The 115,343-nt window shown below is 44.4% G+C and carries 102 protein-coding genes, 3 pseudogenes and 1 riboswitch (1 of these 106 running past the window's edge); of the genes and pseudogenes, 10 read left to right on the top strand and 95 right to left on the bottom strand.

Annotated features, from left to right (window positions below; translation table 11 throughout):
* Positions 1-159: 159 nt before the first annotated feature.
* From ETP43_RS01210 to ETP43_RS01100, 23 genes are all read right to left on the bottom strand, one after another.
* Complete coding sequence (locus tag ETP43_RS01210; RefSeq protein ID WP_129256852.1) at positions 160-2,043, bottom strand: glycoside hydrolase family 2 protein; 1,884 nt, start codon at positions 2,041-2,043, stop codon at positions 160-162.
* A gap of 37 nt (positions 2,044-2,080) precedes the next feature.
* Positions 2,081-2,908 (bottom strand): carbohydrate ABC transporter permease, encoded by an 828-nt coding sequence (locus ETP43_RS01205; protein WP_129256851.1) that lies wholly within the window; start codon positions 2,906-2,908, stop codon positions 2,081-2,083.
* Positions 2,905-3,813 (bottom strand): carbohydrate ABC transporter permease, encoded by a 909-nt coding sequence (locus ETP43_RS01200; protein ID WP_243114147.1) that lies wholly within the window; start codon positions 3,811-3,813, stop codon positions 2,905-2,907. Before ETP43_RS01200 ends, ETP43_RS01205 begins: the two co-directional genes overlap by 4 nt.
* A 75-nt stretch (positions 3,814-3,888) precedes the next feature.
* The gene (locus ETP43_RS01195) at positions 3,889-4,830 is read right to left on the bottom strand and encodes a type 2 periplasmic-binding domain-containing protein (protein WP_164979557.1); all 942 of its coding nucleotides are present in this window, start codon (positions 4,828-4,830) and stop codon (positions 3,889-3,891) included.
* Positions 4,823-5,248, bottom strand: a complete 426-nt coding sequence (locus ETP43_RS17870; protein ID WP_164979556.1) for a type 2 periplasmic-binding domain-containing protein — start codon at positions 5,246-5,248, stop codon at positions 4,823-4,825. The genes ETP43_RS01195 and ETP43_RS17870 overlap by 8 nt, the downstream gene beginning before the upstream one ends.
* Before the next feature lie 196 nt (positions 5,249-5,444).
* Positions 5,445-8,150, bottom strand: coding sequence for a glycoside hydrolase family 2 TIM barrel-domain containing protein (locus tag ETP43_RS01185; protein ID WP_129256848.1), 2,706 nt, complete (start codon positions 8,148-8,150; stop codon positions 5,445-5,447).
* A gap of 15 nt (positions 8,151-8,165) precedes the next feature.
* The gene (locus ETP43_RS01180; RefSeq protein WP_129256847.1) at positions 8,166-11,426 is read right to left on the bottom strand and encodes a DUF5107 domain-containing protein; all 3,261 of its coding nucleotides are present in this window, start codon (positions 11,424-11,426) and stop codon (positions 8,166-8,168) included.
* A gap of 248 nt (positions 11,427-11,674) precedes the next feature.
* Complete coding sequence (locus tag ETP43_RS01175; protein ID WP_243114146.1) at positions 11,675-12,580, bottom strand: AraC family transcriptional regulator; 906 nt, start codon at positions 12,578-12,580, stop codon at positions 11,675-11,677.
* Positions 12,581-12,645: 65 nt separating this feature from the next.
* Positions 12,646-13,230 (bottom strand): TetR family transcriptional regulator, encoded by a 585-nt coding sequence (locus ETP43_RS01170; protein WP_129256846.1) that lies wholly within the window; start codon positions 13,228-13,230, stop codon positions 12,646-12,648.
* Positions 13,231-13,299: 69 nt separating this feature from the next.
* Positions 13,300-14,697 carry a radical SAM protein gene (locus tag ETP43_RS01165; RefSeq protein WP_129256845.1) on the bottom strand — a complete coding sequence of 466 codons (1,398 nt, stop codon included), beginning with the start codon at positions 14,695-14,697 and terminating at the stop codon, positions 13,300-13,302.
* Positions 14,698-14,912: 215 nt separating this feature from the next.
* Complete coding sequence (locus ETP43_RS01160) at positions 14,913-15,236, bottom strand: hypothetical protein (RefSeq protein ID WP_022172902.1); 324 nt, start codon at positions 15,234-15,236, stop codon at positions 14,913-14,915.
* Between the two features lie 34 nt (positions 15,237-15,270).
* The gene (locus ETP43_RS01155; RefSeq protein WP_118576846.1) at positions 15,271-15,831 is read right to left on the bottom strand and encodes a Fe-S-containing hydro-lyase; all 561 of its coding nucleotides are present in this window, start codon (positions 15,829-15,831) and stop codon (positions 15,271-15,273) included.
* Between the two features lies 1 nt (position 15,832).
* Positions 15,833-16,675, bottom strand: coding sequence for a fumarate hydratase (locus tag ETP43_RS01150; protein ID WP_022172900.1), 843 nt, complete (start codon positions 16,673-16,675; stop codon positions 15,833-15,835).
* A gap of 105 nt (positions 16,676-16,780) precedes the next feature.
* Positions 16,781-18,391, bottom strand: a complete 1,611-nt coding sequence (locus tag ETP43_RS01145) for an FAD-dependent oxidoreductase (protein WP_129256844.1) — start codon at positions 18,389-18,391, stop codon at positions 16,781-16,783.
* 13 nt (positions 18,392-18,404) lie between these two features.
* Positions 18,405-19,079 (bottom strand): 2Fe-2S iron-sulfur cluster-binding protein, encoded by a 675-nt coding sequence (locus ETP43_RS01140; protein WP_022172898.1) that lies wholly within the window; start codon positions 19,077-19,079, stop codon positions 18,405-18,407.
* Positions 19,080-19,099: 20 nt separating this feature from the next.
* On the bottom strand, positions 19,100-19,954 hold the full coding sequence (locus tag ETP43_RS01135; RefSeq protein ID WP_129256843.1) for an FAD/NAD(P)-binding protein: 855 nt from the start codon (positions 19,952-19,954) through the stop codon (positions 19,100-19,102).
* Positions 19,954-20,994 carry a 4Fe-4S dicluster domain-containing protein gene (locus tag ETP43_RS01130; protein WP_129256842.1) on the bottom strand — a complete coding sequence of 347 codons (1,041 nt, stop codon included), beginning with the start codon at positions 20,992-20,994 and terminating at the stop codon, positions 19,954-19,956. Before ETP43_RS01130 ends, ETP43_RS01135 begins: the two co-directional genes overlap by 1 nt.
* 3 nt (positions 20,995-20,997) lie before the next feature.
* Complete coding sequence (locus tag ETP43_RS01125; protein WP_129256841.1) at positions 20,998-21,972, bottom strand: 4Fe-4S dicluster domain-containing protein; 975 nt, start codon at positions 21,970-21,972, stop codon at positions 20,998-21,000.
* Complete coding sequence (locus ETP43_RS01120; protein ID WP_022172894.1) at positions 21,960-22,403, bottom strand: hydrogenase iron-sulfur subunit; 444 nt, start codon at positions 22,401-22,403, stop codon at positions 21,960-21,962. Before ETP43_RS01120 ends, ETP43_RS01125 begins: the two co-directional genes overlap by 13 nt.
* Positions 22,394-24,382: a CoB--CoM heterodisulfide reductase iron-sulfur subunit A family protein gene (locus ETP43_RS01115; protein ID WP_129256840.1), complete on the bottom strand. Its 1,989-nt coding sequence runs from the start codon at positions 24,380-24,382 to the stop codon at positions 22,394-22,396. The genes ETP43_RS01120 and ETP43_RS01115 overlap by 10 nt, the downstream gene beginning before the upstream one ends.
* Before the next feature lie 5 nt (positions 24,383-24,387).
* The gene (locus tag ETP43_RS01110) at positions 24,388-24,777 is read right to left on the bottom strand and encodes a 4Fe-4S dicluster domain-containing protein (protein ID WP_129256839.1); all 390 of its coding nucleotides are present in this window, start codon (positions 24,775-24,777) and stop codon (positions 24,388-24,390) included.
* On the bottom strand, positions 24,774-25,601 hold the full coding sequence (locus ETP43_RS01105; protein WP_129256838.1) for a CoB--CoM heterodisulfide reductase iron-sulfur subunit B family protein: 828 nt from the start codon (positions 25,599-25,601) through the stop codon (positions 24,774-24,776). The genes ETP43_RS01110 and ETP43_RS01105 overlap by 4 nt, the downstream gene beginning before the upstream one ends.
* Positions 25,602-25,680: 79 nt before the next feature.
* Positions 25,681-26,631 carry an L-lactate dehydrogenase gene (locus ETP43_RS01100; protein WP_129256837.1) on the bottom strand — a complete coding sequence of 317 codons (951 nt, stop codon included), beginning with the start codon at positions 26,629-26,631 and terminating at the stop codon, positions 25,681-25,683.
* A 523-nt stretch (positions 26,632-27,154) separates the two neighbouring features.
* On the opposite strand from ETP43_RS01100, the gene ETP43_RS18740 reads away from it, so the two are divergent.
* Entirely contained in the window at positions 27,155-27,436 is a 282-nt protein-coding gene (locus tag ETP43_RS18740) for a DUF6783 domain-containing protein (RefSeq protein WP_408608698.1), read from the top strand.
* Here the strand turns inward: ETP43_RS18740 and ETP43_RS01095 are convergent.
* The 22 genes from ETP43_RS01095 to ETP43_RS00995 form a co-directional block, all read right to left on the bottom strand.
* Complete coding sequence (locus tag ETP43_RS01095; RefSeq protein ID WP_129256836.1) at positions 27,318-28,946, bottom strand: zinc-ribbon domain-containing protein; 1,629 nt, start codon at positions 28,944-28,946, stop codon at positions 27,318-27,320. The genes ETP43_RS18740 and ETP43_RS01095 overlap by 119 nt on opposite strands.
* Positions 28,947-28,963: 17 nt before the next feature.
* On the bottom strand, positions 28,964-29,584 hold the full coding sequence (locus ETP43_RS01090; protein WP_129256835.1) for a YARHG domain-containing protein: 621 nt from the start codon (positions 29,582-29,584) through the stop codon (positions 28,964-28,966).
* Positions 29,585-29,814: 230 nt separating this feature from the next.
* The gene (locus ETP43_RS01085) at positions 29,815-30,993 is read right to left on the bottom strand and encodes a hypothetical protein (protein ID WP_129256834.1); all 1,179 of its coding nucleotides are present in this window, start codon (positions 30,991-30,993) and stop codon (positions 29,815-29,817) included.
* A gap of 236 nt (positions 30,994-31,229) precedes the next feature.
* Positions 31,230-33,041 (bottom strand): glycoside hydrolase family 2 protein, encoded by a 1,812-nt coding sequence (locus ETP43_RS01080; RefSeq protein WP_129256833.1) that lies wholly within the window; start codon positions 33,039-33,041, stop codon positions 31,230-31,232.
* Positions 33,038-34,006 (bottom strand): hypothetical protein, encoded by a 969-nt coding sequence (locus ETP43_RS01075; protein ID WP_129256832.1) that lies wholly within the window; start codon positions 34,004-34,006, stop codon positions 33,038-33,040. The genes ETP43_RS01080 and ETP43_RS01075 overlap by 4 nt, the downstream gene beginning before the upstream one ends.
* A gap of 508 nt (positions 34,007-34,514) precedes the next feature.
* Complete coding sequence (locus tag ETP43_RS01070) at positions 34,515-35,435, bottom strand: ArsR/SmtB family transcription factor (RefSeq protein ID WP_129256831.1); 921 nt, start codon at positions 35,433-35,435, stop codon at positions 34,515-34,517.
* Between the two features lie 21 nt (positions 35,436-35,456).
* Entirely contained in the window at positions 35,457-36,332 is an 876-nt protein-coding gene (locus tag ETP43_RS01065) for a homocysteine S-methyltransferase family protein (RefSeq protein WP_129256830.1), read from the bottom strand.
* Positions 36,313-36,483 carry a hypothetical protein gene (locus ETP43_RS16985; RefSeq protein WP_164979554.1) on the bottom strand — a complete coding sequence of 57 codons (171 nt, stop codon included), beginning with the start codon at positions 36,481-36,483 and terminating at the stop codon, positions 36,313-36,315. The genes ETP43_RS01065 and ETP43_RS16985 overlap by 20 nt, the downstream gene beginning before the upstream one ends.
* 84 nt (positions 36,484-36,567) lie before the next feature.
* Positions 36,568-36,957, bottom strand: coding sequence for a VOC family protein (locus ETP43_RS01060; protein WP_129256829.1), 390 nt, complete (start codon positions 36,955-36,957; stop codon positions 36,568-36,570).
* Positions 36,958-36,990: 33 nt separating this feature from the next.
* Positions 36,991-38,187 (bottom strand): peptidyl-prolyl cis-trans isomerase, encoded by a 1,197-nt coding sequence (locus ETP43_RS01055; protein WP_164979552.1) that lies wholly within the window; start codon positions 38,185-38,187, stop codon positions 36,991-36,993.
* 204 nt (positions 38,188-38,391) lie between these two features.
* A complete protein-coding gene (gene mfd / locus ETP43_RS01050) occupies positions 38,392-41,907 on the bottom strand; it encodes a transcription-repair coupling factor (RefSeq protein WP_129256827.1) in 3,516 nt (1,171 codons plus the stop codon).
* Positions 41,908-41,919: 12 nt separating this feature from the next.
* Positions 41,920-42,480 (bottom strand): aminoacyl-tRNA hydrolase, encoded by a 561-nt coding sequence (gene pth / locus ETP43_RS01045; RefSeq protein WP_129256826.1) that lies wholly within the window; start codon positions 42,478-42,480, stop codon positions 41,920-41,922.
* A gap of 16 nt (positions 42,481-42,496) precedes the next feature.
* On the bottom strand, positions 42,497-43,447 hold the full coding sequence (locus ETP43_RS01040; protein WP_022400435.1) for a TIGR03943 family putative permease subunit: 951 nt from the start codon (positions 43,445-43,447) through the stop codon (positions 42,497-42,499).
* On the bottom strand, positions 43,447-44,616 hold the full coding sequence (locus ETP43_RS01035) for a GTP-binding protein (RefSeq protein WP_129256825.1): 1,170 nt from the start codon (positions 44,614-44,616) through the stop codon (positions 43,447-43,449). Before ETP43_RS01035 ends, ETP43_RS01040 begins: the two co-directional genes overlap by 1 nt.
* Positions 44,617-44,864: 248 nt before the next feature.
* The gene (locus ETP43_RS01030) at positions 44,865-46,142 is read right to left on the bottom strand and encodes an L-cysteine desulfidase family protein (protein ID WP_129256824.1); all 1,278 of its coding nucleotides are present in this window, start codon (positions 46,140-46,142) and stop codon (positions 44,865-44,867) included.
* 24 nt (positions 46,143-46,166) lie between these two features.
* A complete protein-coding gene (locus tag ETP43_RS01025; protein WP_129256823.1) occupies positions 46,167-47,144 on the bottom strand; it encodes an ABC transporter ATP-binding protein in 978 nt (325 codons plus the stop codon).
* A 1-nt stretch (position 47,145) separates the two neighbouring features.
* A complete protein-coding gene (locus tag ETP43_RS01020) occupies positions 47,146-48,156 on the bottom strand; it encodes an ABC transporter ATP-binding protein (RefSeq protein ID WP_129256822.1) in 1,011 nt (336 codons plus the stop codon).
* A gap of 11 nt (positions 48,157-48,167) precedes the next feature.
* Complete coding sequence (locus tag ETP43_RS01015) at positions 48,168-49,034, bottom strand: ABC transporter permease (protein ID WP_022400439.1); 867 nt, start codon at positions 49,032-49,034, stop codon at positions 48,168-48,170.
* A 4-nt stretch (positions 49,035-49,038) separates the two neighbouring features.
* Positions 49,039-49,989, bottom strand: a complete 951-nt coding sequence (locus ETP43_RS01010) for an ABC transporter permease (RefSeq protein WP_129256821.1) — start codon at positions 49,987-49,989, stop codon at positions 49,039-49,041.
* Between the two features lie 110 nt (positions 49,990-50,099).
* Positions 50,100-51,725 (bottom strand): ABC transporter substrate-binding protein, encoded by a 1,626-nt coding sequence (locus ETP43_RS01005; protein ID WP_129256820.1) that lies wholly within the window; start codon positions 51,723-51,725, stop codon positions 50,100-50,102.
* Positions 51,726-52,028: 303 nt separating this feature from the next.
* The gene (glgB, locus tag ETP43_RS01000) at positions 52,029-53,936 is read right to left on the bottom strand and encodes a 1,4-alpha-glucan branching protein GlgB (protein WP_129256819.1); all 1,908 of its coding nucleotides are present in this window, start codon (positions 53,934-53,936) and stop codon (positions 52,029-52,031) included.
* An 88-nt stretch (positions 53,937-54,024) separates the two neighbouring features.
* The gene (locus ETP43_RS00995) at positions 54,025-54,615 is read right to left on the bottom strand and encodes a TetR/AcrR family transcriptional regulator (RefSeq protein WP_129256818.1); all 591 of its coding nucleotides are present in this window, start codon (positions 54,613-54,615) and stop codon (positions 54,025-54,027) included.
* Between the two features lie 324 nt (positions 54,616-54,939).
* On the opposite strand from ETP43_RS00995, the gene ETP43_RS00990 reads away from it, so the two are divergent.
* Positions 54,940-55,827 (top strand): zinc ribbon domain-containing protein, encoded by an 888-nt coding sequence (locus tag ETP43_RS00990; RefSeq protein ID WP_129256817.1) that lies wholly within the window; start codon positions 54,940-54,942, stop codon positions 55,825-55,827.
* 128 nt (positions 55,828-55,955) lie between these two features.
* Here the strand turns inward: ETP43_RS00990 and ETP43_RS00985 are convergent, their stop codons facing one another.
* The 4 genes from ETP43_RS00985 to ETP43_RS00970 form a co-directional block, all read right to left on the bottom strand.
* Complete coding sequence (locus ETP43_RS00985; RefSeq protein ID WP_022400445.1) at positions 55,956-57,068, bottom strand: glycoside hydrolase family 172 protein; 1,113 nt, start codon at positions 57,066-57,068, stop codon at positions 55,956-55,958.
* Positions 57,069-57,348: 280 nt separating this feature from the next.
* Positions 57,349-58,386, bottom strand: coding sequence for an alpha/beta hydrolase-fold protein (locus ETP43_RS17420; protein WP_243114145.1), 1,038 nt, complete (start codon positions 58,384-58,386; stop codon positions 57,349-57,351).
* Between the two features lie 9 nt (positions 58,387-58,395).
* Positions 58,396-59,781 carry a glycosyl hydrolase family 28 protein gene (locus ETP43_RS00975; protein ID WP_129256816.1) on the bottom strand — a complete coding sequence of 462 codons (1,386 nt, stop codon included), beginning with the start codon at positions 59,779-59,781 and terminating at the stop codon, positions 58,396-58,398.
* A gap of 23 nt (positions 59,782-59,804) precedes the next feature.
* A complete protein-coding gene (locus ETP43_RS00970) occupies positions 59,805-61,958 on the bottom strand; it encodes a glycoside hydrolase family 3 N-terminal domain-containing protein (RefSeq protein ID WP_129256815.1) in 2,154 nt (717 codons plus the stop codon).
* 90 nt (positions 61,959-62,048) lie between these two features.
* Between ETP43_RS00970 and ETP43_RS18165 the strand changes: the two are divergent.
* Positions 62,049-62,237 (top strand): annotated as a pseudogene (locus ETP43_RS18165) (DUF6783 domain-containing protein); the annotation flags it as partial.
* Here ETP43_RS18165 and ETP43_RS18160 read toward each other — a convergent pair.
* From ETP43_RS18160 to ETP43_RS16980, 12 genes and pseudogenes are all read right to left on the bottom strand, one after another.
* Positions 62,214-62,273, bottom strand: a pseudogene (locus ETP43_RS18160) (DUF6783 domain-containing protein); the annotation flags it as partial. The pseudogenes ETP43_RS18165 and ETP43_RS18160 overlap by 24 nt on opposite strands.
* A 42-nt stretch (positions 62,274-62,315) precedes the next feature.
* Entirely contained in the window at positions 62,316-63,392 is a 1,077-nt protein-coding gene (locus ETP43_RS00965) for a Gfo/Idh/MocA family protein (RefSeq protein ID WP_106493485.1), read from the bottom strand.
* A 167-nt stretch (positions 63,393-63,559) separates the two neighbouring features.
* Entirely contained in the window at positions 63,560-64,480 is a 921-nt protein-coding gene (locus ETP43_RS00960; protein WP_129256814.1) for a sugar phosphate isomerase/epimerase family protein, read from the bottom strand.
* Positions 64,481-64,522: 42 nt separating this feature from the next.
* Positions 64,523-65,401 carry a sugar phosphate isomerase/epimerase family protein gene (locus tag ETP43_RS00955; protein ID WP_129256813.1) on the bottom strand — a complete coding sequence of 293 codons (879 nt, stop codon included), beginning with the start codon at positions 65,399-65,401 and terminating at the stop codon, positions 64,523-64,525.
* Between the two features lie 200 nt (positions 65,402-65,601).
* A complete protein-coding gene (locus ETP43_RS00950) occupies positions 65,602-66,666 on the bottom strand; it encodes a Gfo/Idh/MocA family protein (protein ID WP_129256812.1) in 1,065 nt (354 codons plus the stop codon).
* Positions 66,667-66,722: 56 nt separating this feature from the next.
* Positions 66,723-67,355, bottom strand: a complete 633-nt coding sequence (locus ETP43_RS00945) for a type 2 periplasmic-binding domain-containing protein (RefSeq protein ID WP_129256811.1) — start codon at positions 67,353-67,355, stop codon at positions 66,723-66,725.
* Positions 67,328-68,428 (bottom strand): extracellular solute-binding protein, encoded by a 1,101-nt coding sequence (locus ETP43_RS00940; protein ID WP_129256810.1) that lies wholly within the window; start codon positions 68,426-68,428, stop codon positions 67,328-67,330. Before ETP43_RS00940 ends, ETP43_RS00945 begins: the two co-directional genes overlap by 28 nt.
* A gap of 14 nt (positions 68,429-68,442) precedes the next feature.
* A complete protein-coding gene (locus ETP43_RS00935) occupies positions 68,443-69,327 on the bottom strand; it encodes a carbohydrate ABC transporter permease (protein WP_129256809.1) in 885 nt (294 codons plus the stop codon).
* A 12-nt stretch (positions 69,328-69,339) separates the two neighbouring features.
* A complete protein-coding gene (locus ETP43_RS00930) occupies positions 69,340-70,230 on the bottom strand; it encodes an ABC transporter permease (protein WP_117522993.1) in 891 nt (296 codons plus the stop codon).
* 111 nt (positions 70,231-70,341) lie between these two features.
* Positions 70,342-71,352, bottom strand: coding sequence for a response regulator transcription factor (locus tag ETP43_RS00925; RefSeq protein WP_129256808.1), 1,011 nt, complete (start codon positions 71,350-71,352; stop codon positions 70,342-70,344).
* Positions 71,349-73,142 carry a sensor histidine kinase gene (locus tag ETP43_RS00920; RefSeq protein WP_164979550.1) on the bottom strand — a complete coding sequence of 598 codons (1,794 nt, stop codon included), beginning with the start codon at positions 73,140-73,142 and terminating at the stop codon, positions 71,349-71,351. Before ETP43_RS00920 ends, ETP43_RS00925 begins: the two co-directional genes overlap by 4 nt.
* 500 nt (positions 73,143-73,642) lie before the next feature.
* Positions 73,643-73,948, bottom strand: coding sequence for a hypothetical protein (locus ETP43_RS16980; protein ID WP_164979549.1), 306 nt, complete (start codon positions 73,946-73,948; stop codon positions 73,643-73,645).
* Positions 73,949-74,231: 283 nt separating this feature from the next.
* Here ETP43_RS16980 and ETP43_RS00915 point away from each other — a divergent pair, with 283 nt between their 5' ends.
* The 3 genes and pseudogenes from ETP43_RS00915 to ETP43_RS00905 all read left to right on the top strand — a co-directional run.
* Positions 74,232-75,872, top strand: a complete 1,641-nt coding sequence (locus tag ETP43_RS00915) for a SulP family inorganic anion transporter (protein WP_129256806.1) — start codon at positions 74,232-74,234, stop codon at positions 75,870-75,872.
* A gap of 195 nt (positions 75,873-76,067) precedes the next feature.
* Positions 76,068-77,447, top strand: coding sequence for an MATE family efflux transporter (locus ETP43_RS00910; RefSeq protein ID WP_129256805.1), 1,380 nt, complete (start codon positions 76,068-76,070; stop codon positions 77,445-77,447).
* A pseudogene (locus tag ETP43_RS00905) lies at positions 77,443-77,685 on the top strand (DapH/DapD/GlmU-related protein); the annotation flags it as partial. The gene ETP43_RS00910 and the pseudogene ETP43_RS00905, both read left to right, overlap by 5 nt.
* A 111-nt stretch (positions 77,686-77,796) precedes the next feature.
* Here the strand turns inward: ETP43_RS00905 and ETP43_RS00900 are convergent.
* From ETP43_RS00900 to ETP43_RS00840, 14 genes are all read right to left on the bottom strand, one after another.
* Positions 77,797-78,021: a DUF3791 domain-containing protein gene (locus tag ETP43_RS00900; protein WP_118576149.1), complete on the bottom strand. Its 225-nt coding sequence runs from the start codon at positions 78,019-78,021 to the stop codon at positions 77,797-77,799.
* The gene (locus tag ETP43_RS16975) at positions 78,018-78,179 is read right to left on the bottom strand and encodes a hypothetical protein (protein ID WP_181951970.1); all 162 of its coding nucleotides are present in this window, start codon (positions 78,177-78,179) and stop codon (positions 78,018-78,020) included. The genes ETP43_RS00900 and ETP43_RS16975 overlap by 4 nt, the downstream gene beginning before the upstream one ends.
* Before the next feature lie 28 nt (positions 78,180-78,207).
* A complete protein-coding gene (thiH, locus tag ETP43_RS00895; RefSeq protein ID WP_117523021.1) occupies positions 78,208-79,422 on the bottom strand; it encodes a 2-iminoacetate synthase ThiH in 1,215 nt (404 codons plus the stop codon).
* Positions 79,423-79,425: 3 nt separating this feature from the next.
* Positions 79,426-80,199, bottom strand: a complete 774-nt coding sequence (locus tag ETP43_RS00890; protein ID WP_022172109.1) for a thiazole synthase — start codon at positions 80,197-80,199, stop codon at positions 79,426-79,428.
* Between the two features lie 119 nt (positions 80,200-80,318).
* Entirely contained in the window at positions 80,319-80,966 is a 648-nt protein-coding gene (gene thiF, locus ETP43_RS00885) for a sulfur carrier protein ThiS adenylyltransferase ThiF (RefSeq protein ID WP_129256804.1), read from the bottom strand.
* 2 nt (positions 80,967-80,968) lie between these two features.
* Entirely contained in the window at positions 80,969-81,172 is a 204-nt protein-coding gene (thiS, locus tag ETP43_RS00880) for a sulfur carrier protein ThiS (RefSeq protein ID WP_022172107.1), read from the bottom strand.
* A gap of 172 nt (positions 81,173-81,344) precedes the next feature.
* A riboswitch (TPP riboswitch) is annotated at positions 81,345-81,452 on the bottom strand.
* A gap of 83 nt (positions 81,453-81,535) precedes the next feature.
* The gene (locus ETP43_RS00875; protein WP_129256803.1) at positions 81,536-82,528 is read right to left on the bottom strand and encodes a LacI family DNA-binding transcriptional regulator; all 993 of its coding nucleotides are present in this window, start codon (positions 82,526-82,528) and stop codon (positions 81,536-81,538) included.
* Positions 82,529-82,639: 111 nt separating this feature from the next.
* Complete coding sequence (locus ETP43_RS00870; protein WP_129256802.1) at positions 82,640-83,500, bottom strand: DMT family transporter; 861 nt, start codon at positions 83,498-83,500, stop codon at positions 82,640-82,642.
* A gap of 8 nt (positions 83,501-83,508) precedes the next feature.
* Positions 83,509-83,916 (bottom strand): zinc-binding metallopeptidase family protein, encoded by a 408-nt coding sequence (locus ETP43_RS00865; protein WP_129256801.1) that lies wholly within the window; start codon positions 83,914-83,916, stop codon positions 83,509-83,511.
* A gap of 26 nt (positions 83,917-83,942) precedes the next feature.
* Positions 83,943-84,563, bottom strand: coding sequence for an MATE family efflux transporter (locus ETP43_RS00860; protein ID WP_129256800.1), 621 nt, complete (start codon positions 84,561-84,563; stop codon positions 83,943-83,945).
* A gap of 291 nt (positions 84,564-84,854) precedes the next feature.
* Positions 84,855-87,956, bottom strand: a complete 3,102-nt coding sequence (locus ETP43_RS00855) for a glycoside hydrolase family 2 TIM barrel-domain containing protein (protein ID WP_129256799.1) — start codon at positions 87,954-87,956, stop codon at positions 84,855-84,857.
* Between the two features lie 23 nt (positions 87,957-87,979).
* Positions 87,980-88,408 (bottom strand): LacI family DNA-binding transcriptional regulator, encoded by a 429-nt coding sequence (locus ETP43_RS17865; RefSeq protein ID WP_129256798.1) that lies wholly within the window; start codon positions 88,406-88,408, stop codon positions 87,980-87,982.
* A gap of 308 nt (positions 88,409-88,716) precedes the next feature.
* On the bottom strand, positions 88,717-89,016 hold the full coding sequence (locus tag ETP43_RS00845) for a hypothetical protein (RefSeq protein WP_181951925.1): 300 nt from the start codon (positions 89,014-89,016) through the stop codon (positions 88,717-88,719).
* Between the two features lie 199 nt (positions 89,017-89,215).
* The gene (locus ETP43_RS00840) at positions 89,216-90,421 is read right to left on the bottom strand and encodes an AI-2E family transporter (RefSeq protein WP_181951924.1); all 1,206 of its coding nucleotides are present in this window, start codon (positions 90,419-90,421) and stop codon (positions 89,216-89,218) included.
* Positions 90,422-90,821: 400 nt separating this feature from the next.
* Between ETP43_RS00840 and ETP43_RS00835 the strand changes: the two genes are divergently transcribed.
* Complete coding sequence (locus ETP43_RS00835) at positions 90,822-92,213, top strand: MATE family efflux transporter (protein WP_129256797.1); 1,392 nt, start codon at positions 90,822-90,824, stop codon at positions 92,211-92,213.
* A gap of 488 nt (positions 92,214-92,701) precedes the next feature.
* On the opposite strand, the gene ETP43_RS00830 is transcribed toward ETP43_RS00835, so the two are convergent.
* The 9 genes from ETP43_RS00830 to ETP43_RS00790 form a co-directional block, all read right to left on the bottom strand.
* Complete coding sequence (locus tag ETP43_RS00830) at positions 92,702-93,295, bottom strand: glycosyltransferase (RefSeq protein WP_164979546.1); 594 nt, start codon at positions 93,293-93,295, stop codon at positions 92,702-92,704.
* A 41-nt stretch (positions 93,296-93,336) separates the two neighbouring features.
* A protein-coding gene (locus ETP43_RS00825) for an IS3 family transposase (protein WP_408608685.1) occupies positions 93,337-94,913 on the bottom strand; the annotation gives its coding sequence in 2 pieces (ribosomal slippage) (positions 93,337-94,451 and positions 94,451-94,913; 1,578 coding nt in all).
* Between the two features lie 68 nt (positions 94,914-94,981).
* Positions 94,982-95,557, bottom strand: a complete 576-nt coding sequence (locus ETP43_RS00820) for a glycosyltransferase (protein WP_129256795.1) — start codon at positions 95,555-95,557, stop codon at positions 94,982-94,984.
* Between the two features lie 9 nt (positions 95,558-95,566).
* The gene (locus ETP43_RS00815; protein WP_118576189.1) at positions 95,567-96,370 is read right to left on the bottom strand and encodes an ABC transporter permease; all 804 of its coding nucleotides are present in this window, start codon (positions 96,368-96,370) and stop codon (positions 95,567-95,569) included.
* Between the two features lie 12 nt (positions 96,371-96,382).
* Positions 96,383-97,171, bottom strand: coding sequence for an ABC transporter permease (locus tag ETP43_RS00810; RefSeq protein WP_118576191.1), 789 nt, complete (start codon positions 97,169-97,171; stop codon positions 96,383-96,385).
* 2 nt (positions 97,172-97,173) lie between these two features.
* The gene (locus ETP43_RS00805) at positions 97,174-98,187 is read right to left on the bottom strand and encodes an ABC transporter ATP-binding protein (RefSeq protein ID WP_118576193.1); all 1,014 of its coding nucleotides are present in this window, start codon (positions 98,185-98,187) and stop codon (positions 97,174-97,176) included.
* Positions 98,188-98,231: 44 nt separating this feature from the next.
* Complete coding sequence (locus tag ETP43_RS00800; protein WP_129256794.1) at positions 98,232-99,410, bottom strand: glycosyltransferase family 4 protein; 1,179 nt, start codon at positions 99,408-99,410, stop codon at positions 98,232-98,234.
* Positions 99,411-100,158: 748 nt separating this feature from the next.
* Positions 100,159-100,740, bottom strand: a complete 582-nt coding sequence (locus tag ETP43_RS00795; protein WP_118576199.1) for an accessory gene regulator ArgB-like protein — start codon at positions 100,738-100,740, stop codon at positions 100,159-100,161.
* On the bottom strand, positions 100,740-100,889 hold the full coding sequence (locus tag ETP43_RS00790; RefSeq protein WP_118576201.1) for a cyclic lactone autoinducer peptide: 150 nt from the start codon (positions 100,887-100,889) through the stop codon (positions 100,740-100,742). Before ETP43_RS00790 ends, ETP43_RS00795 begins: the two co-directional genes overlap by 1 nt.
* Positions 100,890-101,197: 308 nt before the next feature.
* On the opposite strand from ETP43_RS00790, the gene ETP43_RS00785 reads away from it, so the two are divergent.
* The 3 genes from ETP43_RS00785 to ETP43_RS00775 all read left to right on the top strand — a co-directional run bounded on the left by ETP43_RS00785 (position 101,198) and on the right by ETP43_RS00775 (position 103,630).
* A complete protein-coding gene (locus ETP43_RS00785) occupies positions 101,198-101,524 on the top strand; it encodes a helix-turn-helix domain-containing protein (protein ID WP_129256793.1) in 327 nt (108 codons plus the stop codon).
* Positions 101,525-101,617: 93 nt separating this feature from the next.
* Positions 101,618-102,325, top strand: coding sequence for a LytR/AlgR family response regulator transcription factor (locus tag ETP43_RS00780; protein WP_129256792.1), 708 nt, complete (start codon positions 101,618-101,620; stop codon positions 102,323-102,325).
* A gap of 6 nt (positions 102,326-102,331) precedes the next feature.
* Complete coding sequence (locus ETP43_RS00775; RefSeq protein WP_118576207.1) at positions 102,332-103,630, top strand: ATP-binding protein; 1,299 nt, start codon at positions 102,332-102,334, stop codon at positions 103,628-103,630.
* 525 nt (positions 103,631-104,155) lie between these two features.
* Here ETP43_RS00775 and ETP43_RS00770 read toward each other — a convergent pair.
* From ETP43_RS00770 to ETP43_RS00720, 11 genes are all read right to left on the bottom strand, one after another.
* Complete coding sequence (locus tag ETP43_RS00770) at positions 104,156-104,428, bottom strand: hypothetical protein (RefSeq protein WP_164979544.1); 273 nt, start codon at positions 104,426-104,428, stop codon at positions 104,156-104,158.
* A gap of 2 nt (positions 104,429-104,430) precedes the next feature.
* The gene (locus ETP43_RS00765; protein WP_118576211.1) at positions 104,431-105,201 is read right to left on the bottom strand and encodes a TatD family hydrolase; all 771 of its coding nucleotides are present in this window, start codon (positions 105,199-105,201) and stop codon (positions 104,431-104,433) included.
* Between the two features lie 15 nt (positions 105,202-105,216).
* Positions 105,217-107,169 carry a methionine--tRNA ligase gene (gene metG, locus ETP43_RS00760; RefSeq protein ID WP_129256790.1) on the bottom strand — a complete coding sequence of 651 codons (1,953 nt, stop codon included), beginning with the start codon at positions 107,167-107,169 and terminating at the stop codon, positions 105,217-105,219.
* Positions 107,170-107,614: 445 nt separating this feature from the next.
* Entirely contained in the window at positions 107,615-108,331 is a 717-nt protein-coding gene (locus tag ETP43_RS00755; RefSeq protein WP_129256789.1) for a phosphatase, read from the bottom strand.
* Between the two features lie 224 nt (positions 108,332-108,555).
* Complete coding sequence (locus ETP43_RS00750) at positions 108,556-109,407, bottom strand: Rpn family recombination-promoting nuclease/putative transposase (RefSeq protein WP_129256788.1); 852 nt, start codon at positions 109,405-109,407, stop codon at positions 108,556-108,558.
* A gap of 414 nt (positions 109,408-109,821) precedes the next feature.
* Positions 109,822-110,568, bottom strand: coding sequence for a sugar phosphate isomerase/epimerase family protein (locus ETP43_RS00745; protein WP_129256787.1), 747 nt, complete (start codon positions 110,566-110,568; stop codon positions 109,822-109,824).
* A gap of 22 nt (positions 110,569-110,590) precedes the next feature.
* Entirely contained in the window at positions 110,591-111,301 is a 711-nt protein-coding gene (locus ETP43_RS00740; RefSeq protein WP_243114144.1) for an ECF transporter S component, read from the bottom strand.
* Positions 111,268-112,980 (bottom strand): ABC transporter ATP-binding protein, encoded by a 1,713-nt coding sequence (locus tag ETP43_RS00735; RefSeq protein ID WP_129256786.1) that lies wholly within the window; start codon positions 112,978-112,980, stop codon positions 111,268-111,270. Before ETP43_RS00735 ends, ETP43_RS00740 begins: the two co-directional genes overlap by 34 nt.
* Positions 112,953-113,834, bottom strand: coding sequence for an energy-coupling factor transporter transmembrane component T (locus tag ETP43_RS00730; protein ID WP_129256785.1), 882 nt, complete (start codon positions 113,832-113,834; stop codon positions 112,953-112,955). The genes ETP43_RS00735 and ETP43_RS00730 overlap by 28 nt, the downstream gene beginning before the upstream one ends.
* Positions 113,831-114,460, bottom strand: a complete 630-nt coding sequence (locus ETP43_RS00725; protein ID WP_129256784.1) for a DUF4430 domain-containing protein — start codon at positions 114,458-114,460, stop codon at positions 113,831-113,833. Before ETP43_RS00725 ends, ETP43_RS00730 begins: the two co-directional genes overlap by 4 nt.
* 15 nt (positions 114,461-114,475) lie before the next feature.
* Positions 114,476-115,343, bottom strand: partial view of a prenyltransferase/squalene oxidase repeat-containing protein gene (locus ETP43_RS00720; RefSeq protein ID WP_129256783.1) — the 3' portion only. 524 nt of this gene lie beyond the right edge of the window; only the last 868 of its 1,392 coding nucleotides appear in the window; its start codon lies off the right edge, out of view; it ends in the stop codon at positions 114,476-114,478.

The following is a 115,343-nucleotide window of genomic DNA, read 5'->3' as shown; positions in this document are numbered from 1 at the left end:
TACCTGTGTTCTATGATTGATTGTAATACGGAGATGAGGATTGTACAATGAGAAAATTTTTGTTTTTCTTCAAAAAGGGTACTACCGGTAAAGCTTCTGGTAGTACCCTTCTCTGATTTACTTGAACATCAAGTCAACGTTTGCACTTGAGTGAAATTTTTATTTTTGTGTGACAATTTCTCCATTTGCCCGTACGATCTGTACCGCTGTTTCTTCTGACACCTCTGTCGTCCAACTCATGCCCGGAAGTAATGTTGGAATGGAAATCTGCTCTCTTTTTTCTCCATTCACTGCAACCAGCTGATAACCCTTCACCGTGTAACACGGGAGATTATCCCGGCAGGTTACTTTTACCTTTGTTCCTTCCTTTTCCAGAATGACCGGTGCACACTCTCTTGCTACTGTATGGTACGATGGTTTCGGATTACCACACAAATCTGTAGATCCGTGAACCCTCTGCCGCAGTTTTCCCTCCCCTTCTTCACCCATCTGGGTTCTGTAATCATTCAGACAGAAATATATGGTTCCTGCTATATTGGGGTACTTCCTGTAACAGGTCATCTTTTCCAGAAAAATCTCATTTCGTCTGGTATCGCCTCCTGCGAATGCCGGTTCACACAGACCAAACTCAGAAGGAACCATCGGCTTGTCCGGATTCATCTTTACTACCTGATTCCACTCTTTATACTGATCAAGATCTCCATGCCATGTTCCGATATAGTCGTTGATCATCATAAAATCACCGTCTGTGGTTCCGTCTTTTGCCGGATTTTCATAAATGCGGTTCGTCACATAAGAAGCCTCCCGCTCCGAATCTATAATGTGCGCATAGGCAATTGCATCTTTGATATACTGAATCGTCTCGTCACACAGTCCGTCCAGCTCATTTCCCACGCCCCAGGCAATAATCGATGGATGATGTCTGTGATTTTCCACCATTTCTGCGATCTGCTGTTTAAAAATACGCAGCTGTTGTTCTCCAGCCTTTTCCGGTTCTTTTCCCCAGAAAGGAACTTCTTCCTGTACCAGCATTCCATGCCGGTCGCACCAGTCAAATACCCAGTCGTCCTGCTGCCAGTGGAACCGGGTAAACACACAGTTGGTTCCTTTCAGGCAGCGCAGCATCTTTTCCAACTGCTCCTTTGACTCAGCAGCTCCATACGTCGGGTCTGACCCCGGCATCCACTCTGTACCACAGACTCTTACCGGTTCACCGTTCAGGAAAAATCGTCTTCCCTGTATATGGAAATCACGAAATCCTACCACTTTTTCTTTCTGATCCAGAATTTCTCCCTGTTTTTTCAGCGTCACAGTAACGGTATACAAAACAGGCGCATCAAAATGCCAGTAATGAATGTTCTCCAGAATCATGTTTCCTGTCGTAATCCTGGTTGTTCCGTTCTCCATCCATCCTTCCCGTATCACTTTCTCCGTATCATCGCAGCCTTCTGCAATCTGCCACTCCAGCTGCAGATTCTCCATCTGTTCCGGCTGTCCGATCTCGGCCTCGATTCCAAAGATACCAAGACCTTCGTCTTGCCGCTCCTCCTTTGTCGTAATCACCGGCCGGGAAGTAACAGTCATTGTCTTAATATATGCTTTTCCGGTAACCCACAGTTCCACCGGTCGGATAATCCCTCCATCATTCGCCCAGTCAAAGCTTCGATTGACCGGCAGCATATCCGGGGAAAAGCGATTATCCGCTGAAACAGTAACTATATTGCTTCCGGCTTTCAGATACTTTGTAATGTCCACTGTAAATGGCGTATAGCCGGAATTTTTATGTTCTCCTGCTTTTTCTCCGTTCACGTACACAACTGCGTCATGATAGACGCTGTGAAAATACAACCGTACACATCCGGCAAGCCATGCTTCCGGAACTTCCAGTTCCTTCCGGTACCAGCCAATTCCCCAGTACTCTTCGGTTCCTTCTTCGATATTCCAGGTATGTGGAACCTGTACGGTATGTCCGTTTTCCAGACAATCCATGGTATCACCGACAGCAAACTGCCAGTCTGTAAGCATCTGTTTTTCTATTTTCATTTTCACAATTTCCTTTCTGATTCTTTCTCAAAAGAAGTCAGCCCTTCACAGCTCCTGCTGCGATTCCCTGAATAAACGTTCTGGAACACAGACTGAAGATCACGATCATCGGAAGTACCGACAGACCAAGGGCACACATGATCGCTCCGTAATCACTTCGGAACGCATTGGACAGGTTATTTACCATCAACGGAATGGTAAACAGTTCCTGCTTATTGATCAAAATCAATGGTAATACATAGTTGTTCCAGGACCACAGGAATACCAGCGTAGCCAGTGTTACAAAACCAGATTTGATACATGGGATAACAATCTTAAAGAAAATCCCGGGTTCTGAGCAGCCATCCAGTCTGGCGGACTCCAGTAATTCATCCGGAATACCGTCACTGATAAACTGCATCATCAGAAATGCTCCCAAAGGGTGTGCTGCCCAGGTGAAAATCAATGGCAGTAAGGTATTGATCAGGTTTAATTTTCTCATCTCCAGCATATAACCGATCATGGAGATCTGTCCCGGAATCATCATGATTGCCATAACAAAAGCGAAAATAAATTTTTTACCTTTGAAATTGTATTTTGCAAGTGCAAAACCGATCATGGTAGATACCAGTACACTCAGAATTACAGATACTACGGATACCGTAATGGAATTAAAATATGCACTGAAATATCCTTTGGAAATTACCAGTTTCAGGTTGGCAAGAAAATAATCGCTGGGTAATATAGGAAGGCCTTTGAAAATATCCTCGCTATAATACGTTCCCATAACAAATACGATATACAGTGGAAAGAACATGATCAGTGTCATCACGATCAAAATAATCTGCTTTATTACAGCAGCCGCTCTTTTTTTTGCTTTTTTCATGATTCTTTCTCTCCTCTCCCTGTAATCTTAAATCCAATAATAGAAAACAGCATAATAATCATAAATAACGAGTAGGCAATTGCAGATCCGTATCCAAGCTTGGAATCCAGATTGAATGCATCATTGTAGAATTTCCATACAACAGTCAGCGCTGTATTACCGGGACCTCCGGTCTGTGCGCCGCCAAGTGCTGCCCAGCCGCTGAATAACAGCTTCGGTTCTTCAAACATCTGCAGACCGCCGATCATGGAAGTGATAACCAGAAATACTGTGGTATGCCGCAGCATCGGAATCGTGATTCTTGTAAAGATTTTCAGATTGGAAGCGCCATCCACAGCCGCCGCCTCGTATACCTCCATCGGCATGGATGTCATCGCTGCAAGATAGATCGTCATATAATAACCAAGATAACGCCATACGATCATGATCACAATGATCACTTTGGAAGCAGTCTCGCTGTTCAGCCAGTAAAACGGCTCATCCAATATTCCGATGGATGTCAGCAGTTTATTCGCATATCCGGACTGCCAGTCAAACAGATAGGAAAAAATAAAACCGATTGCTACCGGAGTTGTGATATACGGGAAAAAGTTTACGGTCTGATACAGACGTTTTCCTCTGCTGATATCAAACAGTAGATAAGCCACTACCAGTCCCAGAAATACAGTGATCGGCGTAGAGAAAGCCATCAGGATCACTGTGTTTTTTAATGCTTTCCAGAAAAGCGGATCTTTTGTAAATAATGTGATATAGTTCTGTAAACCAACAAAAGTTTTCGTGCCGATTCCGTTCCAGTCAAAGAAGCTCAACTGCAGCGAATAAAGCATCGGATATAAACTGAACAATGCGTATGCTGCAATAAACGGAAGGCAAAACAAATACGGCCATTTATTTTTCTTACCCATAGTATGATCCTCCATGTTTTTAATAGTAAGACAGGCTGCCGGAACAACCGGCAGCCTGTATCCTTTTCAACTGTTCTATTTGATTTCTGCCTCAGGAATTAATGTCAGTACTTCAGTTTTTAAGATCTCCATCGCTTCATCTGTTGTCATAGACGGATTCGCTGCCATCTGAGATACGGTATTTCCAATAGCAGATTTTACATTTGCTTCGTTTTTGGTCTGTACCTGTCCTACGGTGTTGATCGCGATATCGTTGATAAAGTAATCTGCCAGTTTCTGTCCACCGAAGAACTCATCGTACTGTCCTTCTTCTGTGAAGAAATAAGAATTCTCATCCTCGTATGGCGCTGTGAATCCTGTCATAAAGCCAAACTGTTCATAAGCTTCTTTCACGCCGTCACCGGTGCAGTATACATCCTGAACATAATCCCATGCTGCATCTTTATGTTCGCTTCCGGAATAGATACTTACAGATGTTCCACCATAGGTAAATCCGTTTTCCGGTGCTTTTGTCAGCCCCCAGTTTCCTGTTCCATCCGGATCATTGGTTGCTTCTTCCCATTTTGCAGACCACGGTGCACATGGATAGAAGATAACTTCTCCTGCCGCGAAGCTGGAGTTGTATGCCGGTGTGTTTACTTCCTGTTTTCCAAGAACGCCTGCCTGGTTGAATTTTGTTGCGATATCCAGAGCTTTTGTATAACGATCTGTAAGGTCGATCTTATTTCCATCAATATAATCGCTTACGGTCTGTGTACACAGAATATTCTGGAATAATGCGCTGATACCCGGCAGAGCCGTTACCTTTCCGTCACTCTTTTCTTTTACCTGTGTTGCCACATCAAACATCTTATCCCAGTCAGAGATCATATCCGCGATCTCATCCGGATCATCGGTTCCCAGATATTCTTTTGCAAGATCACGACGATATGCAAAACCACTCGGGCAGATCTGCTGTTCTACACCGTACAGTTCTCCGTTTGGTCCGGAACCAAGGGAAGTAGCAAAATCAAACATATCTTCTTTCTTTACATTGTATGGATCCTTGGACAGATCTTCTGTGATACCGAGATCCCATACTTTTTCCGCGATAACTCATCTCACTGAGAATAATGTCCGGCACACCGCTTCCGCTTGCCAGTGCACTCTGCAGTTTCTGCATATAATCAGCCGTAGAAACTACCAGTGTATCAAAATTAATATTTGGATGCTTCTCATGATACCACTCTGTCATATGGGTCAGATGTGCTTCATCCCAATCCCAAATAGTCAGTGTGATCTCTTCACCATCTCCACTACTCTTTGTAGATGCACTCTCTTCTGTTTTGCTTCCTGTATCTGTTGATCCGCTTTCCGATGTACTGCCGCCACATCCACTGATGGATGGAACTACCATAATCGCTGCCAGTGCCAGTGCTAATACTTTTCTCTTCATACGCTTCTCCTTTTCTTTCCAACTCTCCGTACACACCTTTTTCTTGTGCATTTTCACCCTGTTTGTTCGGTCGACCATTTGTTTTTTGTAACTATAGTATAATATTTCTGCTATAAAAACAAAATGCTATATCTATTATTTTGATGGACTATTTTCCTCTCTTGCATGTTTTCGTGTATTTTTCTTTATCTGGTTTTTACTTTACAAGCTCCTGGATTTCTTTCACAGTAATCTCTTCTTCCGGACTGAATTCTTCCGTAGTCATGTACTGGTAAATAGCATCCAACAGTGCTCTGCCCTCCGGATATTCCTGCAGATTCTGCAGTCCCATAGATGATACGATCAACTTTCCACCACCGCACCGGAATTCTGCCAGCTGGGCCATCGGACGCATATAGGCATAGCTGTCCATCTCCGTCACGATCGCTTTTACCGGATGCGGGAATATGATCGCTCTCTGGGAAGCCATCGGCCACCACTGCCAGTTTGTGTGAAATTCCGTCGGAAAATTCTTAAAGATCGGATGACTGACATCGATCAGCTGTCCCATGCCACCTTCCTGTGCGGCAAATGTACCGACCGACCAGAAATCCGTAGTAAACTGTGTCTGGATCGACGATGGCAGATGTCCTTTGTCTGCATCCGGTGACAGGTACACCTTTCCACCTTCCTGCAGAACCTGAACTGCTTTCTCATCCAGTACTCCGGTCTCATATACTCCAGCCGGGCAGACCGGTCTGACCGCCGGATATACCCAGATCGGATACCGATTGCAGATACCGGCTTGTTCTACGGTAAGATCCAGTCGCACAGCCTGTGCTATCTGATCCAGAGCGATACGGATCTTTCCAGCTGCTGTGATTCCTCCTGCCGGACACGTAACTGCCGAAAGTTCTCCACACTGTTTCACATCCGCTCCTTCCAGACAATAAGTAACCGGTCCGGTCAGATCCTCTTTTCCATAATTCGCGATCCGTGCTTCTGCTTCCAGCGTTTCTCCCACTTCATATGTATATTTCGGAAGTGCCACAAGTGGAAGCTGTGCCCGGAAGAATGAAGCAAAATGCTCCGGTTTTGCGAAGTCAAATGGTTTCGATTCCATATGGGAATTGATCATACCTACCAGTGCGGTACCCTGTCCCGGAAAATCCTGCAGACCGAGAAGTGAGATTCCGGACATATCTTCTGTCCGCATCGCCGCTTCCACCTCTTCTCGGTATCCGATCCTTGAGATCTCTCCGGTAGCTTCCACATATCTTTTCCACTGTTTCATAAGTCCCAGTTTTTCTGCCTTTTCCTGAATCAGCCGCAGGTTGGCCGGGTCGGAGATTCCATGAAACTCTTCCAGCTCATCAAAGTCCGGCAGCACCTCAAACTGTCCCACTTCAAAACTGAAAACCGGTTTTGCATACGTTTCCCGCAGATGCTTCATGCTCTCATCATAGTTCACAGCTGCTGACGGATAGCGGTTATTAATATAGCCCTGGATTCTCTTATCTCCCGGCATAGCTGCAAAAGTTCCCCTCAGATCATCCGTAAAATATTTCTGTGATGTATAGAAATCACTTTTCGCATCACACCCGATCGTTCCGTAATATGCATTTGATCCATTGGCATACATACGGGTAAGATCCAGACTATGTGCCAGTTCTATCATGGCATCCATCCGCTGCCGTCCAAGATCTCCGGTCCACAATTCGTTGCCAAAGGTCATCATCACAAAAGATGGATGATTTGCCAGCCAGAGGATGGTCTGTTTCAGTTCCTTCTGGTAATAAGCATAGCTGTCCTCCGCCTCAAACGCATTCTTCGGATTCCAGTGAGAAAGTTCCGGCTGCATCAGCATTCCCATCTGGTCCGCTGCGATAAATGCTGCTTCCGGTGGAATGTGAGAATGAAAGCGCATACAGTTTACACCATAAGACTGATACAGATGCAGAATCTTATCCCATTCTTCGACCGTCATCGGCGGATGACCGGTCTCCGGGAACTCACAGCAGTTGGCCTCACTGCGAAGGAAGATTCTTTTGCCGTTCAGTGCCAGATGGCCTTTTCCGTCATCTCCGAAGTCACGGACACCGAATGTTACCGTTTTGCAGTCACCGTCCCGGAGCTCTGCGGTCAGTTCATACAGATTGCCTTCCCCTTCGTCCCATTTTTTCACATCTGCTTTCAGTTTCAGATCTCTCAGCCAGATCGTGTGTATTCCGGCAGGCACATTTACTTCCTGTTCCGCTGCTTTCTCCAGTGCCGCAGACTGGATTCTAAGAATACCTTTGACTGGAACACTTCCATCTATGATAACCTGGACATGAACTCTGTCTTTTTCCGGATAGACTCTTACTGCAGACAGGAACACTTCCCTTTCTGTTCTCAGCCGTACATACCCCAGCAATCCGTTCCAGTTAGTCTGCGTCTCATCGGTTGCCGCGGAAGAAAACACGATCGCGTCATGGGGCAGTCCTGGATAACTGTTATCGGAACGCAGTGTGATCCGGTGCTCCCCGTCCAACAGATCTGTCACCTCAAAAATATGCGGGGTACTGATAGATGGTTCCACATAATCCGGAACTTCTTTTCCATCAATCTCCAGTTTCAGGCATCTTGCTCTCTCCACTTCCAGAAATACCCTTTTTTCTTCTTCCGGAATATACGAGGCATTTCTGCTGATACCCGCTTCTCCCTCATAGGTATATTTTCTTGTATAACGGGTTGCAATCGGTGCATCCGGATCAAAGCCTTTCTCAGCATTTCCAAGATCTGCATCCGGATGCCACTGATTTGCTCCCAGATCTTTCCCCCCAATCTGGTTTTCGTCCAGTGTACCCGGTATCTGCATCGGATAAGTGCTTCCATCTTTTAGTTTTGCTTCCCATTTTCCAGCCAATGACAAATATTCCATAAGCCCTCTTCTCCTTTATCTTTTCTGTGCCAGTGCTCCCTGATAATCCCCCTGTTTTTCCAGAATCTGTGTCAGCAGTCCCTCTGCTTTTTCTTTCTCACCCAGTCCCAGATGACCAAGTGCCCGCAGATAATTGCAGTACTGTACATTGCGCAGTGTAAGATCTTCCTGGAAGACTTCGATCTCCGGAAGAGATACTGCAAAGTAATCGTACTCTACCAGATCAAACAGATGCTGTTCCCCAAACGTCTGTAACTGATGGAAAGATTTCTTCGCTGCGTGATCCATACCCAGTTCCTGGTTTGCCAGTCCCTGATAATAGATAAAATCCGATGGCTGATCGTTATAGTACAGCACGCTTCCCGGCTCCTGCGGACCGGATGCCGCCAGACGGAAATATTCTTCCGCTTTCTTTGTATCACCAAGCTGACGGTACGCAAGTCCCATATAATAATGAGCTTCATTATCCGGTACGTTCGGAAGCTTTCCTTCTCCCAGATTCTCCGGATAAGAAAGGGTTCCTTCCAGAAGTTCCAGTGCTTCCTGTGGTTCTTTCTCTTCCAGTTTTTCCATAGCCAGATGGATCAGTGCATATTTGTACTGGGTGCTTACTTTTCCTTCCCCGCCTTCCCACGGATGGAACTGACGGGAACGAAGACCATCCAGTGCTTCCTGGTAACGTCCCACATCGTTTAACAGCGTGAGATAACGCAGATACAGATCATCTCTTCCTGCCGTAACCGCCGGATGTGATTCCATCACTTCCAGACGTTTCATCACCGGAAGATTCATACGGGCTGCCAGCTGATCGTACTCCAGCCAGATTCGTGGATATTCCGTATCCAGCGTGCATGCCTTCTCCATGACATCCATCGCTTTCCCATGATCATTTTCTTTATTGTAATAGAAGATCGCCAGATTTCGATATGCCGGTGACAGGTCTTTCTTTTCTTCTGTTGCTTTCTCCCAGTGTCCTGCTGCCTGGGTATACTGCTTTTTATCATACAGCAGGTTGCCAAGATAGTAATGCGCCATAGGTGCCTGTGGTAAGCCGGCAATCACAGTTTCCAGAATCCGGATCTCTTCTACCCTGTTCGGGAAGCAGTAATCCGGGCAGGCTGTCTCTCCTTTTTCAAACGCTTCGGTAGCCTTTTTGTTTTCTTCCTTCTGTGTATAAATATATCCCAGTGTATACCAGCAGATCGGATCTTTCTTCGGGCAGGCTTCCAGAATGTGAATCGCGTCTTCGTACAGCCCTGCTTCGATATATTCCTGTGCCAGTTCTTTGAAATTATGACTTTCTGTCCGCATGGTTTTCAGCCACAGCTCTTCGGATCCTTCTGCCATCGCCTGTTCATACAGACATCCCTGAGATAACGGATCGATCGCCAGACATTCTGCCACGAATGCGGAAGCATCTGCACCCAGTTTTCGTAACAGTGCTGCCTTCAGCGTACGCCCATTCATATTGTGCCAGTTGCTGATCAATGATTTTTCTACATATTCCAGTGCTTCTTCGTAATCTCCTCTCCGGCAGGCCAGTCTTGCCAGCCAGAAGAAACCTGCACTCTGCGTTTCTGCGCTCCAGGTAGACTTATAAAATGCATCAAAGGCTTTCTCTTCCTGACCATCCGCTGCCAGTGCCAGTCCCAGGTTAAAATAGCATTCTCCCTGGTAAGGATTCGGATTCTTCCAGGTCTGTTTTTTCACTGCCTGCCGGAAGTACCGGATACTCTCTTTGATTCTTCCCCGTCGGTACAGCAACAGACCGTATCCGTTATTCAGACGGATATCCGTACCATCCAGCTCCAGGCCATGCAGATAATAGTCTGCCGGTTCTCTGGTTGCATGACGGTATTGTTCCAGATGGGTGGCTGCCAGATACAGCTCTTCTGTTGTCTTCAGTTTCTCCGGTGCCGGAATGGCATCCGCCGGTTTGGGAACCGGTTCCAGCTTTGATTTATATACTTTATAAGATACCAGGATCTGTGCACCCTGCATCACGGTTACAACACAATCTTCCAGATTCTCTCCGACAGCGAATTCTGCCCCGAAGCACTGCTCCGGTGACAGATCGGTACAGGTCTCATAGAGCATTACACCTTTACGTTTTACTGTAATCTTACTGTTTTCACGCACACCTGTCGTATATACTTTTAAGACTGCTTTTCCATCTTCCAGTGCAGTCAGGCTGACTGCCGCTTCTTTTGTGGCATTTCCCACTCTTCCCACACCTTTATACGGCATAAAGTACTGTACGAAAGTCTTTTCTTCCTGCGGTTTTAACCAGGTGAAATCCGGCTGGTTGTCGGTAAATACACCGGTCATCAGTTCAATATAAGGTCCATCTGTCTCTGTCAGGTTCCGATCCCAGCTGCGTCCGAAGTCACCGTTTCCCCAGGTCCACTGTTTCTTTCCCGGAGAGATATGATGGTCTGCCACATGAAGCAGTCCTGCTTCCACACCTTCGTCGTAGTTGCCGATAAAATTATAATCCGAATGGGCTGCCATATAAGAGGTCGGCACTTTTACGTTTTTATATCTGGAAATATCCACACCGGCGGAATAATCTGCCTTGTAGTATTCTCCCGTTGCGATCGGGAAGGTGGATACCGCACGTTTTCCGTGATCCATAACAGCGTTAACATCCGGCGGAAATACCGAATAGGTATGGTCATTCACCGGAACTGCCGGATTCGCCCACCACAGGAAAGTCTGTGGCAAATCTGTCGGATTATACAGCTGACCTTTGATCTCAATATAAGCCTTTCCCGGGTACAGAGAAATCGCCGCCATTCCTTTGGTTCCATACATTTTATCCGTTTCTCCCACATAGACCGTGCAGGAGCCATCCGGATTCTCAGACAGGCGGTAGTCTACCGGTGAATAAGTCGACGGGCGGTGATGCTGGGGCCAGTTAAACTCGATGCCTCCCGAGATCCACGGTCCGGTCAGTCCTACCAGTGCCGGTTTGATTACATGATTATAATACACAAAATCATAACCGTTAGTCTTGTCGTATGCTCTCTGAATCCTTCCACCGATTTCCGGCAGGATCATCACTTTCAGGTATTCATTTTCCAGGAAAACCGCTCTGTATGTCACATCTTCTTTTGTATCCGAGATCTTTTCTGTAACCGGCAAGGGATATACTTTACCCGTGCTTCCCTGATAGGCACGCTTTTCAATGAATAATGGATTTTTTTCAGGCGGGTACACTTTGTAGGTAGGGATCACATAGTCCTCTTCCCACATGCTTACTTTCATGATTTCCATAGGCTCCTCCTTATGTCCTCTATCTTTTTCCTCTGTGCAGAGGATTCTTTTTATTTTCTGAGAACATTGTATAATGCGGTATCTCAAATGGAAATGGCTTATCAAGGTAAATGATGGACTATCTTACTGTAAATATAAAATTCTTTTCTGAATATCTGCAGAACGAGAATCTTCATGTTATATACATAAAAACAGGATAAGAAAATCCTCTTTCTCCAGGGATTTTCTTATCCTGTCTCCTTTTTTCATTATTCCTTAAAATGAATCCAGTCGCTCTCTCTATATTCTTTCGGTGACATCCCCACCACTTTTTTGAATATTCTCGAAAAATAATACTGATCCGTATAGCCAAGTCTCTGTGCCACTTCATAGATATAGCAATCCGAAGCCCGCAGCAGCTGGCAGGCCCGTTTCATTTTTAGCGATATGAAAAAATCCATCGGCGCATGCTGGGTATATTTCTGAAAGATAGCATTCAGATAGCTCTTTGACAGCTCAAACTCCTCTACTACCTGCTCCAGCGTCAGATTTTCATGCAGATGCTTGTACATATATCGAATCACGTTGGTTACGTGTTTATTCTGTTCCTGGGTGGTGTTGTGTTTTTCTCTGTAATAAGTTTCCGACAGAATCATCTCCAGCACCTGGGAAATATAAATGAAATTACCCAGTGTATAGTTGCTCTCCAATACCCGGAACAAAAGTTCAAACAGAAACTGCATCCGGTTTGTCGCATTCTGTGAATTAAAATTAATCAGCCGGCATTCTTCCAGTGGGTAATATTCCGTATCTGTTCCCTTAAAGTGTACCCAGAGAATGCTCCACGGATCCTTTTCGCTGGCATAATACCGATGGCCGCGAAAACGTGGAATGCAAAAGGCCTGGTTTGCATGGAGCATATATTTTTCTCCATCCACCTCGATCGTTCCGCTCCCCTCCATACAGTACATATAAATATATTCTTCGATTCCGTCTTTTCGTTCTCTGAAATGATGTTCCGCACGGGGAAAGAGTCCCACGTCGGTCAGATACAGCCGTTTTACCAGTGGGTGCTCCACATAGTCCAGAAAGGATTCCGTAGGCAGCACGATCATTGTCTCCCCACGAAATCCGTCCCTTTTCAGATATTGTAATTCATCCATCTTTGTCACCATACTTTCCAGACATTTTCTCCGGACACCGGTTCTCCTTTGTCTGTCTTTGCGTCATCCCGATGTCGTTACTGCTCCGTATAATCTTCCACCTGTCCCACCACATCCAGGATCGGATGGGACATCAGAAAACGGTAAAACTCCAGTGCTTCATCTGCAGTCAGTTTCACTTCCCGGCTAGTCAGCCAGTACTTCAGGCCGGTCACCACCGTCAGGGTATGAAACTCTAGGAACATGTGAAGGTCTTTCAGTCCCTCCAATTTCTGAAGCTTGATCTCGTGATTCTTCAACATATCTTCAATCAGCTGCCGGATCTTGCCGGACAGGATCTCCTCGAATCCGTTTTGTCCGGTCACCTCGAATGCTTTCTGATAATACGGCTGGTCTTTCTCCATTCTGCGAAACAGCAGATAGATGGCTTCTCTTTCCATTCCATCTTCCAGCATCGCAAAGACCGGCTGAAAAACTTCTTCATCCAGAAGCCACTCCATCACTTCATATTTGTCCTGAAAATAGTTATAAAAAGTAGGCCGGATCACTCCCGCCTGCTCTGTTATCATCCGAATGGTAATTTTATCAAATGAGCCTTTCAACATCAGTTCTTTAAAGCTTTCCGCCAGCTGATGTTTCGTTGCTTCTCCTTTTCGTTCCATAGACGTCTCTCCCCGTGTTATCCTTTCGGCTTATTCTAACACAAAAAGAGCGTCTATGGAAATTTTTACTTATTTTTTCTTGTAATTGCTGTAGCCTTTGTGAACATACGGGTGCTCTTCCCACAGTTTATCTGCGGTTTCTTTCCACTGACAGGCGTAGTCCGCACACTTTCCGCAGAGATGTTCCACAGTCTCCGGGGACTGCAGATCGGTGGATTTTGCTCCGGTCTGTTCTACCATCTCCTGCAGGATCTCCGGATTCTCCAGCATCGGACATGGGCGTAGGTGATTGTTATTAAATGGCTGATGATCCCGGTACGCCATAAATAACGGCTGTTTCAGTGCCTCTAACAGAGATACTTCTTTAATGTTGGCAGAAGAATAGTGGATAAATACACACGGTTCCACATCACCATTCGCATTGATATGGCAGTAGTTTCTTCCTCCGGCGATGCAGCCGCCAACGAATTCTCCATCGTTCTGGAAATCCATCGCATAGATCGGTTTTCCACCGGTCGCACCACGGATCTCACGGACTCTGTGATACATATATTCTCTCTGTTCTTTGGTCGGAAGCAGATCCACAGCGGCTTCATTTCCAACCGGCATATAATGGAAATACCAGGTGAAGCGACATCCTTTTTCGATGATCATATCCAGGAATTCATCGGAGGTTACCGTCTCGATATTTTTACTTGTATAACAGATTGATGTTCCGAAGATCAGTCCGTGGCTCTTTAATTTGTCCATAGCTGCCATAACTTTATCGTAAACACCCACTCCTCTTCTGAGGTCGTTGACTTCCTCAAAACCTTCCAGGCTGATCGACAAAGACAGGTTTCCTACCCGCTGCATCTCCTCACAGAAGGCGTCATCTACCAGGGTACCGTTGGTAAATGCATGGAATTCACAGTCGTAATGTTTTTCACACAATTTAATGATATCCGCTTTCCGCACCAGAGGTTCGCCACCGGTATACATATAGAAATAAATACCCAGTTCTTTTCCCTGTGTGATAATCCGGTCCAGATCTTCGTAGGATAGGTTCAGTTTGTGACCGTACTCTGCTGCCCAACAGCCGGTACAATGCAGGTTACAGGCGCTGGTCGGATCCATCAGAATCAGCCACGGAATATTGCACTGATATGTCTCTCGCATCGCACGGATCGTTTTTGTTCCATGAAATGCCGCTTCAAAACCAAGATTCAATGCCGTCTGTTTGATCACGTTAGGATGGATCTCATCCAGTGCACGGTTCACATACTGCATCCACTTGGACTCCGGATCCCGAATCAGGTTTCTTGCTCCTTCATATGATTCTGATGGGAAATTATCTCCCATGAATTTTTCTGTCAGATCTACCAGCTGTAAAAGCCCTTTTTCTCTGTCTTTTTCCACGTGTTTTAAGGTCAGCTCAATCGCCTTCCCGAATGCGGCTCGTGTCGCTTTATGTGTTAATTCTCCCATACTTTTTCTCCTCCTTTGCGCTTTTGTGCGTTCCTGTTTTTCTATTATTTTATCTTTCTGCAACTAAAATAAAAATCTTCATTCCCATGAAACTGTTTTATTTTTAACGACATTTTCTGACTTTTGTCGCATTTTTTCGGATGGAGTCTGGAAGGGCGCAAAAAAACTGCCGCCGGAACACTTTGATACTGTGTTCCGACAGCAGTCTACATTGTTTATGCCTGTTTTGCGTCTCGTTCTTTATCTAATTTTACATTTCTAAAGTAAAGAAGTATGTCGATCGTAATTTCAGCTATATTTAGAAAATAGAAGAACCATGCAAGATAAAACAGCCAACTGGTCTCTACGCCCATGCCGAGTTGCATGAATTTGCGAGCGATACCGAATACATAACCGATCCAGATAAAGCACTCAAAGAAAAGGCTCTTTCCTTTCGCAGTTCTGGAAACCCATGATTTCCGGATGGAAATCGGCCAGGACAGTCCAAAGCAAAGAATCATCACGGCTTCCATCAGGTCAGTAATCATTTCCATATCCATCGTAGTATTTCTCCATTTCTTTTGCGTTATTTAATTAGTTCTTTTTTCCTTTCAGATATTCCGCTCTTCCCTCTTCGTACAGGTTGTTTCCTTCACTGTCGATGATAACAACCAGCGGCATATCTTCTACATACAGTTTACGCAGTGCTTCTGCTCCCAGATCTTCGTATGCGATCAGTTCTGCTTTTTTGATACATTTTGCCAGAAGAGCGCCTGCTCCTCCGATGGCACCAAAGTATACACCGCTGTATTTTTTCATTGCTTCCACAACTTCCGGAAGACGGGCACCCTTACCAATCATTCCACGGGCACCTACGGACATCATCGTCGGTGCATATGCATCCATACGACCGCTGGTAGTCGGTCCTGCAGATCCGATGACCTGACCTGGTTTTGCAGGGGTCGGTCCTACATAGTAAATGGTAGCATCGGTTGGATCAAACGGGATTTTTTCTCCTCTTGCCAGTGCTTCGCACATTCTTTTATGTCCTGCATCACGGGAGGTATAGATCGTACCGGTCAGCAGTACCTGATCTCCTGCGTGAAGTGTTTTTGCCAGTTCCTCTGTAAGAGGCAGTGTTATCTTCTTAGCCATATTAGATCACCTCCGTTTTGTGACGGGTTACATGACAGTTGATATTGATGGCACATGGCATACCTGCGATGTGGGTAGGCATGGTCTCGATATTCAGTCCGATTGCTGTTGTCTTTCCGCCAAATCCCTGTGGTCCGATACCCAGTTCGTTGATCTTTTCCAGCATCTCTTTTTCCAGATCCGCATAGAATGGATCCGGGTTGGAGGAATCCAGTGGTCTCATCAGAGCTTTCTTTGCCAGCAGAGCTGCTTTATCGAAGGTTCCGCCGATACCAACGCCGACTACCATCGGAGGGCACGGGTTGGGACCTGCTGTCTCTACGGTCTCGATAATGAAATCTTTGATTCCCTGCAGACCGTGAGAAGGTTTGAACATACGGATCGCACTCATGTTTTCGCTTCCGAATCCTTTCGGTCCTACGGTAATCTTGATATTTTCTCCCGGAACGATCTCTGTATAGATCATAGCCGGTGTATTGTCACCGGTGTTTCCACGGCGAACAGGATCTTTTACTACGGATTTTCTCAGATATCCTTTGTCATATCCGCGGCGAACTCCTTCATTGATAGCATCTGCCAGATCTCCGCCTACCATATGTACGTCCTGACCGATTTCCAGGAAAACGCAGGCCATACCGGTATCCTGACAGATCGGTACACATTCATTGTCTGCGATCTCAAAGTTCTCGATGATATTGTCCAGAACTCCTTTTGCAATCTCGCCGTCTTCACAGGCACGGCAGTTTTTGATCGCGCATTTTACATCTTCCGGAAGATGCTCATTTGCTTCGATACAAAGCTTTTCCACTACATCTGTGATCTGCTTTACGTCTATCTCTCGCATTCCACTCTACTCCTTTTTTCGTAAATTTTGGATTATCTGTAACCAGACGAGGAGTCCGCCTATGTTCCCCCTCGTCTGATGTACGTTCACTTACTTATTTACAGATTATCTTTCGTGTCTTGCATAATGTGGAAGCAGTAACGGGGAAACATGATCTGTTTCAACGCCTGCTGCTTTCAGCTCGTCATCGTATGCTTTTACGTGATCCAGGTTCATGGTGCCCAGTTCTACGTCTTTGCATTTTTCAGCTGCTTTCTTACCTGCGTTTCTACCGAATACGATAACATCCAGCAGAGAGTTACCCATCAGTCGGTTTCTTCCGTGGATTCCGCCGGCTGCTTCACCTGCGACTAACAGGTTCGGGATTTCTTTGGTAAATCCATCTCCGGTGATTTCCAGACCACCGTTCTGATAATGCAGTGTCGGGTAGATCAGGATCGGAACTTTTCTCATATCGATGCCATAGTTCATGTACATACGGAACATGGCAGGGATTCTCTTTTCGATGGTTCCTTCTCCACCAAGGATCTCGATCATCGGAGTATCCAGCCATACACCTTTTGCTCCGCCCGGAACATCTACGCCACGGCCTTCTCTGCACTCACGGATAACACCGGAAGCATTGACATCACGGGTTTCCAGCGGATGAATGTAAGCTTCACCATTTGCATTAACCAGCTGTGCACCTACGGAACGAACTTTTTCTGTTACCAGTGCACCAAGGATCTGTGCCGGGTAAATAGCTCCGGTCGGATGATACTGGATAGAATCCTGATATAACAGGGAAGCACCTGCACGGTATCCCAGTACCAGACCATCGGCAGTAGCACCGTAGTGGTTAGATGTCGGGAATCCCTGATAGTGCATTCTTCCTGCACCACCGGTTGCAATAACAACAGTTTTTGCTCTTGCAACAGAGTAATCACCGGTTTCCATATTCAGAAGAACCGCACCTGCAACCTGTCCTTTTTCATCTTTGATCAGTTCTACTGCGGAAGTAAATTCAACTACCGGGATCGCACGGTTGATGACTTCATCACGCAGGGTACGCATGATCTCTGCTCCGGAATAGTCCTTTGCAGCATGCATTCTCTTTCTGGAAGTTCCGCCACCGTGTGTGGTTACCATTCTTCCATCAGCGTCTTTATCAAATTCAACACCCAGTTCGTTCAGCCATTTGATCGCATCCGGTGCTTCCATTACCAGTCTCTTTACCAGTTCCGGTTTTGCTGCGAAATGTCCGCCGCCGAAGCAGTCCAGATAATGCTGTACCGGAGAGTCATTTTCTTTATCTGCTGCCTGGATTCCGCCTTCAGCCATCATGGTGTTGGCATCACCGATACGCAGTTTGGTAACGATCATAACATTTGCGCCTGCGTTATGTGCTTCGATGGCACAGGAAGAACCTGCTCCACCACCACCGATAACAAGTACATCTACATCGTAGTCTACTTTTGTAAGATCTACGCTGTCAGTCATCAGGCGGCTTGTGGAATGAAGCATATCAGCCAGCTCCAGAGGAGCTTTCTGACCTTTGTTCGGTCCAACTTTGATCTCAGCAAATGCGTCTGGGTTATAATCTGGATGGAATTTTTTCAAAAGAGCGTCTTTTTCGTCTGCTGTCAGACGTCTTGGCTCTGTTGCCATACGCTGTGCTCTTGTAGCCTCTACCTTTTTGATAGATTCCATCATATTTTCCGGATATGGTGCATACATATTTTACGCCCTCCTATTTCTCAATATCTCTGTTGTTGTAAAGTTCTTCCATTTCTGTGATCGGTTTCTGCATGATCTTCTCAATCAGGTCATCGTAAGCACCTTCGTGGATCTCTTCCACTCTCTTTGTCAGATGTTTTGCTTCCGGTGCGATATATTTTCCCGTGAGACGTCTTGCCAGAAGACCTACCATCGGATGAGAAATACCAGCCGGGCATCTTACGGAACAGCATCCGCAGCTTACACAGTCAAAGGATTCTTCTGCACATTTCTCCAGTTCACCTCTCTGTGCGTATGCGATATACTGCATAACGTTCAGATCCTGGGTACATGCTTTTGTACATGCGTTACATCCGATACAGCTGTAGATTTCCGGATACAGTTCCATCATGATCTGAGCGTTCGGTTTGATCTCTTCGATATCGTATGTTCTCTTATCGGTCGGGAAGAATGGGATACTTGCCACATACATACCTTCCTGAACCTGTGTCTGACAGGCCAGACAGGTTTTCAGCTCGTTGTCACCCTTGATTCTGTAGATTGTTGCACAGGCTCCGCAGAAACCGTGACGGCATCCACATCCTCTTTTCAGAGTGTAACCGGCATACTCCATAGCTGTCATAATTGTCAGTTCTGCAGGCACACTATATTTTTTACCGAAAAAATATACATTTACCATTTTTTCCATTTGTCGGTACCAGTCCTTTCTTAATACTCGTTAGGTAATTCGTCGATTTCATCAAAGCGGAATACCGGGCCGTCTTTACATACGTACTTGGATCCGATATTACAACGTCCGCATTTACCAACACCACATTTCATACGAAGCTCCAGAGTTGTGTACACCTGTTCTTTGGTGAATCCCATTTCCTGAAGACCAGCCAGAACGAATTTGATCATGATCGGCGGTCCGCAGACCAGAGCTACTTTGTCAGTGTCGAATCCGATTTCTTTCAGATAAGTCGGAACAAATCCCACATGACCGTCCCAGCCTTCCTGTTCCCGGTCGATGGTCAGATATACGTTTACGCCTTCTGCTTTCATCCACACTTCCTGGATTTCTTTTAACTGAACCAGATCGTCAGCAGAACGGGATCCGTAAAGAATGTCTACCGTTCCATAATTCTCACGATTATCCAGCACATAGTTGATTACAGAACGAAGTGGTGCCAGACCGATACCACCGGCAATAAACAGCAGGTTTTTACCTTTCAATTCGGTTTCTACCGGGAAATGATTACCGTACGGTCCACGAACTGTGATCTCATCACCTACCTGCAGGCTGTGCAGGTAATCGGTAAGGATACCACATTTTTTAATACTGAATTCCTGGTACTCTTTATTGGTCGGTGAAGAAGTAATGGAAAACATACCTTCACTTACACCCGGTGCACACACCATGGCACACTGACCCGGCATATGTTCAAATAATTTTCCTCCTTCCGGAGCGTTGACACGGAATGTTTTTACATCCGGTGTCTCCTGACGGATATCTGTAATGATACCAACCTGAGGGATCAGAGTATCCAGCGTGTAATTTTTATGACAGGTACATTCGCTCATTATTTGTCACCTCCCTGTTTTTCAAATGCTTTGATAACTTTTACAATGTTTAAGGATGCCGGACATTTTTCCACGCAACGGCCACATCCCACACAGGAGTACATGCCGTTGTTGTTTGCCGGGTAATATACCAGTTTGTGCATGAATCTCTGACGGAATCTCTGCAGCTGGCTGGTACGGTTATTTCCATGCGCCATCATGGTGAAATCGGAGTACATACAGGAATCCCAGCAGCGGTATCTCTTTACACCATGTCCGGTGTCATAATCTTTGATATCGTAACACTGGCAGGTCGGGCATACGAAAGTACAGGTACCACATGCCAGACACGGTTTGTACAATTCTTCCCATACCGGAGAATTGAACTTTTCTGTCAGTGCATCTCCGTTCCATCCTTCCAGGGACAGATCGGAATATGGCAGTTTTTCTACGATCGCACGAATAGCAGTTTTTTCTGTCTCCAGTTTTTCTGCATCTGTGCCGTCAGCTTCTGTCAGGAGGCTTTCTACTGCTTTGGTCAGTGCCTCACCTTTGTCAGTCAGGGCTTTCCAGTACAGTTCGCCGTCTACCATCCAGGTAGCCACATCTGCTGCAGGTTCTGCACAGTCGATGCCGAATACTTTACAGAAGCAGGATTCTTCCGGCTCATGACATGCCATGGCAACGATGGTTCCGTGTTCTCTTCTTGCAGCGTAGAAGCTGTCGATCGGATCACTTAAAAATACGTTATCCAGAACTTTCACGCCCTGAATATCACAGGCTTTCATACCGAATACTACAAAGTTCTGTTCTTTGAGTGCCTGCGGTTCGATGCTCAGTTTCTTTCCCTCTCTCTGTACGGTGTACAGGTTCTCGCTCTGAGGGAAGAAGGCATCTTTCGGAGATTTTACGGTTTTCAGTGTTTCCAGAGATACGTTTGCATCCTGGGTCCACGCTTTGAAGTTTACCTGACCGCTTACTTCAACAGGCAGATATAATTCCTGATTCTCGGCAATACTCTGGAATAATGCCGACAGATTTTCTTTTGCTATCTTATACATACATTATCCCCTTTCTGCTACGATGCTCGGTTCTGCATCGTCAAATGTGAAGTTTGTCAGCGGTCCTTTGGAATCGGTATCTTCTCCTGCCTGATACTCTCCGTACAGTTCATCGATATCTTTGATAAATTTGCGGTTGAACAGATGAAGCGGGATACCCTGCGGACATACTCTGCTGCACTCGCCACAGTCCGTACATCTTCCTGCCACATGGAATGCACGGATAATGTGGAACATCTTCTCTTCGAAAGAATCTACATTTGCTTTCTGGGAACTGTCGAACTTGTTACTGTCAAATACACATTTTCTGCAGCTGCATGCAGGACATACGTTTCTGCAGGCGTTGCAACGGATACATTTGCTCAGTTCACTCTGGAAGAATGCAAATCTCTCTTCCGGTTTCATAGCTTCGATTTTCTTTACCTGTTCAAAACGATCTGCATCTTTGGTGTCTTTGGACTCCCCGATGATCTCGTCATAAATCTGATGTTCTTTGCCTTTACATACATGACATCTCTCCAGCATACCGTCTTTGTAAGCACATGTTTTCTCGCCGTAGATGGTCTGGATGGTCAGTGTCTCGGCATCATCTGTGATCTCTGCTCCCTGGATGGACTCGATACCTTTGATTCCCTGTTTCCGGATCTTTTCGATATCCAGTTTTCCTTTACATCCCACACCGACGATGTAGGCTTTTTCTCTGTTGACTCTGTGTTCTTTGATCAGCTGGTTGAAGCTGTATGTATCACACGGTTTCAGACAGACCATGGTTTTTCCTTCCAGTTTGGAAGCTTCGATCATATATTTGCTTAAGTTTGCTCCGCAGAATCCGTTGTATACGAAATCTTTCAGAGATTCTTCTGTCTCAAAATACGCAGGTTCCGGATTGTAAGGCAGGTCTCCGGCTTTCCAGCCAAGAACCCGGGCTACTGTTCCGTCTGCCAGCAGTTCTTTCGCACGGTTGATTAATTCCTGCATCTTATATCCTCCAATCTAACGTTCTTACCAAGGGAATGGATCTTTTCCACGAACTCGTTCATGGTTGTGGAGAATTTTACACCCTCTGCTGCTGATACCCATTCTACACGGGTACGTCCGTTTTCCACACCGATATAGTCGAGCATGGAGAACAGCAGTGTCATACGTCTTCTTGCGTAATAGTTACCGGTGCTGTAATGGCAGTCTCCTGGATGACATCCACACATGATCACGCCGTCCGCACCTTTTTCGAAGGCACGAAGGATGAACATCGGGTTGACACGGCAGGAACATGGAACACGGATGATCTTTACATCTGCCGGGTAACCAAGACGGCTGCTTCCAGCCAGGTCGGCTCCTGCATAACTGCACCAGTTACAGCAGAACGCTACAATTTTCGGTCTGAATTCTTCTTTTGCTTCTATCGACATATTGCATCTACCTCCGCTATAATCTGTCTGTTAGAGAATCCCTGCAGATCCATCGCTCCGGATGGGCAGGCTACGGTACATGCACCACAACCCTGGCACAGTGCGCTGTTGACCTGAGCCACACGGCGGGTTTCACGGATACCGTGGTCATTAATTTCTTTCTCTTCGTATGTGATTGCTCCGTAAGGGCACACATTTGCACAGGTGGAACATCCGTTACACAGAAGTTCATCCGGTTTTGCGGTACATGGGTTGGTCATCAGTTTGTCTTTTGCCAGCAGTCCGATGGCTTTGACAGCTGCTGCACCTGCCTGTGCTACAGTTTCCGGGATATCTTTCGGTCCCTGGCATACACCGGACAGGAAGATACCTGCGGTCGGGGACTCTACCGGACGGAGTTTTGCATGTGCTTCTGTCAGGAAGTTGTTGGTATCGATACTTGCTGTCAGCATGGTTGCGATCTTACGAACACCCGGGTTCGGCTCGATGGCAGCTGCCAGAACAACCATATCTGCTTCTTTCAGGATCTGTTTGTTATCTAACAGATCGGATCCCTGTACCAGCAGTTTTCCGTTTGGCTGCGGAATCACTTTTCCTACCTGACCTTTGATATAATTTACTCCATACTGTTCTACGGCTCTGCGGTAGAACTCATCGAAGTTCTTACCAGGAGTACGCACATCAATATAGAAGACAGTTACATTGACATCCGGATATTTATCACGGATCAGCATCGCATGTTTTGCGGTGTACATACAACAGATCTTGGAGCAGTAGCTCTTTCCTCTGTCATCGGAACAACGGCTTCCCACACACTGGATAAATACCATTTCCTTCGGAGGTTTTCCGTCGGAGAGACGTTCCAGATGGCCGCTTGTCGGACCTGCTGCGTTCATGATACGTTCCAGTTCCAGAGAGGTGATGACATCTTTGCTCTGGCTGTATGCATACTCATCGTAGTTGTCCAGTTTGATGATATCAAATCCGGTTGCAACGACAATTGCGCCGTATTTTTCTGTTACAATCTCGTCTTTCTGATCGTAGTCGATCGCACCTGCCTGACATACTTTGGAACATACACCACATTTTCCGGTTTTGAACTTGATACAGTGTTCACGGTCGATCACCGGTACGTTCGGGATTGCCTGAGCAAATGGTGTGTAGATCGCGCTTCTGTTGTTCAGACCGCGGTTAAATTCGCTCGGTGCTTTCTTGGATGGACATTTTTCCTGACATACACCACATCCGGTACATTTGTCCATGTTGACGCTTCTTGCTTTTTTCCGGATATCTACGGTAAAGTCACCGACGAAACCGGATACTTTTTCTACTTCACTGTATGTATAGATATTGATCTTTTCGTGAGCTGCGGCTTCCACCATCTTCGGTGTCAGGATACATGCAGAACAGTCCAGAGTCGGGAAGGTTTTGTCCAGCTGGGACATTCTTCCACCGATACTCGGCTCTTTCTCAACAATATCTACTTCGTAACCTGCATCTGCGATGTCCAGGGCTGTCTGGATACCTGCAATACCACCACCGATGACCAGGGCACGTTTTGTTACACGGCTCTCGCCCGGCTGTAAAGGTGCGTTCAGGTTTACCTTTGCAACTGCCGCTCTCATCAGGATAACGGCTTTCTTTGTTGCCTCTTCCATATCTTTATGGATCCAGGAACAATGTTCACGGATGTTGGCGATTTCTACCATGTATGGGTTCAGTCCGGCTCTTTCCGCTGCTTTTCGGAAGGTAGCCTCATGCATACGTGGGGAACAGGAACAAACGACCATTCCTGTCAGCTGTTTTTCTTTGATTGCTTTTGCGATCAGTGCCTGTCCTGCTTCGGAACACATATACTGATAATCTTCTGCATGAACAACACCCGGCTCCATAAGAGCCATCTCTGCTACTTTTTTCACATCTACCGTTGCTGCGATATTACTTCCGCAATGACAGACAAATACTCCTATTCTCTGCACCAGGGTTACCTCCTATATCTTCTGAATGCACTGACTAACAACTGCTGCGGCAGTTCCGGATCCAGCAGTTCCGGAATCTCATCCGGTGTCAGATAGTTCTGACCTTTCTGGCGGACTACCAGCTGTCTTGCTGCGTCGATCAGTTTACCCGGTTTTACATCTCTCGGACAACGCTCTACACAGGCAAAGCAGGAGAGGCATTTCCACAGAGATTTGGAATTTACCAGTTCTTCGATGTTCTCGTTTGCCACATAGGATACAAACTGATGTGGTTTGATGTCCATCTCGTTGAAAGACGGGCAGGAAGCGGAACATTTACCACATTTCATACATTTGAGGGGATTGACACCGCTGATCTCTTTGATCAGTTCTGCCTGTTTCTTTTCATTTGTCATGCCTGTGCCACCTCCTTATCCGATGTCAGTGTCTGCAAAGCCTCTTCTTTTACGCCAAGAGCTTCTGCCAGAAGTTCTGTGAAATAATGAACCGGAAGTTTTCCGTTTCCACTCTTGTTCAGGTTATACAGACACAATGGACAGGCGGTGATCAGCATCTCAGCACCAAATCCTGCTGCGCTGTCCATGATATTGTTGCACATGTTTCTGGACATGTCTTTTTCTTTCAGAGAGATATATCCGCCGCAGCACTCATTCCGGTATGGATATACAACCGGTGTAGCACCGATGGCACGGATAAAGTCTTCGATGATGGTCGGATTCTCCGGATTATCAAACGCCATGATCTTGCCCGGGCGAAGAAGCAGGCAGCCATAGTAAGCACCGATCTTCTTTCCTTTTAACGGACTGACCACTTTTTTCTTTAATTCATCAAATCCTACGCGGTCACGGAGCACTTCCAGAAAATGGAGCACTTCTGTCTCGCCCGCATACGGTTCTTCCAGTTTCATGTAGTTGTTTGCTCTGGTACGAATGTCTTCTACGTTCTTCATATCATCGTTGACACGTTTGATCACATGATGACAGGCAGAACAGAGAGTTACCAGATCCTGACCTTTTTCTTTGGCCTGGTTCAGAGCACGGACGGAAGAAAGTTTGGTGGCAATTTCATCAGAGCCAAGTGGATAGACACCACCGCAGCACTGCCAGTTGTCTATTTCTTCCAGTTCAAATCCCAGTGCCCTTGCAGATACTCTGGCATATGCATCCAGATCTCTTGCTTTTGTTCTCAGGGTACAACCCGGAAAATAACTGTACTTCATAGTTCCTGTATCCTTTCTTTATGTAAATTTCCTGCCTGTCGGCTATTGTTGCAGCCGACCGACATTCGTTACTGGCTGTTTAGTCCAGATTGATCTGTGCGATAACCTCTTTCAGCGCATCGGCACTCTTATGTAACTGCTCGATCTCTTTTTTGTTCATACGCATCGGCACTTTACCCTGGATACCGTTCGGTCCGACCAGTGTCAGTGTGCTCAGGCATACATCATCGATTCCGTACTCGCCGTGCATCATGGAAGATACCGTTGTAATGGAATCAGAGGAAGATGTCAGGATAGAGCAGAGTTTGCATACGGAAGCAGATACTGCATAGAAAGTAGCACCTTTTCTCTTGATGATCTGTCCGCCGGATTTCTGTACGTATTCGAGCATCGCATCTTTGTCCACTTCTTTTACTTCTTTTCCCATGCTCTTTGCAATATCGTAATATTCATCCAGACTTACACCGGATACATATGCGCCGGTCCACGGGATGAAGGATGTGTCACCATGCTCACCAAATACATATGCATGAATGTTGTTCTGTGCTACATTAAGATGCTCGGAGAGTCCGCAGCGAAGACGGGCAGAATCCAGAATGGTTCCGGATCCGATGATCTGGTTTTCCGGCAGTCCGGAAATCTTGGTAAATACATAGGTCATGATATCTACCGGGTTACTTACGATGATATATAATGCATGCGGAGCTACTTTTACGATCTCCGGTGTGATAGATTTCAGAATGTTTACGTTGGTCTGTGTCAGTTCGATTCTTGTCTGACCTGGTTTACGGGCGATACCAGAGGTGATGATAACGATGTCGGAATCTTTTGCATCCTCGTATTCACCGGCAACGATGGAGATCGGGTCTCTGAAGCAGGTTCCCTGTGCGATATCCATGACTTCGCCTTCTACTTTTTCTTTGTTAATGTCGATCAGGACGATCTCTGATGCAACATTCTGATTAGATAAGGTATACGCAATTGTAGAACCAACACTTCCGGCTCCGATAACTGTAATTTTGCTGCTCATAGTGTCTCCTTCTTCCTTTCCATTTGTCTATTTTTTAACAATTGTGGCAAAAAAATATGAAATCTTCGCTTTCTATCAATTAGCTTTTTTGGATTTTCTCATAAAAATATAAGAGTTCACACTTCTCCCTCCGCTAAGATAAGTATCAGCTCGATTCCATTTGGGTATATTATAACGCATTGATAAGATTTTAACAAGTGTTTTTGCAAATTTTTATCAATTTTGTTTATGGGTTTTGAAAGGTGTTTCTATAGGAAGTGGGAAAAAGGTGAGAGGGTGGCTGGTATGGGGATGTAATACCATATGATTGGGGATGACTGGTATGGAGACGCAGGAGGAGGGAAGGCGGTCCGGGGGCGGGGGCGTGGACGTGGGCAGGGCAACTTTAAGCTAGCCGCTAACTTCGACTATATTTGCGAGGGTCAGCTGACCCTCGCGAAAGTCTGCGTAAGCGTCGGATCTTAAAGCTTGCCCCAACCGCCCACAAAGTGTCCACGCCTCCGGACCGCCTTCCCTCCTCCTACTGAGTTTCAATGTCAATCAGCAATATGTATTTATTCTTGCCAACCGAATGAATACAAAATGTGCCTCAAAATGGGATCTGCAGATTATTGGCACAAGTTTTCAAGCATTTTCCGGAACACTTTTCCTGTCTCTGATGATTTGTTCTTTCAAAACCTGCACATCTAGAACACATATTCATCTACCGGCAGGTTCATCAGTTTCCATTCGGCTCCTTCTTTACAGTAGCTTGCGACGAAATAGATTTCATTATCCTCTTCTTCTATTTCGTTCCAGTAGTTGATGTAGTTTTCTTTTCTCTGTGCTGTTCCTCGCAGGTCTATCTCGGTTCCTGTAGGGGATGAGTCCAGGGCTGTGTTGATGTTACTGATGGCTAGTCCTGTGATCTTGGCGGAGCCGTTGCCTTTTACCTTGTTAGTCAGGTTTTCATAGTAATTTTTAATGTAACCATCTTCCAGAGCACCGGAAGAAAATACGTCCTTTACTTCTTCGAATGATTTTCCCTGTAAGGCACTTTCTATAAGAAATTTGATGTCATTTCCCGCCTGTTCGCCTAATGCTTTCAAGGTTTCGTCTGTTGGAACCAGACCGATGTTTCCTTCTTCTGTTCCATACGGTGTTATACTTGTATTTTTGCAATAAGGTTTCATTCCATCTTCTGTTACCTGCAGCTGATAGTCACCGGTGAACAGGTAGGGGATCGTGATTATTTTCCAGCCGTCATCAATAACAGCTGCGCTGTCATCTATGGTTTCTCCATTTAGCTGCAGTGTAGCTCCTTCCGGTATGCTATATGTGACATTTCCTGCCCAGCTTTCTACATCTGCCACTTTCCACTCATCCCAGAACAGCCATTTTTTATTTTCTGTTTCTGTCAGTGTGATGTATTCTACCGATTTGCTGGCAGCACCTTTTTCTATATATTCCACACGATATACTTTCAGATCATCATCTTCTAATTCGTCTTCCAGATCATCCAGATAATCATCATAGTCGTCACCGTCTGCATCTAACATAGAAGCGAGATTTCCCAGCTGATTTACTGCCTCCGAAGTGAGCTGTCTGACATCTTTGATCGTTACCGACTGGTACTCCAGCGGCTCTGTCTGATCTGCTTTGGATTGTACATACATTTTCTTTGTCAGCAGATCACTGTTTGGGAAATTACAATAATCATATGCCTGAGACCAGTCATGATCTGCTTTGGCTTCCCAGTAATCCATCGCAACTTTTTCCGGTGAAAAGCGGTCTGATGTGATCTTATAGGCACCTGCAAATAATGCCACTGCTGCTATAGCTTCAATCGCCACAAAAATCGCAAGCTTCGAAACCGGTTTTTTCTGTTTGGGTGGCTGATGATGTCTCTGATCCGGTGTTCCCTGATAGCGACCTCCTCCCTGAGGTTGTGAACTGTTCGGAGCGCTGCCGGTAAAATACGGCTGCCCCCGACCGGCTAAGTTGACCGGATTGGCATTTCCATAGTTTTGACCGTAATCGTTTTGTCCTCCTGGATTTCCATTTCTGCGAATATCTGACGGATTTTCGTTTTGGTTTCCCATATTTTGATTCCTGGTATCCTGATTTTTGTTATTCGGATTTTCATTATTCTGACTTCCGCTTTGCCGATTTTTCGGAATATCGGCATCTGTCACAGTTCTTCCTTCCGGCTGCATCGGTATAGTTTCCTGATGCGGGAGCTGATTTAGGACGGTATCCTTTTTTAATTGAGTTCCACATTCCATACAAAACAGGGAATCATCCTCATTTTTTGTTCCACAGTTTGGACAATACATTTTTCACGCCTCCTTCCCTAATCCCAGTCTTTCGAATCTTCATATGCCTGAAGAGCTTCCACGTTCTTCTTTTCTACCGAAGAGAATTCAGATGCCACGATACTCATATCGGTTTCTTTCGGCATATTCCGGTACCAGTCATATTGATTGAAATAATCGGTATTTTCCTGTTTGGAGAACTGGTAGCCGTGACGCGCATAAATCTCATTAACCGCCCGCCGGCAAAGGCTTCTGGTCTTGAGTGTTGCTTTCATTTGCGTTTTCGTGATAATTGTCGTATCACTGTCCGGGAAGACGAAACCTGCATACGGATCGTCGCTTGTATCGATGGTATCGTCATCGTCCTCTGTCAAATCCTCTGTATCGGATGTGTCATTCGTATCCGGAGCATCTCCGATAATCGCTGTACCCCCGTAAGCTACCGTCGCGGTTGATGGATAATTCTCCGTCCTGTCCACGTCATAATATTCCTGATCGTTTTCCTGAAAGTCTGCGGAAAGTTCTGCTTTTACTGTTTCTCCTTTTGCCGGAGAGATCAAAACACCGGCCAGCAGCAATGCAAATGCCGCCACATCCACAACACCAAGAAGTACCGCTGCAACGATCAGACCTGTTGACTGTTTTTTCTTCTTTTTCATCCTATCTTTACTCCTATTGTATCATCGGCAGCGGATAACACACCTTTCGGGTGAATCCGCTGCCGATCAAGTTTCTGGCTGATTTTTCATATCTTATTCTTTTTCTGCAGAAGTCTGTTGTCATTGTACATGTAATTTTCAGAAATCTGTATCTTCTGGTTATCTCAAACTTCTAAAATCCTATCGTTAAAGATGAATTTTCAACATACTCCTGATTCATTCTACTACTTTTACAGCATATTAAAAATATCTCCCAGACTGTTGATCAGTCCACCGGCCATACTGTTCAATGTGCTTCTCACCAGCAGGTACACAACCAGTCCCGTAATGATTGTGAAACATAATTTCGCAATAAAGTATGCATACGGTTTTTTGTCTTCGTCAATATCTGCCACTGCACGATACTGTGCAAACTGAATATAGGTTACCAGAGGTGCCAGAATTCCGAAAAATACCAGCGCGATTTCCGGTGCGATTCCGATCAGAATTCCTTCTATAATGATAATAAATATAGCGAACATATCCGTAGCACCAACAACATCAATATATGCCTGAAAGCTTGCTTTTGCACCGAACAGAGCTGTAATTACTTTCAGAAGCAATGCATCGATCACATCAATACCGGCAGTTGCCAGAATCACACACAGAATACTCTTAAGATACGGGATTTTTATATCTATGTAAGAACTGTAACCTGATACGGCTCCTCTTATCTTCAACAATACAATTAATAAAAAGAGAAGGCATACCACCATTTTCGTTGCAATAAATTCAATGCCGACCGCCGGATTATTGCTGTCTGCAATTTCTTTTACTCTGGTTACCGGTGCTTTCAGAATTGGCAGAATCTCAGAAAACATGTTTTTTGTTCCCGCCACCAGCTGATCTTTCTTGTTGTACAGCCATTCTGCCTCTTTGGTTCTCTGCTGCTGATACTGTCCATTCCCCTGATAATACTGACCCTGGTTGTTGTATGGACCCTGCTGATTCTGATTGTAATACTGACCCTGCTGGCTCTGATTATAATACGGATTCTGCTGGTTGGGATCGTAATACTGGCCACCCTGCTGCCCCTGGTTATAGTACTGGTTTTGTTGATTGGGATCATAATACTGACCGCTCTGCTGCCCCTGGTTGTAATACTGGTTCTGCTGATTGGCATCATAATACTGGCCGCCCTGCTGGCTCTGATTGTAATACTGGTTCTGCTGATTTGGATTGTAATACTGGCCTTGCTGTCGGCTCTGATCCTGTCGCCGTCCTTCCGTCGATCCGGCCATTGATCCATACTCCTCCGTTTGTGGCGGCTGTGCATAAATCTGTTGCGGCGACTCCTGATTTGCCGATGTACAGGTACAAACTTCGCCTTCCTCTAATTTTCTTCCGCATTTAGTACAAAATTTCGCCATATACTTTCCCTCCCTGTTTCCTTTTTCACCAAATTCATCTTTCGCTTGCCTTGCGTTTATTAAATTTTTATAAATCGGTAATTTAATTTAAGTATAGGTACTGACCCATTTCCTGTCAATCAAATTTGCACCGTCAAAGGCAATTTTTATTGTACACAAACCCGGCCACAAGACACATTACAAAAAGTCACCTGCGCAGGCTGCTGCACAGATGACTCTTTTCATCTCTTATTATTTTACATAAATGATCTCCAGTATCCAATCTGGCGTTCGTTAATTTCTTTGATGATCTCCGGTTCAACTTTGAAGTTTCTTTCCATATCCATCAGCCCGTTGATCTCCTGCTGTACGTCGCTGACCTGGGTGTAGCAGAAACCACAGCAGTATGGAATTTTCTTTACCGCGGTTGTGATATCATCAAACCGTCTGATAAAGTCCTCTTTGGTATTCACTTTATTGCCATAGCCCCATCCGGAATCATCGTTGTCAAAGGCAATTCCACCGTATTCGCTGATGATGATCGGCTGTCCCTTATATTCGTAGCCGTTGGCAAATGCAGATTTTGCGCTGCTGTGGTATACCTCTGTCGTCAGGATTTGCTCCCGGTATTCTGTGTAACGTTTATACAGAGTTTCTCCCACTTCTTCATAATCGTGAAGTGTAATAATATCGGAGACTGTATGCTCCCATCCGTCATTGACAATAACCGGGCGCATGATGTCGAAGCTCTTGGTCAGGTAGTAGATTGCCTCTGTGAAGTGCTGTTCTACCTGTCTGGTCTCAATCTTGCTTACACCCCAGGACTCGTTGAATGGTGTCCAGGTAATGATACACGGGTGGTTGTAGTTCTGACGTACGATTTCCATCCATTCCTTTGTAAATTCTTCTACTGCATAATCGGTATACTGGTAAGCAGCTGCCATCTCACTCCATACCAGCATTCCTTTTACATCACACCAGTACAGGAATCTTTCATCTTCGATCTTCTGATGTTTGCGAAGTCCATTATAACCAAGCGCATGAATCTTATCGATATCTTCAATCAGCGCTTCCTCACTCGGCGGTGTCAGGTGAGAATCTTTCCAATAACCCTGATCCAGGATCAGTCTCTGGTACAGTGGGTGACCGTTTAACAAGATGTTCGGTCCGTCGATGCGAATCTCTCGCATCGCAAAGTAAGATCCGATCGTATCCTGTACTTCATTTTTATATGTAACCGTAAAATCAATATCATACAGATCCGGCTGTGAAGGTGCCCAGGTACGCACGCCCCATTCCAGGCCCCATCCCTGTCCTATACCGCCACAGTAAGCCACATTCATGGTTGTTTCTATATGTTTCTGGTTGGCCATTATTGACTGACTGGTAATCGGGATTCCCTGAAAGCTTATCGCAGCTGTAATAACCAGATCTTCATTCAGAACTTCCTGTGCAGCGTCTACTTCATATTCCAGTTTTAATGCTGCATTCTCCAGATCCGGTGTCATTTTCACAGATGCCAGACTGATGTTTGGCACATACTCGCTCCAGACCGTTTTCCAGATACCGGTAGTCTGTACATACCAGCATCCAAAGTTTTTCTCTACCCAACGCTGCTTTCCTCTTGGCTGCTGTGGATCGTAAGAATCTTCTACTTTTACTGTCAGTTGATTTTCCCCATCGCAAACCAGCTCTGTGATATCAAAAGAAATTCTTGCATATCCGCCCCTGTGGCTTCCCGCATATGCACCGTTTACCCATACCTTTGTGATAAAATCGCTTCCTTCAAAGTGCAGGATATAACGGTTCTTTTCCATTTTTGCACCATCTACCGTGATTGTTCTGTGATACCAGATAAAATCGTGACGGTTTTCATCCTCAATACCACTTAATTTCGTTTCATAAGTAAACGGAACCTGAATCTTCTTATCTCCTTTAAATTCCTGATACCATTTTTCTTTTTCACCCACATTTGCATCATCGAACCCGAAATCCCAGGTTCCGTTCAGATTTTCCCAGTTGTTTCTTACAAACTGTGGTCTTGGATAGTCCTTGATGTAACATTTCATTTTTGCTTTCCTCCATTTTTTGCATTATTTATATGATTGAGATACCACATGATCAACATAAGCATCCCAAAAAATGTATAGGCATACATTTCACTGCGGAAACTAAAGCTAGAGCTCGCAAGTGCAAATATTAAAAGATTACTCATAAGAAGATAATACAACGAAGTCTTCCCTATCTCTTCAAAATAATGAGCAATTTTTTCTATTATATAGAGATTCCTTTTCCGTTCCATCCCCACCGCTATCAGATAATATCCATATACCAGTACAAATCCCCCACAGATAAACCATACGGAAGGCGGAAAACGTTCCGGCAAAAAACCGGTTTTCAAAACAGTAATCAGGCATGGGATTCCTGCAATTATTGTCAGCAGCAGTATCCGGAGATTCCATCTGATCTCCTTTTTACAAACCAGAATTCCAGCCGCAAAAAACACACCATACTGTAGCACCGGGAAAGTAATATAATCTCTTGATCCGGTCAGCAATGCCAGCCAGGAGTTGTGTATCCTCTCATAAGGGATATAACACGCAATACAGCTTATACAAGCCACCCCCAAAAACATTATCGTGTTCATCCGTCTTATGATCGGATACAGAAAAATCCCCACCAGTAATACTGCTGCAAAAGAAACCAAAAATTCCGACCAGCCCGGATATTTTTTCAGCATTACCACTTCCGCTACAAATTTCCAACGAAATATCTTTCCCTCTACCAATGCTACATAGGCGATGCCCGAAATATAAAATGCAATCAACATGCGGCATACGTTTTTCAGCATCTTTCCAAAACTGTTTTTCCACTCTTTCTGGTAATAAGCTATCTGATTGGTGTACCCAAAACAGAACATAAATCCCGAAAATGTAGACAGATTGATAAGATTGACCAATATTTTTTGGAATCCATATTCCTCTTTCCCGAAAAACTGAATACAGTGATAGAGCATCATTGCTACAGTCAACATTCCTTACATCGTTCTCTATTTTATCCGGCCAGAATAATTTTAACAGTTTTACTGTTTGTTTATGTCTCGATATTTTGTTTTAGGTTTATTTGCAACAGTGTTTCTGTTTCTTTATCCATAATTATATGCTTTTTCATCGGTTTGTCAACTGTTTTTCGCTTCTTTTTATACATTTTTACTGTTATTTTCTTTTATTATAACAGTATTTCTGTTGTAATATTTTATTTTTCAACATAGATTTTATTATAATTGTGAGAAATTGTATTTTTGCACAATTTTTACATTCGATTTTTGGACATAAAAAAACAGTACCGGCTGTAGCCCGGTACTGTTTTTTCAAACACACTCTAGTACATCGTTTCGTAAATAACTGTATTATTCACGCAGGATACGGATTCGAGTGTGCAGTTCAAAAAACGCAGGCGTAGCGGGCTACGCTGAGGCTTTTTGAACTGTGCAATCGGATTTGTAGACAAGTGAATGATACAGTTATTTCGAAAACGATGTACTAGTATTCCATTGACAGAATAATATCCTGATCATAATCTCCAAAATGTTTTCCGAAGAGATTAAATCCTCCGACATATTTCGCATCTTTTTTATTTCCGATTCTGACTTTTATATACGGTTTTTCCATTACTTTCAACATGTCGATCGTAACATCACTGATACGTTCGCCATTCAGATAACTTCCGTCCTTTCGCACTTCCCACGTTTTCAGCACACCGTACTGTGTACTTCCTACCGGCCAGTCTGGCGGCATGAGTCTTCCACGTCTTGCCCCAAAATCTCCCGGACAGGTCCACGTTCCGCAATCCATTCCATTAATCCACACAGTAATATCCGATTTCCAGTCTTCCCGGTATCCCGGTGCTTCGGAACACAGTTCCATGGAAATCGACAATCGGTCCACATTGCATCCATCCGGAACAGCATTGGCAAATTTATATTCCACATATCCGGATGAAGTCCATAAGAGACCGGCTTTGATTCGTTCCGGTAAATAAAAGGAGTATTCCCTGTCATCATTTCCCACACTGCCATCCGGTCCATAAAGTCCACAGGTAGGACTCACTTCGCAACTGCTATATGAACCAATAGGCATCTCAGCACTAAATACTTCTTTTACATCCATATTACGTTTTGTTGTATCAATGGTCAAAATATCCAGTTTAGGAATGCAAAGTTTCGTACTCCCGCGTGTACCCGGCTGTTCTTCCATACGGATCAGCCCGGCCTGCTCCAGTATTTTCAGATGAAACGCGGTACTGGAAGCCGGAAGGTTTAATTTTTTTGCTATTTCTCCGATAATCATGCTGTCTCTGTACAAAAGCTGAAGTATCTCTAGACGTACCGGAGAAGATAAAGCTTTTCCAAGATTACACACTTCATCAACCTGATCAATGCGGTATTCCTTGACTTTCGCCATAACTTCCCCCACCTTTATTTTTTATCTTCCCAACGCCTTCGCCAGCTTCCGGATATACTCCGGTGTGGTGCCGCAGCAGCCGCCGACGATTCCGGCGCCTACCTCTACCAGGCGTTTGGTGTGTTTTGCAAAATCATCTGCATTCATGTCATAATGGGCTTCGCCCTTATCATCTACAAATGGCATTCCGGCATTCGGTTTTGCGATGACCGGCACGGTTGCCACTTCTTTCATGTTGGCCACAACAGATTCCAGCTGATCCGGGCCTACAGAACAGTTCAGGCCGACAGCTGCTGCTCCCATCTCCTGCAGAGTAAGAACAGCTTCCACGGCATTGCCTCCGTACATAGCGCTTCCGTCTGCTTCCAGAGACAGGGTGCAGATCATCGGGATATTGCTGACTGCCTGAAGCGCATCCAGTGCTACTACCGTCTCATCTACGCTCAGCATGGTCTCTGCAACAATCAGATCTACCCCAGCATCGATCAGTGCTTTCAGCTGTTCTTTATACGCTTCATACAGCTCCGTGTATGTCAGCACTCCTCTCGGCTCCATCAGCTGACCGGTAGTCGTCAGGTCACCGGCAACCAGCGCACGTCCTCCAATTCCGTCCTTACTGATCTTGACCAGTTTTGTATTCAGCTCCTGTACTTTATCCTGAAGATTAAAATTTCTGAGGCTGATCGTATTGGCTGCAAATGTGGGAGCGTATACGATCTGGCTTCCGGCATCCACATAAGCACGCTGTAATTCCTGCAAAACAGAAGGATTTTCGATCACCCACTGTTCGGAAGATACGCCTACCGGCATACCCGCTTTTCGTAGATTGGAACCGGTCGCTCCGTCCAGAATCACTACCCCTTTTGCTGTTAATTCGTCAAACTGTTGTCTTGTCATGTTTTTCTCCTTCCTCTGTATATCCATAGCTGTCTTCGATATCTCGTCTCATCACTTTGCATTTTTCTGCGGATCTGCAGAGGGATTCTTGTGTATTCGAACCGTATCTTGTGCTTCCATCCACAGTCAGTAATTTCGCAATTTCTGACATAGCTGTTCAAAACTGACCGTCAGTTTACCTCTCAGCAGTGGCAGCCACTGCCGTCAGGTTTACCTTCCATATGGTACAGCCGTTTTATTTCCGCTGACAGAACTCAATCCGTTCTTTATTCGGTCCTTCAATAATAAAGAAGGCAACTCCGTTCTCCCAGAACGGAAGTTCTTCGATTCCATCCGACAACACTTTATAGCCATACTCACAGATCCAGGTATAAGCAGCCTGAATGTCTGTGCAGTTTAAAGCGAAGTGATTGATGGCACCGTCCAGACCGTTGCCGCCCTCGGCATAAGTTTCGATCATCAGGTTCCCCAGCTGCAAGAATGCAACTTTGGCTTTGTTTGCCGGCACCTGGTTTGTGTGCATGGTCTGAAATCCCAGACCTTCGTAGAATCGGATCGTTGTTTCGATATCTGATGTGGGAATTCCGATATGCTGGATTCCTGTCGTCCACTGTACTACACTCATCCTCTCTATCCTCCGCTTTTTTACTTTGTAATATTATTCAGCACTGTCCTCTGCGGCTGAATCTGATGCACTGCTATCCTGTGCGGATGTATCTTCTGTGTCTTTTGTACTGTCTGCATCTGTCGCTGTAGAGTCTCCCTTACTGCTGTCTGTGCTCTTATACTCAAAAGACACACTGTCCGTAACTTTGATCTGATCCCAGACTTTATCATCAACCTTGATTTTTTCTTCTTTTACCCAGTCTTCCAGTGTGCTGTCATACAGATCAGATTTTCTTTCTGAAATAACCGTCTTCTCTTTGTTTTCTGTCGCATCTTCATCCAGCATCTTATCCAGACGTACCACATAGTAACCGTCATCACCTTCAATGACTTTGTCGGCAACCTCTCCGTCTTTTAATTCCAGAGCCGCATCCTGCACTGCTTCATCCAAGGTATCATCCGTATCTCCTGCCGTGGTAAATGCCGGTGCTGTCGCACTTAAACTGTCATCTACTTCTTTTGCCAGTGCATCCATATCTGCGTTTGCCACGTCATCGGATGCTTTTACTTTATCAAGCACCTGCTGTGCCAGGTCTTTTTTCTGTGCTTTTTCTTCATCTGTCAGATCAATGGTATTACCGTCATCATCTTTTTCTGTTCCTTCTGTAGAAACTTTTACGATAGTGACTCTTGTCTGATCTTTTTCATTGGCGCTGACCTCGGTATCTACATCTGCAGTCATCGGATCATGCATCTTGCTGCGGATCGTTACCAGTTCCAGATACGTAACGATATCGTCTTCAGATACTGCCAGTTTTTTCAGGATCTTTTCATCGTTGTCTTTGATAAATTCCGCTGCTGCTTCTTTGATCGCTTTTTCTTCATCATCCGTAATCGTAACGTCATAATCTGCCGCATGTGCTTTCAGTACATACAACTGATTAATTGTCTTCATGACGCCATCTTTGGAGCTTTCCCCGACAGTTTTCCCGTCGTCTCCTTTCTGATCCCACACATTAGATGCAGAGCCGCTGACACCATACTGTGACATCAGCATATTATAATAACTCATGGTCTGCGCCTGCTGATCTCTTGTCATATAGCTTGCCAGACCCAATGTTACTTTTTCATCTCCTACAGTTGCTACGGTTTTTGTTCCATCAATTGCTTTTGAGCATCCGGACAGTGTACCTGCTGCAAGAGCAGCTGCCAGAATCCCACATGCTGCGGTTTTATTTAACTTTCTCATGTTTTCCTCCGTTACCCTTTTATGTACTCCGGGAGTACATTTATTCACTAATAGCATTTATTATAGACTATTTCCGCCTATGGGGCAACTTTTTTCCTTTTATTTCAATCTTTTTTCACAAGCGCTCGTTACTGTTCACTACGTTCTCAGTAACACGCTTCGCGATGCACTGAATTTATGCTGACCACAAGAATTTGCCTGCACTTATACCAGACACTGCATGACCGTCAGTAATTCAGTCGCCTTCTCCTGCATCGGCACTGCTTCCTTTGCCTTTCGATTTCTCGGACGATACAGAAAATACGGATTTGTTTCGATTTTAAACTGCAGTTCTTCCGGATACTGATTCAGGATCTCCGGTATCTTCGCTGTGTCAATCTTCGCCCGCTCATACATGGTAAGTTTCAGGCTGTCGTCAAGCTGCTTAACTTCGGTCAGATAGATCCGGTGAGCCATGGCTTTCAGGCTTGCCACTGCGAGGAGGTTCTGCACCATCTTCGGCGGTTCTCCAAAACGGTCCAGCAGTTCTTCCATCATATCCTCATACTCTTCCCGGTTCTCGATCGCCGCGATCCGTTTGTAAATATCCAGCTTCTGGTATTCATTCGGAATATATTTTTCCGGAATGTACGCATTGATCTGCAGGTCGATCGTTGTCTCGAAGTCTTCCTGTACTTCGATTCCTTTTGCTTCCTGTACGGCTTCATTCAGCATCTTACAGTAGAGATCGTATCCTACCGCTTCCATGTGACCGTGCTGTTCCGCTCCCAGAAGATTGCCCGCACCACGCAGTTCCAGATCACGCATGGCAATCTTGATCCCGCTTCCCAGTTCAGTGAATTCGCGGATCGCATGGAGGCGTTTTTCTGCGATTTCTTTTAACATCTTATTTCTCCGGTACATCAGAAACGCGTATGCGGTCCGGTTGGAGCGTCCTACCCTTCCCCTCAGCTGATACAGCTGGGAAAGTCCCATCTGATCCGCATCATGGATGATCATGGTATTGGCATTCGAGATATCCAGCCCCGTCTCGATGATTGTTGTGGAGACCAGAACATCGATCTCTCCGTTGATAAACCCGTACATGATCTTTTCCAGTTCACGCTCGCTCATCTGTCCGTGGGCAAATGCCACATTCGCCTCCGGAACCAGTTTTCGGATCTGATTGGTGATCTCTTCAATGTTGTTTACACGATTGTATACATAATACACCTGACCACCGCGTGCCAGTTCCCGGCTGATCGCCTCCCGTACCATCTCATCGTTATATTCCATCACATAGGTCTGGATCGGTGTACGGTCCTGTGGTGCTTCTTCCAGAACACTCATATCCCGGATTCCGATCAGACTCATGTGAAGAGTTCGCGGAATCGGCGTCGCTGTCAGGGTCAGGACATCGATATTCTGTTTCATCTGCTTAATCTTTTCTTTGTGAGTAACACCAAAGCGCTGTTCCTCATCGATGATCAGCAGTCCCAGATCTTTAAACTGCACATCTTTGGACAACACCCGATGGGTGCCGATCAGAATATCCACCAGACCTTTTTTCAGATCCCCGATCGTCTTTTTCTGCTGGCTGGCGGTGCGGAACCGGCACAGAAGGTCCACGCGCACCGGAAAATCCTTCATCCGTTGTACAAATGTATTGTAATGCTGCTGTGCAAGGATCGTGGTCGGAACCAGATAAACCACCTGTTTTCCCTCCTGGATCGCCTTAAAGGCCACACGGATCGCAATCTCCGTCTTCCCGTAGCCCACATCTCCGCAGATCAGCCGATCCATGATCTTCGGGCTCTCCATATCCTGCTTTGCCGCCTCGATCGCCTGCAGCTGATCCTCCGTCTCTTCAAATGGAAACATCTCTTCAAATTCCCGCTGCCATACCGTATCCGGTCCATAGCGGAAACCGGCTTCCTGCTGTCTGGCTGCATACAGGGCCACCAGATCTTTCGCGATATTCTTTACAGCTCCGCGGACCTTCGTCTTGGTCTTCTTCCATTCCTGTCCGCCGAGTTTGTTTAACTTTGGTGTCTTTGCCGCATCAGAACCGGCATATTTTTGCAGGACATCCAGCTGGGTGGCGAGAATATACAGGTTACTTTTTCCTGCATACTCGATCTTGATATAGTCTTTCACCACACCATCCACTTCCATCTTCTCGATGCCGCGGTACACGCCCAGCCCGTGGTTTTCATGAACCACAAAGTCTCCTACGGAAAGCTCCGAAAAGCTCTGGATCTGCTTTCCGCTGTACTGGGATTTTTTCCGTTTTTTCTTCTTTTCTTTGCCGAAAATATCCGTCTCCGAGATCACCACGTATTTGACCATCGGATACTCGAAGCCACGGCTTACCCGTCCCCAGGTGACCTTGATCTGTCCCGGCTGGATCAGTTCTTCCGGATCCTCACTGTAAAAAGCTGACAGTTCCTGATCCTGCAGATCTTTTGCCAGTCTGGCCGCCCTTGTTCGCGAAGGAGAGAGCAGCAGCATCCGGTAACCGGATTTTTTCCAGCGCAACAGATCTTTTACCAGCATCTCAAAACTGTTGTTGTACGGGTTGACCGATTTTACAGTCAGCTGCATCTCCATCGTAAAATTCCATGCATTTCCCCGCGGCTCCATCGTGGACAGCGACAGCGTATGCATCTGGTGAAAACGGTGCACTACTTCCTGATGGTTCCGGATCACTTCCATCTGTCCGGGCAGAAGATACCCCTTTTCCAGACGGTGAATCATACTCTCCCGGAATTCTTCTTCCGTCGTCTTTGCGTGTTCCGTCAACCGGTTCGGCTCGTCGATCACAACCAGCGTGTTCTCCGGCAGATATTCCAATAACGATTCTGTTTTCTTATAAAAATACCGGACAAAACTTTCTGCTCCGGCAATGTGCTCCATCTCTTCTAACTGATCTTTTAATTCAGCGGCGATCTGGCGGACTCTCGCCCCTTCCTCTGTCTTCATCTCGTCCCGGAACTTCTTCTGACTCTTTTGCGCCTCTTTTTCAATGGCTTTGATGCCCTGTCGGATCGTCTCCTTATCCAGCACCACTTCCGTCGCCGGATAGATCGTAATCTCCTCCAGATTCTCGATCGAACGCTGGCTTTCCGCATCAAAACTGCGGATGGAATCCACCTCATCTCCCCACAGTTCGATACGCCACGGATTATCCTCGGTCAGAGAAAATACATCCATGATTCCACCACGGATAGAAAACTGTCCCGGAACCTCTACCTGCGCCGCCCATTCATACCCGAGTTCCACCAGATGTCTTTTCATCCGATCCAGGTCAATCTCGCTGTCATTGCGAATCTTTATTACTTTTTCCTTCCACACGGCAAGCGGCACCAGACAGTCCAGGCAGCTGTCGATCGAAGTAACGATCGTCACTTCTTCCCGCTCCAGCAGTGCGCGAAGCACCTGGATCCGTTGTCTGGTAAGAAGATTACCATGGATATCTGCCTGATAAAAGATCAGATCCCTCGCCGGATAATACAGTACTTCCGGGTCATACAGCCGAAAATCCTCATAAAATGCCTTGGCTTTCAGATCATTTTCCGCAACGATCAGTCGAAAAGGAAACTCCCGGAGAAGCCCATTGGTAAAATGAGCTTTCTGGGAGTCCAGGCATCCGGAAACCTGTACGATTCCCGGTTTCTTCAGTTGTCTTATGATCGCATCAAAATCGGCCAGTTCATATAATGGTTGTACGAATGCATCCATCGTTTTCCCTTTCTAGTTAAACTGATTCATCGCCTGATCCACTTCTCCCTGCACCATCAGTTCCACGGCGCCTGCCACGCGTTTCAGCGCGTCATCCACCAGTCCCCGGTCTTCTTTGGAAAAGTGTCCCAGCACATAATCTGCCAGATCCCAGCCCTTCGGCTTTTCTCCGACTCCAACTTTGATTCTCTGGAAGTTCTGGGTGCCCAGCTGTGCGATAATATTTTTGATGCCGTTATGGCCGCCCGCACTTCCTTTTTTCCGTATCCGGATCTTTCCCGGTTCCAGACTGATATCGTCATAGATCACGATCAGTTCTTCTTCCGGATCGATCTTATAATAGTCTACCAGGGCTCTCACTGATTCCCCGCTCAGGTTCATGTAGGTCAGCGGTTTCGCCAGGATCACTTTCTGACCCGCGATCACGCCCTTTCCGTACATTGCCTTATGTTGTTTTCCCGAAGAGGGTACGCGATACTCATCCACTAGAAGATCAACCGCGTCAAATCCCACGTTATGGCGGGTATTTTCATACTGTTTTCCCGGATTGCCCAGGCCTACGATCAGATACATAATGATAACTCCTTCATCAGCCGAAGTATACCAGCTCCTGCTCCGGTTTTTCTGCCGCTTCAATCTCTGTTGCGTACAATACCGGACCTCTGCCGTTGTATACTTCCATAAATTCGTCTTTAACTTTTGCAGTTACCGTTACCCAGCTGCCGATCCGCAGTCTCTTGGCTGCCGGATTCTTACAGATATAGCCGATAAACTGGGTATCGTCCGCACAGCAGGTCATCGCCATACGTCCGGGCACGAAAAATCCTGCGTTCAGCTCACGACTTTTCAACACCTGTCCTTTGAAACGGACGGTCTTATCCACATATTTGTCCAGGTTATCCATCATATCCACATACCAGATACCATAATCGATATCTTCGATATCAATGATATCCGCGTTCATATCATACGGCATCTCATCCTGGAAAATATCGTCGATCTCGCCCTCTTCATTTTCAAATACCACTTCCGCTCTGGAATTGACAACTTTGACGCTGCGGCGGAAGTTTGCCAGCGGATGTTCATCCTGACAGCGGTTGAAAATTACCAGGTCCGCGTTTCGGATCATCTCCATGAATAAAGATTTCATATTGTTCATATAAATCTGGAAGGTGCTGGCATCCACGGTTACGATATGCTGTGCCAGATCCCAGTAACGTGGCATATCGGTCTGATAGAACTTATCTACAGACCACAGCGGATTGTACTCTACCAGGACTCTGCCAGGCTGATGTTTTTTATTCAACATCTGCAGGGTATCCGCGTTAAAGTCTTCCGGATCTTCGATGATCTCGATCACCGTATTCATTTTTTTCAGGCTTTCCTCATCGTACTCTTCTTCTCCCTCTTCACAGAGAATCAGAAGCGTTTTGTCCGGAATCTGAAAATAACTCTGATGAATGGTAAAATCCAGAAACTGGGTTTTACCACTCTCTAAAAATCCTGTAATTAAATATACGGGAACATCTCTCTTCATCATTACTCATTCACTCCAAAAATTTCAGCAATTTTGTCTTCTGCCATCTTGGAACCGATCACACAGATCTTACCTGTGATCTGTGGAGTACCGGTGCGTACCTCATACTCTTCCGGAACCATATCAAAGTAGATCCACTGTCCGTCTTTTCCGTCCACCATACCTTTGGCACGAAGGATCACACCGAGATCTTCTGCTTCTGACAGTGTCTTTAATGCAGCTTCGATCTCTTCTTTTGTATACTTCTTAGCAGTCTCACGACCCCAGCTTGTAAATACTTCATCTGCATGATGATGGTGATGATCGTGACCGCATCCACACTCGCCATCATGGTGATGATGTTCGTGATCGTGGTCATGTCCGCATCCGCACTCATCGTCATGGTCGTGATGATGATGTTCATGGTCATGGTCACATCCGCACTCGCCATCATGATCATGGTGATGATGCTCATGTTCGTGGTCATGGTCACATCCGCACTCGTCGTCGTGGTCGTGATGATGATGCTCATGCTCGTGGTCATGATCGTGGTGTCCACCGCATACCGGGCAGAAATCTTCGTCTTCTTCTCTGCCCTGCTCCATCGCTTCCAGGATCTGTGCACCGTCCAGTTTTTCGATCGGAGTGGTAATGATCACTGCGTCTTTGTTCACTTCACGGATCAGAGCGACTGCTTTTGCTACTTTCTCCTCAGTAGCCTTCGGTGTATCGGTACGGCTCAGAATAATCGTTCTTGCATACTGTAACTGGTTCTCGAAGAATTCACCGAAGTTTCTCATATACATTTTGCATTTGTTTACATCCGCTACGGTTGTATAGCTGTTCAGGCTGATCTCGCAGTCCACATCCACACCTTTTACCGCTTTGATGACGTCAGAGAGTTTGCCTACACCTGACGGCTCGATGATGATACGATCCGGATGATAGGTTGTGATCACTTCTTTCAGAGAAGTTCCGAAATCACCTACCAGAGAACAGCAGATACATCCGGAGTTCATCTCACGGATCTCGATACCGGAGTCCTTTAAGAATCCTCCGTCGATACCGATCTCTCCAAATTCATTTTCAATCAGCACTACCTGCTCACCTTTTAAAGCTTCAGAGAGCAGTTTTTTAATCAGTGTTGTTTTTCCGGCTCCTAAAAATCCTGAAATAATGTCAATCTTTGTCATGTTTTTTACCTCCTGAAAAACGCCCAAAAAGGGCTGTTTTCTCTAAAACAGCCCTGAATTTTTGTCTGCATATCCTGTGAGTTCTTTCAACAGTTCCTGTCAAAAGAACTCACAGGATATTCTTACCGAATAGTTACTCCTCTATACTTTTATCACGTTTTGTCCAAAAAGTAAAGCCCCCTTTGCGTTTTGGTTTCATACAACTAACCGTTCTTTTCATGCAAAAGGAGCTTATTTTTCTGTATGTATTATCCGTGGATCATCAGATGAACGATTTCCCGGTCTGTCTCGAGCATACCCTCGGATGCCAGTTTACCTACACAGCGGATCGTATTTTCCACACCTTTTTTTACGATACCGTCACCGCCGATAAACTGCTGTCCGTTCTTATACATAAAGTACCCAAGGATTCCCGCGTCTACAGAAGACGCGATCTTTGCTGCGCAGGATGCTTTTGCTCCGTCGCAGATCATGCCTGATACAATAGCAAGACCGTTGACAATGGCATGTTCGCCCTCCTTCTTGCCGTCTCCGTACAGGTAGGCAATCCCGGCGCTACAGCCACATCCGGCTCCCACTGCACCGCAGTATGCGGAAAGTCTGCCGATTCCTTCTTTGATATGGATCGTTGCCAGATTCGAGATCACCAGTGCCCGGTACATCGTTTCTTCCGATACCTGCAGTTCTTTTGCGAAAACCACGATCGGGACAGAAGCTGTGATTCCCTGGTTGCCGCTTCCGGAATTGATCACCACCGGAAGCTCACAGCCGTTCATTCTTGCATCAGAACCGGCAGCTGCCATGGCTTTGGCGCGCACCTTGACATCCTGATCGCCGTAAGTGGCCAGCAGAACCTTTCCAATATTGGCTCCGTAATTACCGCAGAGCCCTTCCTCGGCGATCGCCATGTTGTAACGAACCTGACGTTCCAGTACTTCCCGGACATCTGCAAGGTCCACTTCCTTTGCAAATGCAAAGATTTTTTCTATGGTAAGCGTCGATTTGTCTGCCAGCGCGGACTCTTCTTTTCCGGTAATCTCTTTTGCCAGAAGGATCTCCCCGTTTCTGGACACATGCACCAGATTCGTGTGAAAATCGGTGATCCGTACACTCGCTCTATCTTCTCCGTGATATAAAGTAATCTGAATATCAAAGATCAGATCAGAGGATGCCTCACAGACACTGCACGGAACCTCCTTCAGGAAGGTTCCCATTGCTTCGATGTCTTCCTGTTCCACATGGGAGATGACCTCCAGTTCCTTCGCAGCATCTCCTGCCACGATTCCGGCAGCTGCGGCGGCTTCGATTCCACGTAAGCCACCGGTATGTGGAACAACCACGCTTTTTACATTTTTTATAATATTTCGGCTGACCGCAACCTCCACCCGCTCCGGCAGGACTCCCAGTGTCTTTCTGGCCACGGCTCCCGCGTAAGCGATGGCGATGGGCTCGGTACATCCCATCGCCGGCACCAGTTCATCTTTCAGGATCTGGACATAGGTTCGGTAAAGTTCTTTTGAAAGCATATTTTTATCTGTTCCTCACTCTTTTTATTTTTTCCAGCAGGCCACCATATGACCCGGTGTTCTCTCTTCCAGTTCCGGTTCCTGCTGTCTGCACTGCTCGGTCGCATAAGGACAGCGTGTATGGAAACGACAGCCGGACGGAACATGCAGCGGACTCGGAAGGTCTCCCTCGATGCCGCAATGTTCCAGGCTGAGTGCCCGCTTCGGATCTGCGATCGGAATGGAGGCCAGCAGTGCCCGGGTGTATGGGTGGCATGGATTGTCATACACTTCATCGCTGTCTCCGCTCTCCACGATCTTACCAAGGTACATCACACCGATCCTGTCGGAGATATGGCGCACCATGGACAGATCATGTGCCACAAACAGGTAAGTCAGTCCCAGTTCCTGCTGCAGATCTTCCAGCACGTTGACAACCTGTGCCTGGATCGATACGTCCAGTGCGGAGATCGGCTCATCGCAGAGCAGGAATTCCGGATTGACGGATAAGGCTCTTGCGATACCGATACGCTGACGCTGTCCGCCTGAAAATTCATAGGCATATTTTTCCATATCGTCTGCCTTCATACCTACTTTTTCAAGAAGACTTACGATCCGCTCATCCATCTCTTTTTCCGGAAGTTTTTCAAAGACGGAAATCGGTTCGGCCATGATTTCTCTTACATTCTGATGGGGATCCAGCGCAGAATAAGGATCCTGAAAAATAATCTGCATTCTTTTATGATATGCAAGGAGTTCTTTACCCTTTGTCTTTGTGATGTCGTGACCGTCGTAGGTTAAGATTCCATCGGTCGGCTCATACATACGGATCAGAGTACGGCCCAGTGTGGACTTTCCACAGCCGGACTCTCCCACCAGACCGAAGGTTTCTCCTTTTTTAATGGAAAGGTTCACACGGTCCACCGCCCGTACTTCCTGTACCAGTTTTCCGAAGAAATTTTTGACCGGGAAATACTTGGACAGATTCTTCGCTTCCAGAAGATATTGTTCTTTTGTTTCCATATTATTTCTCCTCTTCTTTCTTCTCTTTCTCGTCCAGTTCTTCTTTTGTGAAGATACATCTGGAGGACTGGGTATCGGAATATGCCCGCATGGACGGGATCCCTTTCTTACATTCCTCGCATGCAAACCGACAGCGGGTCACAAATGGACATCCTGCCGGCGGATTCGCCAGAGACGGTGCCATACCCGGGATCGGTTCGAGACGTTCCCGACATCCGCTCTCACATTTTGGAATCGCATGAAGCAGTGCTCTCGTGTACGGATGGGTTGGATGTTCGAAGATCTCTTCTGTGGTTCCCTCTTCCATGATCAGACCTCCGTACATCACTTCGATCCGTTTCGCCAGAGAAGCTACCACCCCGAGATCGTGGGTGATTAGAATAATATTCATCTGCTCATTTTCATTTAACTGTTTGAGAAGCTGCAGGATCTGCGCCTGGATCGTTACATCCAGTGCGGTTGTCGGTTCATCGGCGATCAGCAGCCGCGGCTGGCAGCACAGCGCCATTGCGATCATGACACGCTGTCTCATACCACCGGAAAATTCATGGGGATACTGATCCATCCGGCTTTCTGCCGACGGGATTCCTACCTTTCCCAGCATATCGATGGCTACTTTTCTTGCTTCTGCCTTGCTCAGGTTCCGGTGACGGCGGAGTACCTCGATCATATGATACCCGATCTTTTTCAGCGGATTCAAGGCAGTCATCGGATCCTGGAAGATCATTGCCATATCTTTTCCACGCATTTTCCGTTTTTCTTTTTCGGACATGGACAGCAGATCCTTCTGCAGCAGTTCCAGATGATCTGCCTGCACATCTGCATTTTCTCCAAGAAGTCCCATGACCGACTTCATGGTTACACTTTTCCCACTTCCGGACTCTCCTACAATAGCCAGAATATCTCCTTCATCCACATGGAGGGAGACACCGCGCACCGCCTGAATCTTCTGTTTGTGACTCTCAAACGTAGTGGTCAGATTGTCTATGGTTAATACTCTGTTTTCTTTCATCTCCACTCCTCCTATTTGCCTGCATCCATGACACGGGGATCTACATAGATTCGAAGCAGATTGCCCAGTTTGTTGAACGCAAAGATGGTCAGCATGATCAAAAGACCGGGGATGATCGCCATGTAAACGGCATTCTGCAGGTTACTCTGTGCACTCTGCAGTAATTTTCCCCAGGAAGACAGCGGTTCCTGAATACCGATCCCCAAAAAACTTAAGGAAGATTCTGTCATGATCGCATTGGAGATACTGGTGGTCGCTGCGATGATGATCGTCGGCAGTACCGAAGGAATCAGATGACGGAGTACCATTTTAAATAACGGCACGCCGGCAAAGTCCGCATAGAGGACGTATTCCCTCTCTTTGACGGACATAACCTCCGCACGCACCAGACGGGCGATTTCCATCCAGGAGAAGAATCCGATCACGATAATAATGGACACCAGTCCCTGTTTGAAGAAAATACTGATAACCGTAACCAGGATCAGCCACGGAATGGACTGCAGAATGTCAACGATCCGCATCAGGATACCATCTATGATACCGCCGAGGTAACCGGCAAGAATCCCAACAGTGACACCGATGGTCACACTCATCAGCATGGCAAGCACGCCGACCAGCAGGGACACACGGCCTCCGTAGATGACACGCGCCAGATAATCACGGCCCACTTCATCGGTTCCGAAAATATGGGCACTGCTTGGTGCCTCTAACATATGAGCGACATCGGTTTTATTCGGTTCCAGCGGGAGTACCGGAGCCAGTAAGGATAATATCAGGATCAGTGCAAGGAAGATAATAGAAAATATTGCGATTTTGTCGTGTTTTAATGCCTCCCAGACATTTTCCAGACGTTTTTTCTGTGAATGATTCATTGCCATACGATTACCCCATCTTTCTGATACGCGGATCTGTCACACAGTATAAAATATCGGACAGCAGATTTCCCAGGACTACCAGGGTGGAAGACAATATCAAAACGATCATAACAATCGGATAGTCCATACCCTGTACCGCCTTGATAAAATACGGTCCGATACCCGGCCAGCTGAATACGGTTTCCGTGATAACCGCACCTGTTACCAGCGTTGGCAATGCCATACCCAGTTTTGTGATAACCGGAAGCAGTACGTTCTTACAGACATGTTTGAACATGATCTCTGCTTTGGAAGCGCCAAATGCCTTCTGTACCATAACATAATCCTCGGAGTACTGTGTGATCGTGGAAGAACGCACATAACGCACATTGTCCGGGATAAATGCCAGTGTCAGCACCAGATACGGTGTAATAAAATGCAACAGGAAATCAGACAAAGTATTCACACCTACCGTATGCATGCCAAGGATCGGAAGGATCCGCAGTTTATAGCCGAACAGATAGATAAAGAGCATCGCTACCCAGAAAGTCGGCATCGCGATCCACAGGGAACAGATCCCGTCGATCAGTTTGTCCAGCCATTTGTTTTTGTGAGAACCGGCCACCAGACCCAGCACGATTGAGATCACATAGGCAGTCAGATAAGACGGCAGCACCAGCTTGATCGTGTTCGGGATTCTTGTCGCCAGCTCATCGAAAATATTCGTTTTTGTCACGATAGAATAGCCGAAGTTTCCATTCAGAATTCCTTCCAGCCAGCGGATATACTGCACGTAGACCGGCTGATCATAACCGTATTTTTCACGGATCATCTGTACCAACTCCGGAGACATCTTCGGAGTTGTCATGGCATCGATGGCATCATACGGTGCCAGATGAATCAGAGAAAAACACAGGATCGTGATCACGATGATCAGTGGGATCGCAGTAAGAATACGTTTGAAAATATACTTTGCCATACCTTTTTCTCCTTTTGTTTTTCATTCTTAAGCCCAAAAAGCGGAACTCTTCGCCTGTTTCAGAAGAATTCCGCCCTCATTATAAATAGTGTCTAATCTTTGATGATTACTTATTCAGCAATTTTCAGACTGGAAGTATCCTCGAAGGTATATACCGGAACAAGTCCTGCATCTTCCACACCCTGGATTCTGTTGTTTACAACCAGGATCTTGTTGTTGGAAATGATCGGATAGAAAGCACCTGTATCCTGGACAGCTGCCTGCAGTTTTGCATAGGTTTCCTTTCTTGCAGACTCATCCAATTCAGAACGACCTTCCTCAAACAGCTGATCGATGGTATCGTATCCACTGTAGTGCATGTAGTTGTAAGCACCATCATTTTCAAACAGGCTGGAGAAGGTATCCGGGTCAATACCCATGATATAACCGCCCAGATACATATCGTACTCGTTATCCGGATCCTTCATTGCGTTTGCAATGGCTGTTCCGTCTCCGCCGGCAAGTTCTACCGTCACACCAACTTCCTGCAGCTGTTCCTGAATCAGCAGTGCCTGTGCGGACTGTACGGCATCACTGGAGATGTAACCCAGTTTCAGTTTCAGACCACTCACACCGGCTTCCTCTAACATACTCTTTGCTTTGTCTACATCCTGCTCGTATTTTTCCACACCGTCTTCTGTGTAGAACTGGCTGTTGGTTGGCAGGAAGGTATACGGAATGCTGTAGTATTCGTCAGATTCGAAGGCTGCATCATCCATTGCTTTTCTGTCCATGGCAAACAGCAGGGCCTTACGAACGTTTTCGTCTGTTACACGGTTGCAGTTGATCTGCAGGTAACCGACACGACCCTCTGTGTAAGAATAAGCAGTCAGGTTGCTTGCATCCAGATCCAGTTTTTTCACCTGCTGTGGTGTCATCTGATAAGCATCCACTTCACCGTTCTGCAGAGCCAGGATCGCAGTATCTGCATTTTCGATGATCTGGAATACTACATTTTTAACAGACGGTTCGCCTTTGTAGTAGTTTTCGTTTGCTTCAAACTTCAGATATGAACCTGACTGATAATCTACCAGTTTGTAAGGACCGGTTCCTACGGAGTTCATATTGTAATCGTTATGCTCAAAATCTGTGACATCTTTGTAGATGTGCTCCGGCATAATGAAAATCTGACTTAACATCTCAATAGCCGTAGGTGTTACGAACGGGAATGTGAAAGATACGGTGTAATCATCCACTTTTTCCACTTTTACCGTTCCCTGCTCGTAAACCAGCTGAGAATACGCCCATCCAAGGTTATCCTCCTGTTCCATGGCTTCGTATGTAAATACAACATCATCTGCGGTAAACGGTTCACCGTCAGACCATTTTACATCATCTCTCAGTTTGAATGTATAGGTCAGATTATCATCGGATACGCTGTAATCTGTAGCCAGGAACCAGTTGATTCCATCGGCATTATTCATATACAGTGGGGAGTAGATCATCTTTACAGTAGATAATCCCCAACGGTCAGATGTTGTGATAACATTGACAGTCTCTGTAGGGTCTCCGGAGATGGCATAGGTAAATGTACTGTCACCAGAAGTCTCTGTGGTAGCTGTACTGCTGTCGGCAGTGGTTGTGCCTGCTGTGCTGTCATCTTCTGCAACCGGATCTTTTCCGCCACAAGCTGTCAGACTTGCTGCAAGCATCGCTGTCAGAGTAAGTACAGACACAAGTTTTTTGAATCTTTTCATTTTACTCTTTCTCCTCCTTATTTGGCCTGATTTTTTAACAATCATACTTCATTATGTTAGCAAAGTAAGGTGCATTTGTCAATTCATTTTCACCATAAACATAGTTTTTCGGTATGTTTCTGATCCGTTCACTGATCCTATCCTGCGAGGTGATTTTAGTGAGCAGAGATTACAGAAAACGTAGCCATACCAGTACAGCGTTTCGTGCATGCACGGATTTTGGCTCGTTGCTTGCAAAAAAATCTGTCGGCAGATTGTTCTGCCGACAGATTCCGTCGTTTTCTGTTATCTATATTTCTTTTCTTAATTAAATGCAAATATTGCAACTTCGTATGGAGCCAGCGGATATGCCACATGGTATGGCTGTCCGTCACATTCTCCCTTGACCGGTTTGAATACCGGATTGTCCACATGATGCTGTCCGCCGTAAGCCGGGTCTGCACTGCTCAGGATTAATTTACACTGTTTCTTCTGCGGTACACCTACCCAGTAGTCTTTCCGTTCTACCGGTGTAAAGTTGCAGACAAACAGCAGGTTGTTTCTTTTCGTCGGTGACCAGCGGATGAAGCTGTAGATGCTTCGGTCTGCATCATCGGCATTGATCCACTGAAAACCATCATAACCATTGGCATCCGCATACAGTGCCGGATATTTTTTATACATCATCTGCAAATCTCTTACATAATCCTGTAACTGCTGATGTCTTGCCTCACGGAGCAGATACCAGTCAAGCTCTCTCGCCTCACTCCACTCCTGAAACTGTCCGAACTCCTGTCCCATAAACAGCAGTTTCTTACCCGGGTGCCCCATCATGAAGGAATATCCGGCTTTCAGATTCTCAAATTTGTCATCGTACTCTCCGGGCATCTTGTTGATCATGGAGCATTTCAGATGGACAACTTCATCATGAGACAGTACCAGAATATACGCCTCGCTGAAAGCATACGTCATGGAGAAGGTCATCTTATTATGGTTGAATTTTCTGAAATACGGATCCAGTTTCATATACTCCAGGAAATCGTGCATCCATCCCATGTTCCACTTAAACGTGAATCCGAGACCGTTCTCTTTTTCCACATCTCCGGTTACTTTCGGCCATGCAGTAGACTCTTCAGCGATCATCATGGTTCCTTTGTTTCTTCCAAGAATCAGAGTATTCAGATGCTTGAAAAATTCAATAGCCTCCAGGTTCTCGTTACCGCCATATTTATTCGCGATCCACTGTCCGTCTTTCTTTCCATAATCCAGATACAGCATGGACGCCACTGCATCCACACGCAGACCGTCTACATGGAACTCTTCGATCCAGTACAGTGCGTTCGCGATCAGGAAATTCTTGACTTCGTTTTTCCCATAATTAAAGATCTTGGTACCCCAGTCCGGATGCTCTCCCTGACGTGGGTCGGAATGCTCGTAGATACAGGTTCCGTCAAACTCTGCCAGTCCGTGAGCATCTTTCGGGAAATGCGCCGGTACCCAGTCGAGGATGACACCGATCTTATTTTTATGTAAATAATTGACCAGATATTTGAATTCTTTCGGAGATCCGAAACGGGCGGTCGGTGCATAGTAACCGGTAACCTGATAACCCCAGGAACCGTCAAACGGATGCTCCGCGATGCCCATCAGTTCCACATGAGTATAACCCATACGTTTTACATAATCTGCCAGCTCATGTGCCAGTTCCCGATAGCTGTAGAAACCGTCCGGATCTGCCTCAGATGCCGGATGTTTTTTCCAGGACCCCGGATGTACTTCGTAGATTGAGAGAGCCGCTCTTCTCGGATCGGTCTCTTTTCTCTTCTTCATCCATGCGGCATCGCCCCATTTGAAACCTGTGATATCCGCGATACGAGATGCATTGCCCGGGCGCATCTCAGACCAGCTTGCATAAGGATCTGCTTTGTACAGCAGTCTTCCGTCCATGGCACGGATACAGAATTTATACAGATCTCCCACTTTGGCTCCTGCAACAAAAGTCTCCCAGACACCGATCGGTCCTGTCTTTTTCATCGGATGGCGCTCCGGATCCCAGTCATTAAACTCACCGACAACAGAAACATCCTCTGCGTTTGGTGCCCATACTGCAAAATACGTGCCGCTTTTTCCATTTTGTGTTACCGGATGCGCTCCCAGTTTCTTATAAATATCATAATGCGTTGCCTGACCAAACAAATATTGATCCAGTTCCCCAAACTCCATCTTTGCCATATCCCTGTCTCCTTCTTCTTTTATCTTAACTGTCTTTCCAGTTATTTTTCACACTCATACATGCTGCAACTGTTCCATACTTTCGCAGTTACGAATAAATACCGTACAGGAACTGCCGGACGATCTCATACGTTCTCTGATCCGTCATCACCAGTCCGTGTTCTTCATCCTGCTCTCTTCCCAGCATCATCATATGGGAATCCAGAATCCCCATGAAGCTGACCGCGAACTGCTCCTGACGGCCGCCCATATTTCCCAGACGATCTGCAGAATCTTCAAAGATCCGCACTACCAGCTGATAATATTTCTGGATCCGCGGATACACAGCCCGAAAACCTTCGGATTTTTTACCGGAATAAAACTGACTCAGCATGAACAGATAAAACTGCCAGTGGCTTCCCGCAAAATCAAAATACGCTCTCGCCACACGGTATAACACCTGCGGGACATCCCCCGGTTCTTCCACTGCTTTTTCCAGCATCTCTTCCAGAATACGACTGTTCTCCTCAAGGATCGTCTCCATCAATCCCTGCTTACTGCCAAAATAATAATACAGCGTTGGTTTTGTAATTCCGGACTGTTCTGCGATCTCCTGAACCCCCACTGCGTCATATCCACGAGCACAAAACAGTTCCAGCGCTTTTTCAATGATCAGCTGCCGATTATCCATCTGTTTCATCCCCTTTTCCTTATATTTATTAGCTGTTGATTCCTATTTTTCCGGGATTACTCCCTGTTTTCCTATATTATACCAATCGGTATAGATGGTGTCAACGCAATCTTCTCCTTCCGATTCTTGCTTTTTCACCAAAAAATGTAATTATTTTTCATTATTTTTTCACAAAATCTTCAGATATGTTTCCCTTGTTTCGTGATAAAATAAATCATGAGATTTTATCTCATCACATCAATACTTAACAGAGTCTGATAAGCAATCTCAGATACGGTTGTTTACTGACTGATTGTGACGGTAAATTTTTTTATGAAGGGGAGAATATATCATATGAAGTGTCCATCCTGTGGTGCTGAGGTCACCGGTCGTTTCTGCAGTTACTGTGGTGCGCCGCTTCCGGCTGCTTCCGATGCCAATCTTTCAGCCGCTAACAATACAGATGATGATCGTCTGGTGGACGATTGGAAATCTTTTGATGATTATGTAAACCGTAAATCGACTGCGCCGGCTGCTGCCGGAAACTCCGGTACCGGCAGACCTGCTTCCGGTACAACCAGGACTGCTGCAGGACGTCGGGAAGAAGACAGAAAGAAGCAAACCTCCGATTCCGGCAGATATAAAAATACTGCCACAAACCAGCATACTGTTCATAAAACCACTACACAAAAGACAAAAACCAAGCACAAAAAGAAGAAAAAGGGAGGTGGACTGCTGTCTGCGGCAGCTTCCCTGACCACCGGGAGCGTAAAACTGGGAGGCACCCTGTTTTATCTTGTGCTCCAGTGGATCTGCGTAGCCCTGATGGCTTTGTCCACCCTTCGTATGGCACAGAACTTCTGGGCCAACCGGGTGACCCTTGGCTCCATCGCCGGAGTAGTACAGGAAAAGAATTATGCCCAGGGAATCTATCTGATTGGGGCACTGATCTGTGTGGGCTTTGGTTGTATCCAGGCACTGTGGATCGCCAGCAGAAAACGGATGCCGGACCACGGCAAGATCCGCCAGGTTGACATGGGACGGGGACTGTTCGGTTTCGTTGTTCTGGTTCTTCTGGCCTTTGCATCCACCTATGCCTATCCAATCCTTCCTGCCAGCCCGGCTCCGTTGGAAGGTGCCAAATTGTTTTTCCACATCGTGGATGATCTGGGCAAATCCTTTTTGTTCATGAATGTGATCGGGGCAGTTTTGTGTGTGGTGCGTAAGATGGGGACACGGTAGTTGCCAGGGTCTCGTGCAGGCACGGACTTTAGCTCGTTACTCGCGCAACTAAAAAAGCAGAGAAAATCGTTCTTCATGAACGGATTTCCTCTGCTTTTTATTAATATATTCAGGCAAAACAATTCGTTTTATCTTGGCCAGCGATCTTCTTTACCAGGAAGTTCCGGGAAACTGTTATGTGGTTCTGCCTGATACCAGTATGCCACACTTGCCACATCATCCTGTCTCTCGAAGAATCCTCTGTAGCCTACACCGATCTGCTGGATCGTCACTTTCAGATCCTCATCAAAACAGATCGGATCCTGAATATGCCAGCGGTAAAAACCTCTCATCGGCATACAGTCATCATTGTGATAGAAATTGTGAATCAACTCATCGTGAGAAGAATAATACGGATATCCCAGATAAGGTGTGCAATAATTCTGTTCCACCGTCTTACCATCTACCTGTTTCGCAAAGCTCCAGGAACCACCGAAATAATCTTCTGTTCCCGTTCCGCAAATAGTTGGATATTCCTCATCTCCGTCAATATAGAATTTAACTTCGCCTTCACCCCACCAGTAACGTTCCAGTGTTGTCAGTGCCATATAAGTACCTACATAGTGACCCTTTCCTTTGACATTATCAAGGATTACATAATCTTTCTTCAGCTGGGTGATCTTTTCTCTTCTCCACTGTGCATGGAAGTAAGCGATATCCTCCGGCAGTCCTTCATCATACAGGCAGTAATCCACCTGATAGAAGAATGCAGGAATTGGATTGGCATGCTGATTTTCCAGAGTGATTCTTGCTTTTTTTCTGAAAGGCATCTGGAAATAACAATTCAATCCTCTGCTTGGCACTACCGCAATCGGCATAGAATTTACATTACATTCTCTACCAAAACCACAACAGAAAAAGTCTCCCAGCGGACTTTCTACAGACGGTTCCTCTTCATCATCCCAGTACATACGAAGAACCAGATCTCTCAATACAAAGCAATCTGCGTCTGTGGTTTTTGCATCCACGGTAATCCAGATATGGTTGATCGCACCAGGTCCTTCAATCTCTGCCAGTGTCACTGTCTGACCACTTGCGATATCTCTAAGACACGGGCTTCCTTTTCTGGAAGGTCCGAGATCACTGGCTGCCATACCGCCTTTTCCTTTTTCTCCTCTTGGATTTTCCGCATTGATCGCACGGCTTTTTCTGTGTTTCGCCAATGCAAGATTACTTAAAGTTCCACCAAATTCGTTATACATTCTCATGTCCTCCTTCTAGTCTCCGAATAGCATCAGGCTTTTATTCCTTTTGCCATTATATCATCCATAACCTCTTTTTTAAAGACTCTAAAAAACATATTTCTTTCTGATTCCTCTATCCACGGAAGATATTTGACCAGATAATAACCTGTGATCTATGTATATAGCAATCGCCAAGGTCTCATGCCGGCATGGACTTTGGCTCGTTGTTTTCGTAAATACAATAGCCGGGCAAAACTCACCCGGCCATGTTACTTTTATTCTGCTACTTTATACAGTTTTATCGAAAAATCATCTGCGCAAAGTCCGCAAAGCACGGTCTCCACACATTCCAGTCATGTTCGCCCGGATAGATCTTCCTGATTTCATGGACGCCTTTCTCCTGGATGATTGCATCCTCTTCCAGAAATCTGGAAAGGAAACAGTCATTATCTCCGATGCATCGGAAAAAGGTATGAAAATAGTTATTAAAGTCCGGATCGTCCATCGCCTTCAGATGGGTCTGCTCATAAGGTTTTCTTCCAACCGCATCCCGGTCCGGATTGCCTTCGATGTTTTCTCTTATAAAACCTGAGAAGATGCCGACTTCGCTGAACAGGTCAGGATGGTCGCATATCGTCCGGGTTGTCTGTACAGAACCCATGGACAAGCCTGCCATACCTCTCTTTTCCTTACAACCGCCAAACTGATATTTTTTCTCTGCCATCGGAATAATTTCCTCCACCAGCATCCGTTCCAGCAAAACATGGTTTAATCGTTCTTCTGAGCCGACCTTTTCCTGTACCATGCCGTCACTCATCACAAGTGCAAAAGGTTTTATTTTTCCCATCTCGATCAGGTTATCCAGTATGATATTGGCTTTTCCGGTTGTTGTCCAGGAAATCTCACTCTCACCGAATCCATGCTGCAGATACAGAACCGGAAGACCTGCGGATGGTACGCATGGTGGAAGGTAAACGATGAATCGTTCCCAGTTATTGGAAATCTCAGACTTATAGAATTCATGGGTCAGCGTTCCATGCGGGATGTCACGAATCTCAGCCAGCTTCTTTTCATCCGGCAGTTCAATATAATTGTATAAACGGCCATATCCATGTCCGATCGGCAGATCCGGATGCAGAACCTCCTGTCCGTCCACACAGATCTGCACATAATTCACAGCTGTGGAAAACGGAAGTTCCAGAACCCACTTTTCTCCGTCTTTTACAAATGAATAGGTCTTATCATCCCACTTTAAAGAAAGCTCTTTTGCATTTTCACAGTCCAGCTGCAAAAAATACTTTCCGTCTTTTTGAAAAAGTGTACTATTTTGTTCCATATTTCACCTCTAGAATTTCATCTGTTTGCATGTTCTGACGCCATTGACGTAGATATCGTTTGCCAGCTCTGTGACAAGCCGCATATCCTGCCAGGTTTCACACTTTTCTCCCATAAAGGTAATGTTATCAAAGTGAATATCATGGACACGCACTTCTTCTGTCGGTGTCTGGAATCCACGGATCGTGGAAACAGGGATATCTCCGTTTAATACCTGAATGTTGTCAAAATAGATATCATGGATCTCTCCTTTTTCCATCTGCTCTGTATATCTGCAAAGCAGAACCTTGATATCAAACAGTTTCTGTTCCGCCTGTTCTACTCTGATATTTTTATAGTGGATATCATGAACGTGACCTCCATCTGCCTGGTGGATAGAAAGTGCGGCACCACCCATATTTCCTTCGTACTGGCAGTGGATGATATCACAGTCTTCGAATACCAGATCATGAATCTCACTCTGGAGAGCATAACCAAGCTCTATGGCATTACCAGGTTCTGCATTCCAGATTACGTTATTGTGAACGCGCACTTTTGTCACATCCCTTACTGTTGAAGGATCCTTAAACAGCCCCTGGGATTTGATGCAGATACTGTCATCTGTGGAACGGACAAAGCAGTTTTTCACCTCCACATCCTGGCTGCTGGTGATATCAATTCCGTCTCCTGTTACGATTCTTGACATGATATTCATATCATCAATGACAACATGATCACAGGCTGCCGGAACCACATGCCAGGATGGTCCGTCTACTGCAGTAAATCCTTTTAATAGAACATTCTTACACCATTTGATATAAATAAAGAAACGATGTGCATTGCTATCCGGCAGATGCCAGCAGGCTCCGTTGACAATTCCGTTTCCCACGATGGAAATATTTTCACTATGTTCTGCATAGATACATCCGGAAACAACAGCACCTTCCTCGATATAGACCGTATCATTTGATTTCAGGGTAAGAACTCCTACATTGTATGCCTTACCTTTTTCAAAACAAATAGTGGTATTTTCCGGTTTTTCGATTCTGCGAGAACAGAATACAAACAGGGCGTCATGAAGACCACCATCTGTCTCTACTGTGAATTTTCTCGGTTCATCCAGATGAATATGAACGGTCTCTCCTTTTACGGAAGGTTCTATTCCGAAACTGGTGGGCCGGATGGCCAGTTCTTTAAACGGTGTATGGATGGAAATTTCCAGATCATATGCCTCATTGTCTACTACTACCACATAATCGAATGAATCTGTATGGTATACCACACGTTCTGTTCCGTTGCAGATCACACTGTATTTTTCTGATTTTTCCAGTTCGTCTACAGAATTCAGGGTAAATCTCGGTTCCTCAATGGGATCCGGATTGGGATAATAAATCAAATCCTTTTCAAAGTCTTTCATCGGTCTCTTCCTTCTCCTTATACTTAAATATCTATCTCACTGCTTCCCCATTCATGGTCGCTGCTGTTTCCTACACTGATTCGAAGCTTCATTCCGCAGCTGACGATTTTCATATTTTTATCATAATAAGAAAACTCTTTCGGGTCAATATAGAAATCCACATTCTTCTTTTCTCCCGGATCCAGAAAGACTTTCTGGAAACGGACAAGTTCTTTCTTCGGACGAACCACAGATGCATGCAATGTTTCGTAGTAGCACTGAACGACCTCTGCCCCCGCAACATTACCTGTGTTACTTACATTGCAATGCACATGAACTCTTTTGTCCTGTCCCATCCGAACTTCAACATCCGAAATATCAAACTCTGTATAGGATAATCCAAAACCAAATGGATATAATGGTGTATTGGGGATATCCATATATCTGCTGGTGAAACGGTTCTCCAGGTTATCCGCAGTAAGCACATGACCGGTTTTTATATCCCAGTAACTTATCGGCACCTGTCCCACACACCAGGGAATACTTACGGCCAGTTTTCCCGAAGGGTTGATTATACCATACACAAGATCTGTGATCGCTTCCGCTCCCATGGTTCCCGGTCTCCATGCCATAATAACGGCCTTGGACTTTTCTGAGATTCTCCGCAGATCCAACGGTCTTCCTGAGATGACCACTGTCACGATATTATCCGTGCGTTTTGCTATTTTTTCAAAAAGCATCTGCTGCTCTTCCGGTAAAGTCAGAAACGCTCTGCTGGCAGCCTCTCCGGACTGAGATTCATGTTCCCCAAGTACACATACAACGGTATCTTCCCGGGTTATCGTTTCCAGCCACTGCTCATCCATTTCTTCATCCGAATCATCCTGTTCCACCTGCCAGATCTTGCATTCTTCCTCAGAAAGCATTCTACAGCCCGGAATACATTCCGCATTCATCTTCTTATCTTGAAGAATAGCTTCGATCGTTTCAACAGGTTCATGCTCACCAAAGATTGCCCAGCGGCTCAGGAATTCCTTGGATGTCACATAAGGTCCTGCCCAGATGACTTTCTGTTTCTGAGACAAGGGCAGTATTTTTTCATTTTTCAAAAGGACGCAGCTTTCGCTGGCCATCTGATATGCTTTTGTCCGGTTATACAGGGTCAGTTTTCCGCTCTTTCCAAGACCTGCAAAGGGATTTTCAAAAAGTCCCAGCTGATTTTTCATCATCAGAACCCGGAATGCGCTTTCGTCGATAAAGGATTCCGGAATCTGTCCGTTCTTCACCAGTTCTTCCAGTCGGAACATATAAGCAGGACTCATCATATCTATATCCACTCCGGCTTCTATAGCCTGAACCGCCGCTTCATCCATATCGGCTGCCACACCCTGTTCTTCCAGCTGTCCGATGGAACCCCAATCTGAGATCACTGTACCATCAAATCCTTCTTTATCCCGCAGAAGTTCTCTGAGAAGTTCCTTATTCCCACTGATCGGTTTTCGGTCTATGGCATTAAAAGCGGTCATAACCATAGCTGGTTTTGCCTTCAACGCCATGCGGAAAGGTTTTACATACTGTTCCAGGAATGTCCGTTGGGATATTTCAACATCGTTATATTCCCGGCCTGCATTCACTGCTCCGTAACCTGCAAAATGTTTCAGACATGCTGCGATTCCTTCATCGCTTTTCTGCTGATAGCCATCTACCATGGCTTCTCCCATGACTCCGTTCACATATGGGTCTTCACCAAAAGACTCCAGCATCCTGCCCCACCGGGGATCCCTTGAAACATCGATCATCGGAGAAAAGGTTGCCTTAAGTCCTTCGGAAGATGCCTCAGAGGCAGCTATCGATGCTGCCTCTGACACCAGTTCCGGATGAAAGGAACATGCCTGCCCCAGTGGAATCGGGAAAATCGTCCGGCATCCATGGATCACATCTGCCATAAAGAGTAGAGGGATATGATGGGGATGCTGTTTCATATATTTGCTCTGAATATCACATATTTTTTCTTTACCGATCACTCCCAGCACGGAGCCTGCATACTGAATGACCCATTCCGGCGGTAATTGTTCGCCGACAACTCCGGTAAGCACTGCCTCTTTGTCAAAATATACACCGGTAAGCTGTACCATCTGTCCTATTTTTTCCTGCAAAGACATTTCTGACAGCAATTGCTGCAATTTATGTATTTCCATGATTACTCCTTATGTTTAATCTGTTGTAACTGTAAAGGTACTGAACAGTTACCATCTTTTTTTATTTCTTTCCACTACAGTGTTTCGTAAATAACTGTATTATTCACGCAGGATACGGATTCGAGTGCGCAGGTCCAAAATGTAGACGTAGCAGTCTACGCTAGAGCGTGTCTGAAAAAGGCTTTTCGTGAGCTGCGAGTCTCAGTTTGTGGGAGATTTTATCCGAATGAGGGCGGCGTAGCGGGCTACGGCAACCGAATGAGGGTAAAATATACCGCAAAGTGGGGCTTGCAGATTGCGGAAATGATTTTTCAGGCACGCTCTAAGGCTTTTAGACCTGCACGGTCAGATTACTTTTTAATCAAAATAAATTGTCTTACCGCTCTTTGCTGACTCATAGATTGCTTCCAGTACACGGGTGACAACTGCAGCCTGTGCAGGTTTTACTACCTGTTCAGCTCCGTCAGCAACGATGTGGTAGAACAGTTCCTGTTCATAATCCCCTGCCGGTTTTTCTTCTCCTGAGAAGAATGCTACTCCTTCACCGGATAATGCCGGTTTCTCTACTACCTGTTTATTGTGGTGGATGTAGTTGATCCGCAGGCCGTCTTTCATATCTGCTCCGGCTTTTGTTCCGCACAGACTTGTCTTGGCCTCATCAACTTCCAGTGTGTTCAGTGCCCAGGCTGCTTCCAGCTCAATCACTGCACCGTTTTTCATACGGATGAATCCGAAAGCGGAATCTTCTACACAGAATTCCTTCGGATCCCAGTCTCCAAAGGCATTTCCCTGATTGGTCTGGTCAGCCAGTTTGTGGAAGGTCTGTCCTGTTACAGATTCTACTTCATAGTTGTCCATCATCCATAAGGTCAGATCCAGTGCATGGGTTCCGATATCGATCAGCGGACCGCCGCCCTGTTCTTCTTCATTTAAGAATACACCCCAGGTAGGAACTGCTCTTCTTCTGAGTGCATGGGCTTTTGCAAAGTAGATCTCTCCCAGTTCGTCAGCCTTGCACATTTCTTTCAGATACAGGGAATCTGGACGGTAACGGTTCTGGTATCCGATGTTCAGGATTCTGCCTGTTTTCTCTGAAGTCTCCACCATCTTCTGTGCTTCTGCATAATTCTTTGCCATCGGTTTCTCACACATAACATCTTTTCCTGCTTCCATGGCTGCGATAGAGATCTCTGCATGGGAGCGGTTCGGTGTGGTTACATATACAACATCCAGGTCCTCTTTGATAAGCTCCTGATAGTCTTCAAATACTTTTGCATCTTCTGTGCCATATTCTTTTTTTGCTTTCTCTGCACGCTCTCTGATGATGTCACAGAAAGCTACGATCTCATAGAGACCACTTTTCTTCATAGCCGGAAGGTGTTTTCCGTTGGCGATTCCTCCGCATCCTACGATTCCTGCTTTTAATTTTCTCATGGTATTATCTCCTTTTTATTCCGTAGTAACTGTTCCGTATCTTCTGTCCCGCAAGGTATTTTATAACTTTATAGGTACGGAACAGTTACATACTGTAGTCAAGCGGATATTCACAATCCGCTTTGCTGCCTGCTTATAACCGGATAACTGCTTCGCAGTTTATTCGATCAAATCACGAACTGTTCCAGATATCTCTTGCTGAGGATCAAAGAATTCTCAACCTTTTCCTTGGAATCTTCAAAGGCCTTGTCCTCGACCTCGATACACGTATATCCGTCATATCCGATATCCGTAAGTGCTGATACATATTTTCCCCAGTCTACATCTCCGAGTCCCGGGAGCTTCGGTGACATGTATTCCAGCGGATATGCCATGATACCGCAGGATTCCAGCTTGTCTTTGTAGATCTTGATATCCTTATAGTGGACATGGAAGATTTTATCTTTGAACTCATAAAGCGGGCGGATATAATCGATCATCTGCCAGATAAAATGGGATGGATCGTAGTTGATACCCAGATGGTCGCTGTCCAGGATCCGGAATACTTCTCTCCAGATCGGCGGTGTTGTCATCAGGTTCTGTCCTCCCGGCCACTGGTCCTCGCCGAAAAGCATCGGGCAGTTTTCGATGGCGATCTTCACGTCACATTCCTCAGCCAGTTTTATGATCGGCGGCCAGATCTCTTTTACCAGTTCCAGGTTTTCCTGTACATTTTTGGTCTGGTCCCTTCCGATAAATGTGGTGACCATGCCCACACCTAATTTCTTACTTGCAAGGATCACCTGTTTCAGGTGTTCCACAGCGGCTGCGCTTTTCTCTTTATCTGCCGCCATCACGTTTGGATAATAGGCCAGTGACGAGATCTCCACTCCTGATTTTTTTGCATATTCCACGATATGCTCTGCATATGCATCATCCTGGTTGACCCGTTCCGCATCGATATGGCTTACACCGGCATATCTTCTTTCTGCTTTTTCCTGTGGCCAGCATGCCACTTCCACACACTCAAATCCCTGCTCAGACGCAAAATCCATCATCTCTTCATAGTTCCAGCTGTCAAGGATTGCTGTAACAAACCCAAGTTTCATAGGAATGCCCTCCTGTTTCTTTCTGTCTCTTTGATATCTGTATTATTTCTCCCATGGAGTTGGTGTGAACTCTCCGCCTCTGCACCATTTCAGATAGTTCAGTGCGTGGAGCTGTCCGGTCATCTCCAGTTCTCCCCGGTATACCGGATCATGATATCCCTCGATACAGATATCGTCCTCATATCCGTTGCTTCTCAGGATAGAAATGATATCTCTCCAGTTTGTGTCACCAAATCCAGGCATACGGTGCCATACGAACGGAACTGCTCCGGAGATACCGCCGTGTCTTACTGCATCCCAGTCGATGGTCGCATCTTTTCCATGTACATGGACGATCTTTTTGCACCATTTTCTCAGCTCTGTCACAGGGTCGATCAGCTGTACCATCTGGTGGGTCGGCTCCCATTCCAGACCGAAGTTGTCATTCTTTACTTCCTCAAACATCACTTCCCAGGCTTTCGGGTTGAAACCGATGTTGCAGGTAGCATGTTCCCAGGTTCCATCCATCAGGCAGTTTTCAATGCCCAGTTTCACACCTTTCTCTTCTGCAAGGTCTGCCAGTTCACGGAACACCTTTCCGAACTCTTCGTATGCGGATTCTACCGGTTTTCCTTCCCATGCTCCCGCAAAGGTGCTTACGTGGGTAGCTCCGAATTTTTCAGCCGTGCAGATCACCTTTTCCAGGGTCTTTCTGTGCTCTGCGTACTGGATCGGGTTACAGTAATATCCAACGGTAGTGATCTTGGAATCTGTACCGGCAAGGATCTTTTCTGTGTTCAGTGCCAGTTTGTCAAGATCTGTTCCTTCCAGTGACATATGGAAATTAAGGGAAAATGTTTCAAAGCCTTTTCCCACAAATCCTTTCAACCATTCTTCTGCCACGGGTCCCGGAACGCAGGTTCCGATTTTAATCTGTTTCATACTTTTTTCCTCCTGTTCTGTTACATGCACTCTCGTAGAACATGTACAACTATATTCTTATGGTAACTATTCAGTAGACATTATCCCTCGAGGTGTTTTGGCATGAATATGCCAAAATCCAAAGACACACAAACAAAAATGCCATTACCGAAGGTGATTTGAAATGCATTTTTGCCCGTAACTGTGAAGGTACTGAACTGTTACACCTGGTCCTGAAATTCGATCACCTGGTTTGTCTCCGCTGACCGGAAGATCGCTTCCATCAGTTTCATCACGCGCATCACCTGGAACAGTTTGATCTCAGGCTCTGCTCCGTCCCGGATCACTGCAACTACATTTCTGTGGAAGTCTGCAATATCTCCGGATACTTTTGGTAAGTCTTCTTTCACAATGGTATCTTCCCGTCTCGGTGCCATGGTCTTTGTCAGACCGGCTGCTGTCTTAACCGGTACTACCGTCTCTTCCGTCCTACCGGTCTTACGGATGATCTCACCGTTTAACTGCCAGTCCCGGATCACTGCGGTACCGTCTTCTCCCAGTACATACCATCTCGGCAGGGAAATATAATTGTTGGTGCCGACTTCCACCAGGACTTCCGTTCCACCTTCAAATGTCAGGATAGCAGTGAAGCCATCGTCCACTTCCTGGTTGGTGACATTGGTAAGTGAGGCGTATACGGTCTCGATCTTTCTGTCGCCGTACATATATAAGATCTGGTCCAGCAGATGTACGCCCCAGTCCAGAACCATTCCGCCCCCATGGACCTTTTCTTTTCTCCAGTCACCCGGAATACCTCTTGAACCATGAACACGGCTCTCGATCCGGAAGACATGGCCCAGTTTCTGCTCCTCTACCAGCTTTTTAATGATCAGGAAATCATCATCCCACCGTCTGTTCTGGTGTACAGTAAGTAATTTTCCTGTCTCTTTGGCTGCATTTTCCATCTCCAGCAGATCTGTGGAAGATAATGTCACCGGTTTTTCCGATATTACATTCTTCCCTGCATGCATGGCACGAATGGCGATAGGTTTGTGGCAGTCATTCGGAGTAGCGATCAGAACCACATCGATATCCGGATCTGCCAGCATGGCTTCTTCTGTTTCATATACAAAAAAGCCCTTCTCCTTCGCTTCTTCTCTCTTTTCTTCCTTGATGTCATAGATGCCACCGATTACAGCTTCCGGAACATTGGAAAGGATCTCCGTATGCCATCTGCCCATTCCGCCATATCCGATCAGTCCATAAACTACTTTGTTTTCCCTCATTTGGAACCTCCATCGTAAAAACAGCGGCTGATGAACACCATCAGCCGCTATCGCTTTTACTTACTTAATTCTTCGTTGATTTCTTTAAGAATCTGGTCACCGCCCTGACTCTTCCAGTTCTCAACAAAAGTATCGAATTCGCTGATATCTGCTTTTCCCATAACGATTTTTGAGAATGTTTCTTCTTCCATTTTCTTCAGATTGGCCCATTTTGTTTCCATGGTTTCTGTCTGACCGTTATATGCATTGTAAACAGGTACATATTTCTCATTTACAGAAGGAGCATCTCCAACCAGGATGGCCACAAGTCTCGGAAGGTTATTTTTGGCAATGTCACTGTCCAGATTCCATTTATCCAGGCTGAAGTCATCGTAAGGCTCTTTTTTCAGTTTTGTAACTGCTTCCATATCACTCTTTAACAGTTTGTGTGTTGAGAAGTCAACATCATCCATGGTGATTTCTCCGGCAAGATATTTGGTCAGAACATCATAAGACACTTCAATTTCATCTGCATTGTCATAGGTGTTGTACAGAGGATAGAAGTCCGCAGTACCCATCTCTGTGGTAGAAACACCTTCGTCTACCCATTTCTGCTCATTTTTGATCAGGTAATTGACAATCTTAAATGCAGCTTCCGGATTCTTGCATGCTTTGCTTGCTACTACATATTGTGTTGTAGGCTCTGCCATATGAGTGTAATAGTTTCCATCCTCAGACAATGGTGTAAAGTATGCCTGCCAGTCTGCCGACCTGCCAGTGTAGCATCTGCCACTGTGTAACCAGACCACCATGGTCCAAAGAAGATTCCAACCTTGCCAGCCAGAAGAGGTTCTTTACTGTCACTTCTTACAAGCATTTCCGGGTCGATCAGTTTATTTGTATACAGTTCTGAGATTTTTTCCAGTGCATCTCTGGTTTCCGGCTGGATAGAACCATACTCTACAGTTCCGTCCTCACCCTGCAGCCAGTACTGCGGATAAGACTGAAAACTGCTGAACAGCGGATCCAGACCATACTGATTTCCTCCGATCGCATTCATATGATCGGAATTGCTTGGTCCGAGAATACCAATCGTATCATCCTCTCCGTTTCCATCCGGATCCTGAGTAACAAACGCTTCTGCAACCTTTACCAGCTCATCCCATGTTCTCGGAGCCTCCAGTCCAAGTTTGTCCAGCCAGTCCTGACGGATCCACATCTCGTTGATTCCACCTGCTGTTATGGCCGGAGCCGGAATCGCCATCAGTTCTCCATCTTCATTGGTGATACATTTCTGCAGTTCTTCACCGCCGGATTTCACATAACTTTTCAGTGCATCTGAAGCATAATCATCAAAATACTTATCCAGCGGCTGGATCATATCGTATTTCAGAAGCGCTCTGTACTGTGTTGCATTTACGTTCATCAGCTCCGGAACGGTATTACTTCCGATACACAGATTCATTTTTTCTTCAAAGTCTGTGGATGATGCAACCCAGTCATATACAACCTCGATATTAAGATCTTCTTTCAGAAAATCTATGTATGGATTATCGTCATAAGTCATTCCATCCGGAAGCTTGGCATTCGGGTTCAGAGAACCACCAAGATGAACCGTTACGGTTTCCGGGTATTTGGACAGCGGCAGATCTTCTTTTGCTGTTCCTTCTGCCTCACTTACTGCCTCTTTCTGTGTGCTCTCTTCTGATTTTCCGCATCCTGCCAGTGAGGTAACGGCTAATGCCATTGCGCTGGCAAATGCGATCAACTGTTTCTTTTTCATTCTTTTTCCTCCTTTTATCCTTTTACTGATCCCAGTGTAATACCCTCTACAAAATATCTTTGCAGGAACGGGTAAACGATCAGTACTGGTATCATAGCTATAAATATTTTTGCAGAATCCAATGAAAGGTTATTTAATTTCATTGCCTGCGCGATCTGATCCACGTTCATCGTGGAATAATCCAGGGTTACTACCATCTGCTGGATGTAGGTCTGCAGTGGGTAACTGGTCTGTCTTGTACTTAAAACCATTCCCTGGAAGAATTCATTCCAGTACATAACCATGGTGAACAGCGCAACTGTTGCAACCATAGGCTTTGCCAGCGGTACATAGATAGATATCAGGTTTCTCCAGGGTCCGCCGCCATCGACAAAACATGCTTCTTCCAGTTCTGTTGGAAGATTTTTGAAAAAGTTTACTGCAAGGATTACATTGAAGACCTGAAGTCCCGTTCCCAATACCAGTCCAAAAATGTTATCCATCAGATTATAATTTTTCATGGTGATATACCACGGAACCGTACCTCCGTTGAATAACATGCAGAATACGAAGATCCACATAAAGATATCTCTCTTCGGGAACTGTTTTTTCGTTCTGGATAACGGAAATGCCGCCATAAGGATACATACCATACTGATTCCTGTTCCCAGTAAAACCCTTTTAATAGATACCAGAAAGGAACCGAAGAATGCGGTCTCTCCCATGATCTTCTTATAGGAGAGCAAGTTGAAGCCAACCGGCCAGAGAGCAACCTGTCCCGCATTGACTGCTTCTCTGCTGCTCAGGGATACACAGAGAACGTACCATACAGGTACAATACAGATCAAAGTAACTGCAATGAGAAGCACTACATTTAAAATATCAAAAATCTTTGATCCGAGACTTTTATTCTCAATCATAGTTACAACCTCCTAAAACAGTTTATAACCGGTAAATTTATCTGCCAGCCAGTAACCAACCGTAATTAGCACAAGACTGATCACAGATTTGAACAATCCAACAGCTGTTGCCAGTGAATACTGGAGATTTTGCAGACCGGCTCTGTATACCCATGTGTCAATGATATCTCCTGTTGAGTAAACCAACGGGTTATACAGGTTATAAATCTGGTCGAATCCCGCATTCAGGATATTTCCAAGAGACAGGATAGCCAGAAGTGCTACTGTTGTTTTGATACCCGGTAAAGTTACATGCCAGATTCTTTTGAATCGTCCGCAGCCGTCTACTGCCGCAGCTTCGTACAATGATCCGTCCACGCCCAGGATCGCCGCAAGATAAACGACTGTGTTATAGCCGAATCCTTTCCAGATATCCGTACCGATTACCAGAGGCTGGAAAAGCTTTGCTTCGCCAAAGAAGTTGACCGCATCGCCTCCGAACAATCCTATGATCTGATTCACCGGTCCTGTATACCCGAAAATATTCAGCACGATCTTCGCGAGAATAACCCATGACAGAAAATACGGTAAATATACGATTGTCTGGATCGGACGTTTCATTTTTTTCACTGCCAGTTCATTTAACAGCAAAGCAAAGACCAGCGGGATAATAATATTTCCGATAATCTTGCCAACGGCAATGACAACTGTGTTACGTAAAACCTGCGTAATGTCACTCATCTGAAACATATACTCAAAATTAGCCAGGCCAACAAATTTTGAATGGAGAATGCCCTGTCCCGGATTGTAATCCTGAAAAGCCATAACAATTCCGAACATTGGAACAATGCTGAAAAAGAACAGCCACAGTAATGCAGGGATCAGCATAATGTAATAGTGTTTCACAAATCTTTTGATGTACATGAGTAAACCTCCCTTCCTTTATGGATAGTTTATCCTGTAATCATATTTTTCACTAGACGATATTGTTTCAGATTCCACAGTCTTTTTTTTAATTCAAAAAAAATGTCCGAATCAAATCGAACATTTTTTTAATCTTCCTGCATATTCTGTTGGCGTACATCCGTATTCCTTTGAAAATACCTTTGTGAAATAATAAAAATTGTCATATCCCAGATCCGATGCGATCTGGGTGATGTTTTCTGTTCCTTTTGCCATCTTCCGGGCAGCTGCATGCATTTTTCTGCTGATCACATAGTTATGAAAGGTATCACCTGTTATCTCCTTAAATCTCGTGCTGAAATAACTTCTGCTCATTCCAATCTGTGTTGCTACCTCTTCTGACTTCAGATTTTCTTCTATATGCTCGTCTGTATACAGGATCACTCTTGCAAACATATAAATATCCTTTGTTTTATCAGTCTGCAGACACGTCTGATACAGATTCTCCTTCCAGTTTTTTACCCATTCCAGCATCTCATCCACAGAAGATAAGGATGGAAATTCAAGTTCTTCTCCTGTGAGTTTCTGGAAGCTGTGGAAACTTTTTATAAAAGCCCTTTCAGCAGTCCGCAGCTCCACGCCCCGGGTTATCTCGCACAGTCTGTTGAACTCACAGTCATTAAAGATCCATCTGGTATTCGTCCACTCTTTTTCCAGCCTTTTCTGGAGCCCGGAATCCTCCTTCCGCGGTTCTTTTTTCGACTGATTTTCCTTATACTTTCTTTCTACAAGTTCCAGAATCTGGTCACACTCATCCCCATCAAAGCTTATTTTGGATATGTAATCCAGGGCTCCCAGTCTCAGGGCACTCTGTGCATAACGGAAATCTTCATACATAGAAAAGACTACGAATTTCACCTCCGGATATTCCTTTTTACACATTTTCATCAGTTCAATTCCATCGATCTCCGGCATGTCTATATCCGTGAATACAATATCCACTTCATTATCCTTCAGAAATTCCAGTGCTTTACGGCCATTCTGGACATCCCCCACAACTTCAAATCCATATTTGCCCCAATCCATTATAGAAATCAAACCTTTTCTTGCCAGTTTATCATCATCTACAACCAATACCTTCATTTCTCCATACCCTCTTTTTCCGTCCCAGATCCTGTGATTTTGATTTTATTCCGAAGTTCTTCCTGTATCGGAATCAAAATTGTAATTTTGGTTCCATAGCCTTTTTTGCAATTAACAAACAGGTTCGTCTCTCCTTCATAAAAAGATTCCAGCATTGCTTTTACATATCGCAGACCGATTCCTCTGTTCCCATGCTGCATTTTTTTCACATCATAATCAAATGGTTCATTGATCTGATTGATCTCCTCCTGGGTCAGGCCATTACCACTGTCCAATATGGTAATGATCGCCAGTCCCCTGATATTATCCTCAAAGACCTGTATTGTAATCTTTTCATCGTCTCCAAGTCCATACCGTATCGCATTTTCCACCAGTGGCTGCAACAGCATCCGTACCGTCGGCTGTTCCAGATAACGCCCCTCTTCCACATTCATTTCTATTACAAAATCATATCGCATCTGTTCCAGTGCAATATAATCTTTCACAATATCGATTTCTGTCCGAAGTGTTGTCTGCATTCCTTCTTTTCCAAGATTATACGACAGCAGTCTTTTTAAGCGCTGTACAAATTCCGTAATATTATCCTGTTTGCTCATTCTTGCCATCCACTGGACGGAATTTAACGTATTGAGCAGAAAATGTGGATTGATCTGGTACAGGAGCTTCTCATATTCCGTCCGCTGAATATTTTTTTCTTTCTCCACAACATCATCTATCAGGTTCCTGATCTGTTCCTTCATCTGTTCCACTTCGTGCATCAGGTCATCGAATTCCTTGATCTCATACTCCTGTTCCGCCTCTTGTAAAGATCCATTTCCCACCTGAATCATCTGTTTTTGAAACTGATTGAGGGGTTTGCATATCAACCGGTAAAGGTAAAAAACCGAACTGGAAAAAATACCAAAAGCTGCCAGGATGATAACCACTAACTTCAGTCTCCACATATTCATTTCTTTCTGATAGGTATTCTCCGGCAGTGCAATGGCATTGACATATCCGATGGAACTGCGATACGCCATGATTTTGTATCCTTCCTGATTTATCACAGCATATCCTTCTTTTTCCGGTAATTCCGACAAAAGCTTCTGTCCCCGAACAATCACCGGATTATTGCTGTACTGTACAATGCCATTTTCATCCATCTCCATATAGGTATATGGCCATTTTTCTTTATTTAACCGATCGGAAACACTCATATCCGGCTCGATTTCTGCATAAATATCCAGTACCCGTTTGTTTCCAAAGGAAACTCTCCGCATCACGGATAGTACCGGCGTCTCCCTGATCCCCAGATAGGATGCATGCATAGCCTGCATGATATTCTCGGCACCTACTACCACTTTAGAGATTGTCTGATATGACGGATCCAGCACCCTGACGTTAAAATTCCCAATCAGTTCTTTTTGCTCTTTCGGATCGTAATATGCAATGCCAAGGAGCTTTGTGTTCATATATCCAAGTTTTATCAGTTCTTCTCTGAGAGATTTCTGCTCAAAATATCGATCATAGTTATCTTCCGCACTCAGATACCTTTCTGTCACACTTCCGATAAGCCCGTTGGGACTCATCTGATTGACAATACCGATCATGTCATAGTAATCACTGTCCATCTCCCGCGTGATCTGCTCCAGATATATCTGCATACTCTCCTGGATACTGTCATTCTGGATCATTCGGATCGTCATATACGACACGATCACTACCGCAAGAATACATGACATTGCACAGAGCAGAAGAATGCTTAGCATCTTTCTTTTCAGTGTCTGTTTCCCCCGTTTTCTTCTTTTCATATCAGATTCTCCCACTCCTGTTCCATCACCTTCCATATCGCCGTAAGGCTGCTGAACAGTTAACCTTTTTATCCTATTTAAAGAATATAGAACTTTTTTCCGAAAGTCAACTGTTTGCAAACTATCATTCTCATCGAAAAATCAAAGAGTTACTGTTCACTCCGTGCCCAGCAACACGCTGCGCGATGCACAGAATTTATGCTGATCGCATAAATTCGCGCGATATGTCTCGGGTTTTCTGTGACCTTCGCTCACAAAAAACACCTCGCGGGATATTACCAGTAAACAATAACATCAAAGAACAGAAAAAAATCCGTGGAGATAATTTTCTTTTAGAATTGAACAATTATATGTAATTCCAAAAAACATCTCCACGGATATTTTCAATTAAGATTATGACAATTTATGTAACTGTTCAGTACCTTCACAGTTACGAACCCCAATGCCTTGCGGGACAATGACTGCTGAATAATTACAATCACTCCTTATAATAGCCCGGATCAGAAATCATAATCATCCGGATCCAGCCCTGCTTCCTCAATCATCTCTCTTCTTTCATCCGGATCCATGTATTCCAGTTCATCATAATCCAGTCCTGCATCCTCAAATTCAGCCCTCACTTCATCTTCTCCGAACAGATCTACATCATCTTCATCGTCTTCATCGTCATCTTCGTCATCATCTTCAAAGAAGCGGTTCCTGTCTCTGTTCGCCGTATTATCCATGAACTGATACATTTCCATCCGTTCTACAGAATCCAGTTCTCCATCTCCGTCAAAATCAAACAGATCATCCAATTTATACATACTCCAACCTCCCGATTCTTTTTCATTATCCATTCAATTTAGTTAGTTATCTTCTATTATTCTCTTTTTATAATACCATTCTATAGCAAATGAATATACAAAAATCACAATATTTAACCAACTTTTTTGTAGCATGATGGCAACTATTCAGCAACCACCGGGCGGAGGCTGAGCAACTGCCAATTTTGTATATAAATGCAAACATAACCGTTTTATGTTATTTTTCCCTTTTTTCTATGCTATACTAAAGCAGCAAAATTAATATGAAAGGTCTTATAATTCTATGAATTCTCTAAAACCAATGCTGTTAACCTGTCTGAAGTCCTATGACAAGTCACAGTTTATCAAAGATGTGACTGCAGGTATCATCGTCGCGATCATCGCACTCCCCTTATCTATTGCACTTGCGCTCGCTTCCGGAGTTGGTCCTGAAGCCGGTATCTTTACTGCCATTGTAGCCGGTTTTGTAATCTCAGCTCTTGGCGGAAGCTGCGTACAGATTGCCGGACCGACTGCTGCATTTGCAACCATCGTAGCCGGTATCGTAGCACGTGACGGAATGGATGGACTTATCATCGCCACTATAATGGCGGGTATATTTCTTATTCTGATGGGACTGTTCCACTTCGGCAGTCTGATTAAATTTATTCCATATACCATTACGACCGGTTTTACTTCCGGAATCGCTGTGACCATCGTGATCGGCCAGTTGAAAGATTTTTTCGGAGTTACTTATCCGGATGGTGTAAAACCAATCGAGACAACGGAGAAAATGAAAGCCTTTGTCCAGAATATTTCTTCCGTAAATACCGATGCCCTGATCGTTGGCATTGTAAGTCTTGCGATTTTGATCCTTGCTCCTTATATTTTTAAGAAAGTTCCCGGTTCTCTGATTGCAGTCATCGTCGGAATCCTGATGGTTCAGTTTCTTCCGCTGAAGGTATCCACGATCGGAAATCTGTATACGATCAGCAACTCTCTTCCAAGTTTTCATATGCCGGCGATCAGATTCAGCACCATCAGTGCTTCCGTCTCAAATGCATTTACGATTGCAGTGCTTGCCGCAATCGAGTCTCTGCTATCATGTGTAGTTGCTGATGGAATGATCAACAGCAAACACCGTTCAGATATGGAACTGGTTGCCCAGGGCGCAGGAAATATCGCTTCCGCACTCTTTGGAGGTATCCCCGCAACAGGTGCCATCGCCAGAACGGCTGCCAATATCAAAAATGGCGGACGGACTCCCATCGCCGGAATGGTACACTCCGTCACACTCATCATCGTGCTGGTCGTTCTGATGCCTTACGCCGGAATGATCCCTATGCCGACCATTGCTGCGATTCTTTTTATCGTTGCCTATAATATGTGTCAGTGGCGAACCTTCCGCGACCTGGTCAGGACAGCTCCTAAGAGTGATATTCTTGTACTGATAGTAACATTCGTACTGACAGTTGTCTTTGATCTGGTCGTTGCTATCGAGATCGGTATGGTGCTTGCCTGTCTGCTTTTCATCAAACGTATGAGCGAAGAAACCCATGCAGACAGCTGGGTGTACACAGACGATGACACTCCGGATATCGATGAACATCTGCAGAAATTACCGCTGCAGATCCGTGTTTACGAGATCACCGGACCACTGTTCTTTGGTGCCGCCGATGCTATTGAACATATCGTTGTCAAAGACTTTACCAGATGTCTGGTTCTTCGTATGAGAGGCGTCCCTGCACTTGACAGCACCGCCATGAATGCACTTCAGAACCTGGTAAAAACCTGCGAGAGTAAAGGAATTACACTTGTATTCTCCCACGTCAATGAACAGCCCATGCACGTTATGGAAAAAGCCGGTTTTGTGGAACTTGTCGGAAAAGAAAACTTCCAGTCAAATATATCCGCTGCATTAAAAAGAGCTGAAGAGGTCATCTGACCTTTTCAGCTCTTTTTTGAACTCATTTGCAAAATCTGCTGATTGACGAATCCTCTATTGACTTTATATAATGATATGGGTGGCAAAAGTGAATTTTGACACTTACATCACATAATAAGTATATTAACGACGTTTTAACCAATCAAAGGAGTGTAACTGTTCTATACTTTTACAGTTTACAGATGAACCGACGACATGAAAAAAACATTTTTTACAAAAGATCCTTCTTTTTATCGTTCTTTTTTCAAATTAATGACAGTAATCGCGCTGCAAAACCTGGTGGCCTACAGCGTGAATATGCTGGACAATATCATGCTGGGAAGTTATAGCCAGAATGCACTTTCCGGCGCTGCGACGGTAAACCAGATTTATTTTATCGTAAATCAGATTGCACTGGCGATCGGCAATGCATTAATTGCAATCAGCTCCCAATACTGGGGAAGCCACCAGACCAAACCGATCCGAAAGGTGACAAAAGCCGCACTGTTATTCAGCCTGGCAATTGCCGCCGGAATTATCGCTTTATGTATTCGTATTCCGAATACACTGATTGGTCTTTTTACGACTTCACCGGATATCATAAGAGAAGGTACTGTTTACCTTCATATCATACAATGGACATTTTTATTTTTTATGATCAGCAACCTTTTACTGGCCATGCTCCGCAGCGTGGAGACCGTGAAAATCGCATTCCTTATATCCGTCATATCCCTGTTGGTAAACGGCGGAATCAATTATATCCTGATTTTCGGAAGATTCGGCGCACCGGAAATGGGAATCCGAGGTGCCGCCATCGGAACTTTCGCAGCACGCATACTGGAACTTGGAATCGTTCTTTTCTATGTATGGAAAAAAGACACAAAAGTCAAATTGTTTGATGAAAAATTCCGGGATGGTATTCTCGGAAAAGGCAGTGGTACTGTCTGGAAAACCTTTTTTAAAGTGTGTATTCCCATCCTGACTTCCGGTTTGTTGTGGGCAGTTTCCCTTCCTATGCAGACAGCGATATTGGGGCATCTTTCTGCGGATGCGATTGCAGCCAATTCCGTATCAAGCACCTTTTTTCAGTATCTGAAGGTAATCGTCATTGCGATATCCGGTGCTTCTGCTGTCGTGATCGGAAAAGATATCGGAAGCAATGACGAAGAAAAAGTACGCTGCAACGGACGTACCCTTTCCGTACTCTATCTGGCTATCGGACTCTTACTTGGAACTGTATTATTCTTACTCCGAAGTCCACTGTTATCCATGTACCGATTGACCCCTCAGGCCACTTTGTATGCAGACCACTTCATGATTATTATGAGTGTGATCATGGTTGGAATGTCTTATCAGATGCCGGTCGGAGTTGGCATCATCCAAGGTGGCGGAGATACCAAATTTTCGATGTATCTGAACCTGATCTCCGTCTGGTGCATTGTAATGCCATTGTCCTTCCTGGCTGCATTCTACTGGAAGCTGCCAGTAGAACTTGTGGTGATCGCTGTGCAATCCGATCAGATCTTTAAATGTCTGCCTATATTCCTGCGCTTCAAAAGCTACAAATGGATCCACAATCTGACAGCAATCGACTGATGCAATAACTCGTTTTGGTGAGCCAAAAGAAGATGGCTCATTCGAATTTTGCAAAACGCAAACAGCACCGGTTATCATTGGGAACAATGCATGGATTGGTGGCGGTGCTATTATTTTACCGGGCGTTACGATCGGAGATAATGTTGTAATCGGAGCCGGCAGTATTGTAACTAAAGATATTCCCGACAATGTGATCGCAGCAGGTAATCCCTGTAGGGTAATTCGTGCGAATCAGTAAAATTTCCTGATGTAAAACAGGCCGTTATTACAAATTTATAATGATAAACCTGTATTATCCACAGCTTTTTTTCGTGAATAATACAGGTTTATTTAAATGCATGCTATCATACTACCTGTCACTGCATCCTAATTCAGCATATTCCTGTTTTAATTCTTCCGCAAGATATGCATCGCTCATACAGTGCATATCTGAAACACCATCTCGAATCAGCTGATATACCTGGGAATGGTAAAAGAAATCCAATGCAGCGTCCAATGAAATTTCCTGCTGTCTGGCAAAACACTCTATGACACGACTATATTTTTTCTGAAGTAAAATCGGATTGGCTGTCATAACATCTCACTCCCTTCGAAATGTAACAGAGACAATGCTTTCTCTGTTCGGAAACACATCTGCATATTCGGCTTTTCATACCGCAGACGGTTAATAGCTTCTGTTTTATCCATGAATTTATTATATACCAGGGCAACGCGGAAATGATTACTGTTCATTACCTTGTTACTGTTCCCTGATCATTCCCTACACATAAATATAATCACTCATCACCGGCTGCAAATTGTTAGAAAGCAGTGCATCATAGACTTCTTCTACATTTCTTCCATCTGAGATCTCGAACTGGTCATCGCCCTTATCCTCGATGTCATCCACATGACTTCCGATTCCGGTGCTGACTCCGGCGGAGATTTTGGTCGCCGCGATACCTACCAGGTTGTCACGTACCCGTGCACACTCTCTCGTGGACACTGTGATACTTGCAAATGGCATAAATAACCGATATGCGCACACAACCTGCAAAAGCTGTTTCTCGTGAACATCCATAGGATTGATGCGATCGTTATTGATGATCGGACGCAGACGCGGACAGGAAAATGCGATTTCTGCATGCGGATATTTTCTCTGCAGAAGATAGGCATGGTATCCGGTCGCAAATGCATCCTTTCTGAAATCATCCAGGCCCAGCAGTGCACCAAATCCTACTCCGCGCATGCCTCCTCTTATCGCACGCTCCTGGGCGTTGACACGATACGGATAGATACGTTTGTGGCCTGCCAGATGAAGTGTTTCATACTTATCAGAATTATAGGTCTCCTGGAAGACAGTTACATAATCAGCTCCACATGCATGCAGATACGCATACTCATCAGAGTTCACCGGATAGATTTCAAGTCCGATCACTTTGAAATATTTTCTTGCGATCTTGCAGGCATTTCCGATATATTCCACTGTGGATTTGTTTCTGCTTTCTCCGGTCAGGATCAGAATCTCCTGCAAGCCTGTCTCAGCGATCGCCTGCATTTCTTTTTCGATCTCGCTTTCATTTAACTGGGCACGTTTGATCTTATTATGACAGTTGAATCCACAGTAAATGCAATAATTTTCACAGTAATTCGCAATATAGATCGGTGTGAACATATAGACGCTGTTTCCAAAATGTTTTCTTGTCTCAATCTGCGCTGCCTGGGCAATCTCTTCGATGAAAGGCAGTGCTGCCGGTGATAAAAGCGCCGCAAAATCTTCCGGTGTTCTGGAACTGTGTGCGATGGCCTGTTTTACGTCAGCTGCCGTATATTTGTCATAATCATACGCATGCATGGCATCTACGACCTGATCCAGGATCTCAGACCCAATATCTTCCATACCCGGCATATATTTCATATGATCGATTCTGTTTTTCTTCTGATCTTCCAGAATCTCTTCGCTTAAGATACTTTCATTGATATGCTGATTTTCCATGGTCTAGTCCTCCAAAAATCCGGTCAGCGGTGATGATGCACTTGCTCCTCTTTCGATCTGTCTTCCCAGACCGGAAAGGTAGGCGCTTCGTCCTGCTTCGATTGCCTTTTTAAATGCCTCTGCCATAACCGGCACGTCTCCGGCTGTCGCGATTGCTGTATTCGCCATAACGGCAGCCGCTCCCATTTCCATAGCCTCACATGCCTGAGACGGGCGGCCGATTCCCGCATCAACGATGATCGGCAGATCCATCTCATCGATGAGGATCTGGATAAACTCCTTTGTCGCCAGACCTTTGTTTGATCCGATGGGTGCTCCCAGTGGCATGATGCAGGCTGCTCCGGCATCTTTCAGAGCCCTTGCCGCATTCAGGTCCGGATACATATAAGGCATAACTACAAATCCTTCCTTTGCAAGGATTTCTGTTGCTTTGATCGTCTCATAGTTATCCGGTAATAAATATTTGGAATCGTGTACAACTTCGATCTTTACAAAATCCCCACATCCCACTTCTCTTGATAATCTGGCGATCCGCACTGCCTCCTGGGCATTTCTTGCTCCGGATGTATTCGGAAGCAGGGTTACATTCTCCGGAATGTAATCCAAAATATTGGCAAGTCCCCCTTCGTTTGCACGGCGAAGTGCCAGTGTGATGATCTGTGCGTCTGCTTTTTCAATGCAGGCTTTCACAAGATCCAAAGAAAATTTTCCTGATCCTAAGATAAATCTTGATGTAAATTCATGTCCTCCAAGGCTCCATGTATCTTTTGTACTCATAGGTTTATTTCTCCTTCTTCGTAACTGTTCATTGTCTACTTAATATCTGCTGAATAGTTACCTGTATTCTTTATACTTCGTAATCGTTCACTGTTTTCACAATGTCTGCTGAATAGCTGCTATATTTCTTCTTCTCCAAGCAGCAAACGGGTGATCATATTGGCTTCATGGGCTGCGCAGATCGCAACCCGCGGCGCCATCAGTCCGTTGCCATAGGTCGGTTCCGTAACCTGATCCCCACAAAGATAGAAGTTTTTCATCAATCGCCGGGTACGAATTGTATTGCTGCTTCCATACCCGGCCATTCCGGATGCGGACACCAGTTTTTTCTCCGGAAAATGCTCCAGAATTCCATTTACAAGCATGGCTTTTGCCTCCGGATTGTCAAATGCTTCACATATAATTCCTGCATTCTCAAAAAGTGAAATCAGATTCTCTTCTGTCACTTTGATGCAATCCGTCTGAATATCGATATACGGATTAATCTTTTGAAGCAGAGACTTTAAAGCATCTGTTTTGTACATACCGATATGTTCTGTAAAATACTGCTGCCGGTTCAGATTCGTAATATCCACCACATCAAAATCAATAAGATGAAGATGGCCCACGCCGATACGTGCAAGTGCATATGCCACGTTGGATCCCAGACCTCCGAGACCTGCGATCGTCACCCGGCCTTCGGACAGTTTCTTTTGCTTTTCCGGTGAATGACGTTCTTCAAGTGCAGCCTGTATTTCCTCTTTAGTCAAAACCTTCGTTGTCTCCATTTTCAGCCTCCTCCTACAAATGTCACCACCTCCATGCAGTCTCCGTCTTCTAACATCCTGTCCGCATACTCGTTTTTGGGAAGGATCTCGCCATTCAGTTCTACTGCAATCCGCTTCATCTGGTATCCTGCACTTTCAAGATACACTTCTACAGAAGTTGCCTTCTCCAGTTCGATTTCTTTTCCGTTTACTTTGATCACCTGCATCTCACCTCCTTGAAGCAAAAAAGAGTCCACAAAGAAACGTACCCTCGGTGGTGCGCCCCTTCATGAACTCTCGCTCAATCTCATTCTTTTATACCCGGATTCGCGTAAAAAAGGAGATACCTAAGTATCTCCCGTTAAATCTGTCGTAATTCTTCTGTAGCTTCACAGTTACCGACTCTCTTACATAACGTTCCTACGTTGGCATTATCCAAATCAGGTATACGGGTCGAAATTTTCAACTTCCTCTCAGCCTATCACATAAGCTCCCCGGTTCTATTTATTTGACAGTTCAAGTATAATTATTTTTTTCTGTTCTGTCAAATATATTTTTTGTCTTTTTTAATTAATACATCGCTTCGCTTTTTATTTTACCCTGTCTGCGCTGCCACGTACAATAAGCTTCGCAGGTACGATCACTTTTAACCCTATCTCCCTGGAGGATGTGATGCGTTCACGAAGAAGGCAAACCGCCTCCTCACCCAATAATTCCATATGCAGGCGCACTGTAGTCAGCGGCGGAACCAGATAGTTGGCCACCGCTATATCATTATATCCCACAATACTCACATCCTCCGGAATCCGGAGTCCCTTTTCACTGACTGCCCGATAACAGCCCACTGCCAGAGAGTCGTTGTTTGCAAATATTGCTGTAGGTTTCTCCTTCCCTTCCAGGATTTCCCTGCACAGCACATAACCGTCCTCCGGCGTGAAGCTTCCCACCCGCACAAGTGCCGGAGAGAATTCACCGATTCGCTCCATATATTTTTTGTAAGTTACCATTCGTTCATCATGCACTTCCTCGCCATCCTTGTCGACTTCATAGCCGCCAATAAATGCTATCTTTTTATGTCCCAGTCCTGTCAGATAATCCATCACCGCTTCCACAGAACTGTCCAGATCATTGACTACGCAATCAAACTGATCTCCTTTTGGCATAGCATCCAGAAATACTGTGGGTTTTTTGAAGGCTTCTATCTGCCTTACCATACTCTTACTGAACGTTCCAAGACACAAAAGGCCATCGAGTCCTCCAAGATTCTTCAGTTCCTCCAGATTCTGGATCTGACAGCGTTCCATATTCTCTGCCTCTAGTTTTTTTTCTACCGCCAGACGGACTGTCAGATAATAAGTATCTCTCAGCTCCTCCTCTCTGGAATAGGAATAATAAACTCCAACCGTCAGGTGACGCTTCCTGCTTTTTCTTTCCTTTGCCTGATACTGAAGTTCCCTGGCAGTATCAAATATTTTCATTCTGGTCTCATCCTGCACATTCAACGTCTCATCATGGTTCAAAACTCTGGAGACTGTCGCTGCGGAAAAACCGGTACGCTCTGCGATATCTTTTATTGTAGCCATCTTAACTCCCTCTCTGCATGATACTTTTCAATATTTTTCGAATCGCATCAGCTATGTCAGTGCATTTCATGGTTTATCTTACCATATTGCCCCCAACCACGCAACGAATTGTTACGACGCTGTCTCCTCCGTGGCTGAATTCGCCAGAATAACCGCCGCCAGAATAATGATACATCCCAATATCATGCGCAATGTGATACTTTCATGAAGAATCATGACCGAGAACAAGGTTCCAAAGACAGACTCCATAGACAAAATAATCGCCGCCTTTGTCTCATCCACATACTTCTGGCATGCTGTCTGAAGAAGATAGCAGACCGTTGTGCTGATAATGCCGAGATAGAGAACACTCCACCATCCTTTTGCAGTAACCTGAAAATGCACCTGCCCGGAGGCAATCATGAATATCAATGATAAAATACCTGCCGTACACATCTGAATAAAGTTCAACACAGATGCCCTGTACTTTTTCACAAAGATGCTTGTCAGAAAAATCTGAAAAGCAAAGCCCACTGCACATATAAGGGTCAGTCCGTCACCCAGTCCCAGAGACAGATCTTTATCCAGGGACAGAAGTCCTACCCCTGCTATGGCCAGCACTGCTCCTATTATACCTCTGAATCCTACCTTTTTCCTGCAGATCAGGAAAGTAATAAAAGGAACAATCACCACATTTGTGGCTGTGAGGAACGCATTCTTTGACGGAGTCGTATATTGCAGTCCTATGATCTGAAGAGAAAACCCAATAAAAAGAGCTGCGCCCATAAAAACTCCTGCAGTTACTTCCTCTTTTTTTATTCCTTTAAGATTTCGGATACTTATCCCACCCATAAGCACGGAAGCCAACAGAAAACGAATGGTCATGATCTGAAAAGGCGACAGACTGTCAAGAGCCATGTCACTGGCCACAAATCCTCCTCCCCAGATAACAGTAACTAATACCAATCCGGCAATCGCCATATATTTTTTCATAAATCACCTTATCCTTTCAGAGGTTTCAGGCAAATATCAGACCCGATTCCACATAAAAATTCCGCAAGCACGTCAATACATCCCTGCACATCCTTCATACTGCACACTTCTGCCGGATTATGCATATAGCGAAGAGGTATGGACATAACTGTTGTAGGTATCCCCCTGCCTGCCATATGAATAGCATCTGCGTCCGTACAGGTTCTTCCACATCCGTTCTCCCACTGATATTTTATATGTACATTCCGGGCAGCTCCGTGCTTTGTCAGTTCTTCCCCTACAGTAGTTGCCGCATAAATTCCACATGTGCCCCCTCTTTCCTTGGCCTTTTTCGCAGCCTCCAGGATAATATATCCTCCCAGACGGTCATCAAGGCCTCTTGCACAAAGTCTGTCATTTAAAAGTTCTCTGTTCATATGTATTCTTACTCACTTTTCCCATTCTATACCGTGTTCATCGTCTGCTCACGCTTTTTGTTGATCCGATAATACAGCCCTACACTGAGCAGGAATCTGGATACCTGATCCATCGCAATGATAATCCAGATTATTATCAAAGGCAGCCTTAACACATAAGCAGCCAGCATGCACAAAGTATTGCCGTATCCCTGGAAAGAGGCGGTAACCACCGTCGTGATCACCACAAACGGGAATTCGAATATGATCGTCTTCATATACCCCTCTGCCAGAGAAAGGATCTGGGGATCCTTTGAAAAAAAGCCAAGAAAAAGCGGTGCCTTAAAGTATAACACCACCTGGAAAACAAACACAATGATCATTTCCGTAAGTATGGTCTGCTCCGCAATCTTCCTGCAATCCTGATGTCTGCCCGCACCGTATGCCCGGGCGATCAAAACTGTAGCCCCGATTGCCACTCCCTTATAAAAACACCATAACGTATCCGTAATCCGGATACAGATTCCCTGTGCGGAAATGTCATTTGCAAGCAACCGTCCAACCATTGCCGTGATTACCAGGTTTGCCGAAATCTGAAGTATATTTTCCAGTATCATCGGAATAATGATTTGATAAATATCTCGTTTTATAACTTTTTTTCCGTACACAGAAACCTCCACCCTTTTTAAAACGGGTGTTTGAATATACTTCAGACACCCGTTTTATTATGTTCTGTTGTAACTATTCAGTAGCCACTGTACCGCGAGGTATTTTGGCATGAATATGCCAAAATCCCGAGACATACAAGCCAAAATGCCATCACCGAAGGTGATTTTAAATGCATTTTGGCTCGTAACTGTGAAGGTGCTGAACAGTTACGTTCTGTTTATAAATATGACCATGCTTCTATTTGCCGAATTTGGATTTCATTTCCTCCTTCCATCTTTTCCCTTCCTTTCTTACTTTCTTCTGTATTGCTCGGCCCGCTCTGCCAGCGATTCCTTCCCGGTTCCGAAAATCTTCCAGGTAAATGTAAACGGTTCCGGATACAGTTTATCTTTTTCCAGACACTCGGCACCCCAGCTTGCACTTCCCAGACCATGCTGTGCATAATCAACAGATAACTGGATATTTTCTGTTTTGTGAAGTTCATTTGTATGTGTCGCCTGTGTCAGGTCTTCCTGTGTATAATGTAATGCGCCAAAAGAGAATTCTTTGTCCGATGCGATACAGATTCCGTTACCCGCTTCTGTCACAAATGCAGCCCAGCGAGTATCCTCATGATTTCCTGTCTCCTGAGGCAGTACATAAGGGAAATAGAAATCCTCCACGTTCTTCTCCCAGCAGCCTATCGCATTGCCTTCTTTACAGTCCGGATATGTTTCCAGAGGTCCTCTTCCGTACCAGACTGCCTGTTCACAGGCTTTATCCAGCACAAATCGCATACCGATCCGTGGAAAACTCTCCGGAAGCTGCACACCGGTTGGCACTCCGTGATAACTCATGGTTATAAGACCATCTGCCTGAATGTGATATTCCGCTTTCACAATGATTTTCCAGTCAACAGTGATCGGTGCATAGATCTGTGAAACAAAGATAACCACTTCCTGTTCCTTCTCCTCTACCGTCACCTTTTCAACAAGGTTTGTCATGGCTTTCAACATCGCTTTTTCCCAGATTTCAGCCACATTCTTGTCATTATCAACAGGTGCTCTCCAGAAGTTCAGCCCCAGTCCTTTGCAGATTAACCGTTCGCCATTCAATGTATAACCACTTAAATATCCATGAACCCGGTCAAACTCGGCAGTAAAATTCCGGCCTTCCACATAAATAATTCCTGATTTTTCCACCATATGCAGTTCTCCGGAGCTTCCGTTATCTGCCGGCTCTTTCACTGTCTTTCGAGCTGCTTTATTGAGACATTCCTGATGGAACGCAACCTCATGATGAGCTTCCTCTGACCAAATCTGTTTTTCTTTGTAACATACCTTGATCGTCAGCCAGATGTCTTGTTCATCACACCATGCTCCTGACTCCGCAGAATCATATACCGTGATGCGTTTGCATCCATGTGGTGCTATCTCATTCAGATCCACCTTACCTTCCAGCAGAATTCCCTGCAGTGTATGAACCTTGAATGTACCTTCAAGATGAGACAGGTCAGTAAAATCATATTTATTACAAACTGTAATTTCACCTGTAGTTTTATCAAAATCAATAAATTTTACCGGCTCCATTACTTTTTTCACCTGTAAAATACCAGGCGTCGGCCTTCTGTCTGCCTGGATCAATCCATCACAACAAAATGCCCCACTGTTTGGATAATCCCCGTAATCTCCGCCATATGTATAGTAGGCTTTGCCGTTGCTGTCATATTTTTTAATACCGTGATCCACCCACTCCCAAATAAAACCGCCCTGCAGCCTTGGATATCGTTCAAATATTTCCCAGTATTCTTTTAATCCTCCCGGGCCATTTCCCATTGCATGCGCATACTCGCATACTACATGAGGTTTCTTCTTTGCAGTGTCTCTTCCCAGATTTTCCAATGCCTTATGTCTGGTATACATGGTACTGTACACATCAGCTATAGAAGCATCCCTGTCTTCCTCGTAATGAACCAGTCTGGTTGGATCATACTCTTTTATAAATCTTCCGCTGGCTACAAAGCTGCTTCCGAATCCCGATTCGTTTCCCAGCGACCAGAACAGAATACTTGGATGATTCTTATCCCTTCTTACCATACGTTCCGCACGATCCACATAGCTTTTTTCCCAGATCGTGTCATCACTGATCTTGTTCATGTTTTTGGTGTACGCCATCTGGTTACACTCCAGATCAGCTTCCTCCATCACATAAAGTCCAAGACGGTCACACATATCCAGAAAATCAGGATGTGGCGGGTAATGAGAGGTTCGTACTGCATTGATATTGTTCTGTTTCATCAGATACAGATCGGCCAGCATATCCTCTTTTGTAATGCATCGTCCTGTATTTTCGTTCCAGTCATGTCGGTTTACTCCTTTTAATTTGATAGCCTCTCCATTTACCAGGAATAATCCGTCTTTTACACAAATATTTCTGAATCCTGTCCACTCTCCATAGGATTCCAGAACTTCTCCCTGTTTCTTCAGGGTAATGATCACCCGATATAACTCAGGGTGTTCTGCTGACCAGGGTTTTATATTCTCCAGAATTACCTCTGTCACATATTCTGTCTCGCCTTTTTTACCACTTATCTCGCGGCTCTCACTGAAGATGACCTGTTCGCCGTCCATTACTTCCATCTCAACAGTAAGCGCCGTCTCATCCTCCGTATGATTTTCAAACACTGCATCCAGGCAAATCTTTCCGGTCGTCTCATTCTGTTCCATAACCAGGTCAGATACGATCCGCCAGTCCAGCATATGATGTTTCGGTCTCCGGATCAGAGATACATCTCTGATAATTCCGGCAAACCACCACATATCCTGATTTTCCAGATAACTGCCATCACTGAATTTGTAGACGATCACCGCCAGCACGTTTTCCCCATCCTGTAATGCTTCTGTCACATCAAATTCAGCTGTGTTACGAGGCCCCTGGCTGTATCCTATGAATGTACCGTTGAGCCATACGTGATAAGCACTTTCAACCCCGTCAAACCTCAGGATATATTCCCTGTCTTTTTGTTTCTCCTCCTGAAAAGTGTACCGGTAAACACCCGTAGGATTGTCTGCCTGTATGCCCGGGTCATCCAGAATCGGGAACAATGCTATCGCATCATTATAATGTGGATAATCATAACCATTCAGCTGCCAGTGTCCGGGAACCGGCATCATGCCAAACTCCCGATCGTCATATTCCTTCTCCATACATGTGTCAGGAACATAAAACGGCGACTCATAATAAGCAAATTTCCACTGTCCGTTCAACAGGCGGTAATTGGAACATTCTTCTCTTCTTCCCTGTCTTGCCGATTCCTTATTCGGATAACCACAATAAAACGGTCTGACCGGAAGACGATTTCTTCCAAGGATCTCTACGTTACTCCAATCCATGTGTTTGTATACGTATTCCATATCTTTCCCCTTTCTACTTTTATTCAGGGCAACTTTCCCTGAACAACCTGTCTGAACACCTTCTTTTGATACCAGAGTGTGGAATATCCTACAAAGATCAACCCCTGATAATCGGATATCTTCGATGCGTTGGCATCCAGCATAGATTCAAAGACCTCTTTTACTTTAAATCCGTTTTTTTCAAGTTCCATCTTTATATTCACGCGGATAATCTGATAAAATTTATCTTCCACTTCTTCCTCGCCATACAAAAGCATAACCCCTATGGTTCCTCTTGCACCTTGAATGGCTGAGTATTCAAAACATTTGTTGTATCCCAGTTCGCCTGCCGCCTCCAGAATCCTTTCCCTTGTCTTCTGAGATACAGAAAAGGTAGTGTCATTTTTCAGAACTCTGGATACAGATGCTGCAGATACCCCGGCCCTCCGGGCGACATCTCGTATGGTAGCCATATTCCCACCTCTTGATTAATTAAATCCCATCGTCTGACTGTACATTTATCTCCGATGTAATTTAGTTAATATTTCTTTTTTATTTAGTAAATTTATTTCCATTCCTTATACCATCACATTACTTGAAATAATAGGATTTGTCAACAATATAATTGGATATTCTTCTGTTTTTTTGTAATAATACATATTTTTATCACTTTTGTATAATTTATCCTACCTGTTATTTAGTAAATTTATATAAAGAAAATGGATTGTTTTATCACAAAACAGTCCATTTTCTTTCGTCTTTAGTAAATTTATTTGCCTGATCAATATTCAACAACCCCATAATATCTGCGGTCATCCGGACTATGATCTCTTACTATCGAAAAATAATAGCAGAACCATTCCAGCGGTACAAACATAACGAACGGTGCCAGATCATCATGAAGTCCCATAGCAAAGTCTGCATAATCCAGAACAATTGCTGTCCCCTTCCACTTCTCAACAAACTTAAGCGCTCTCTGTGTAATCACTCTGGAGGAATCTGTAGGAACCAAAAACAAAAACAGAACACCGGATTCCACAATCTCCAGAGGTCCATGACGGATTTCTCCCGCCTGTATCATCGCACCATGAGACTAGGGAAATTCCATTCCGGTAATAACACCTTCTCTCTTTATAAGCAAGAGGCACCATGGAGCTGGCGGATACGGTATAGAATCCTTTCAGGTTACGAAAAACAGAGGGAGATAATCATAGCCAGGCGCTGTGATTATCTCCCTCTGCTTTCCATTTTTCTGTTGAAAAAGACCCAAATTTAATTCTTTATATTTTTTCCGTACTGGCAGTTTCCTTTTCTGTATATTCCTCTATGTCTGTCGCTGTCACCTGTTTAATATGTCGTTTTTTCAGGCGCAGATACACAACTTTCCGAAAAATAGTATAGACCACCGACAGCAGCGGAATAAAAACAAGCATACCTACAATCCCCATAAGATTTCCGCCGATCGTAACCGCTGCCAACACCCAGATTGACGGAAGCCCTACAGATTCGCCGACAACATGAGGATAAATCAGATTTCCCTCAATCTGCTGCAGCACCAGAAATACTATTATGAATATAATTGCCTGCTTCGGGCTTACCATAAAGATTAAAAAACTTCCTACGGCACACCCGATAAAAGCACCAAAAATAGGAATCAATGCTGTAAATGCAATCAGAACTCCGATCAAAAGTGCATACGGCATTCTCAAAACGCTCAGTGTAACAACAAACATACAGCCGAGAATCACAGCTTCCAGACACTGGCCCGTAAGAAAGTTTGCGAATGTCCGGTACGTCAGAGAACAGACTTTAAGAAATGCATCTGCTTTTTGTTTTGAAAAAAAAGCAAAAAGCACTTTCCTGATCTGTACATGCAGCTTTTCTTTCTGAAAAAGGACATAACAGGCAAAGGAGAACGCAATAAAAAAGGTTGCCAGTCCGCTGACTACGGATCCCACCGCTGACACTGTTGTATTCATCATATTTCCCGCGCCATTTCCAAGCAGGCTTATCCCCCACCTGATTGCCTGATCCGGGTTAAACTGCACCTGGTCTACCAGCTTCATAATTTCCCGGTTATCGTGAAAAAAATCGCGAATCCAGATTTTAATCTGCGGAATAAAATCTGTGATATTTATCATCAAAGTTCCCATTGTCTTCGTAAGCTGAGGAATCACACCAATCATCACCAATGCGATCACGCCAACCACCAATACGATCGTGAGAAGCAGACTGACCGGTCTTGCCAGTTTTTTCACTGCCTTATTTTCTTTTTTTACATTTTCAAAAATTTTCTTTTCCAGAAAACTCATTGGCACATTGATCGCAAACACAATCGCTCCGCCAAGTATAAACGGAAATACAATCTGCCATATTGTTTTCAACACATCAAGTACCACATCAAACTTCCACAGGGCAATAACAAGAAGTGCCGTAAACACAATAAGCTCCCGTATTTTTTTAATAGATAAATTACTTAAATCCAATATCTTTTTCCTCCTTTTGTTTTATATGTATTCTAGGAATTTTCCGGATAGTTACAAAAATCGCAAAACAAAGAATAGCAATTTCCCGTAAAATAAAAAAACTCTTATTGCATATCAAATACTACAATAAAAGTCTCACCGTTTTCCTGAAGTACCGGATGGCTCCACCTTACTGACAACACTACAAACGCAGATTCCCAAACATAGGTTACTCCTTTTTATTAGGTTTGATTGTACAATAGTCTCTGTCTCTTTGTCAATATTCATTTTTTTGCATATATACCAAACAGACGGATGGTCATCCACCTTACAATGCGTTATACTATGAGTATGAAGAGAACCAGTTTTACCCAATACCGGTATCTAACAAAATTTTACATCAAAAAGGAGTACAACACTTATGACCATCAAAGAACTTTTCGCGCCGTCCGATATGACGGTGGGAAAACCCTGGGAGAAGATTGTAATTTTTACGATCCCCATGCTGATCGGCAATATCGCTCAGCAGCTTTACAACACCGTGGACAGTATTGTCATCGGAAAATACGTGGGCGACAACGCCCTGGCGGCAGTAGGAAGCGCCAGCCCGATCCTGAACCTGCTTCTGGTACTTTTTGTAGGAATCTCCGTAGGTGCCGGCGTTATGGTATCTCAGTATTTTGGTGCAAGACAACGGGAAGAGCTGTCCATGACGATCGGTAACTGCGTCACACTTACCGCAATTTCTTCCCTGATTATTATGTTTCTGGGCGCCGTCCTCTCGAGGCCGCTTCTGGAGATGCTTCATACGCCTGATTCCATCATTGATTGGTGTACCTCTTATCTGGTCATTCTGATGGTTGGCTGCATGGGAAGTGCCTATTATAATATCCTCTGCGGAATCCTTCGCGGACTCGGCGATTCCATCTCGGCACTGCTCTATCTTCTGGTGGCAACTGTCCTGAATATCATTCTGGATATCGTCTTCGTTTCCCGCTTACAGATGGGTGTCGCCGGTGTCGCCTATGCAACCGTCATCGCACAGGCAGTATCCGCGATCCTCTGTTTCTGGAAACTGTTGCGGATGACAGATATTTTTGATTTTAAATTCCGCCATCTGAAGATGAAAAAGAAATACACATTGGAGATCATCCGGCTGGGACTCCCCTCCGGTATCACCCAGGCCATCTTTTCCATGGCCATGGTTATCGTACAGTCTCTGACCAACAGTTTCGGTGAGATGGTCATCGCAGCCAACGTGATCATCATGCGTGTGGATGGTTTTGCAATGATGCCAAACTTTTCTTTCGGAACTGCCATGACTACCTACGCCGGACAGAATGTGGGCGCACATCGCATGGACCGTGTGGAGCAGGGAGCCCGTCAGGGAACCGCCATTGCACTGGGAACCTCCGCGGTGATCACTCTTCTGATCCTGGTCTTCGGCAAAAACCTGATGGCAATCTTTACCGATACCTCGGAACTGGTAACTCTCAGTGCCAACATGATGAAGATACTCGCCGTTGGCTACCTTGCCATGGCCATCACCCAGTCCCTCTCCGGCGTCATGCGCGGAGCAGGTGATACCATGACCCCCATGTGGATCTCTATGATCACCACCGTTGTGATCCGTGTACCTCTGGCTTACGGTCTTGCTTTCCTCACCAGAACCCCGGAACTTCCAAACGGAAGATATCAGGTACTGTGGATCTCCCTGCTGGTATGCTGGTGTATGGGTGCGCTGCTGACATTCCTCTTCTATAAGAGAGGAAACTGGAAGAAAAAAGCGCTGACAGCCAATACGAACGCATAAGGAATCACATTAAAAAATAGCAGGAACAGAATTTATGGAAAACAAATTCTGTTCCTGCTATTTCAGTTTTATTTCTTCTATAATTGAGCAAATATTGAAAATTACACAAAATTACCCTATCATTTCGAAAACGGCTTCCAGCGACGCTCCATTTTTTATAAAAGCATGAAGATTTGATATTTATCCAGTGCAAGTTTTCCCTTGCTTTGACAAAAAATAGTTCCATCGGCCACCGCCTGCTGTACGTATCAAGGATTTCCTGTGTAGACAGCTCCGCATTAGTGGATTTAAACACCCTCAGTGCCCTGGGATTTCCAAAAGCTTCCTTCGGATAACTGAGGATCACTGCCGCATTTTGGATATCATTGAATTTTCCTTCATACCGATACACATAAAATTCACGTCCGCCAACGGTCACAAGGCTGACGTCCGTATCTGTTTTTCGTAGAGGGTGTCTTTATTTTGTGCAATATTTGGGATTTACTCATTTATAGTTTTGTATTTAAAATTTTATTAAATACAGCTTCATATTCATTTGCCATTCTTTCAACACTAAAATTGTTTACAACATACTGATGACAGGTTTGAGCATCTATATTACTAAGCTGTTTTGTATAACTGCACATTTCATTAACATCTTTTGCAATAAAACCATTTTCTCCATGTCTTATTATTTCAGGTACAGCGCCAACAGGAAATCCAATAACAGGAACACCGCAGGCCATTGCCTCAATAATTACCAAACCAAAAGGCTCATCCCATGTTGATGGAAACAATACACCCATGCTATTTTTTAAAAACTCTCTTTTTTCTACATCATTTAACTCACCTACATATTCTATATTAGAATTGTCCAAATAAGGTTCTATCTCTTTTTCGAAATATTCTTTGCCCATTGCATTTACTTTTCCAGCTAATTTTAATGGAATTCCTGTTTTTCTGGAAATCTCAATAGCGCTGATTGTCAAGGTAGTTGTCAGTAAAAATTTATATTTTTTGTTCGTGCAGGTTATCAGATATTGTTCTGTACCTGACGTGAGTATCAATAAATGATCTAATTTATTGGCAATCACGTCAGGCACAGAACCCTGCTTGAGCGCTAGCATTTTGAATGAATTGATTTTTATGATACAGCAGTCTTTTCAGCTTCTGTTTCAAGCTGCTCCGGCATCTTATCCGGATTCAGATACACTGTATCTGGAAGACTCCAGTCACGGGTTGCACGTCCATTCCAACGTTCTGGATGCTCTGCTTTGGCAGCTTCGTAGACCTCTTTGCGTTTGGCCAGTATCTTATCAGACAAGCCGCTGCGGCGCTGGTATGGAGTAAGAAACTTCAACCCACTGTGATGGTGATCGTGGTTATACCACTTTACAAACAGGCTGACCCATTCCCGTGCCTCTTCCAGTGTTCCAAATCCTTTGGGCTGATAATTCGGACGATACTTCAGCGTTTTGAATAGGCTTTCGGCGTATGGATTATCATTGCTCACACGCGGTCTGCTGTTTGAAGGGGTGATTCCAAGCTGATACAGTGTCGCCAGCATTGTTGCCCCTTTCATGGGTGAGCCGTTATCAGAATGTAACACTAACGGTTCTGTAGTGAGCCGGCCTTGTTTCAGACAGATCCTTTTGATCAAGCTGCTGGCACAGTCTGCACTTTCTTCTTCGTAGACTTCCCAGCCAACGATACTACGGTCATAAAGGTCTGAAAAAAGGTACAGGTAATAAAACATCCCTTTATGTGGTCCATTCAGATAAGTGATATCCCACATATACACCTGATTCGGAGCTGTTGCGCTGTATGTAGATGGACGGTTGTGTTTTGGTGCTTCGCTGCGTCCACGATGATTTAACATTTTTTCTTCCCGCAATACACGGTAAAAGGTTGATTCAGAGGCAACATAAATCCCCTCATCGGCTAATGCAGGAACGATCTCACATGGTGCCATGCTTGCGTATTCTGGCCTGTTACAGATACTTATGATCTCCCGGCGTATCTCTGCCGATATCTTATTTGCAGGATCCGAGTGATCTGCTGAAGGACGTCCATCCCCATAGGAATCCGTATCTGTCTTTCGTTTTTTCCAACGGTAGAAAGTCCGTTCCGTGATCCCGAGACGGTCACATGCCTTTTTGCAGGTAGCCCCCGATGCAATGGCCTCATCGATCAGCAGTACAGCAGTTTCGCGGTCTGGGGCGCTGATCATTCGTCCTCTGGATCCCCCCAGATCGCATTTGCTTTTTTTGACAGTACAAGTAAAGCTGCCGCTTCCGCAAGAGCTTTTTCCTTGCGCTGTAATTCTTTTTCAAGTTTTCTGCGTTCTTTTTCAGAATCCTTGAGTTCACGGTTAAGCCGGGAAGCTTCCTTCGCGATACCGCCATTTGCATTCATGCAGGCATCTTTCCAGGCTTTGATCTGTTCAATATAAAGTCCTTTTTTACGGGCATACTCAGCAAGTTCCGTCTCATTCATGCTTGCTGTTTCAACGACAACTAAAAATTTGTCCTGTGTGCTCCAGTCGTCAGGGACAGCATCTGTACCAGGAGCGGCATAACCTTCCTTTCTGGCTTTATCCCGCCAGTTACGAAGTGTCTGTTCAGAGATACCTTCTTCCCTGGAAATCTTGGTAATGGATTCATTGTTTGGTGGAAGCATCCTTCTAAGGAGTGCATCCTTTAATTCTGGACTATAGTTCATAGTGAAAGCTCCTTCCTGTGATGGCTCTATACTACCACAAAAGTAATTATCTTTCACTGACAACTATCCTAACACACAGGGATAGCAATATGAGGTCCTTTAAAAGGAGCAAAGTTTCCTAAATAAGCCAAATACTTTCCTCTATGTAAAGAAGGGCTGTAATTTTCTACATCTATTGCGTTGTAAATGCGAGATACAACATTTAGTCCATAACTTTCAGCATTTTGCCTTTGCTTATCGCTAATAGCCACATAATTTGCATCCTTAAAATGACTAAAAATAAACTGCTTACTTTTGCTTAATACATCCATATGCAATGTATGCACCATGGGAACTTTCAGCAAATCTTTTAAACCAACTGAAATATCCACATTATTATGCACGATGTCAAAGTTATGTTCATTGATATATCTGCATGCTTTTTGCGAATGAATAATTTGAGCATTCGGCTCGTACGGCACAACTGGATGATCAAAAAAATGAACTAAATTGCAAGGAGAACTGGAATCCCCTGTTGCAAACAATGTCACATCATGCCCCTTTGTTTTAAGTCCCTTTACCAAAAAGTCTAATACTCTTTCTATTCCACCATACCTTAATGGTGGTGTTTGTTCATAAACACTTGATATAATTGCTATTTTCATAAAACCCTCCTAATTTCCTGTACTTTCATATCTATTAAGGCCTAATCTAAATACAACTACAGATATAATAATCCAAATAAATGCAACTACTGGTGTTATAAGTGCTACTGATGCATAAATCGGTTTATCAAACATATATGCTGCAGGTAAAAAACCCATAAAAGCATATGGTAAAATTGTTAAAAGTATAAACTGAATTGCACCGCTAAAAATATTAATTGGGTATTTTCCAAATTCCCAAATCGTATACACCATATGAGGCAGGGAGTTTCTGGAGCCTTTTAGCCAAAAAGAACTGCTATTTGCCACGATATTTAAGCATACTCGAATAACAGACGCTGATACCACAAAAACAATCAGCATGATTATTTTTCCAATATTCCACTGTATTGATATATTCATCAGTGCCTGAGACATAATAACAATACTTAAAATTATCTTGCCCAAACCATCAAAATTCATTTTCATTGACAGTACTTGTACAACTATTGGCACGGGGCGCAAAAGAAGCCGATCCAATTCTCCGTGATTGATTAACCCATTCAGCAGCCATGTTCCTTCAAATAAAAAAGATATGATTCCTTCTGAAAAATATAAAATTCCGTATATAAATATGATTTCCCAAAAAGACCATCCCGCAATCGTAGGTACTTTTTGATAAATAAGGTAAATAAAGAACAAACCAGACATTTGACCTACAATTGTTGTTACCATTAACAAAATAAAGTCGCCTTTATATTCAAGCATAGTTTTAAAACTTTGCATTAACATTTTAAAATATAATGATAGATACCTTTTATATTGCTTAATCAAACTAATTCCCCCTTATCCGCCATTAATTACCACTTTCTTAATTGCACAACGCCATAAAATCACTTGTACGATATATAGAACTATGCACCATACAATTTGACTTAAAATAAGGTACATTGCATCTCTCCCAACAGTGCTTTCCATAAATATGGAAGAAGGAATATAAACAATCCCCTGAAACGGTAATGCATACGCAATTTTTTGAAGTACTCCTGGCATCATAGTCAGAGGTATTAAAGCGCCTGAAAAAAAATTAACAATCACTTGCTTCGATTTTGTAATACCAAAGTAATTTTCTGTCCAAAAGCAAAGCAATGCACAAATAAATGAAATAAAAAAATTAATTACAAAAGAAAATACAAGGCTTATAATAAACATAAAATAAACGATAGGGTTCGTTGGCATTTGAATTTTCATAAAAATTGCAACAATACTCATAATTAAAATGGAAATCATAGAAACCGGAACACCGGCTCCTGCTGTCTCAAAGAAAGTCATACTCATAAATCCCATAGGTTTTATTAAGTCTGATGTAAGTTCTCCTGTTATAATTTTTTTGGATATTTTCGTTTCTGCTGACCAAGACAACGTAGAATTACAAATAAAAGATATAAAAAGATATATTTTCATGTCTTCCCAATTATAATTGTCAATGATTACGTTCGTTTCATATATAACTTTCCATATATAAAACATAACAGCAGTTATAATAAAATTTGACAATACTCCTACTATTAAATTACCTCTGTATGCAGAAGCATCTTGAACACCACAAGTAAAAATCTTAAAATATTTACGCATTCTTATACCTCAAACTCTCGTTCAATTTCGCCATTGTAAATTTTCTTTACAACTTGTTCAACACTTGGTTCTCGAAGGGAAAAATCAACTATTGGTAAATACTCTGAAAGTTTTTGAATGATGTTATAAGCAGAATATTCATCTTGATTAAAACTTATTTCATATACGTGTGAATCAGTCTTTTCAACTGTTATATTCGGCAACTCATTGCAAATTTTATTTTCTTTAGGTAGATCGTATGCTGTTTTTACAACTATGCATCTGTTGTAAGCATATTTCCTTTTTAATAGTGCGGCATCTCCATCAAATAGCTTTTTACCGTGATCAATTACTATAATTCTGGAACATACCTTTTCAATATCGTCCAGATCATGACTGGTAAGTAATATTGTTGTTCCACGTTCTTTATTTATTTTTTTTAAAAATTCACATACGCGTTCTTTAACAGCTACATCTAAGCCAATGGTAGGCTCGTCCAAATATATTACTGGTGGATTATGTATCAGCGAAGCAACTATATCCGCCCTCATTCTTTGCCCTAAGGAAAGCTTTCTCGCAGGATATCCCATAAACTCCGACACACCCAATATCTCACCAAAATATTTAATATTGGCATCGTACACTGAGTTGGGTATTTCATAAATCTCTTTTAACATAGAAAAAGATTCTCTAATAGGAATATCCCACCATAGCTGTGTCCTTTGTCCAAATACTACACCTATATTTTTGGTACTTTGAATACGATGCTTATAAGGATCTAATCCATTTATACAAATATTTCCACTAGTTGGCTTTAAAATACCAGTCAGCATTTTAATTGTGGTTGATTTTCCGGCACCATTAGATCCAATATATGCTACCGACTCACCTTTTTCTACGGTAAAATTTATATCTTTTACTGCTTCTTTCATATGATATTTAGGGGCAACAATGTGTTTCAACATTCCAGATAGACCTTGCTCTTTATCTGCAATTTTATAATTTTTACACAAAGAATTAACTTCAATTAAACTCATGTTTCATATCTCCTGTCTCAATATTTTGAATCTCAATGATAATATCAACATCCATTACCGTTTGCAATAGCTTGGGTATACACATTGCGAGTAAACGCAGACACATTCTCCCATGTATATACGTTTCTGGCTTTCTCTATTGAAGCACCAGCCAACTTTTTGCGTAATTCTGGATGTTGCCAAAGCCGGAGTATGGCCGATGCTAACATATCTACGTCACCCGGGGATACTAATAATCCAGTTTTTTCATCTTCCACAATTTCTTTCAACCCGCCCGAATTACTTGCAATTACCGGCGTACCATCTAACATAGATTCGATTGCTGTAATTCCAAATGGCTCAGCCAAACTCGGTACTACATGCATAGCTGAATTTATCAAGTTCTGATGTACATCTAGATTTGAAATCATCCCTGTAAAGTGAACCCGATGACTGATCCATAACTCCTGTGCAATCTTGACGAAATTCCTTCTACCTGTACCATCACCCATAATAACTAGATCCGGTAACGTTTCATCTTTTTCCAATGCTGTTGCATATGCATTAATAAGGATATCTACACCCTTTTTATATTCTAATCTTCCCGAAAAAGTAATATAGTTATTATGATTACCGCTTATATTTTGCATTTCATCGGGCATAGAAACGCCATTGGCAATCACCTGAATTACCTCTGGATGCATAAACTGAAAACGTTCCAATACCACATCTCTCAACCATTCACTAACCACGATTACGTTTGTAGCATTACGAAGCATATAATTTCGCATTCCTTCGCCAAAATGGTTAGGAAAATCGTTAATAGCATGAACAGTTGCCACCACCGGAATATTAATTTTTTTAAGAATGAGTTCCAACGCATTCAACAAAAAATAGTCATGGACGTGAATCAAATCAAAATTGCTATCCCTAAGCAAATCATTCAATTCACGCACACATGTGGCTACGAAAAGATTATTACTAACCCACGCACACATCGGTGGCATAGGATTTGGAAAATCATTTAGCAAATGTTTTCCAATCGTACGGTTCATCAAAAAATATCTAACACCATTTTTCCAAATAATGTGTATCTTTTCCTGATCATCAAAATCAGCAGCGCTTAAAACGGTTACACTGTCACCATATTGTTTTACGAGCTGGCTGGACAAGTCCTCCACATGCTTTGTAAGTCCATTCGGTTCTACCCAAAAAGGATTACCCTCAATCATCAAAATTTCCATATTCAATCCCTCACTATTTTTTATTATCAACTATAAATGAGCAAATATTGAAATTTACAAAAAGTCACCCCACCATCCTAAGAACATCTTCCAGTGATGCACCATTTTTAATAAAAACATGAAGATTGCTGAGTCGTTCTATCCTGACCTGATTCTGAAAATACTGATATCCATCTTCAAAAGTGCAGTATTTTCCAGAATGCATACAGCACATGTAATGAACCAGTGACATGATCAGCCAGTATCGCTGAATTCCCTGCTTAGAACGAGAGCTGGTATTTATCCAGAGCAAGCTTACTTTTGATCTGTCGGAAAAACAATTCAAAAACAGCGCTGTAATCTTCACTCCATTTTTAATAAATGAGTGAAGATTACAGCGCTGTTCCATACGGATGTGTTTTTAAACTATTGATAGCCCTCTTTATAAGTGCAGTATTTTCCAGAATACATATACCACATATTATGAAGCCGAGACGTAATCAGCCAATATCGCTGAATATTCCCTTAAAGTTAAATTCTGTTCCCTGTATCCGATTAGAATGATATACACTGTTTATAACAGACACTCTCCTGTCGGAATGAATACGTTGTTTATTCATACCTCAATTGTACCTCATTCTACAGAAGGTGTTTTCGATTTGTGCAATATTGCAGATTTACTCATTTATAGTCTTTTAGTAAAATCAATGACAACTTTTATTATCTTTATTTTTTTTATGATTTCAATCCCATTTGCACCAAACGACACTTACAGTCCGTTTTTGGTCGATTTCCCCTTTTTTACAATACAGGGCACTTGCAGACCTGCTGTCAATAATATTCCAATAGAAAAACAGCTTGTATAGATGTACTTTCCTAACAAAAATAAAATTATATCTAATACTCCAAAAACGGTCACACAGAACACTGTCATTTTTTTATATGACCTTCTTTCATCCCTATCAATTCTTCTATTTTCACTATCCATTGGACTAAATACAATCAAACTAACAGAAGCAATAGCCGTAGTAATTGCCAACCTCCAATCACATTGCACATGTATTGAACATATTATGCACAAAAGCAGTAGAAAACCCGATCCCAAAATACAAGTGTGTAAATTTTTCGCATGATAACCACCACTAAATTTTCGCAGAACTATAAATGGTAAAATAACCGCAAATCCATGTTTTACACTTCCTACGCAAAAGCCAATGCCTCCTGCAAGAATAAGAGGTGAGAGCAATAGAAAAAAACTATGTATCGCATACTTGTAAAGTTCTTTATCTTCTTCATGTATTACATGACACCGTATCATCCAATTAGTCACTGCATCTGTGCATTTTCCCATTATTTAGTTCTCCTGTATTTCGTTAATTCCTTCGGCGCTTTTGGCTGATACATAATTACGCAGGAGGCTGTGTTGGCTTCTGTGCGCAGCACAACATCTAATGCTGATTTCATCCCTTTTGCAACTGTTTTTGTTACCTGTTTCTTCATACTGACCTCACTCCTTTCTTCCAAAAATTGTCATTGATTTTCACACAAACAATCATATACCACTTTAATCAAATATTCGCCCCCTCCGTAATGAGTGGAACAATTTTATTCAATATTGGACTCTTCTTCCTGTTTTCCGTCAAAAATAGTATGTAATACAGAAGTATTTATGTATAAAATTAATTTTATTCAATGTATATCAGAATAGTTCTTTATCTGTTTCTTCTTTTTATTCGGTTCTATTGGTAAAATTCTATTGAAAAATCTGTTGAAAGAAGGTGGGATAAATAGAATTTCAATATGAAGATATGGGAAACCGTATCAAAATACGCCGAAAAGAATTACGAATCAAGCAGGCTGAACTTGCCGAACAGCTAAATATATCTAATAACCATATGTCATCAATCGAAAACGGACGGCAAAAACCAAGCCTGGACATTTTTATTCGGATTTGTAATCTGCTCAATGTTACCCCAGACTACCTTCTGCTCGGCAATATGCACGCTTATAATATTCCACAGGATATTATTGACAAACTACGTTTATGTACTCAAGCTGATATACAACTTGCCGGAGACTTTATCGAACTTCTTGTAAAAAGAAACAGTAAAGCACATAATGAACCAAATTTGTAATTAATTTGTCTTTTCATACGCATTTTTGCATTTGAAATTTTTATATGATATGATATATCTATATTATTTTATTATAGAAAGCCAGGTACAAAAATGCGTATTTTAATTTGTGATGATGATCCTTTGATAATTGAACAATTGCAGAAATTCATTGAATCCTTCTTTAAATCAAATCATATTAAATGTCCCGAATTAGTTTCCTTTACTAGCGGTGAATCTTTATTAGCTGATAGTGAAGAAAAAGATCTTGTTTTTCTGGATATTGAAATGCCCGGCATGAATGGAATCTATATAGGGAATGAATTAAAAAAAGCAAACAAAAATGTTATCATTTTTGTGGTTACCTCCTATTCCGAATATTTGGATGATGCAATGCGTTTTCATGTATTCCGTTATCTTTCCAAACCTCTGGACAGGTCGCGTTTTCTCCGAAATATGAAAGATGCCCTGACATATTACAATTCCATTACTGTCAAAATTCCTGTTGAAACCCGGCAAGGGTTATATTCGTTTCCTGCCTCGCAGATTATTGCTATAGAAGCACAGAGCCGAAAAGTAATTGTACATACTGTTCAGCAGGATTTTGATTCGATTTATACTATGGATTACTGGCTGAATCTGCTCCCCAAAAACAGTTTTTTTCAGACACACCGGAGCTTTATCATTAACCTTGACCACGTCGTAGACTTTGATCATTTTACCATTCATTTATCGAATCCGCAGCTTACAGCTTACCTTACACGAAGAAAATACAGCTCGTTCAAAAACGCTTATCTGTTATATCTGGAAAGTATGAGGTAAACACAAATGGAACATATCGTTTTACTTTTTTTTAGTTTTTTTACAGAAGCCGTCACCTTGTGGCAATACGCAACCAGTCTTTTTATTCCTTCTTGCAGCAATAAAATCAGACTGCCCATATTAAGTGCTCTTTATGCAATATTATTTTTTTTGTCTCTACTTGGAGAAATGGGGCTTAATACCTTTAGCTTTTTTGTTGTAAACACGGTTTTTCTTTTTGCACTTTTTAAACTCAAATTACTGTTGGCAATCTTTCATTCTGTGATACTTACATCAATTATGGGAATATCAGAACTTGCAGCTTTCGGAATCATGTCCAGATTCTTTCCGAATTTTCTCTTAGAGGCAAGTGTCGGACTTGTTTTTTATACTGTTTTCAGCAAGATTTTCTTTTTTGCAATCATTTATTTATTAGTTCATCTACTCCAAGGGAAAAAAACGAATCAGGGACAGTATGTGCAGTCTGAACTTCTTTTGATGTTGATTCCTGTTTCCTCTGTTTTTACTATGTTTACCTTCCTCGCCATTGGGAAAACTTCTTTCTTCGTCCCGCCTGCCGATTTTATGGTAACAATCTGTGCCATTTTTCTGCTGATGGTCAATCTGCTTGCATTCGGAATTAACCACTATAATCAGAAAAAGTCACAGGAATATACAGATATGCAGTTACTGCTCCAAAAAGAATCTGATTCCGTTGAATACTATGAAATGATGCTTTCACAAAATGAGCATCAGAGCATTCTGATTCACGATATAAAAAAACACCTTCAATCTATCAAATTGCTGAACGAAAAAAATGACTCTGATAAAATAAATGCCTATATACAACAGCTCATGGAATCTTCCGACTTAAAAGAAACTGTAAAAATCTGCGATCATGAAATGCTGAATGCAATTCTCTGCCGTTATCAACGACAATGTAGCGATAAACATATCATTTTTCATACGGATATCAGAAGCGGTGCTGTTCAATCTATTTATCCACACGATTTGACATCATTGTTCTGTAACTTATTGGATAATGCAGTTGAATCATCAGATAATATCCCTGATTCTTTTATTGAACTTACTGTACAAAGGAAGGAACATTCCTCTTTTATCGTTATCATAGTCATAAATTCCTGCAGATACACCCCTGTGTATGATCAGGATGGACTTCCTGTATCACATAAACCCGAAACAGGCAGACATGGGTTCGGAATGAAAAGCATTCAAAAAGTTGTGAAACAATATCACGGAAATTTGCAAATGTACTATGAACATGATTCCGCTACTTTCCATACAATTATAACCTTAAAGCCATAACGGGAAACTGCCAGTAACTTCTCAAAATCCCCCAGGATTTTGGCAAAATACGCATTTTGTCCGACAAAACACATCTTGTTAGGGAAAGGCCACTAAGACCCCTTTTATTATATTTGTATTTCTTCCATTACTGGTAATCTGCCGGAAGATATTGTAACTCCTCATTTGACAATTTTATATTCATCTGCTATCATATAAATATAAAAAGGACATTACTGGTAGACAGCTAATCCCAAATTATTGGTCTTAAAAGAGTAACCGCAAACCTTGGCGAGGGGCGGTTACTTTTTTGATTGATTTATGTACACAATTAAAATTGATACAACAATGCTCAATATCATCAAGATGATAGAAAGCATTTCATAATCAGTCATATAGTTTGCCCTCCTTTCCCAGATTTCCTTTTCAGGATTTCTATGTAATCAGAGGGTTCAGTCCCTCTGTAAGAGGACTAACCGCCTAGCTTTTCCCAGTAATGTCTACGGCTATTCTAACAAAACTATTTGATAATTGCAATCTCTTCTTTTATTCAAAAGAATATCGATATTCACCATCATAGTCTACATGGATCACCGTCTCATCTTTCAATTTTAAATCAAACTGTGCCCTTTCATCTTCCACTTTTAAGTTTCCGGAATATACTGCATAAGTATCTCCTTCCCTGCCATCAGAAGCTAAGTATATTGCAAGTCCTTCCGGGAGGCCCGGCGCATTTTCGCCGAGAAGCTCCGCAAGTTCCACAGGCACTTCAAGAATTATAATTATCAGCATTTTTCTTTGAGAAAGATAAAGATGCACCGTTAGTTTACTTTTGAAAAGACCCGGAAACTGTTCTTCCAGGTGACTTCTTCGACCTCTTCCCTGGATACTCCCTTAATCTCTGCAATTTTTTCCACTACATATGGAATATTCAGCGAAGAGTTCCGCTTTCCGCGGTTTGGAATCGGTGCTAGGTACGGGCTGTCTGTCTCTAAGAGCAGAGATTCCAGCGGAGCGTATTCTACGACTTCCACCAGTTTCCTTGCATTCTTAAATGTCAGTACACCGCCGATGCCGAGGGAAAGCCCCATATCCAGGTATTCCCTTGCCATCTCTTTTCCGTAAGAAAAGCAGTGTACCACACCGCCGATATCCCCGGCGTGAAGTCGTTTCATGGTATCCAGCGTGTCTTTGGCCGCATCACGACTGTGGATGATAAACGGAAGTTTCTCCTCCCGTGCTACCTCCAGCTGCCGTTCAAACCAGTAGATCTGTTTTTCGTGATTTTCTTTATCCCAGTAATAGTCCAGACCGATCTCTCCTACTGCCACCGTCTTTTCCATCTGGCAGATCTGATGCATCCGCCGGATCTTCTCTTCATCCAGTGCGCCCACATCATCCGGATGCACGCCTACCGCACCGTAAATGTACGGATAGCGTTCCATCAGATCCACGGTACGGTCCCAGCCTTCTACTTCCGCGCATACATTGATCACTCTGCCGATGCCCTGCGCAGGCAGGGCATCCAGCAGTTCGCTCCGGTCTTCGTCAAAAGCCTCATCATCATAATGTGCATGACTTTCAAATATCATGTCGTTTCACACTTTCTAGCAGATCTCTGCGCCTGCAGGCATCTTCTTTTCCGGAACCATCAGAGAGAGGTTGCCGTCAGCATCTTCTGCACATAACAGCATACCTTCGGAAAGTACGCCTGCCAGTTTTGCAGGTTTCAGGTTCACCAGGACCATGACTTTCTTTCCTACCATCTCTTCTGCGGTATAGTGTCCTTTGATACCGGATACGATCTGTTTTACCTGGCTGCCGATCTTCACCTGAGAGCACAGCAGTTTTCTGGATTTTTTCACTTCTTCGCAGGCGATGATCTCACCAACCTGGAACTGCATTTTTCCGAAATCATCGAAGGTAATCTCTTCTTTTGCATCGATATCAATTACCGGCTCTTCCGGTACTTCCGTTTTTGCCTGTGCAGCTTTCATAGCTTCCACTTTTTCCAGAATTTCTTTCAGATCCAGACGCTGGAACAGGATCTCCGGTTTGTCTGTTACTTTATTTCCTGACGGATACAGACCGAACTGATCCAGTTCTTCGTAAGATCTCTTTTCTCCGTTTAACTGAGCCAGGATCTTTTCTGTGGTTTCCGGCATGAAGGATTCCAGCAGAGAAGCACCGATGGTGATACTTTCTACAAGGTTGTACAGAACTTCTGCCAGACGGTCTTTTTTCGCTTCGTCTTTTGCCAGTGCCCATGGCATGGTCTCGTCAATGTATTTGTTGCAGCGTTTGAACAGGTTGAAGATCTCTGTGATAGAATCCGCCACACGCAGGTCTTCCATCTTGGCAGCTACTTTTGCCTTGGTTCCTGTTACGACTGCTTTCAGATCAGCGTCTACGTCTTCTTCCACACCTGTTTTTGTTACCACACCGTTAAAATATTTGTTGGACATGGAGATGGTACGGTTTACCAGGTTACCCAGGGTGTTGGCCAGATCAGAGTTCAGTCTCTCTACCATCAGCTCCCAGGTGATCACACCATCGTTTTCAAACGGCATCTCATGCAAAACGAAATAACGGACAGCATCTACACCGAAGAAATCTACCAGATCATCGGCATAGATCACATTTCCTTTGGATTTACTCATCTTGCCATCGCCCTGTAACAGCCACGGATGACCAAATACCTGTTTTGGCAGAGGCAGATCCAGAGCCATCAGGAAGATCGGCCAGTAAATCGTATGGAAACGGATGATATCTTTACCGATCAGATGCAGGTCTGCCGGCCAGTTTTTGTTGAACAATTCGGAGCTGTTGCCGTCGCAGTCATAGCCGATACCGGTGATGTAGTTGGTCAGCGCATCCAGCCATACATAAGTTACATGTTTCGGATCAAAGTCTACCGGTATACCCCAGCTGAAGGAAGTACGGGATACACACAGATCCTGCAGTCCAGGAAGCAGGAAATTGTTCATCATCTCGTTCTTTCTGGATACCGGCTGGATGAACTTCGGATGTTCGTTAATATATTTGATCAGGCGCGGAGCGTATTTACTCATTTTAAAGAAATATGCTTCTTCTTTTGCCGGTGTACACGGACGTCCGCAGTCCGGACATTTTCCGTCTACCAGCTGAGACTCTGTGAAGAAGGATTCGCACGGGGTACAGTACATTCCTTCGTAATGTCCTTTGTAGATATCTCCCTGATCGTACAGCTTTTTGAAAATCTTCTGTACCTGTTTTTCATGATAATCATCTGTGGTACGGATGAACTTGTCATAAGAAGTGTTCATCAGATCCCAGATTCTTTTGATCTCTGTAGATACGTTATCTACATATTCCTTCGGTGTGATGCCTGCTTCTTCGGCTTTCAGCTCGATCTTCTGACCATGCTCGTCAGTACCGGTCTGGAAGAATACATCGTATCCCTGCTGTCTTTTGAAGCGGGCGATACTGTCTGCCAGTACGATCTCATAGGTATTTCCGATATGCGGTTTACCGGATGTGTAGGCGATCGCCGTTGTCATATAAAATTTTTCTTTTGCCATGTTTGGTTCCTCCTTGCTCACGCATACTATGAGAAACACGCTCCGCGAGTTTCTCAGGTTACCGCGGCAGTCGCCAAGGTCTCGTGCAAGCACGGACTTTGGCTCGTTGCTCGCGTAAAAAAACCGCCTTCTTACTGTTTGTAAGAAGACGGATATGATACCGTGTTACCACTTCTCTTCGTCTCTTTCTCACGAAAGAAACCTCGCCAAGTACTGCTGTACTGCTATACTCTGCCGCTATAACAGGCGGATCCTGTCGCAGCCTAACCTTCCGGCTCGGTGCGCCTCTCAGAAGCCATCTTCCATTCACCTTGTCACTTCCCTCTCAGCCTCCGGGAATTCTCTGTAATGACAGTCGTGCATGTACTCTCTTCGTCACGGTGTTTTTGTTTATGACTATAGTTTATCGTAGCATATACGTTTGTATTTGTAAAGTCTGTAAATTTTACTTCTTCAGATATTTTTTCACTTCTTCTGCTGAGCGGTTCAGCACCAGTTCTTCCGGAAAGTCCAGTTTTGTCAGCAGTTCTCTTGCCATATCGAATTCCCCGATCAGTGTATCAAAGTGGGCATCGCTGTCCATCACGACCGGTACCTGATATTTTTTGCAGTAGTTTAACATGATCGTATCGTTCTCCACCGCATGGATACGGCTGCAGCCGGGATCCATGGAATGGTTATTTAGTTCCAGGATCTTTCCGTATTCTTTTGCTCCCTGTACCAGCGCTTCATAGTCCACCTCATATCTTCCGTCATCCGGGTGGCCGATGATGTTGACACACGGGTTCTTCATCACATTCAGATAGGCCTCCGTGTTCTCCTGACGGCTTCCCGGCTCCATGCACGGGGTATGCAGGCTGGCGATGATGATATCCAGCTTTTCCATAGTCTTCTGCGGAAGATCTACGGTTCCTTTCGCATCCAGAATATTGACCTCAGACCCCAGTACCAGTTCGATGCCATACAGTTCTCTCGGTACGATCCGCAGATTGTCAAAATAAAACAGATGACAGGTTCCCGGCATCTTCGGTGCATGTTCCGTGATTCCCAACAGCTCCAGCCCTTTATCGGAGGCTGCTTTTGCCATCTCTCTTAACGTGGAGTACGCGTGTCCGCTGACGATTGTATGAGTGTGTAAGTCCAGGACAGAATTGTATTTCATAATGATAATTCCTCTTTTCTCTGTTTGTTGCCACATGATTATAATATCTCTTCTGTGTTTCCTATCTTATCATGTTCCGGTCTTCTCTACAACCTGTCCTGCACACACATTGTCCACATTTACCAAAGTTCGAACTGGATTTTTCCACATTTTACAGGACTCTATTCACATCAGCGTGTTTTCTTTTATTCTGTTGAAAATATGATATCATGATATACTGACATTTAGTTTGCACTTTTTCCCTCATTTCTTTCCTCTTCTATCCAGTCATCTATTGCTTTACACATATTAAATTCCTCCTTTCCTGTTTCCATATTCGCTGGCAGTCCTATAATACTTTTCAAAACCAAATTTGCAGAAATATCCAGATCCGGGATTCGTGAACTACCATGTAAATACTCTTTCAGTTTTTCTTTGTCTTTCGAATATTTCACACAGCTCAATATTTCCCGTAAACTGCTCCTGAACTTCCCAAGTTCTTCCTCCGTCAGCCGTGCCGGATCGATCAGATGAATCCGGTAATCCTGAATATATTCCAGCAACGTCTCATCCTGCGGATCCATCATTTCTTTGATGGACATTGGTCCGTCCCATTCATCTGCTCCAACGTGGATCACAAACGTGATCACCGGAATCAGTTTATCTTCTTTGTAGAAGCCGGACAGATACTCTCCACGGTTGCGTGGTTTTTTCATCTTCTCTTTCTGGTTCTTCCTTGATGTCTCGTCGACCTGTTTTCCATACTGCAACGCATCATAGATCATGTTTCTCACCGGCATGGCGTAATGGATATCCGTCTGATTTTCGATACCAATGATCAGATACGCTGCCCGGTCATCCTGCATAATCACTGCTGATTTCAGAACATCCCGGTATTTCTGGATCGTTTCCGGTTTATCCATATCGCGCACAGAACTGTCCGTTTCAAACAGGACGCCAAGTTCCGTTGGATCCAGCTCTGTCAGTTTTTCCGGATCTACGATATTTCTTCCGCCATAGATCAGATAATTACAGGCGTCCGCAAACACCGTATTCTGCCTCATATAATTTTTTGTTACCACATCTGTGTTTCCCACACAAAACCTCCTTTTTACGCAGGAGATTTTCTCATGTATATGCTTACTTGTGTATATTGTTCTGCAACTGTTCCACCCTTTCACAGCTGCAACTTTCTTTTCTTATATAGGACCAAAAGAATATAACCAGATTCTCAGAACGAATCCTTCTACATACAGACATGCTTCATCTCTCTGCTATTTTTCAATTTTTAATTAAGCATGGAGATATTTCCTGATTTGGAATTTTGATTTTTTAGATTTGATTTGAAATTCTCTGAAATGAAATACTATGCTTGGTTTTATCCTAGCATATCCCTCCGGTATTGTCCATTGATATTTTCTTCTTACCCCTCCCCCGCACAAACAAAAAAGCTTTGCTGACCACCGGGGATTTCTCCCTTTTTCGTCTGTCAGCAAAGCCTTTACACTTATTCACAGAATCTCCCGCAGCATCCTGCAGGACATCCGTACATCTTCTTTTGTATTACATTCGATCGTATATGTGCAGTCCTCTCTCCCCTGAAAGTTCTTCAGCACCTCCCGCACCGGGATGGTTCCTTTTCCCAGGCCAAGGTGTTCGTCCCGTTCTCCGTGGTTGTCGTGAACGTGGAGATGGGTGATCTCTCCTGCCAGTTTCTGCGCCCATTCTTCTACCGGATGTGGAGACATGCAGTGGGCGTGACCGATGTCCAGGCACAGGGAAAAGTTTGGTTCCGGGAGCCTCTGTTTGACCTCCAGGATCGGTTCCCATTCCCGGTCGAAGACATTTTCCAGAACGATGGAAATATCTTTTCGATCCGCAAGAAATTCATGAAAAAATTCCTCCATACGTTCCGCCCAGCCGATCAGAAAATAGATGCCCGGATGGTAACAAGTATGGTAGACGATCTTCTTTGCACCCAGTTCCTGTGCCGCCTCGTAGCACTGGATAAACCGCTCCATCGTCACCCGCCGCACCCGGGAATCATATGCAACCGGGTTCAGATCCAGAAACGGACCGTGAAGCGTAAGCTCCCTGGTTCCGATAAATTGTAAACGCTTTCTGTACGTTTTGATATATTCAGAGAGATGATCCAAATTCTCGGAGATGGAAAACTCAATGCTTTCCACCCCCACCTGCAATTCTTCCACCAGTTCTTTCATCTCTTCATCCCGTAGCAGATGACTGACATAAATCATTATGTTCTCCCCCATTCTTTTATCAGAAAATCCCATGTTTGATCTGAATCCGTTCCAGTTTTTCTCCGATCGGCTTTAACAGAATCATCAGAAATATAACATTCGAGATACAGTATACCACAACAACCGGAATCGCAGAGATCAGCGCTGCCCGGTAACCCTCCCAGGTAAAGGATCCGTACCAGCTGATCGCCGTCCAGATATCCATCAGCCAGGAATATGCCATCCCTGCGAAGATTCCATATAAAACCAGCGGAATCCGGTGCCGGAGTGTTTTCCGGAAAATCGGAAGCCCCGGAATCATGGCGATAATTCCCCAGGTCAGCATCTGAAACGGTGTCCAGGGTCCCTGTCCGAAGAAAATATTGGAGATTACCGCGGACAGCGATCCTACCAGAAAACCGGCTTCCGGTCCCATATAAAGCCCGGACAGGATCACGATTGAAATCGTCGGTTTAAAATAAGGAACCGGCGCAAACACACACCGTCCGGTTACCGTCATCGTCGTCATCACCGCCAGCATCACCATCCGGCGGATACTGCCCTCCCGTTTCTCGTAGGCAAAATAGAACGGCAGACAAGCGAACAACGTGATCACAGCCGAGATCAGATTATACCGCCTCTGCCGGAATAAAAGTACACCCATGAAAACGATTCCCGCCACACCAGCCACCAGAAACAGCCAGCCAAATTCCCGTCTTATCGAATAGATTTCCTTCCGTTCTGTCTGCACAGTTCGATCACCTCCTCACAGGTAATAGCATTTTCATACTGCTGCCGCGAGATCCGGTTTGCCGCAGTCGTATAGTAATTGTTGTTACAGAAAAATTCTTCCGGGGTATCCACCGATGTGATCTCATGATCGAAAAACAGCCCGCACCGGTCAGAAACTTCCGCTGCAAATTCCACATCATGCGTAACCATCAGAACCGTGATCCCCTGTCCGCGCAGATCTTTCAGCAGATTTCCCAGCTGCCGCTTCGACCAGGCATCAATCCCCTTCGTAGGCTCATCTAGGAGCAACAGTCTCGGTTCCAGAAGAAGCACCTTGCCGATCGCCGCTCTCTGCTGCTCTCCTCCGCTCAGATCATACGGATGACGCTCCAGAAGATGCGTGATCTCAAGCTGCTGTGCCACCGCCTGAATCTTATCTTTCAGCTCTGATTTTTTACATCCCAGAACTTTCGCAAGTTCCTCATAATCTTCCCGCACGGTCATCTTCAGAAATACCGTCTGCGGGTTCTGCGGCAGTGATGCAAGTTTTCGGATATACAGTTCTTTTCCCCTGTACTTCTGCAGTCGTTTTCCAAACACTTCGATTTTTCCGTAATACGGACGGTTCGTGCCGGAGATCACACTTAACAGCGTGGTTTTTCCCGCACCGTTTCCACCGAGGAGGCTTACCACTTCCCCCTCATACAGCGTCAGCGCCACATGGTCCAGCACATCCGGCTCCTCTTTTTCATACCGAAAACAGATGTCTTTCATCCGCATGGCGATCGGTCGGTCTTTTTCTTCTTTTTTCTCCGGCTCCCTCTCCAGTCTGGTAATGGTATTGTTATAATTTTCCTCGATAAAATTTCTGCCATCCCGGACCGTCAGCGGACAGGTCACATCCTCCGCATCCAGTCCCTGGTAGATTCTTACCGCACTTGGCAGTCCCAGAAGCATCCGATGGTTGGGATCGAATTTTTTCAGTTCATGTCCCGCCTGTCTCGGCGACTCCACAAAAAGGAGTTTTCCCTGATCCATCACGGCTACCCGATCTGCCAGTGGAAATACTTCTTCCAACCGATGCTCCGTTAAAAGAATCGTCAGTCCCAGTTCTTTGTTGATCTTTGACAGCGTATGGATAAAGTCCGAAGCTGCAATCGGATCCAGCTGGCTGGTCGGCTCATCCAGGATCAGCAGTTTTGGCTGCATGGAAAGAATCGATGCAAGATTCAGCAATTGTTTCTGACCACCGGACAACTCTGTCGTCTTTTTCCGAAACCAGTCATCGATGCCGAAAAAGCATGCCATCTCTGCCACTCTTCTGCGGATCACCGGTGTCGGTACTCCCATATTTTCCAGACCGAAAGCCAGTTCATGCCAGACCTTGTCCGTCACGATCTGGTTCTCCGGATTCTGTAATACATATCCGATCTCACAGGCAGCTTCCCTCTCTGAGAGTGTGCTCTGTTCCTTTCCGCAGAAGATGATCTCTCCGCTTTTTTCTCCTTCCGGTGCAAGCTCCCGTTTCAAAAGCCGCAGCAGCGTACTTTTTCCACAGCCTGATGCCCCGCACAGCACCATAAACTCTCCCCTCCGGATATCCAGCGATACACCGGAAAGCGCCGGTTTTGGCTCTGTTGTATCCTTCGGCTGCCGTGGATATGTAAAACTCAGATTTTTGACTTCCAGTAATGCCATGACATTTTCCTCTCTCCCTCCACTGCACCCGGCAGTAGTAAAAATAAAAATACCGCTGCATATCCGACAATCGCCACCGGTGTGGTCTGCATCTTTGCTACATACGGATAATAATAAAATGAAAATCCTCCAAGGGCAAAACAGCCGACAATCACTGCAGTAAAGAAAGCCATCACGCCCAGCATAATCCCGTCTCTTCTTCGAAAACGAAAGAGCGAAAAATTCGTTCGTCCCTTCAACCCATATCCTCTCGCCTTCATGGCATCCGCGGTATCCACAGCATTTTCCATCGACCAGGTCAGCAGGGAATCAAAGACCCGGAAACTTCCGCCCGCCTTGTCAACCACGGCATCCGTCGCATACAGTCCCATTGATTTCTGTGACTGCCGGATTTTCTTTGACTGAAGCTGAAACAGCGGAATCATTCGAAAAGCCATCGAAAGGATCAGCCCCAGTTTCGGTACCGTCTTGCCAAACAGATACAGAAACTTGTCTGTCGTCAGGATCACGCTGTAACAGCTGCACCACATCAGCACACTGACCAGCATCACAGAACTTACCACTCCGTAGATCAGTGCTTCCAATGTGATCGGATTGTCGTTCATGAAAAACAGAATCGTCTCTCCGTTATGTACATACATCGCATTGATCCCCGCCATGATCACAAACATACCGACGCAGAAAAAAAACTGGGAGAGTGTTTTCCTCCCCCCGTTTAAAAAAGCATAGAACAGAAAAGATCCACACAGAGATGCCAGTGCAAGAAGCGGATGCATACTGATCATTGAAAATACCAGTGCAAGCACATAATAGATAAATAATACTGCCGGATGAAAACTTCCAAATCCCGTCATTCCGCTTCTCCCTCCTTCTCCACCGTATGATCTTTATTTTTATCATATTCTTTTCTTTGTTTCATCTGTTTTTGGGCTTTTTCCTGATAATCGTCCCCCACATCTTTTCCAAGATCACAGGTATAGACCCATTCAATCTTATCTTTATCTTTCAGCTTATAACTGCTGCAGCCTTTGCCGGGAAACTTTCCGTTCACTTTATACATCCATCCTGAAAGATCGCCACAGGAAAACTCATACAGATAGTTAATTCCCTTAATCATAACGGTACTGTATACATTGGTATCCGGTCCGTTGTACTCCATCTGAATCTGATGGTATCTGCATGCCCGTTTGAGAATATCGAAAACGGTATCCCCTTTCCGAAGCACACAGGTCGTCTCTTTCAGGATCACGCCATCTTCCGGAACATATTTTTCGTCCTGCAGCTGTTTTTTCAGGTTTTTCCAGTTTTCCGACTCCCGCAGAGTATCACAGCGGATACTGATCGTCACCGTCTCAGAATCCTCCTGAATATCTTCCATATGGGTCAGATAATACTCATCTACCGACTGAATTTTGGTTCCTTTCAGAAAAAGCACTGCCATTAACAGAAGGAACCCGATCATAAGAATATTTTTTTTCATTCTCTGCCTTCGTCCTTACCACTCATCATCGTCTGTATCATCGTCATCCATCGCATCCGCCGCTTTTCTCTTTCTCTTTCCGTCTTTTAAAAGAGCTGTCAGGAAGATCACAACCACAAGTACCACGGCTGCGGCAATGGCGGCCGTCAGATACAGGGTTCTGTTATTTACCGCATCTTTTACTTCTTCTCCCGATCTTGCATCTGACTGATCCTCTTCTTTCAGTTCCGGAAGTTTTTCTCCTGCTGCGTTGATCTCATCTTCTGAAACCGTCTCTGCATCCGTCAGGTCAAACAGACGGTTCTGGTCTTCCTTGTAACGGTATACCGCTTCCAGACCATACAGAGCCTGATAACCTGCCATATTGTTTCCGGTGGTTTCTTCCTCGTCTCCGTCCAGTCCGTGGATCATACTGCCATCCGAAAGTGCGAATGCTTTCTGTCCATCCAGCAGGTTGTTGCCATCCTGGATAAAATCTTTGTCTGTGTAGATATCTTTTCCCCAGGAGGCCAGAGCAAGCATGGCCCAGCTTGTACTTTCCGAAGTACGTGCTCCATAAGTCAGCATGCTTCCGTCATCGCTCTGCAGCTTGCTGAGGCAGGCAAAAGCCTGTTCTGCCACTTCATCTACAGTAACAGTTTCTTCTTTATTGGTTACGATATTCACAACGGTATACGTTTTATCCTGTCCCTGATAAGGAGCCAGCGCTGTCAGTGTCATCGAAGTCAGATCGACATCGGAAGGGTCTGTCTTCACAAGACCAAATCCTCCGTCTGCCAGCTGTCTTGAGAGCAATTCACTGATAATCTTATCCCTGGTCCATTCTGCCCCTTCCGGTTCCTGATAATTTTTTGCATCGATGGTCAGAAGTGCCCAGATATAA

It is taken from the genome of Blautia faecicola (genome assembly GCF_004123145.1).
Taxonomy (GTDB): Bacteria; Bacillota; Clostridia; order Lachnospirales; family Lachnospiraceae; genus Oliverpabstia; species Oliverpabstia faecicola.
This window is presented reverse-complemented; position numbering and strand designations above follow the sequence as displayed.

Excerpts from the sequence above, each read along its gene's own strand:
- ETP43_RS01210 (WP_129256852.1), bottom strand. The coding sequence starts at position 2,043 with ATGAAAATAGAAAAACAGATGCTTACAGACTGGCAGTTTGCTGTCGGT.
- ETP43_RS01205 (WP_129256851.1), bottom strand. The coding sequence starts at position 2,908 with ATGAAAAAAGCAAAAAAAAGAGCGGCTGCTGTAATAAAGCAGATTATT.
- ETP43_RS01200 (WP_243114147.1), bottom strand. The coding sequence starts at position 3,813 with ATGGGTAAGAAAAATAAATGGCCGTATTTGTTTTGCCTTCCGTTTATT.
- ETP43_RS01195 (WP_164979557.1), bottom strand. The coding sequence starts at position 4,830 with ATGTTTGATTTTGCTACTTCCCTTGGTTCCGGACCAAACGGAGAACTG.
- ETP43_RS17870 (WP_164979556.1), bottom strand. The coding sequence starts at position 5,248 with ATGAAGAGAAAAGTATTAGCACTGGCACTGGCAGCGATTATGGTAGTT.
- ETP43_RS01185 (WP_129256848.1), bottom strand. The coding sequence starts at position 8,150 with ATGGAATATTTGTCATTGGCTGGAAAATGGGAAGCAAAACTAAAAGAT.
- ETP43_RS01180 (WP_129256847.1), bottom strand. The coding sequence starts at position 11,426 with ATGGAAATCATGAAAGTAAGCATGTGGGAAGAGGACTATGTGATCCCT.
- ETP43_RS01175 (WP_243114146.1), bottom strand. The coding sequence starts at position 12,580 with ATGGTGACAAAGATGGATGAATTACAATATCTGAAAAGGGACGGATTT.
- ETP43_RS01170 (WP_129256846.1), bottom strand. The coding sequence starts at position 13,230 with ATGGAACGAAAAGGAGAAGCAACGAAACATCAGCTGGCGGAAAGCTTT.
- ETP43_RS01165 (WP_129256845.1), bottom strand. The coding sequence starts at position 14,697 with ATGGGAGAATTAACACATAAAGCGACACGAGCCGCATTCGGGAAGGCG.
- ETP43_RS01160 (WP_022172902.1), bottom strand. The coding sequence starts at position 15,236 with ATGGATATGGAAATGATTACTGACCTGATGGAAGCCGTGATGATTCTT.
- ETP43_RS01155 (WP_118576846.1), bottom strand. The coding sequence starts at position 15,831 with ATGGCTAAGAAGATAACACTGCCTCTTACAGAGGAACTGGCAAAAACA.
- ETP43_RS01150 (WP_022172900.1), bottom strand. The coding sequence starts at position 16,675 with ATGCGAGAGATAGACGTAAAGCAGATCACAGATGTAGTGGAAAAGCTT.
- ETP43_RS01145 (WP_129256844.1), bottom strand. The coding sequence starts at position 18,391 with ATGTATGCACCATATCCGGAAAATATGATGGAATCTATCAAAAAGGTA.
- ETP43_RS01140 (WP_022172898.1), bottom strand. The coding sequence starts at position 19,079 with ATGGAAAAAATGGTAAATGTATATTTTTTCGGTAAAAAATATAGTGTG.
- ETP43_RS01135 (WP_129256843.1), bottom strand. The coding sequence starts at position 19,954 with ATGAGCGAATGTACCTGTCATAAAAATTACACGCTGGATACTCTGATC.
- ETP43_RS01130 (WP_129256842.1), bottom strand. The coding sequence starts at position 20,994 with ATGTATAAGATAGCAAAAGAAAATCTGTCGGCATTATTCCAGAGTATT.
- ETP43_RS01125 (WP_129256841.1), bottom strand. The coding sequence starts at position 21,972 with ATGCAGGAATTAATCAACCGTGCGAAAGAACTGCTGGCAGACGGAACA.
- ETP43_RS01120 (WP_022172894.1), bottom strand. The coding sequence starts at position 22,403 with ATGTCGATAGAAGCAAAAGAAGAATTCAGACCGAAAATTGTAGCGTTC.
- ETP43_RS01110 (WP_129256839.1), bottom strand. The coding sequence starts at position 24,777 with ATGACAAATGAAAAGAAACAGGCAGAACTGATCAAAGAGATCAGCGGT.
- ETP43_RS01105 (WP_129256838.1), bottom strand. The coding sequence starts at position 25,601 with ATGAAGTACAGTTATTTTCCGGGTTGTACCCTGAGAACAAAAGCAAGA.
- ETP43_RS01100 (WP_129256837.1), bottom strand. The coding sequence starts at position 26,631 with ATGAGCAGCAAAATTACAGTTATCGGAGCCGGAAGTGTTGGTTCTACA.
- ETP43_RS01095 (WP_129256836.1), bottom strand. The coding sequence starts at position 28,946 with ATGTATTGTCCAAACTGTGGAACAAAAAATGAGGATGATTCCCTGTTT.
- ETP43_RS01090 (WP_129256835.1), bottom strand. The coding sequence starts at position 29,584 with ATGAAAAAGAAGAAAAAACAGTCAACAGGTCTGATCGTTGCAGCGGTA.
- ETP43_RS01085 (WP_129256834.1), bottom strand. The coding sequence starts at position 30,993 with ATGGCGAAATTTTGTACTAAATGCGGAAGAAAATTAGAGGAAGGCGAA.
- ETP43_RS01080 (WP_129256833.1), bottom strand. The coding sequence starts at position 33,041 with ATGAAATGTTACATCAAGGACTATCCAAGACCACAGTTTGTAAGAAAC.
- ETP43_RS01075 (WP_129256832.1), bottom strand. The coding sequence starts at position 34,006 with ATGTTGACTGTAGCAATGATGCTCTATCACTGTATTCAGTTTTTCGGG.
- ETP43_RS01070 (WP_129256831.1), bottom strand. The coding sequence starts at position 35,435 with ATGGCGAAAGTCAAGGAATACCGCATTGATCAGGTTGATGAAGTGTGT.
- ETP43_RS01065 (WP_129256830.1), bottom strand. The coding sequence starts at position 36,332 with ATGACAAGACAACAGTTTGACGAATTAACAGCAAAAGGGGTAGTGATT.
- ETP43_RS16985 (WP_164979554.1), bottom strand. The coding sequence starts at position 36,483 with ATGTCAGAAATTGCGAAATTACTGACTGTGGATGGAAGCACAAGATAC.
- ETP43_RS01060 (WP_129256829.1), bottom strand. The coding sequence starts at position 36,957 with ATGAGTGTAGTACAGTGGACGACAGGAATCCAGCATATCGGAATTCCC.
- ETP43_RS01055 (WP_164979552.1), bottom strand. The coding sequence starts at position 38,187 with ATGAGAAAGTTAAATAAAACCGCAGCATGTGGGATTCTGGCAGCTGCT.
- mfd (WP_129256827.1), bottom strand. The coding sequence starts at position 41,907 with ATGGATGCATTCGTACAACCATTATATGAACTGGCCGATTTTGATGCG.
- pth (WP_129256826.1), bottom strand. The coding sequence starts at position 42,480 with ATGTATCTGATCGTAGGCCTGGGCAATCCGGGAAAACAGTATGAAAAT.
- ETP43_RS01040 (WP_022400435.1), bottom strand. The coding sequence starts at position 43,447 with ATGATGAAGAGAGATGTTCCCGTATATTTAATTACAGGATTTTTAGAG.
- ETP43_RS01035 (WP_129256825.1), bottom strand. The coding sequence starts at position 44,616 with ATGACAAAGATTGACATTATTTCAGGATTTTTAGGAGCCGGAAAAACA.
- ETP43_RS01030 (WP_129256824.1), bottom strand. The coding sequence starts at position 46,142 with ATGCTTTCAAAAGAACTTTACCGAACCTATGTCCAGATCCTGAAAGAT.
- ETP43_RS01025 (WP_129256823.1), bottom strand. The coding sequence starts at position 47,144 with ATGGAAACAAAAGAACAATATCTTCTGGAAGCGAAGAATCTGTCCAAG.
- ETP43_RS01020 (WP_129256822.1), bottom strand. The coding sequence starts at position 48,156 with ATGAAAGAAAACAGAGTATTAACCATAGACAATCTGACCACTACGTTT.
- ETP43_RS01015 (WP_022400439.1), bottom strand. The coding sequence starts at position 49,034 with ATGGCAATGAATCATTCACAGAAAAAACGTCTGGAAAATGTCTGGGAG.
- ETP43_RS01010 (WP_129256821.1), bottom strand. The coding sequence starts at position 49,989 with ATGGCAAAGTATATTTTCAAACGTATTCTTACTGCGATCCCACTGATC.
- ETP43_RS01005 (WP_129256820.1), bottom strand. The coding sequence starts at position 51,725 with ATGAAAAGATTCAAAAAACTTGTGTCTGTACTTACTCTGACAGCGATG.
- glgB (WP_129256819.1), bottom strand. The coding sequence starts at position 53,936 with ATGGCAAAGATGGAGTTTGGGGAACTGGATCAATATTTGTTTGGTCAG.
- ETP43_RS00995 (WP_129256818.1), bottom strand. The coding sequence starts at position 54,615 with ATGAAACAGATGGATAATCGGCAGCTGATCATTGAAAAAGCGCTGGAA.
- ETP43_RS00990 (WP_129256817.1), top strand. The coding sequence starts at position 54,940 with ATGAAGTGTCCATCCTGTGGTGCTGAGGTCACCGGTCGTTTCTGCAGT.
- ETP43_RS00985 (WP_022400445.1), bottom strand. The coding sequence starts at position 57,068 with ATGTATAACGAATTTGGTGGAACTTTAAGTAATCTTGCATTGGCGAAA.
- ETP43_RS17420 (WP_243114145.1), bottom strand. The coding sequence starts at position 58,386 with ATGGAACAAAATAGTACACTTTTTCAAAAAGACGGAAAGTATTTTTTG.
- ETP43_RS00975 (WP_129256816.1), bottom strand. The coding sequence starts at position 59,781 with ATGAAAGACTTTGAAAAGGATTTGATTTATTATCCCAATCCGGATCCC.
- ETP43_RS00970 (WP_129256815.1), bottom strand. The coding sequence starts at position 61,958 with ATGGAAATACATAAATTGCAGCAATTGCTGTCAGAAATGTCTTTGCAG.
- ETP43_RS00965 (WP_106493485.1), bottom strand. The coding sequence starts at position 63,392 with ATGAGAAAATTAAAAGCAGGAATCGTAGGATGCGGAGGAATCGCCAAC.
- ETP43_RS00960 (WP_129256814.1), bottom strand. The coding sequence starts at position 64,480 with ATGAAACTTGGGTTTGTTACAGCAATCCTTGACAGCTGGAACTATGAA.
- ETP43_RS00955 (WP_129256813.1), bottom strand. The coding sequence starts at position 65,401 with ATGAAACAGATTAAAATCGGAACCTGCGTTCCGGGACCCGTGGCAGAA.
- ETP43_RS00950 (WP_129256812.1), bottom strand. The coding sequence starts at position 66,666 with ATGAGGGAAAACAAAGTAGTTTATGGACTGATCGGATATGGCGGAATG.
- ETP43_RS00945 (WP_129256811.1), bottom strand. The coding sequence starts at position 67,355 with ATGGCAGAGCCTACAACACAATATGTAGTAGCAAGCAAAGCATGCAAG.
- ETP43_RS00940 (WP_129256810.1), bottom strand. The coding sequence starts at position 68,428 with ATGAAAAAGAAACAGTTGATCGCATTTGCCAGCGCAATGGCATTAGCC.
- ETP43_RS00935 (WP_129256809.1), bottom strand. The coding sequence starts at position 69,327 with ATGATTGAGAATAAAAGTCTCGGATCAAAGATTTTTGATATTTTAAAT.
- ETP43_RS00930 (WP_117522993.1), bottom strand. The coding sequence starts at position 70,230 with ATGTACATCAAAAGATTTGTGAAACACTATTACATTATGCTGATCCCT.
- ETP43_RS00925 (WP_129256808.1), bottom strand. The coding sequence starts at position 71,352 with ATGAAGGTATTGGTTGTAGATGATGATAAACTGGCAAGAAAAGGTTTG.
- ETP43_RS00920 (WP_164979550.1), bottom strand. The coding sequence starts at position 73,142 with ATGAAAAGAAGAAAACGGGGGAAACAGACACTGAAAAGAAAGATGCTA.
- ETP43_RS16980 (WP_164979549.1), bottom strand. The coding sequence starts at position 73,948 with ATGTATAAATTGGATGATCTGTTTGATTTTGACGGAGATGGAGAACTG.
- ETP43_RS00915 (WP_129256806.1), top strand. The coding sequence starts at position 74,232 with ATGAATTCTCTAAAACCAATGCTGTTAACCTGTCTGAAGTCCTATGAC.
- ETP43_RS00910 (WP_129256805.1), top strand. The coding sequence starts at position 76,068 with ATGAAAAAAACATTTTTTACAAAAGATCCTTCTTTTTATCGTTCTTTT.
- ETP43_RS00900 (WP_118576149.1), bottom strand. The coding sequence starts at position 78,021 with ATGACAGCCAATCCGATTTTACTTCAGAAAAAATATAGTCGTGTCATA.
- ETP43_RS16975 (WP_181951970.1), bottom strand. The coding sequence starts at position 78,179 with ATGAACAGTAATCATTTCCGCGTTGCCCTGGTATATAATAAATTCATG.
- thiH (WP_117523021.1), bottom strand. The coding sequence starts at position 79,422 with ATGGAAAATCAGCATATCAATGAAAGTATCTTAAGCGAAGAGATTCTG.
- ETP43_RS00890 (WP_022172109.1), bottom strand. The coding sequence starts at position 80,199 with ATGAGTACAAAAGATACATGGAGCCTTGGAGGACATGAATTTACATCA.
- thiF (WP_129256804.1), bottom strand. The coding sequence starts at position 80,966 with ATGGAGACAACGAAGGTTTTGACTAAAGAGGAAATACAGGCTGCACTT.
- thiS (WP_022172107.1), bottom strand. The coding sequence starts at position 81,172 with ATGCAGGTGATCAAAGTAAACGGAAAAGAAATCGAACTGGAGAAGGCA.
- ETP43_RS00875 (WP_129256803.1), bottom strand. The coding sequence starts at position 82,528 with ATGGCTACAATAAAAGATATCGCAGAGCGTACCGGTTTTTCCGCAGCG.
- ETP43_RS00870 (WP_129256802.1), bottom strand. The coding sequence starts at position 83,500 with ATGAAAAAATATATGGCGATTGCCGGATTGGTATTAGTTACTGTTATC.
- ETP43_RS00865 (WP_129256801.1), bottom strand. The coding sequence starts at position 83,916 with ATGAACAGAGAACTTTTAAATGACAGACTTTGTGCAAGAGGCCTTGAT.
- ETP43_RS00855 (WP_129256799.1), bottom strand. The coding sequence starts at position 87,956 with ATGGAATACGTATACAAACACATGGATTGGAGTAACGTAGAGATCCTT.
- ETP43_RS17865 (WP_129256798.1), bottom strand. The coding sequence starts at position 88,408 with ATGGCTACCATACGAGATGTCGCCCGGAGGGCCGGGGTATCTGCAGCA.
- ETP43_RS00845 (WP_181951925.1), bottom strand. The coding sequence starts at position 89,016 with ATGATACAGGCGGGAGAAATCCGTCATGGACCTCTGGAGATTGTGGAA.
- ETP43_RS00835 (WP_129256797.1), top strand. The coding sequence starts at position 90,822 with ATGACCATCAAAGAACTTTTCGCGCCGTCCGATATGACGGTGGGAAAA.
- ETP43_RS00820 (WP_129256795.1), bottom strand. The coding sequence starts at position 95,557 with ATGAAAATAGCAATTATATCAAGTGTTTATGAACAAACACCACCATTA.
- ETP43_RS00810 (WP_118576191.1), bottom strand. The coding sequence starts at position 97,171 with ATGCGTAAATATTTTAAGATTTTTACTTGTGGTGTTCAAGATGCTTCT.
- ETP43_RS00805 (WP_118576193.1), bottom strand. The coding sequence starts at position 98,187 with ATGAGTTTAATTGAAGTTAATTCTTTGTGTAAAAATTATAAAATTGCA.
- ETP43_RS00800 (WP_129256794.1), bottom strand. The coding sequence starts at position 99,410 with ATGGAAATTTTGATGATTGAGGGTAATCCTTTTTGGGTAGAACCGAAT.
- ETP43_RS00795 (WP_118576199.1), bottom strand. The coding sequence starts at position 100,740 with ATGGGAAAATGCACAGATGCAGTGACTAATTGGATGATACGGTGTCAT.
- ETP43_RS00790 (WP_118576201.1), bottom strand. The coding sequence starts at position 100,889 with ATGAAGAAACAGGTAACAAAAACAGTTGCAAAAGGGATGAAATCAGCA.
- ETP43_RS00785 (WP_129256793.1), top strand. The coding sequence starts at position 101,198 with ATGGGAAACCGTATCAAAATACGCCGAAAAGAATTACGAATCAAGCAG.
- ETP43_RS00780 (WP_129256792.1), top strand. The coding sequence starts at position 101,618 with ATGCGTATTTTAATTTGTGATGATGATCCTTTGATAATTGAACAATTG.
- ETP43_RS00775 (WP_118576207.1), top strand. The coding sequence starts at position 102,332 with ATGGAACATATCGTTTTACTTTTTTTTAGTTTTTTTACAGAAGCCGTC.
- ETP43_RS00765 (WP_118576211.1), bottom strand. The coding sequence starts at position 105,201 with ATGATATTTGAAAGTCATGCACATTATGATGATGAGGCTTTTGACGAA.
- metG (WP_129256790.1), bottom strand. The coding sequence starts at position 107,169 with ATGGCAAAAGAAAAATTTTATATGACAACGGCGATCGCCTACACATCC.
- ETP43_RS00755 (WP_129256789.1), bottom strand. The coding sequence starts at position 108,331 with ATGAAATACAATTCTGTCCTGGACTTACACACTCATACAATCGTCAGC.
- ETP43_RS00745 (WP_129256787.1), bottom strand. The coding sequence starts at position 110,568 with ATGATTTATGTCAGTCATCTGCTACGGGATGAAGAGATGAAAGAACTG.
- ETP43_RS00735 (WP_129256786.1), bottom strand. The coding sequence starts at position 112,980 with ATGGCATTACTGGAAGTCAAAAATCTGAGTTTTACATATCCACGGCAG.
- ETP43_RS00730 (WP_129256785.1), bottom strand. The coding sequence starts at position 113,834 with ATGACGGGATTTGGAAGTTTTCATCCGGCAGTATTATTTATCTATTAT.
- ETP43_RS00725 (WP_129256784.1), bottom strand. The coding sequence starts at position 114,460 with ATGAAAAAAAATATTCTTATGATCGGGTTCCTTCTGTTAATGGCAGTG.